Annotated in this window: 113 protein-coding genes, 3 tRNA genes and 1 other RNA gene (1 of these 117 running past the window's edge); 27 read left to right on the top strand and 90 right to left on the bottom strand. The window is 69.6% G+C overall.

The annotated features are described in order from the left end of the window. The 6 genes from LTL01_RS11905 to gatC all read right to left on the bottom strand — a co-directional run. A protein-coding gene (locus LTL01_RS11905) for a nucleoside/nucleotide kinase family protein (protein WP_236968717.1) crosses the window boundary here: on the bottom strand, positions 1–465 show its 5' portion. 129 nt of this gene lie to the left of the window's left edge; the window shows 465 of its 594 coding nt (coding positions 1–465); the start codon lies at positions 463–465; its stop codon lies off the left edge, out of view. Next, the gene (locus LTL01_RS11900; RefSeq protein WP_053548449.1) at positions 440–760 is read right to left on the bottom strand and encodes a hypothetical protein; all 321 of its coding nucleotides are present in this window, start codon (positions 758–760) and stop codon (positions 440–442) included. Before LTL01_RS11900 ends, LTL01_RS11905 begins: the two co-directional genes overlap by 26 nt. 39 nt (positions 761–799) lie before the next feature. Further along, complete coding sequence (gene dinB, locus LTL01_RS11895) at positions 800–2065, bottom strand: DNA polymerase IV (protein ID WP_236968716.1); 1266 nt, start codon at positions 2063–2065, stop codon at positions 800–802. A 64-nt stretch (positions 2066–2129) separates the two neighbouring features. Then, positions 2130–3659, bottom strand: a complete 1530-nt coding sequence (gatB, locus tag LTL01_RS11890) for an Asp-tRNA(Asn)/Glu-tRNA(Gln) amidotransferase subunit GatB (protein WP_236968715.1) — start codon at positions 3657–3659, stop codon at positions 2130–2132. After that, the gene (gatA, locus tag LTL01_RS11885) at positions 3659–5182 is read right to left on the bottom strand and encodes an Asp-tRNA(Asn)/Glu-tRNA(Gln) amidotransferase subunit GatA (protein WP_236968752.1); all 1524 of its coding nucleotides are present in this window, start codon (positions 5180–5182) and stop codon (positions 3659–3661) included. Before gatA ends, gatB begins: the two co-directional genes overlap by 1 nt. 8 nt (positions 5183–5190) lie before the next feature. Next, positions 5191–5490 (bottom strand): Asp-tRNA(Asn)/Glu-tRNA(Gln) amidotransferase subunit GatC, encoded by a 300-nt coding sequence (gatC, locus tag LTL01_RS11880; protein WP_236968714.1) that lies wholly within the window; start codon positions 5488–5490, stop codon positions 5191–5193. Between the two features lie 56 nt (positions 5491–5546). Between gatC and LTL01_RS11875 the strand changes: the two genes are divergently transcribed. After that, entirely contained in the window at positions 5547–7259 is a 1713-nt protein-coding gene (locus tag LTL01_RS11875) for a long-chain-fatty-acid--CoA ligase (RefSeq protein ID WP_236968713.1), read from the top strand. Between the two features lie 21 nt (positions 7260–7280). On the opposite strand, the gene ligA is transcribed toward LTL01_RS11875, so the two are convergent. From ligA to LTL01_RS11860, 3 genes are read right to left on the bottom strand one after another with little or no spacing between them, the layout of a single operon-like run. Next, a complete protein-coding gene (gene ligA, locus LTL01_RS11870; protein WP_372461345.1) occupies positions 7281–9590 on the bottom strand; it encodes an NAD-dependent DNA ligase LigA in 2310 nt (769 codons plus the stop codon). A 34-nt stretch (positions 9591–9624) separates the two neighbouring features. Continuing rightward, positions 9625–10716 carry a tRNA 2-thiouridine(34) synthase MnmA gene (gene mnmA / locus LTL01_RS11865; protein WP_236968712.1) on the bottom strand — a complete coding sequence of 364 codons (1092 nt, stop codon included), beginning with the start codon at positions 10714–10716 and terminating at the stop codon, positions 9625–9627. A gap of 9 nt (positions 10717–10725) precedes the next feature. Continuing rightward, a complete protein-coding gene (locus tag LTL01_RS11860) occupies positions 10726–11913 on the bottom strand; it encodes a cysteine desulfurase family protein (protein WP_053548306.1) in 1188 nt (395 codons plus the stop codon). A gap of 59 nt (positions 11914–11972) precedes the next feature. Here LTL01_RS11860 and glgX point away from each other — a divergent pair, with 59 nt between their 5' ends. From glgX to glgB, 3 genes are all read left to right on the top strand, one after another. Beyond that, positions 11973–14060, top strand: coding sequence for a glycogen debranching protein GlgX (gene glgX / locus LTL01_RS11855; RefSeq protein WP_236968711.1), 2088 nt, complete (start codon positions 11973–11975; stop codon positions 14058–14060). Between the two features lie 167 nt (positions 14061–14227). Continuing rightward, positions 14228–16195, top strand: a complete 1968-nt coding sequence (locus tag LTL01_RS11850; protein WP_236968750.1) for an alpha-1,4-glucan--maltose-1-phosphate maltosyltransferase — start codon at positions 14228–14230, stop codon at positions 16193–16195. Then, positions 16192–18351 (top strand): 1,4-alpha-glucan branching protein GlgB, encoded by a 2160-nt coding sequence (gene glgB, locus LTL01_RS11845; RefSeq protein WP_236968710.1) that lies wholly within the window; start codon positions 16192–16194, stop codon positions 18349–18351. Before LTL01_RS11850 ends, glgB begins: the two co-directional genes overlap by 4 nt. 72 nt (positions 18352–18423) lie before the next feature. On the opposite strand, the gene LTL01_RS11840 is transcribed toward glgB, so the two are convergent. After that, positions 18424–19359, bottom strand: a complete 936-nt coding sequence (locus LTL01_RS11840; RefSeq protein ID WP_236968709.1) for a tetratricopeptide repeat protein — start codon at positions 19357–19359, stop codon at positions 18424–18426. Continuing rightward, positions 19356–21224, bottom strand: a complete 1869-nt coding sequence (locus tag LTL01_RS11835; RefSeq protein WP_236968708.1) for a DUF8094 domain-containing protein — start codon at positions 21222–21224, stop codon at positions 19356–19358. The genes LTL01_RS11840 and LTL01_RS11835 overlap by 4 nt, the downstream gene beginning before the upstream one ends. A 174-nt stretch (positions 21225–21398) precedes the next feature. On the opposite strand from LTL01_RS11835, the gene LTL01_RS11830 reads away from it, so the two are divergent. Further along, positions 21399–22463: an AI-2E family transporter gene (locus LTL01_RS11830; RefSeq protein WP_236968707.1), complete on the top strand. Its 1065-nt coding sequence runs from the start codon at positions 21399–21401 to the stop codon at positions 22461–22463. 1 nt (position 22464) lies between these two features. Here the strand turns inward: LTL01_RS11830 and LTL01_RS11825 are convergent, their stop codons facing one another. From LTL01_RS11825 to rpsB, 9 genes are all read right to left on the bottom strand, one after another. Next, the gene (locus LTL01_RS11825) at positions 22465–23184 is read right to left on the bottom strand and encodes an alpha/beta hydrolase (protein ID WP_236968706.1); all 720 of its coding nucleotides are present in this window, start codon (positions 23182–23184) and stop codon (positions 22465–22467) included. A 1-nt stretch (position 23185) separates the two neighbouring features. After that, positions 23186–23473: an Rv1322 family protein gene (locus tag LTL01_RS11820; RefSeq protein WP_236968705.1), complete on the bottom strand. Its 288-nt coding sequence runs from the start codon at positions 23471–23473 to the stop codon at positions 23186–23188. A gap of 4 nt (positions 23474–23477) precedes the next feature. After that, positions 23478–24233, bottom strand: coding sequence for an aggregation-promoting factor C-terminal-like domain-containing protein (locus LTL01_RS11815; protein WP_236968704.1), 756 nt, complete (start codon positions 24231–24233; stop codon positions 23478–23480). A gap of 53 nt (positions 24234–24286) precedes the next feature. After that, complete coding sequence (locus LTL01_RS11810; RefSeq protein WP_053548314.1) at positions 24287–24841, bottom strand: DivIVA domain-containing protein; 555 nt, start codon at positions 24839–24841, stop codon at positions 24287–24289. Further along, positions 24838–25878 (bottom strand): phosphatidate cytidylyltransferase, encoded by a 1041-nt coding sequence (locus tag LTL01_RS11805; RefSeq protein ID WP_236968703.1) that lies wholly within the window; start codon positions 25876–25878, stop codon positions 24838–24840. The genes LTL01_RS11810 and LTL01_RS11805 overlap by 4 nt, the downstream gene beginning before the upstream one ends. Before the next feature lie 8 nt (positions 25879–25886). After that, positions 25887–26441, bottom strand: a complete 555-nt coding sequence (frr, locus tag LTL01_RS11800; protein WP_053548316.1) for a ribosome recycling factor — start codon at positions 26439–26441, stop codon at positions 25887–25889. A gap of 48 nt (positions 26442–26489) precedes the next feature. Beyond that, positions 26490–27209, bottom strand: a complete 720-nt coding sequence (gene pyrH / locus LTL01_RS11795) for a UMP kinase (protein ID WP_053548317.1) — start codon at positions 27207–27209, stop codon at positions 26490–26492. A 78-nt stretch (positions 27210–27287) separates the two neighbouring features. Further along, a complete protein-coding gene (gene tsf, locus LTL01_RS11790) occupies positions 27288–28115 on the bottom strand; it encodes a translation elongation factor Ts (RefSeq protein WP_236968702.1) in 828 nt (275 codons plus the stop codon). Positions 28116–28204: 89 nt separating this feature from the next. Continuing rightward, on the bottom strand, positions 28205–29140 hold the full coding sequence (gene rpsB, locus LTL01_RS11785) for a 30S ribosomal protein S2 (protein ID WP_053548319.1): 936 nt from the start codon (positions 29138–29140) through the stop codon (positions 28205–28207). 286 nt (positions 29141–29426) lie between these two features. Here rpsB and LTL01_RS11780 point away from each other — a divergent pair, with 286 nt between their 5' ends. Next, positions 29427–29951 carry a murein hydrolase activator EnvC family protein gene (locus tag LTL01_RS11780; protein ID WP_236968701.1) on the top strand — a complete coding sequence of 175 codons (525 nt, stop codon included), beginning with the start codon at positions 29427–29429 and terminating at the stop codon, positions 29949–29951. A gap of 10 nt (positions 29952–29961) precedes the next feature. Here the strand turns inward: LTL01_RS11780 and LTL01_RS11775 are convergent, their stop codons facing one another. The 9 genes from LTL01_RS11775 to LTL01_RS11735 all read right to left on the bottom strand — a co-directional run bounded on the left by LTL01_RS11775 (position 29962) and on the right by LTL01_RS11735 (position 37084). Then, positions 29962–30864 carry a tyrosine recombinase XerC gene (locus tag LTL01_RS11775; RefSeq protein ID WP_053548454.1) on the bottom strand — a complete coding sequence of 301 codons (903 nt, stop codon included), beginning with the start codon at positions 30862–30864 and terminating at the stop codon, positions 29962–29964. Positions 30865–30926: 62 nt separating this feature from the next. Beyond that, positions 30927–32111, bottom strand: coding sequence for a DNA-processing protein DprA (gene dprA / locus LTL01_RS11770; RefSeq protein WP_236968700.1), 1185 nt, complete (start codon positions 32109–32111; stop codon positions 30927–30929). Next, positions 32108–33634, bottom strand: a complete 1527-nt coding sequence (locus tag LTL01_RS11765; protein ID WP_053548322.1) for a YifB family Mg chelatase-like AAA ATPase — start codon at positions 33632–33634, stop codon at positions 32108–32110. Before LTL01_RS11765 ends, dprA begins: the two co-directional genes overlap by 4 nt. Beyond that, entirely contained in the window at positions 33634–33999 is a 366-nt protein-coding gene (locus LTL01_RS11760) for a YraN family protein (protein WP_053548455.1), read from the bottom strand. Before LTL01_RS11760 ends, LTL01_RS11765 begins: the two co-directional genes overlap by 1 nt. A gap of 101 nt (positions 34000–34100) precedes the next feature. Then, positions 34101–34424 (bottom strand): DUF2469 family protein, encoded by a 324-nt coding sequence (locus LTL01_RS11755; protein WP_053548323.1) that lies wholly within the window; start codon positions 34422–34424, stop codon positions 34101–34103. A gap of 53 nt (positions 34425–34477) precedes the next feature. Next, positions 34478–35137 carry a ribonuclease HII gene (gene rnhB, locus LTL01_RS11750; protein ID WP_053548324.1) on the bottom strand — a complete coding sequence of 220 codons (660 nt, stop codon included), beginning with the start codon at positions 35135–35137 and terminating at the stop codon, positions 34478–34480. Further along, positions 35134–35913, bottom strand: coding sequence for a signal peptidase I (gene lepB, locus LTL01_RS11745; protein WP_053548325.1), 780 nt, complete (start codon positions 35911–35913; stop codon positions 35134–35136). Before lepB ends, rnhB begins: the two co-directional genes overlap by 4 nt. 162 nt (positions 35914–36075) lie before the next feature. Then, entirely contained in the window at positions 36076–36423 is a 348-nt protein-coding gene (rplS, locus tag LTL01_RS11740) for a 50S ribosomal protein L19 (protein ID WP_053548326.1), read from the bottom strand. A gap of 154 nt (positions 36424–36577) precedes the next feature. Continuing rightward, positions 36578–37084: a hypothetical protein gene (locus tag LTL01_RS11735; RefSeq protein ID WP_053548327.1), complete on the bottom strand. Its 507-nt coding sequence runs from the start codon at positions 37082–37084 to the stop codon at positions 36578–36580. A 118-nt stretch (positions 37085–37202) separates the two neighbouring features. Here LTL01_RS11735 and map point away from each other — a divergent pair, with 118 nt between their 5' ends. Further along, positions 37203–37985 carry a type I methionyl aminopeptidase gene (gene map / locus LTL01_RS11730; protein WP_053548328.1) on the top strand — a complete coding sequence of 261 codons (783 nt, stop codon included), beginning with the start codon at positions 37203–37205 and terminating at the stop codon, positions 37983–37985. A 19-nt stretch (positions 37986–38004) separates the two neighbouring features. Here map and trmD read toward each other — a convergent pair whose 3' ends face one another. Genes trmD through rpsP form a run of 4 tightly spaced genes read right to left on the bottom strand, consistent with a single transcriptional unit; the run spans position 38005 to position 39938 of the window. Further along, positions 38005–38682, bottom strand: a complete 678-nt coding sequence (trmD, locus tag LTL01_RS11725; RefSeq protein ID WP_236968699.1) for a tRNA (guanosine(37)-N1)-methyltransferase TrmD — start codon at positions 38680–38682, stop codon at positions 38005–38007. A gap of 13 nt (positions 38683–38695) precedes the next feature. Then, positions 38696–39292 carry a ribosome maturation factor RimM gene (rimM, locus tag LTL01_RS11720; RefSeq protein WP_372461344.1) on the bottom strand — a complete coding sequence of 199 codons (597 nt, stop codon included), beginning with the start codon at positions 39290–39292 and terminating at the stop codon, positions 38696–38698. Further along, the gene (locus LTL01_RS11715) at positions 39289–39519 is read right to left on the bottom strand and encodes an RNA-binding protein (RefSeq protein WP_236968697.1); all 231 of its coding nucleotides are present in this window, start codon (positions 39517–39519) and stop codon (positions 39289–39291) included. The genes rimM and LTL01_RS11715 overlap by 4 nt, the downstream gene beginning before the upstream one ends. 5 nt (positions 39520–39524) lie before the next feature. Continuing rightward, positions 39525–39938, bottom strand: a complete 414-nt coding sequence (gene rpsP / locus LTL01_RS11710; RefSeq protein ID WP_236968696.1) for a 30S ribosomal protein S16 — start codon at positions 39936–39938, stop codon at positions 39525–39527. A gap of 203 nt (positions 39939–40141) precedes the next feature. Between rpsP and LTL01_RS11705 the strand changes: the two genes are divergently transcribed. Beyond that, complete coding sequence (locus LTL01_RS11705; RefSeq protein ID WP_236968695.1) at positions 40142–41308, top strand: glutamate--cysteine ligase; 1167 nt, start codon at positions 40142–40144, stop codon at positions 41306–41308. 11 nt (positions 41309–41319) lie between these two features. Here LTL01_RS11705 and ffh read toward each other — a convergent pair whose 3' ends face one another. Both ffh and LTL01_RS11695 read right to left on the bottom strand, forming a co-directional pair. Continuing rightward, positions 41320–42870, bottom strand: coding sequence for a signal recognition particle protein (gene ffh / locus LTL01_RS11700; protein ID WP_236968694.1), 1551 nt, complete (start codon positions 42868–42870; stop codon positions 41320–41322). Between the two features lie 12 nt (positions 42871–42882). Beyond that, positions 42883–43473 carry a TetR/AcrR family transcriptional regulator gene (locus LTL01_RS11695; RefSeq protein ID WP_236968693.1) on the bottom strand — a complete coding sequence of 197 codons (591 nt, stop codon included), beginning with the start codon at positions 43471–43473 and terminating at the stop codon, positions 42883–42885. Here LTL01_RS11695 and lipB point away from each other — a divergent pair. After that, entirely contained in the window at positions 43446–44192 is a 747-nt protein-coding gene (gene lipB, locus LTL01_RS11690; RefSeq protein WP_308195187.1) for a lipoyl(octanoyl) transferase LipB, read from the top strand. The genes LTL01_RS11695 and lipB overlap by 28 nt on opposite strands. Next, positions 44189–45211 carry a lipoyl synthase gene (gene lipA, locus LTL01_RS11685; protein ID WP_236968691.1) on the top strand — a complete coding sequence of 341 codons (1023 nt, stop codon included), beginning with the start codon at positions 44189–44191 and terminating at the stop codon, positions 45209–45211. The genes lipB and lipA overlap by 4 nt, the downstream gene beginning before the upstream one ends. 45 nt (positions 45212–45256) lie before the next feature. Here lipA and LTL01_RS11680 read toward each other — a convergent pair whose 3' ends face one another. The 3 genes from LTL01_RS11680 to smc are packed head-to-tail and all read right to left on the bottom strand — an operon-like array spanning position 45257 to position 50205. Beyond that, a complete protein-coding gene (locus tag LTL01_RS11680) occupies positions 45257–45757 on the bottom strand; it encodes a DUF2004 domain-containing protein (RefSeq protein ID WP_053548338.1) in 501 nt (166 codons plus the stop codon). A gap of 58 nt (positions 45758–45815) precedes the next feature. Next, a complete protein-coding gene (gene ftsY / locus LTL01_RS11675; protein WP_053548339.1) occupies positions 45816–46688 on the bottom strand; it encodes a signal recognition particle-docking protein FtsY in 873 nt (290 codons plus the stop codon). 34 nt (positions 46689–46722) lie between these two features. Further along, positions 46723–50205, bottom strand: coding sequence for a chromosome segregation protein SMC (gene smc, locus LTL01_RS11670; protein ID WP_236968690.1), 3483 nt, complete (start codon positions 50203–50205; stop codon positions 46723–46725). 535 nt (positions 50206–50740) lie between these two features. Here smc and LTL01_RS11665 point away from each other — a divergent pair. Next, positions 50741–51835: a GNAT family N-acetyltransferase gene (locus LTL01_RS11665; RefSeq protein WP_236968689.1), complete on the top strand. Its 1095-nt coding sequence runs from the start codon at positions 50741–50743 to the stop codon at positions 51833–51835. Positions 51836–51847: 12 nt separating this feature from the next. On the opposite strand, the gene mutM is transcribed toward LTL01_RS11665, so the two are convergent. Genes mutM through LTL01_RS11630 form a run of 7 tightly spaced genes read right to left on the bottom strand, consistent with a single transcriptional unit; the run spans position 51848 to position 57653 of the window. After that, on the bottom strand, positions 51848–52765 hold the full coding sequence (gene mutM, locus LTL01_RS11660) for a bifunctional DNA-formamidopyrimidine glycosylase/DNA-(apurinic or apyrimidinic site) lyase (protein ID WP_236968688.1): 918 nt from the start codon (positions 52763–52765) through the stop codon (positions 51848–51850). Beyond that, positions 52758–53429, bottom strand: a complete 672-nt coding sequence (rnc, locus tag LTL01_RS11655; RefSeq protein ID WP_236968687.1) for a ribonuclease III — start codon at positions 53427–53429, stop codon at positions 52758–52760. The genes mutM and rnc overlap by 8 nt, the downstream gene beginning before the upstream one ends. A 34-nt stretch (positions 53430–53463) precedes the next feature. Continuing rightward, positions 53464–53673, bottom strand: a complete 210-nt coding sequence (rpmF, locus tag LTL01_RS11650) for a 50S ribosomal protein L32 (protein WP_019179169.1) — start codon at positions 53671–53673, stop codon at positions 53464–53466. Positions 53674–53706: 33 nt separating this feature from the next. After that, the gene (locus LTL01_RS11645) at positions 53707–54234 is read right to left on the bottom strand and encodes a YceD family protein (RefSeq protein ID WP_236968749.1); all 528 of its coding nucleotides are present in this window, start codon (positions 54232–54234) and stop codon (positions 53707–53709) included. Positions 54235–54241: 7 nt separating this feature from the next. Beyond that, a complete protein-coding gene (gene coaD / locus LTL01_RS11640) occupies positions 54242–54784 on the bottom strand; it encodes a pantetheine-phosphate adenylyltransferase (RefSeq protein ID WP_053548344.1) in 543 nt (180 codons plus the stop codon). Positions 54785–54810: 26 nt separating this feature from the next. Continuing rightward, entirely contained in the window at positions 54811–57024 is a 2214-nt protein-coding gene (locus LTL01_RS11635) for an ATP-dependent DNA helicase RecG (protein WP_236968686.1), read from the bottom strand. A 41-nt stretch (positions 57025–57065) separates the two neighbouring features. After that, entirely contained in the window at positions 57066–57653 is a 588-nt protein-coding gene (locus LTL01_RS11630) for a hypothetical protein (RefSeq protein WP_236968685.1), read from the bottom strand. 64 nt (positions 57654–57717) lie between these two features. On the opposite strand from LTL01_RS11630, the gene rsmD reads away from it, so the two are divergent. Next, positions 57718–58314 carry a 16S rRNA (guanine(966)-N(2))-methyltransferase RsmD gene (rsmD, locus tag LTL01_RS11625; RefSeq protein WP_236968684.1) on the top strand — a complete coding sequence of 199 codons (597 nt, stop codon included), beginning with the start codon at positions 57718–57720 and terminating at the stop codon, positions 58312–58314. Here the strand turns inward: rsmD and thiL are convergent. Beyond that, positions 58287–59276: a thiamine-phosphate kinase gene (gene thiL / locus LTL01_RS11620; RefSeq protein WP_236968683.1), complete on the bottom strand. Its 990-nt coding sequence runs from the start codon at positions 59274–59276 to the stop codon at positions 58287–58289. The genes rsmD and thiL overlap by 28 nt on opposite strands. Before the next feature lie 23 nt (positions 59277–59299). On the opposite strand from thiL, the gene LTL01_RS11615 reads away from it, so the two are divergent. Then, positions 59300–59788 (top strand): DUF3515 family protein, encoded by a 489-nt coding sequence (locus tag LTL01_RS11615; RefSeq protein ID WP_236968682.1) that lies wholly within the window; start codon positions 59300–59302, stop codon positions 59786–59788. Here the strand turns inward: LTL01_RS11615 and LTL01_RS11610 are convergent, their stop codons facing one another. The 6 genes from LTL01_RS11610 to leuC all read right to left on the bottom strand — a co-directional run bounded on the left by LTL01_RS11610 (position 59789) and on the right by leuC (position 66204). Next, positions 59789–60883: a D-alanine--D-alanine ligase family protein gene (locus tag LTL01_RS11610; protein ID WP_236968681.1), complete on the bottom strand. Its 1095-nt coding sequence runs from the start codon at positions 60881–60883 to the stop codon at positions 59789–59791. It lies immediately after the preceding gene. Next, on the bottom strand, positions 60783–61943 hold the full coding sequence (locus LTL01_RS11605) for an NAD(P)H-dependent glycerol-3-phosphate dehydrogenase (protein ID WP_236968680.1): 1161 nt from the start codon (positions 61941–61943) through the stop codon (positions 60783–60785). Before LTL01_RS11605 ends, LTL01_RS11610 begins: the two co-directional genes overlap by 101 nt. Then, positions 61909–62676: a lysophospholipid acyltransferase family protein gene (locus LTL01_RS11600; RefSeq protein ID WP_236968679.1), complete on the bottom strand. Its 768-nt coding sequence runs from the start codon at positions 62674–62676 to the stop codon at positions 61909–61911. Before LTL01_RS11600 ends, LTL01_RS11605 begins: the two co-directional genes overlap by 35 nt. After that, positions 62676–64043 (bottom strand): UDP-N-acetylglucosamine 1-carboxyvinyltransferase, encoded by a 1368-nt coding sequence (gene murA, locus LTL01_RS11595; protein ID WP_053548352.1) that lies wholly within the window; start codon positions 64041–64043, stop codon positions 62676–62678. Before murA ends, LTL01_RS11600 begins: the two co-directional genes overlap by 1 nt. Positions 64044–64109: 66 nt before the next feature. Further along, a complete protein-coding gene (gene leuD, locus LTL01_RS11590; protein WP_236968678.1) occupies positions 64110–64745 on the bottom strand; it encodes a 3-isopropylmalate dehydratase small subunit in 636 nt (211 codons plus the stop codon). Position 64746: 1 nt separating this feature from the next. Beyond that, the gene (gene leuC, locus LTL01_RS11585; protein WP_236968677.1) at positions 64747–66204 is read right to left on the bottom strand and encodes a 3-isopropylmalate dehydratase large subunit; all 1458 of its coding nucleotides are present in this window, start codon (positions 66202–66204) and stop codon (positions 64747–64749) included. A gap of 252 nt (positions 66205–66456) precedes the next feature. Here leuC and LTL01_RS11580 point away from each other — a divergent pair, with 252 nt between their 5' ends. Then, the gene (locus tag LTL01_RS11580) at positions 66457–67014 is read left to right on the top strand and encodes an RNA polymerase sigma factor (protein WP_236968676.1); all 558 of its coding nucleotides are present in this window, start codon (positions 66457–66459) and stop codon (positions 67012–67014) included. Next, complete coding sequence (locus tag LTL01_RS11575; RefSeq protein WP_236968675.1) at positions 67011–68108, top strand: DUF4349 domain-containing protein; 1098 nt, start codon at positions 67011–67013, stop codon at positions 68106–68108. The genes LTL01_RS11580 and LTL01_RS11575 overlap by 4 nt, the downstream gene beginning before the upstream one ends. Before the next feature lie 52 nt (positions 68109–68160). Here the strand turns inward: LTL01_RS11575 and LTL01_RS11570 are convergent. Further along, positions 68161–68236 (bottom strand) — tRNA-Glu (locus LTL01_RS11570). A gap of 107 nt (positions 68237–68343) precedes the next feature. Between LTL01_RS11570 and LTL01_RS11565 the strand changes: the two genes are divergently transcribed. Next, complete coding sequence (locus LTL01_RS11565) at positions 68344–68982, top strand: MBL fold metallo-hydrolase (protein WP_236968674.1); 639 nt, start codon at positions 68344–68346, stop codon at positions 68980–68982. Positions 68983–69051: 69 nt separating this feature from the next. Here the strand turns inward: LTL01_RS11565 and LTL01_RS11560 are convergent, their stop codons facing one another. The 11 genes from LTL01_RS11560 to LTL01_RS11510 all read right to left on the bottom strand — a co-directional run bounded on the left by LTL01_RS11560 (position 69052) and on the right by LTL01_RS11510 (position 80814). Beyond that, positions 69052–69321, bottom strand: a complete 270-nt coding sequence (locus LTL01_RS11560; protein ID WP_236968673.1) for an HPr family phosphocarrier protein — start codon at positions 69319–69321, stop codon at positions 69052–69054. A 33-nt stretch (positions 69322–69354) separates the two neighbouring features. Continuing rightward, complete coding sequence (locus LTL01_RS11555) at positions 69355–71427, bottom strand: PTS fructose transporter subunit IIABC (protein ID WP_236968672.1); 2073 nt, start codon at positions 71425–71427, stop codon at positions 69355–69357. Between the two features lie 36 nt (positions 71428–71463). Further along, the gene (locus tag LTL01_RS11550) at positions 71464–72411 is read right to left on the bottom strand and encodes a 1-phosphofructokinase family hexose kinase (RefSeq protein ID WP_236968671.1); all 948 of its coding nucleotides are present in this window, start codon (positions 72409–72411) and stop codon (positions 71464–71466) included. Continuing rightward, entirely contained in the window at positions 72408–73193 is a 786-nt protein-coding gene (locus LTL01_RS11545; RefSeq protein WP_053548361.1) for a DeoR/GlpR family DNA-binding transcription regulator, read from the bottom strand. The genes LTL01_RS11550 and LTL01_RS11545 overlap by 4 nt, the downstream gene beginning before the upstream one ends. Before the next feature lie 148 nt (positions 73194–73341). Further along, positions 73342–73413: transfer RNA gene (locus LTL01_RS11540), tRNA-Gln, on the bottom strand. 83 nt (positions 73414–73496) lie between these two features. Next, complete coding sequence (gltX, locus tag LTL01_RS11535) at positions 73497–75005, bottom strand: glutamate--tRNA ligase (RefSeq protein WP_236968670.1); 1509 nt, start codon at positions 75003–75005, stop codon at positions 73497–73499. 11 nt (positions 75006–75016) lie between these two features. Beyond that, the gene (locus tag LTL01_RS11530) at positions 75017–76285 is read right to left on the bottom strand and encodes an MFS transporter (protein WP_053548362.1); all 1269 of its coding nucleotides are present in this window, start codon (positions 76283–76285) and stop codon (positions 75017–75019) included. Continuing rightward, entirely contained in the window at positions 76282–77058 is a 777-nt protein-coding gene (locus LTL01_RS11525; protein WP_236968748.1) for a fumarylacetoacetate hydrolase family protein, read from the bottom strand. The genes LTL01_RS11530 and LTL01_RS11525 overlap by 4 nt, the downstream gene beginning before the upstream one ends. 7 nt (positions 77059–77065) lie before the next feature. After that, positions 77066–78172, bottom strand: coding sequence for a branched-chain amino acid aminotransferase (locus LTL01_RS11520; protein ID WP_053548363.1), 1107 nt, complete (start codon positions 78170–78172; stop codon positions 77066–77068). A gap of 47 nt (positions 78173–78219) precedes the next feature. Then, on the bottom strand, positions 78220–79272 hold the full coding sequence (locus LTL01_RS11515) for a 3-isopropylmalate dehydrogenase (RefSeq protein ID WP_053548364.1): 1053 nt from the start codon (positions 79270–79272) through the stop codon (positions 78220–78222). A gap of 9 nt (positions 79273–79281) precedes the next feature. Then, a complete protein-coding gene (locus tag LTL01_RS11510; protein ID WP_236968669.1) occupies positions 79282–80814 on the bottom strand; it encodes an MFS transporter in 1533 nt (510 codons plus the stop codon). A 75-nt stretch (positions 80815–80889) separates the two neighbouring features. Here LTL01_RS11510 and LTL01_RS11505 point away from each other — a divergent pair, with 75 nt between their 5' ends. Then, a complete protein-coding gene (locus tag LTL01_RS11505) occupies positions 80890–81471 on the top strand; it encodes a TetR/AcrR family transcriptional regulator (protein WP_053548366.1) in 582 nt (193 codons plus the stop codon). Here the strand turns inward: LTL01_RS11505 and serA are convergent. From serA to LTL01_RS11460, 9 genes are all read right to left on the bottom strand, one after another. Beyond that, complete coding sequence (serA, locus tag LTL01_RS11500) at positions 81458–83062, bottom strand: phosphoglycerate dehydrogenase (RefSeq protein ID WP_236968668.1); 1605 nt, start codon at positions 83060–83062, stop codon at positions 81458–81460. The two genes, LTL01_RS11505 and serA, sit on opposite strands and share 14 nt — an antisense overlap. Before the next feature lie 126 nt (positions 83063–83188). After that, a complete protein-coding gene (locus tag LTL01_RS11495) occupies positions 83189–83551 on the bottom strand; it encodes a bacitracin resistance protein (RefSeq protein WP_236968667.1) in 363 nt (120 codons plus the stop codon). Further along, on the bottom strand, positions 83551–84027 hold the full coding sequence (locus tag LTL01_RS11490) for a DNA polymerase III subunit gamma/tau (protein ID WP_236968666.1): 477 nt from the start codon (positions 84025–84027) through the stop codon (positions 83551–83553). Before LTL01_RS11490 ends, LTL01_RS11495 begins: the two co-directional genes overlap by 1 nt. A gap of 96 nt (positions 84028–84123) precedes the next feature. Further along, positions 84124–85149: a ketol-acid reductoisomerase gene (gene ilvC, locus LTL01_RS11485; RefSeq protein WP_236968665.1), complete on the bottom strand. Its 1026-nt coding sequence runs from the start codon at positions 85147–85149 to the stop codon at positions 84124–84126. 82 nt (positions 85150–85231) lie between these two features. After that, positions 85232–85741: an acetolactate synthase small subunit gene (gene ilvN / locus LTL01_RS11480; protein ID WP_053548371.1), complete on the bottom strand. Its 510-nt coding sequence runs from the start codon at positions 85739–85741 to the stop codon at positions 85232–85234. A 1-nt stretch (position 85742) separates the two neighbouring features. Next, the gene (locus tag LTL01_RS11475) at positions 85743–87548 is read right to left on the bottom strand and encodes an acetolactate synthase large subunit (RefSeq protein ID WP_053548372.1); all 1806 of its coding nucleotides are present in this window, start codon (positions 87546–87548) and stop codon (positions 85743–85745) included. A 42-nt stretch (positions 87549–87590) separates the two neighbouring features. Further along, on the bottom strand, positions 87591–89294 hold the full coding sequence (ilvD, locus tag LTL01_RS11470) for a dihydroxy-acid dehydratase (protein WP_053548373.1): 1704 nt from the start codon (positions 89292–89294) through the stop codon (positions 87591–87593). A gap of 9 nt (positions 89295–89303) precedes the next feature. After that, positions 89304–90077, bottom strand: a complete 774-nt coding sequence (gene otsB / locus LTL01_RS11465; RefSeq protein WP_053548374.1) for a trehalose-phosphatase — start codon at positions 90075–90077, stop codon at positions 89304–89306. Then, positions 90074–91540 carry an alpha,alpha-trehalose-phosphate synthase (UDP-forming) gene (locus LTL01_RS11460; RefSeq protein WP_197273003.1) on the bottom strand — a complete coding sequence of 489 codons (1467 nt, stop codon included), beginning with the start codon at positions 91538–91540 and terminating at the stop codon, positions 90074–90076. Before LTL01_RS11460 ends, otsB begins: the two co-directional genes overlap by 4 nt. Positions 91541–91672: 132 nt before the next feature. On the opposite strand from LTL01_RS11460, the gene LTL01_RS11455 reads away from it, so the two are divergent. Then, positions 91673–91924 carry a hypothetical protein gene (locus LTL01_RS11455; protein ID WP_053548376.1) on the top strand — a complete coding sequence of 84 codons (252 nt, stop codon included), beginning with the start codon at positions 91673–91675 and terminating at the stop codon, positions 91922–91924. Positions 91925–91937: 13 nt separating this feature from the next. On the opposite strand, the gene LTL01_RS11450 is transcribed toward LTL01_RS11455, so the two are convergent. Genes LTL01_RS11450 through LTL01_RS11440 form a run of 3 tightly spaced genes read right to left on the bottom strand, consistent with a single transcriptional unit; the run spans position 91938 to position 94557 of the window. Then, entirely contained in the window at positions 91938–93122 is a 1185-nt protein-coding gene (locus LTL01_RS11450) for an acetyl-CoA C-acetyltransferase (protein WP_236968664.1), read from the bottom strand. Continuing rightward, positions 93119–93775: a CoA transferase subunit B gene (locus tag LTL01_RS11445; protein WP_197273004.1), complete on the bottom strand. Its 657-nt coding sequence runs from the start codon at positions 93773–93775 to the stop codon at positions 93119–93121. The genes LTL01_RS11450 and LTL01_RS11445 overlap by 4 nt, the downstream gene beginning before the upstream one ends. A 2-nt stretch (positions 93776–93777) precedes the next feature. Then, positions 93778–94557 carry a CoA transferase subunit A gene (locus LTL01_RS11440; RefSeq protein WP_053548378.1) on the bottom strand — a complete coding sequence of 260 codons (780 nt, stop codon included), beginning with the start codon at positions 94555–94557 and terminating at the stop codon, positions 93778–93780. Positions 94558–94683: 126 nt separating this feature from the next. Between LTL01_RS11440 and LTL01_RS11435 the strand changes: the two genes are divergently transcribed. Then, positions 94684–95469 carry an IclR family transcriptional regulator gene (locus tag LTL01_RS11435; protein ID WP_053548379.1) on the top strand — a complete coding sequence of 262 codons (786 nt, stop codon included), beginning with the start codon at positions 94684–94686 and terminating at the stop codon, positions 95467–95469. Positions 95470–95483: 14 nt separating this feature from the next. Here LTL01_RS11435 and LTL01_RS11430 read toward each other — a convergent pair whose 3' ends face one another. Continuing rightward, on the bottom strand, positions 95484–96407 hold the full coding sequence (locus LTL01_RS11430; protein ID WP_236968663.1) for an alpha/beta hydrolase: 924 nt from the start codon (positions 96405–96407) through the stop codon (positions 95484–95486). A gap of 73 nt (positions 96408–96480) precedes the next feature. Continuing rightward, positions 96481–96556: transfer RNA gene (locus LTL01_RS11425), tRNA-Lys, on the bottom strand. Positions 96557–96660: 104 nt separating this feature from the next. Between LTL01_RS11425 and LTL01_RS11420 the strand changes: the two genes are divergently transcribed. The 3 genes from LTL01_RS11420 to LTL01_RS11410 are packed head-to-tail and all read left to right on the top strand — an operon-like array spanning position 96661 to position 98694. Next, complete coding sequence (locus LTL01_RS11420) at positions 96661–97488, top strand: inositol monophosphatase family protein (RefSeq protein ID WP_236968662.1); 828 nt, start codon at positions 96661–96663, stop codon at positions 97486–97488. Positions 97489–97521: 33 nt separating this feature from the next. Then, positions 97522–98112: a hypothetical protein gene (locus tag LTL01_RS11415; protein ID WP_236968661.1), complete on the top strand. Its 591-nt coding sequence runs from the start codon at positions 97522–97524 to the stop codon at positions 98110–98112. A 42-nt stretch (positions 98113–98154) separates the two neighbouring features. Beyond that, complete coding sequence (locus LTL01_RS11410) at positions 98155–98694, top strand: YaeQ family protein (RefSeq protein ID WP_236968660.1); 540 nt, start codon at positions 98155–98157, stop codon at positions 98692–98694. Positions 98695–98702: 8 nt separating this feature from the next. Here the strand turns inward: LTL01_RS11410 and LTL01_RS11405 are convergent, their stop codons facing one another. Beyond that, positions 98703–99680, bottom strand: coding sequence for a zinc-binding dehydrogenase (locus tag LTL01_RS11405; RefSeq protein WP_236968659.1), 978 nt, complete (start codon positions 99678–99680; stop codon positions 98703–98705). 94 nt (positions 99681–99774) lie between these two features. Between LTL01_RS11405 and LTL01_RS11400 the strand changes: the two genes are divergently transcribed. Both LTL01_RS11400 and LTL01_RS11395 read left to right on the top strand, forming a co-directional pair. After that, complete coding sequence (locus tag LTL01_RS11400; protein ID WP_236968658.1) at positions 99775–101097, top strand: flavin monoamine oxidase family protein; 1323 nt, start codon at positions 99775–99777, stop codon at positions 101095–101097. Positions 101098–101138: 41 nt separating this feature from the next. Beyond that, entirely contained in the window at positions 101139–101648 is a 510-nt protein-coding gene (locus LTL01_RS11395) for a 2'-5' RNA ligase family protein (protein ID WP_236968657.1), read from the top strand. Between the two features lie 109 nt (positions 101649–101757). On the opposite strand, the gene ssrA is transcribed toward LTL01_RS11395, so the two are convergent. From ssrA to LTL01_RS11370, 5 genes are all read right to left on the bottom strand, one after another. After that, positions 101758–102129: a transfer-messenger RNA gene (ssrA, locus tag LTL01_RS11390) on the bottom strand. A 123-nt stretch (positions 102130–102252) separates the two neighbouring features. Then, complete coding sequence (locus LTL01_RS11385) at positions 102253–102996, bottom strand: anti-sigma factor (protein ID WP_236968656.1); 744 nt, start codon at positions 102994–102996, stop codon at positions 102253–102255. After that, positions 102983–103567, bottom strand: a complete 585-nt coding sequence (locus LTL01_RS11380; protein WP_272878028.1) for an RNA polymerase sigma factor — start codon at positions 103565–103567, stop codon at positions 102983–102985. The genes LTL01_RS11385 and LTL01_RS11380 overlap by 14 nt, the downstream gene beginning before the upstream one ends. A 10-nt stretch (positions 103568–103577) precedes the next feature. Beyond that, a complete protein-coding gene (locus LTL01_RS11375; RefSeq protein ID WP_231718016.1) occupies positions 103578–104207 on the bottom strand; it encodes a class F sortase in 630 nt (209 codons plus the stop codon). Positions 104208–104221: 14 nt separating this feature from the next. Next, complete coding sequence (locus tag LTL01_RS11370) at positions 104222–105046, bottom strand: DUF4397 domain-containing protein (RefSeq protein WP_053548388.1); 825 nt, start codon at positions 105044–105046, stop codon at positions 104222–104224. A 142-nt stretch (positions 105047–105188) separates the two neighbouring features. Here LTL01_RS11370 and LTL01_RS11365 point away from each other — a divergent pair, with 142 nt between their 5' ends. After that, a complete protein-coding gene (locus tag LTL01_RS11365) occupies positions 105189–105854 on the top strand; it encodes an SIMPL domain-containing protein (protein ID WP_236968654.1) in 666 nt (221 codons plus the stop codon). Between the two features lie 17 nt (positions 105855–105871). On the opposite strand, the gene smpB is transcribed toward LTL01_RS11365, so the two are convergent. The 4 genes from smpB to prfB all read right to left on the bottom strand — a co-directional run bounded on the left by smpB (position 105872) and on the right by prfB (position 109637). Then, complete coding sequence (smpB, locus tag LTL01_RS11360; protein WP_053548390.1) at positions 105872–106348, bottom strand: SsrA-binding protein SmpB; 477 nt, start codon at positions 106346–106348, stop codon at positions 105872–105874. 114 nt (positions 106349–106462) lie between these two features. Next, positions 106463–107374, bottom strand: coding sequence for a permease-like cell division protein FtsX (gene ftsX, locus LTL01_RS11355; RefSeq protein ID WP_236968653.1), 912 nt, complete (start codon positions 107372–107374; stop codon positions 106463–106465). After that, entirely contained in the window at positions 107371–108453 is a 1083-nt protein-coding gene (ftsE, locus tag LTL01_RS11350; protein ID WP_236968652.1) for a cell division ATP-binding protein FtsE, read from the bottom strand. Before ftsE ends, ftsX begins: the two co-directional genes overlap by 4 nt. Positions 108454–108527: 74 nt before the next feature. Beyond that, the gene (gene prfB, locus LTL01_RS11345) at positions 108528–109637 is read right to left on the bottom strand and encodes a peptide chain release factor 2 (protein WP_053548393.1); all 1110 of its coding nucleotides are present in this window, start codon (positions 109635–109637) and stop codon (positions 108528–108530) included. A 20-nt stretch (positions 109638–109657) separates the two neighbouring features. Here prfB and LTL01_RS11340 point away from each other — a divergent pair, with 20 nt between their 5' ends. Continuing rightward, entirely contained in the window at positions 109658–110947 is a 1290-nt protein-coding gene (locus LTL01_RS11340; protein WP_236968651.1) for an MFS transporter, read from the top strand. Beyond that, positions 110944–111264, top strand: coding sequence for a hypothetical protein (locus tag LTL01_RS11335; RefSeq protein ID WP_236968650.1), 321 nt, complete (start codon positions 110944–110946; stop codon positions 111262–111264). The genes LTL01_RS11340 and LTL01_RS11335 overlap by 4 nt, the downstream gene beginning before the upstream one ends. A gap of 27 nt (positions 111265–111291) precedes the next feature. Here the strand turns inward: LTL01_RS11335 and LTL01_RS11330 are convergent, their stop codons facing one another. Next, positions 111292–111723: a hypothetical protein gene (locus LTL01_RS11330; RefSeq protein ID WP_236968649.1), complete on the bottom strand. Its 432-nt coding sequence runs from the start codon at positions 111721–111723 to the stop codon at positions 111292–111294. Then, positions 111720–112127, bottom strand: a complete 408-nt coding sequence (locus LTL01_RS11325; RefSeq protein WP_236968648.1) for a TadE family protein — start codon at positions 112125–112127, stop codon at positions 111720–111722. Before LTL01_RS11325 ends, LTL01_RS11330 begins: the two co-directional genes overlap by 4 nt. Positions 112128–112165 lie beyond the last annotated feature (38 nt).

The raw sequence follows: 112165 nt of genomic DNA, 5'->3' as shown, positions 1-112165 counted from the left end.
CTTCCGGGCCGCGGCCGGAGCCTCGACCCACACCCGGATGTCTCCCAAGCGCGCCGTCGCCGGCGTCAGGATCCCGCAGCCTTCGATCACGAGGGGAAGCGCCGGGTCCACGGCGTGCGCTTCCGCGTGCTCGCCGAGCTCCCAATCCCAGCGACGCCAGACCCCGACGAGACCACGCGCGTGGGGAACGAGGACCTGCTCACGCGCCGCATCGACGCCGGCATCCAATCCGTCCCATCCCGGATACATCGCGTCGAGGGCGATTTCCTGCACACGCTCGCGACGGGGCCAGCGCATGCGGATCAGACGTGCGAGCGTCGTCTTCCCGGCTCCGCTGCGCCCGTCGATCATGATCACCGGGTTGGACGCGTCCAGCCGCGCCACGGCATCGAGGACGGCGTCGGCCGCCCGGTGCAACGCCGCGCGGAGGGGATCGGCGTCACTTCTTGAGGGCGCGGATGACACGGCTGAGCGCGCGGCCCGCGACCCAGACGAAGGGGATCGCCACCGCCAGGAGCGACACGAGGTTCGGCTCGAAGCGCAGGTCATCGCCCCGCCGGATGTACGCACCGACCGGAATCGCGTATCCGCCACCTCCGCCGCCCCCGTTGCCGGACTCGTCTGCACCGCCGCCGAAACCGGTCCAGGTCAGGGCCACGGGGATCAGGCGGACGCCGTCGACGTCCTGCTGTTCACCGTAGACGCTCTTGACGCCGAGGGCGGCGGACTGCTTGGCGAGCTCGATCGCGATGTTGGGCATGTCCCCCACGCTACCCCGCCACACGAGTGGTGCCCACCCTCAGTCCGGCGGTCGGTGCTCCGGGCGGGGATTCGTCGGCGGCGTGCGTCCCCCCGGAGCGGGACCGAGGAGGGTCGCCCGGGTGATCGCGCCGCGCCCGAAGCGTTCGGTGGCGGTGTCGAGGGCGGCGTCCACCCGCCGCCAGTCCTCATCGGCGTCCCAGAGCGCGGCGCCGGTCGAACCGGCGGGGACCAGACGTTCCGCGCGCAGCCCGATGAGGCGGACGCTCTGGCGCAGGTCGATTCCGTCGAGGAGCGAGTGCCCGGCCTCGCCGAGCCGCTGACCGACATGAGACGGATCGGGCAGGGTCATCGACCGCGTGAGGGTGGTGAAATCCGCGAAGCGGAGCTTCAGGGACACCGTCGCGGCCTCCCAGCCACCGGCTCGCAGACGCGCGGCGACGCGATCCGCGAGCCGTAGGACCTCGGTCCTGAGGATCGCCCGGTCGGCGATGTCGCTGTCGAAGGTCTCCTCGTGCCCGATGCTCTTCTCGATCCGATCGGTGTGGACCTCCCGCGGGTCGATTCCGCGCGCCAGGTTCCACACGCGCTCCCCCATCGCGGGGCCGAGCGCACGATCGAGCACCGGGCGGGGCGTCGCGCGCGCGTCGCCGATGGTCCGGATGCCCCGCGCGAGGAGGGTTTCGGTCGCCTTCGGACCGATGCCCCAGAGGGCTCGGACGGGACGGGGCGCGAGGAAGGCGTCGGTGTCGACGTCGCGCACGATGAGCAGGCCGTCGGGTTTGCTGATGGTCGAGGCCATCTTCGCGACGTGCTTGGTCGCGGCGACGCCGATCGAGCATGTCAGCCCGGTGTCGGCGAGGACCCGCGCACGTAGCGTGCGGGCGATATGCCCGGGCGTTCCCCATAGGCGCCTCACCCCGCGGACGTCCAGGAACGCCTCGTCGATCGACAACGGCTCCACGAGCGGTGTGACGTCGCGGAAGATCGCCATGACCTCCGCGGATGCGGAGAGGTATTGCGGGAAGTCGGGGGGAACCACGATCGCGGTCGGACACAGGCGGAGGGCCTGGCCGACGGGCATCGCCGAGCGCACGCCGTAACGGCGCGCCTCATAGGACGCGCTGGAGACGACCGACCGACTCTCCGGCGCGCCGATGATGACCGGCTTCCCGCGCAACGAGGGGTCGTGCTTCTGCGCGACGGCGACGTAGAAGGCGTCCATGTCGACGTGGAGGATGCCGGTGCCGGTGTCATCGGCATCCGCCGTCGAGACGAGCCTTCCGGTGCCGTCGCCCCGTCCCATGAATCCCTTCTCTCCGCGATGCGTGATCCGCGCGGTCGGCCCCCTCGGGCAGCGGATGCCGGTGTCAGCTCTGCGCGCGCTCCAGGACCAGTTCTCGGACCCGCGCGGCGTCCGCTTGACCGCGCATCGCCTTCATCACCGCGCCGATGACCGCACCGGCCGCCTGCACCTTGCCGTCGCGGATCTTCGCGAGGACATCGGGCTGGGCGGCGAGGGCGTCGTCGATCGCCGCGAGCAGGGCCCCGTCGTCGGAGACGACGGCGAGCCCGCGGGCGGCGACGACCTCCTCGGCGGTCCCCTCACCGGCGATCATGCCCTCCAAGACCTGACGGGCGAGCTTGTCGGTGAGCGTCCCCGCGTCGACGAGGCGCTGGAGATCGGCCACCGCTGCCGGTGCGATGAGATCCGCGGGCTCGCGACCTGCCGCATTCGCGACCCGGGTGATCTCGCCGGTCCACCACTTCCGCGCTGCCGCAGGTGAGGCGCCTGCCGCCACCGTGGCTTCCACCTCGACGAGGAGTCCGCCGTTGGCGACGTCCTGGAACTCCAGATCGGTGAAGCCCCAGGCGTCCTTCAGACGTCGCCGATGAACGGCGGGCGATTCCGGGAGAGCGGCCCGCAGATCCTCCACGAGCTCCCGGGCCGGGACGACGGGGAGCAGGTCGGGCTCGGGGAAGTAGCGGTAGTCGTCGGCATCCGACTTCGGACGGCCCGGCGAGGTGGTCCCGGTGTCCTCGTGCCAGTGACGGGTCTCCTGAGTGATCGTTCCGCCCTCGGCGAGGATCGCCGCCTGTCGCTGGATCTCGTAGCGGACGGCACGCTCGACCGATCGCATCGAGTTGACGTTCTTCGTCTCCGTCCGGGTCCCGAGCGGAGCGGGGTCCTCCCCCGGTCCGCGACGGGGGCGGAGCGAGACGTTCGCATCGCAACGCAGATTCCCGCGTTCCATGCGCGCTTCCGAGATTCCGAGGGAGAGCACGATGTCGCGGATCGTCTGCATGTAGGCCCGCGCGATCTCCGGCGCCCGGCCCTCTGCTCCGAAGATGGGCTTCGTCACGATCTCCACGAGCGGCACACCGGCACGGTTGTAGTCGACGAGCGAATACTCTGCACCCTGGATGCGGCCGGTCGACCCGCCCATGTGCGTGAGTTTGCCGGCATCCTCCTCCATGTGCGCCCGCTCGATCGGCACGGAGACGATCGTGCCGTCGGTGAGCTCGACGTCCACCGAGCCCTCGAAGGCGATGGGCTCGTCGTACTGGGAGATCTGGTAGTTCTTGCCCAGGTCGGGATAGAAATAGTTCTTCCGCGCGAAGCGGCAGGACGTCGCGATCTCGCAGCCCAGCGCGAGGCCGAGGCTGATCGAGTACCTCACCGCGGTCTCGTTGACCACGGGGAGCGCGCCCGGGAGGCCCATGTCGACCGGCGCGACGAGGGTGTTCGGAGCGGCGTCGTGATTCTCGGAGTGCGCCGGGTTCGGCGCCGACGAGAACATCTTCGTCCGGGTGTTGAGTTCGACGTGCACCTCGAAGCCCAGCACGGGCTCGAAGCGCTCGATCGCCTCGTCGTAATCCATGAGTGCGGCCTTGGCCATCAGCGGTTCCCTTCCTTCGCGGAACCCAGGTGCGGGGCGCGGTCGAGAAGCGCACCACCCCACTTCTCCGTCAACAGCGTCTCCAGGGCGGCGCCCACGCGGTACAGGCGCGCGTCCTCACGCGCCGGCGCGAGGAACTGCACCCCCACGGGCAGGGAGTCTTCGGCAGCGAGTCCCGCCGGCACCGAGATCCCCGGGACCCCGGCGAGGTTCGCCGGGATGGTCGTGATGTCGTTGAGATACATCTGCAGCGGATCATCGATCTTCTCGCCGAGACGGAAGGCCGTGGTCGGGGCGGACGGCGTCGCGATGACGTCGACCTGCGCGAAGGCCTCGGCGAAGTCCTGCTGGATGAGGGTGCGCACCTTCTGGGCCGAGCCGTAGTACGCGTCGTAGTACCCCGCCGAGAGCGCATAGGTGCCGAGGATGATGCGCCGCTTGACCTCGTCGCCGAAGCCGGCTTCGCGCGTGGCGGCCATGACGTCCTCGACCGTTCCGCGGGGAACGTCCACCCGGAGGCCGAATCGCACGGAGTCGAACTTCGCGAGGTTGCTCGACGCCTCCGCGGGGAGGATCAGATAGTAGGCGGCGACTCCGTACTCGAAGTGCGGGGCGCTGATGTCGACGATTTCCGCGCCCTGTGCCTCCAGCGTCGTCAGCGCGTCCTGGAACGCCGCCCATACGCCGGCCTGGAACCCGCTCTGCGGCAGTTCGCGGATGACCCCGATGCGCAGACCCGCGAGGGAGGCACCCGAGGCTCCGGCGCGCGCGGCCTCCGCGAACGAGGGCCAGGTGTCCGTGAGCGACGTGGAGTCGTTCGGATCATGGCCGCCGATCACGTCGTGCAGGAGACCCGCGTCCAGCACCGTCCGGGTGACGGGGCCCACCTGGTCGAGGGACGACGCCAGCGCGATCGCTCCGTAGCGGCTGACGCCGCCGTAGGTCGGCTTCACACCCACCGTGCCCGTCACGTGTGCGGGCTGACGGATCGAACCGCCCGTGTCGGAGCCGAGTGCCAGCGGGGCCTCGAACGCGGCGACGGCGGCGGCGGAGCCACCGCCGGATCCGCCGGGGATCCGGTCGAGATCCCAGGGGTTGCGCGTGGGGCCGTAGGCACTGTGCTCGGTGGAGGAGCCCATGGCGAACTCGTCCATGTTCGTCTTGCCGATCGGTACGAGGCCGGCCGCACGGGCCTTGGCGACGACCGTCGCGTCGTAGGGCGACATGTAGCCCTCGAGGATGCGGGAGCCGCTGGTCGAGGGCATGTCGGTGGTGACGAGGACGTCCTTCACCGCGAGCGGGACCCCCGCGAGCGCGCCGAGCTCCTCGCCGGCGCGACGGCGACGGTCGATGTCCGCGGCGACGTCGACGGCGTGTTCGCTGACGTGGAGGAAGGCGTGCACATCGCCGTCGACCTCCTCGATGCGCTGCAGGTGCGCGCGCGTGGCCTCCACGGCGGAGACGCCACCGGACGCGAGGGCGGAAGCGAGGTCGGCGGCGCTCATCCGGGTGAGATCGTCCATCTGCGCGCTCACTGCTCCTCTCCGAGGATCGCGGTGACGCGGAAGCGGCCATCGGCTGCGTCGGGGGCGTTCTGCAAGACCTGTTCCGGAGTGAGTTCGCCGCCGGGGACGTCCTCGCGGAAGACGTTCGTGAGCGGGATCGGGTGGCTCGTCGCGACGACATCGGGAGTCGCTACCGCGGACACCTTCGCGATGTTGTCGACGATCGCGTCGAGCTGCCCCGTGAGGCGCCCGACCTCCTCGTCGCTCAGCTGAATCCGGGCGAGCACGCCGAGATGACGTACGAGATCAGGAGTGATTTCAGACACTCGGACATCCTAGTCGGCGTGTCCTGTGCGCCCCGCCGTGGCCATAGGCTGACCCTGTGACAGCGTTCGTGCCGCCCCGCCCATGGACCGCCAGCTACGCCGCGGGCGTTCCGGAGGACATCGGCCCGATAGCGGGCTCGCTCGTGGACATCGTCACGGCCTCGGCCGCTTCCCATCCCGACGCCGTGGCGTTGGAGTTCTTCGGCAGCACCACGACCTATCGGAGCCTGGACGAGCAGATCCGACGGGTCGCCGCAGCGCTCCACGCCCACGGCGTCCGCCCGGGCGATCCGGTCGCGCTCGTGCTGCCCAACTGCCCCCAGCACATCGTCGCCTTCTACGCCGTGCTCCGCATCGGCGGTGTCGTCGTCGAGCACAATCCGCTCTACACGCCACGAGAGCTCCGCAAGCAGTTCGAGGATCACGGCGCACGGCACGCGATCGTGTGGAGCAAGACGGTGCAGACGCTGCAGGATTTCCCGCACGATCTGCGTGTGGACACGCTCGTCTCCGTCGACGTCACGGAAGCGATGCCGTGGACGACGCGAGGGGCCCTGCGGCTTCCGATCCCGAAGGCGCGCGCGTCCCGTGCGGCGCTGACAACGCGGGTGACGGATGCCGTGCCCTGGCGTTCCCTGATCGGACACGCCCCGCTGTCAGCCGACCACCCGGCGCCGGCCACCGGAGACGTCGCGCTGCTCCAGTACACGAGCGGGACCACCGGCACTCCGAAGGGGGCGTCGCTCACGCACCGGAATCTCCTCGCGAATGCGGCTCAGGCGCGCGCCTGGGTGCCCACCATCGCCCGCGGCGAGGGCTGTGTCGTCTATGCCGTGCTGCCGATGTTCCACGCCTACGGACTCACCCTCTGCCTGACGTTCGCGATGTCGATGGGCGCTCGCCTGGTGCTGTTCCCGCGGTTCGACCCGGCTTTGGTCCTCAAGGTCGCTCGCCGGCGGCCGGCGACCTTCCTTCCGCTCGTGCCGCCGATCGCCGATCGGCTGCTGTCCGAGGCGCGACGCGCGGGCGTGTCGCTCGCCGGAATCCAGGTCGCGATCTCGGGGGCCATGGCCCTCCCCCACGACCTCGTCGTCCCGTTCGAGAGCGAAACCGGCGGGTATCTCGTCGAAGGGTACGGATTGAGCGAATGTTCACCGGTGCTGATGGCGAACCCGGTAGCCGAGAACCGCAAGCCGGGAACCGTCGGGCTCCCGCTTCCGGGAACGGAATGCCGGGTCGTCGATCCGGACGACCCCTCGCGGGACGTGCCGCAGGGCGCCGAGGGCGAGCTCCTCGTGCGCGGGCCCCAGGTGTTTTCCGGCTATCACGGGAAGCCGGAGGAGACCGAAGCCGTGTTCGTCGACGGATGGTTCCGGACCGGCGACATCGTCACGATCGACGACGACGGCTTCGTCCGCATCGTCGACCGCATCAAGGAGCTGATCATCACGGGCGGGTTCAACGTCGCGCCGACGGAGGTCGAGCAGGTGCTGCGGCGATTCCCCGGCGTCTCGGACGTGGCCGTCGTGGGGATGCCCTCGGAGCATTCCGGAGAAGAGGTCGTCGCGGCCGTCGTGCTCGACCCGGGTGTGGACGACATCGACCGCGCGGCGCTCCACGCGTTCGCTCGCGGCATCCTGACCCCATACAAGGTGCCGCGTCGCATCGTCGTCGTGGAGGAGCTCCCGACGTCCCTCATCGGGAAGGTGCTGCGCCGCCGGGTCCGGGAGGATCTGCTCTCGGCCCCGGCTACGCCCACCACGCCCTGAGGAGGAGGCGACCCGGGCAGCTCAGTCGTCGAGTGCCGCCGGGCCTTCTTCGACCAGCAGCCGGAACTGCGCGGCATCGATCACCCGGATGCCGAGCGCCTCGGCCTTCGCGAGCTTCGACCCCGCGCCGGGGCCGGCGGCGACGAAATCGGTCTTCTTAGACACGCTGGAGGCCGCCTTCCCGCCGGCGGCGATGATCGCCTCCTGCGCACCCTCCCGGCTGTATCCGTCGAGGGAACCGGTGGCGACGACGGTGAGACCCTCCAGGACACCCCCGTGCACGACGCGCGCGCCGGGACCGGGATGCCCGGGGATCTCGAGCCGCGCGCCCGCGGCCACCCACCGGTCGACGATCTCGCGATGCCAGTCGACCTCGAACCAGTCGATGATCGCGTCCGCGATCGTGGGGCCCACGCCCTCGACGGCGGCGAGCTCCTCGCGGGACGATGCGCGGATCGCCGTGATCGACCCGAACCAGTCGGCCAGAGCGCGGGCGGCGACCGGACCGACGTGTCGGATGTTGAGGGCGACGAGGAAGCGCCAGAAGTCCTTCGTCTTCGCCCGTTCCACCTCGGCGAGGAGCTTCACCGCCTGTTCGGACGGGAGCACGGCGCGGTGCGTCTTGCGCACACCCGCGCGACGTCGGGTCGCGGCGTCCCAGTCCTCCGTCCCGGGCGGATAAGTCGCGGGACCGAGCTTCTGGAAGGGCGCACGCCGCACCGGCTCCCCCGTCTGCTCGTCCACTCTCACCGCGCCCGTCTCGGCGTCGCGGACCAGGACCTCGATCGGCACGAGCTGTTCGAGCGTGAGGTCGAACAGCGCGGCCTCCGTCTGCAGAACCGGGTGCGCGGGGACCACGGGCTGGGTGAGCGCGGCCGCCGTCACCTCGCCGAGCGCCTCGATGTCGAGGGCGCCGCGCGATCCGATGTGCTCCACCCGGCCGCGCACCTGAGCCGGGCAGGTCCGGGTGTTGGGGCATCGCAGGTCGATGTCGCCTTCCTTGGCCGGAGCCAGGGTCGCGCCGCACTCCGGGCAGGCCTCGGGCATGACGAACTCGCGTTCCGAACCGTCACGCAGCTCCACCACCGGTCCGAGGACCTCGGGGATCACGTCGCCGGCCTTTCGGATGACGATCGTGTCGCCGATGAGCACCCCCTTCGCCTTGACGACGTCCTGGTTGTGGAGGGTGGCCTGGCGTACGACACTCCCCGCGACCTGCACGGGATCCATCACGGCGAACGGCGTGGCCCTGCCGGTACGTCCCACGGAGACGACGACGTCGCGCAGTCGGGTGTTGACCTGTTCCGGTGGGTACTTGTACGCGATCGCCCAGCGGGGTGCCCGGCTGGTCTGACCCAGTTCCGCATGGAGCGCGAGGTCGTCGACCTTCACCACGATGCCGTCGATCTCGTGCTCGACGTCGTGGCGGTGCGCTCCGTAGTGACGGATGAACTCCGCCGCTCCCTCCGCGTCGGCGCGGACGGCGAAATGCGCCGACACCGGCAGCCCCCACGATGCGAGGAGCGTGTACACCTCGCTCTGTGTGGCGACCGGCGGATCGGGCCACGCGCCGATGCCGTGCACGGTCAGACGCAGTCGCGACAGGCGCTGCACCATCGCCTCGAGCTGGCGCTCGTTCTTTCCCTCGCGCTTCTGCCGAAGCGACCCCGACGCCGCGTTGCGCGGGTTGGCGAAGAGGCGATCGCCCACCGACGCCTGGTAGTCGTTGAGCTCGGCGAAGTCCTCCACCGTGAAGAACACCTCGCCGCGCACCTCGACGAGTGCGGGGTGCCCCGAGCCGCGCAGTTCGGCGGGGATGCCGCCGATGTCGCGGACGTTCTCGGTGACGTCCTCGCCCACGCGACCGTCCCCGCGGGTGGCGGCCGAGACGAGACGACCGCGCTCGTATCGGAGCGAGAGTGCGAGTCCGTCGATCTTGAGTTCGCACAGATACCGGACCGCGCGCCCGGCGTCCCGCTCCACGCGGGCCGCCCAGCCCAGGAACTCCTCTTCGCTGAAGACGTTGTCGAGACTGAGCATCCGCTCGGCGTGGACGACCGGGGCGAACAGCGTGCTCGACGCGGCCCCGACGGAGAGGGTGGGCGAATCCTGGCCCTGGACTTCGGGATGGAGCCGCTCCAGCGCTTCGAGCCGGCGCATCCAGGCGTCGTAGGTCGCGTCGTCGACGCGGACCTCGTCGCGTCCGTAGTAGTCGTCGCGCGCACCCTGGATCAGGTCGGCGAGCCGCTGTGACTCCGCCCGCGCGGCCGGGAGATCGAGGCGCTCCAAGGGAGCATCCTCGGCAGGGGTCACGGGTTCCGCGTCGGTCACCCCAGCAGTCTAGAGAGGAGCTCCGACACGGGACTCATGCGGGGACGGCCGATGCGGTCCGATCGATCGTGAACTGCCCGATCACCCGGGTCCCGTCGTACAGCACCGCTGTCTGACCCGGCGCCACGCCGGAGAAGGGCTCCGCCGGCGTCACCCGGAGTCCGTCGGGTCCCCACTCGGCGTGGGCGGGGACGGGGTCCGCGTGCGCGCGGATCTGCACGTCGCAGGCGAAGGCCGCGTCCTCCGGAGCGGGGCCCGCCCACGACAGTCGCGCGCCGGCGATCTCCGAGATCGCGAGCGCCTCCTTCGGGCCCACGACCACGGTGTTCGTGACCGGCCGCACCTCGAGGACGAATCGAGGCTTGCCGTCGGGGGCGGGAGTGCCCAGAGCGAGACCTCTCCGCTGGCCGACGGTGTACGCGTGCGCGCCGTCGTGTCGCCCCACCTCGACGCCGTCGGAATCGAGGATCGGTCCCGGTGCCGTCCCGACCTTCTCGGCGAGCCAGCCGCGGGTGTCTCCGTCGGGGATGAAGCAGATGTCGTGGCTGTCGGGCTTGCGCGCGACACGGAGCCCGCGCGCCTCCGCCTCGGCGCGGACGATCTCCTTCGACGGCGTCGTCCCCAACGGGAACATCGTGTGGGCCAGCTGTTCCTGCGTGAGGACGCCGAGGACGTAGGACTGGTCCTTCGCGGCGTCCGACGCCCGATGCAGCTCCCAGCCCCGGGGCCCGTCGTGGACGACGGCGTAGTGGCCGGTGCACACCGCGTCGAAGCCGAGCTCGAGTGCACGCTCGAGCAGCGCGGCGAACTTGATCTTCTCGTTGCACCGCATGCAGGGGTTCGGAGTGCGGCCGGCACGGTACTCGGAGATGAAGTCGTCGATGACGTCGTCACGGAAGCGTTCCGAGAAGTCCCAGACGTAGAAGGGGATGCCGAGGAGATCGGCGACGCGCCGAGCGTCCATCGCATCCTCGATCGTGCAGCACCCGCGGCTGCCCGTGCGCAGCGTGCCACCGGCGCGGGACAGGGCGAGATGCACCCCGACGACGTCGTGCCCGGCATCCACTGCGCGGGCGGCGGCCACAGCCGAGTCCACGCCTCCGCTCATGGCCGCAAGGATTCGCATCGGTTCAGTCTACGAGCGTGTTCCTCGACGTCTCCCGGATGCGGCGCGGGCGCGGGCGACGGCATCGGGCAGTGCGGCCAGGACGGCGGCGACGTCGGCCGCGGTGCTGGTGTGCCCGAGGGTCATGCGGAGGACCTCCCCGGCGACCCGCTCGTCCTCACCGAGGGCGAGGACGACGTGCGACGGTTCGGTCACGCCCGCCTGGCAGGCGGACCCGGTGGACACCGAGACGCCCCGCTGATCGAGGAGGAACAGGAGGGTCTCACCGGCGGCGTCGGGGATATGGATGTGGACGTTCCCGGGCAGTCGTCGTTCCCGAGAGCCGAGGAGCCGGGCATCCGGAACGGCGGCGAGCACCCCGCGGATCAGCTCATCGCGCAGAAGGGTGAGGCGATCGGCCTCGGCGGCGAGGTCGGAGACGGCGGCGGTCGCAGCGGCGGCGAAGGCGGCGGCACCGGCGACGTCCTGCGAACCGGCACGGAGGCGGCGCTGGTGACCGCCCCCGTGGAGGAGCGGGGTGAGCGTCGCGGTCCGCGACACCACCAGCGCGCCCGTCCCGGCGGGGCCGCCGACCTTGTGTGCGGAGACGCTGAGAGCGCAGAGGCCCACGCCCGCGGCCGCGTCACCGCGCAGCCGCCGGAAGTCGACGTCGATATGCCCGAAGGCGGCGATCGCATCGATGTGGAGGGGCACGCCGCGATCCCCGGCGGCGGCGGCGATCGTCGCGACGTCGTTGATCGTCCCGGTCTCGTTGCCGGCCATCAAGGCGGTGGCCAGCGCTGCGCCGTCCAGCGCGTCGGAGAAGGCGGAGATGCGGATGCCTCCCTCGACGTCGAGGGGCACGGGTCGCACCTCGGCGCCGTCCCGCTCAGCGAGATGGGAGACGGCGTCGAGCGTCGCATGATGCTCGCCGTCCGGGAGCACGATCGCCGCGGCGCGGGGGCGACGGGCTCCCCACAGACCCTTCAGCGCGAGATTGACGGACTCGGTGCCGCCCGAGGTGAAGACGACCTCCACCGGTTCGCAGCCGACCGCCCCTGCCAGCGCCTCACGCGCTTCTTCGAGGATCCTCCGGGCGGCCTGGCCGTGGGAATGCACGGACGAGGCGTTTCCTGCCGAGGTCAGCGCGTCGAGCCACGCGTCGCGCGCCTCGGGCCTCAACGGAGTGGCCGCCGCGTGATCCAAATAGACGGTCATTCCTCCCTCGTCTGCGCCGCAGCCACCGGGTGCTCCCGCGCGTTACTACTGTAGATCGCATGCTCGGCACCTCGCTCTCCGAAGCGGCCTCCCCCGCATCCGGTCTCCTGGCCGCGGATCTCGACGATCTCGGTCTGCAACTCGGCGAGAGCGGCGGCACCCTCCGCGTCTGGTCCTCGGCGGCCGAGGCGGTGGAGCTCGTCGTGTTCGACGACGTCGACGCGGACTGGATCGTGGACGCGCGGCCGATGTCCGCCGTCGGCGGCGGCGTCTGGTCGGTCGATTCGGAGCTGCTCCGTCCGGGTACCCGCTACGCCGTCCGCGTGGACGGCCCCCAGGGCCCGCGGAACACGTTCAACCGGAACACCCTGCTCGTGGAGCCTTACTCGCGCGGGGTGATCGACAACGGCATCGGCGAGTGGCGTTCGGTGGCCGTGCAGGGGCATTTCGACTGGGGCGGGGTCACCAAGCCCGCCACACCGCTGGATAGGACCGTGATCTACGAGGCGCACGTGAAGGGCCTGACCAAGCGGCATCCGGCCATTCCTCCGGCCCTGCACGGGACATACGCAGGACTCGCCCATCCGGCGATGATCGAGCATCTCCATTCCCTCGGGGTCACGGCCGTGCAGCTCCTGCCCGTCCACGCCTTCGGCAATGAGCTGCGCCTGTTGCAGCACGGCCTGACGAACTACTGGGGCTACAACACGCTGAACTTCTTCACTCCGCACGCGCCGTACGCGACCGCCGAGAGTCGCGCGGCCGGTCCGGAGGCGGTGCTGCGGGAGTTCAAGGGGATGGTGCGCCTCCTGCACGAAGCGGGCCTGGAGGTGATCCTGGACGTGGTCTACAACCACACCGCCGAGGAGGGCATCGGGGGTCCGCGGTCGAGTCTGCGGGGGATCGACAACAGCGCGTACTACCGGCAGGGCGCCGACGGCGCGTACATCGACGTGACCGGTTGCGGGAACGCCGTCGACACGTCCACGGATGCCGCAGCCCGCCTCGTCCTCGATTCGCTGCGCTACTGGGCGCGCGATGTGCAGGTCGACGGCTTCCGTTTCGATCTCGCCGTCACGCTCGGGCGGGACCGCGACCACACCTTCACCCCCGAGCATCCGCTCCTGCAGGCGATCCTCGAGGACGATGCGCTCCGGGACGTCAAGAAGATCGCCGAACCGTGGGACGTCGGTCTCGGAGGGTGGCAGACGGGGAACTTCGGCCCCGGGTGGAGCGAGTGGAACGACCGGTATCGCGACCGCGTGCGCAATTTCTGGCTGAGCGATGTGGATTACGCCCGCCGGGCGTCGACGGCGCCCGTCGGCATCGGCGGATTCGCCACCCGCCTGGCGGGGTCCTCGAACACGTTCACGGCCGAGCGCGGACCGTTGGCGAGCGTGAACTTCGTGACGGCACACGACGGCTTCACGCTCCGGGACCTCGTCTCCTACGACGTCAAACACAACCTGGGCAACGGAGAGCAGAACCGCGACGGGGCGGACACGAACCGATCCTTCAACCACGGCGCGGAGGGGCCGACGGACGACGTGCGGATCCTCACCACGCGGCGCCGGGCGATGCGCAATCTCCTCGGCACCCTGCTCTTCTCCGCGGGGGTTCCCATGCTCACGGCGGGCGACGAGTTCGGCCGCACGCAGCGCGGGAACAACAACGCCTACTGCCACGACTCCTCTCTCACCTGGCTGTCGTGGGACCACGCCCCGTGGCAGGAGGACCTCGCGGCCCATGTGCGGGAGCTCACGCGCCTGCGTCGCGAGAACCCGGCACTGCGCCCGCGGCGGTTCGCACGCTCGGGCGAGCACACCCCGTCGGCATCCGTGATGGAGTGGTACGACGAACACGGCCGGACCATGTCGCACGAGAAGTGGACGAATCCCGCGCACCGGACCCTGCAGTACGTCGCAACCTCCACGCCCGAAGAGGAAGCCCTCAACCGCATCCTGCTGATGATCCACGGCAACGAAGAGCCCATCGACGTGACCCTGCCCGAGATCGAGGGCGTGTCCCGATACATCCCGTTGTGGTCGAGCGCCGATGAACACCCCTCGGCGGATGTCGAGATCTGCGCCCCCGGGGACACGGTGTCGCTGTCCCCGACGGCGATGAGATTGTTCCGGGCCGAGTGACACTCCGCAAGAGCCTGTCGACCCCGACGGGGCCGATGTAGGTTCGGAGCGTGGTTACGACAACGCGCGTCGCGCATCCCCGTCCCTGGCGAAGCGCAAGCTCGCTCCCCGTCTTCGACGTCCCGCCCCAGGCCGGAGGCGAGGCCACCCGGAGCCTCCGCATCCCGCTGGCGAAGCCCCACCCCTCCGTCCCCTGGGGGCCGTTCCGACCCAAGGCGTTCGCCGGAGAGGTCGTCCCCTTCACCGTCACGGCGTTCCGGGAAGGACACGACAGCATCGGGGTGCTGGTGCGCCTGACCGCGCCCGACGGCGACGTGTCTCTGCACCGCCTCCGCGCTCTCGGCGACGGTTTCGACCGTTGGAGCACCGAGGTGGCGCTCGTCCAGGAAGGGACGTGGACGTTCCGTTTCGAGTCGTTCGCCGATGACTTCGCCACTTGGCAGCACGCGGCCGACCTCAAGATCGCGGCGGGCGTCGACGAGCAGCTCATGCGCGAGATGGGCGCTCTGCTCTTCGAACGCGCCGGTTCGCAGAAGGGCCGGGCGAAGGCCGAGCGCGCACGGCTCGTCCGGGCCGCGGCCTCCTTGCGGGACGCCGCCGTCGACCGCAACGGTGCACTCGCCGTCGTCCGCGACCCCGAGCTGGCCGCGGTGATGCACGCTCGGCCCCTCGCCTCCCTCTACACCGTCGGCGAGCAGCACGAGCTCCTCGTCGAGCGCGAGCGCGCCGGCTCCGGCGCGTGGTACGAGTTCTTCCCGCGCTCGGAGGGAGCAGAAGTCCTCGCGAGCGGTCAGATCCGCAGCGGAACGTTCCAGACCGCGATCCGGCGGCTTCCCGCCGTCGCGGACATGGGGTTCGACGTGCTCTACCTGCCGCCAATCCATCCGATCGGGCGCGTGAACCGGAAGGGCCGGAACAACACCCTCGACCCGCAGCCCGGTGACCCCGGCTCGCCCTGGGCGATCGGCTCGGACGAGGGTGGGCACGACACCGTGCATCCGGACCTCGGAACCCTGGAGGACTTCCGCGCGTTCGTCACGGCCGCACGCGACGCGGGGATCGAGGTGGCTCTGGACTTCGCTCTCCAGGCGGCGCCGGATCACCCGTGGGTGCGCGAGCACCCCGAGTGGTTCACAACGCTCCCGGACGGATCCATCGCGTACGCCGAGAACCCGCCGAAGAAGTACCAGGACATCTACCCGATCAACTTCGACAACGATCCCGAGGGCATTCGTGCGGAGGCGCTCCGCGTCGTCCGACACTGGATCGATCAGGGCGTGAAGATCTTCCGCGTGGACAACCCCCACACCAAGCCGTTGCAGTTCTGGGAATGGCTGATCGCGACGGTGAACGCCGAGCATCCCGACGTCGTGTTCCTCGCCGAGGCGTTCACCCGTCCCGCGCCGCTGCAGTCCCTCGCGTCGGTCGGGTTCCAGCAGAGCTACACGTACTTCACCTGGCGGAACACCAAGGCCGAGCTCGAAGAGTTCCTCCTGTCGTTGGCGCGGGAGACGGCGGATTTCCTCCGACCCAACCTGTTCGTGAACACACCGGACATCCTCACCGAATACCTGCAGTTCGGCGGTCGTCCCGCCTACCGCATCCGCGCGGCCATCGCCGCGACCGCGGCTCCCACGTACGGCGTCTACGCCGGCTACGAGCTGTATGAAAACGTGGCCCGACCGGGTTCCGAGGAGAACATCGACAACGAGAAGTACGAGTACAAGGTGCGCGACTGGGACGGCGCCGTGGAACGCGGCGACTCCCTCGCGCCGTTCCTCGGGCGCCTGAACGACATCCGCCGGGCCCACCCGGCGCTCGGCCAGCTCCGCAATCTCCGCGTGCACTGGAGCGATGACGACGCCGTGCTGGTCTACTCCAAGCATCTCGACGGCGATCTGTCCCCGAACGGGAACTCCGACACGATCATCGTGGTGGTGAACACCGACCCGCACTCCGTCCGGGAGACGATGGTGCATCTGGATACCACCGTGTGGGGTGTCCCCGCGGGCGACGCCTATGAGGTGGAGGATCTCCTCTCCGGTGCGCGCTGGACGTGGGCCGACCACAACTTCGTCCGTCTGGACGCCTTCACCGAGCCCGTGCACATCCTTCACGTCAAGGAGACCCGATGAGCGATCACGACCACGTCTGGGATGCCGTCGCCACCGGCTCGCATCACGACCCGCATGCCGTCCTCGGGCTGCACCCGGTAGCAGAGGGTTGGGCGGTGCGCGCCCGACGCCCGCTCGCGAAGACCGTCACGGCGGTCTTCGCGGACGGGGAGCGCGTAGAGCTCGCCCACGTTCGCGGGGGTATCTGGGAGGGGCGCCGAGCCGCCGCGCCCGGCGGCTACGAGATCGAGGCGACATACGACGGCGGCACCGTCCATGTCGCCGCGGACCCCTATGCGTACACCCCCACCGTCGGCGAGCTCGACCTCCATCTCATCGGGGAAGGTCGGCACGAGGAGCTGTGGAAGGTGCTCGGTGCTCACGTCCGCACCCAGGACGGCGTCCCCGGCACGGCTTTCGCCGTCTGGGCACCGAACGCGCAGGCCGTGCGCGTCGTCGGCGACTTCAACGGCTGGGACGGCCAGGGCCACGCGATGCGCTCGATGGGGTCCACCGGTGTGTGGGAGTTGTTCATCCCGGTGCTCGACGTCGGCGCCATCTACAAGTTCGAGATCCTCTCCCGCTACGGCGAATGGGTGACCAAGGCCGACCCGATGGCGCGTTGGGCGGAGGTCCCGCCGGCGACCGCGTCCGTCGTCACGCATTCGGACTACGAGTGGCAGGACGCCGCCTGGCTCGAGGCACGGGCGCGGAGCACCCCGCTCAGCGCCCCCATGTCCGTGTACGAGCTCCACTTCGGCTCGTGGCGCCCCGGCCTCACCTACCGCGAGGCGGCCGACAGCCTCATCGACTACGTCACCGCTCAGGGTTTCACCCACGTCGAGTTCATGCCGCTCGCGGAACACCCCTTCGGAGGGTCCTGGGGCTACCAGGTCACCGGCTACTACTCCCCGACCAGCCGGTTCGGCACCCCGGATGACCTCAAGTACCTCATCGACCGACTCCACCAGGCCGGGATCGGCGTGATCATGGACTGGGTTCCCGGCCACTTCCCGAAGGATTCGTTCGCTCTGGCGAGGTTCGACGGCGAGGCGTTGTACGAGCACCCGGATCCGCGGCGTGGCGAGCACAAGGACTGGGGGACGTACATCTTCGACTACGGACGTCGGGAGGTGCGGAACTTCCTCGTCGCCAACGCCCTGTACTGGATGGAGGAGTTCCACGTCGACGGACTCCGAGTCGACGCGGTGGCATCGATGCTCTACCTCGACTATTCGCGGGAGCCGGACGAATGGGTCCCGAACGTCCACGGTGGTCGGGAGAACCTGGAGGCGATCTCCTTCCTCCAGGAGGTGAACGCCACCGCCTACAAGCGCTACCCGGGAATCGTCATGATCGCGGAGGAGTCCACCAGCTTCCCCGGTGTGACCGCGCCCACCGACCACGGCGGTCTCGGTTTCGGGTTCAAGTGGAACATGGGGTGGATGAACGACACGCTGCAGTACATCAAGCGTGACCCGATGTACCGCTCGCATCACGAGGGCGAGCTGTCCTTCTCCTTCGTGTACGCCTTCAGCGAGAACTTCGTCCTGCCCATCAGCCACGACGAGGTCGTCCACGGAAAGGGCAGCCTCTTCACACGGATGCCGGGCGACCACTGGCAGAAGCTCGCCAACCTCCGCGTGTTCCTCGCGTACATGTGGTCTCACCCCGGTAAGCAGCTGCTGTTCATGGGGCAGGAGTTCGGGCAGATGTCCGAATGGTCCGAGGGTCGTTCTCTGGACTGGTGGCTGTTGGACCAGCCGTCGCACGCCGCACTCCAGCGGTTCGTCGGCAGCCTCAACCGTGTGTACCGGGATCAGTCGGCGCTGTGGTCGCGCGACAGCGACGGCGCCGCCTTCCACCGGCTCGGTGCACCGAGCTGGAACCCCAACGTGATCTCCTTCGCGCGCCGCGACTGGCACGGCAACACGGTGGTGTCGATCTCGAACTTCTCCGGCGTCCCCGTCCACGGCTTCGAGCTCGATCTGCCGGAGCCGGGTGTGTGGGAGGAGATCCTCAACAGCGACGCGGACGACTTCGGTGGATCGGGCGTGGGGAACTTCGGCGTCGTGCACGCCGGTGAGGGAGGGCGTGCGCACCTGACGCTTCCGCCGTTGGGAGCGGTCTGGCTGCGCCACCGTCGCGAGGCGCACATCCCGACCCTCGCGGAATGAGGGAACGCGGGGTGCTGCCGGACATGGTCCGGCAGCACCCCGCCTCCCCTCGGGCGGGGCGGGTGACCGCGATCAGAAGAGCAGCGACGCCAGCCGTCCGCGGGCGCGGAGCACGCGCGGGTCGGTGTCGCCCACCAGACCGAAGTACTCCAGCAGACGCTCGCGGAGCGGCCCGCGTTCCGCATCGGGAAGGGCCGCCATCAGATCGAGGAGACGCTCGAAGGCGTCATCGACGTGGCCACCCGTGACATCCAGATCCGCCACGAGCAACGCCGACGGAACGTCGGAGGGGTTCGCCGCGGCCGCCGATCGCGCCTCCGCGAGGTCGACACCCTGGACTCGGTCGAGCAGACGCACCTGCCCGAGTCCGGCCTGAGCGTCCGCGTCGCGAGGGTTCTCCGCCAGCGCCTTCTCGTACGCGGCGATGGCCCGCGCGTAGTCGCCCTCCTCGATCGCCGCGAAGGCCTCGGCGTGCAGCGGCGGAAGGGGGGCCTCCGCAGGCTCGGTCTCCGCCCCGTCGCCGTCCTCGCGGGGAACGGTGCCGGTCACCCCGTGCTGGGCAGCCAGCTGGAGAAGCTGGCCCAGCACCTCGCGGACCTGCTGCTCGGGAACCGCTCCGGTGAACAGAGGGACGGGCTGACCGCCCACGAGCCCGACGACCATCGGGATCGACTGGGCGCGGAACGCCTGCGCGAGCTGCGGATTGGCGTCCACGTCGACCTTCACCAGGACGACGCGCCCGTCGAGCTCCGTGACGACCTTCTCGATGACCGGGCTCAGCTGCTTGCAGGGCCCGCACCACTCCGCCCAGAGGTCGACGACGACGGGGACGGTTCGCGAGAGCTCGAGCACCTGCGAGAAGGTGTCATCGGTCGCGTCGAAGACGAGCGACGGCGCCGACGCGGATGCCGAGGTTGCGCCCGTTCCGGGGGTGGGGCGCGCTGCGGCCTGGCGGAGGGACGAGAGGTCCACGGCGCCGCGCAGGGCGGCTGGGGAGAGATCGGTCACGGGATCACCTTCGCTTCGAGGATGTCGGACGCGTAGCCGAGCAGACGGATCCGTTCGCTGGATCCCTGACCGGGCACGTAGAAGAAGATCTGATCGCTGAACGTCGTCTCGAACCCCGTTGCGGACTGGTCAGCCCCCGCGAGGGTTTGCACCGTGGCGTTGTTGTCCAGCTTGATGACCGCGTCTTCATTGGTGGGTCGGACCTCGTCGCTCTCCCGCACACTGACGGCGACGATCGCGCCGCTCTCCAGGGTCGCGAGGGCATAGGGCGCGAATGCGCCCTCGGTGGACGAGAACGTGAGGCTTCCGGTCGACGCAGCGGTCTGGTTGAACTCCTCCAGGCGGCGTGCACGGTCGGATGCGATGCTGGCTCGCAGCTGGTCGCCCTCCTCTTCGAAGACCTCGAAGAACTCGCTGTCCTCGCCGTTGTTGATGACGTCCGAGTAGGCGGCCGCCACCTCCTCGGGGGGCATGATCAGGAAGGGCGAGTCCGGCTGCACCTGCGGCGCTCCGACGTACGTGGGCGCGAGATCCGGCATCAGCGTGGAGGCTTCGAGGCTTCCCGCATAGGACAGCAGGAAGTCCGACCACGGATCCTTCTGCGTCAGCACCATGATGCTGGAGGTGTTGGACGATTCGTCATCGGCGACGGCGAGGAAGGACCGTGGCCACCCGTCGAACGCTTGGGGCAGGATGATCTCGAGCGAGCCCGAGACGATGGGAGCGGGCGCGGCGTAGTCGGGGATCGCCCCGCGCAATGTGTAATTGGTCGCGCGAGCAGCGAGCATCGCCCCGTCCAGGCGCGTGGCGGCGAGATCCAGGTCGAGCGCTGCATCGGCCTCGCCGACGGTGTCGGCCACGCGCTCCACGATGGTCTCAGCCTGGTCACGGGTGACCGCCGGCTGCTGCTGGCCCTCCGGTGCGATGACCGTCTGCGTCGGCGTCGGAGTGGGCGACGCGCCGAGCTGCGGCCACGCGTCTGCGGAGCATCCGGCGAGAAGCAGGACGGAGACGCCGAGCGCGGGGACGGCGAGGATCGGCCGGCGACCTCGTGAGAGCGCACGCCTCACGCCACCGGCGCTGATGACCCCCTTGCGCGAAGCGCTGTTCGAAAGATCGATGGGCTCCGTCACCGGGACGGGGAGCCCCTTGCGACGCGGACCCTTCGAGCGGCGGATGTGTCGGATCGCGAGGAAGTACAGCCAGACGCCGACCGCCATGACGATCGCGCCGCCGACGATGAGGGGACCGGCCCACGGCGTGCGATTGGTGATCGGCCACGTGACCGACAGCTTCGTCGGCGCAGCGGACTCGCCGTCGGCCGCGAGGAGCACGGAGAGGTCTTCCGGGATCTGGAGGGGGGTGACCAGGTTGTCTGTCTGCTCGTACTCGGCCAACCACAGGTCCGACCCGCGGGGATCGCGGCTCGCGGCCGTCGGATCAGGACCTTCGGCGCCCGCCGCGTCCTCCTCGGTCGTCGCCTCGGGAGTCGCGCTCGCGTCGTCGCCGGCCGGCGCGTCCTCCCCCGGCTCCGCCGTGATCGCGGGTTCGATGTCGGTGGTGATGAGTGCGCCTTCGTCTCCGACGGTGACGGCCGTGTATGCGGTGTCGGAGAGCCAGGCCTGCATGTCCGTCGTCCGCCCATAGGCGGCGAAGATCTCCCCCTCGCCGTCGGCGCGGAGCGTCTGCGCACCGGGATACATGTTCATGACGGCACCGTCGACGAGCACATAACGGGCGTCGCTGTCGATCACGGCGCCGGCACTCTGCGTCGTCGGCCCCTGGAAGACGGTGCGCTGAGCGATCCCGGCGCCGATCATCAGCGCCGCGAGGACGAAGGCCGCGACGGCCCACACGAAACGCACGGAGAAATCCTTCCCGAGCCGGCCCATGGGTCATCGGGCGACGGACTCGACGTTTCAGAGTAGCGAAATCGACCTGAAAGCGCCCCGGGAGCGCCCAATGCCCGTGTGTGCGGCATCCCCTGCGTATCCTGACCACACGCGTCTGCGCGACGCCGTTCGAACCCTGGAGTCTCCATGAAGGTGCACAACCCGTTCCGCGTGGCGTTCGTCGCGACTCTCGGGGTCGGATTGGGGCTTCTGTTCATCGGCAGCATCCAGACGCTGTCCACGATCCTCCTCTACGTCGGCACCGCCCTCTTCCTGTCGCTCGGCCTCGACCCGCTGGTCGGCTGGCTCGAGCGGCGCGGGCTGCCCCGCTGGGCGGCCGTCCTGGTGACGATCCTCGGAGTCCTGGCCGCATTCGCCGGGGTCATCCTCATCGTCGTCCCCGTGATCGTCGGACAGATCGCGCAGCTGATCGCCCAGGTGCAATCCGTGGTGGAGCGCGCGGATTGGGACCCGATCACCGATGTGCGCGAGTGGATGGCGGCCTCCTTCCCCGCGCTCGACGTCGATCGCGTTCTGGCATACGTGCAGGAGTGGGTCGACTCCCTCGATCTCGGCGCCATCGGTAGCGAGATCGGTGGCGGGATCTTCGTCGTCGGCGGCGCCGTCATCGCCGGCCTCGCGGGAGCCTTCATCGTTCTGATCCTGACCATCTACTTCACCGCCTCCACGCCGAGTCTCAAGCGTGCCGTGTATCAGCTGGTCCCCGCCTCCAAGCGAGCCCGCGTGATCGATCTCGGTGAGCAGATCACGGACTCCGTCGGCTACTTCGTCATCGGGCAGGGAAGCCTCGGGGTGATCAACGGCGTCCTGAGCATGATCTTCCTCAGCATCATCCAGGCACCGTTCCCCGCCGTGCTCGCTGTGATCGCCCTCTTCTTCTCGCTGATCCCGCTGGTCGGCACCCTTACCGGCTCGACGATCATCGTGCTGATCTGCCTCGGTCTCGGGTCTCCGACGACCGCGATCGTGGCGGCGATCTACTACCTGATCTACATGCAGCTCGAGGCGTACGTCATCGCCCCGCGGATCATGGGCCGCGCCGTTTCCGTCCCCGGCGCGGTCGTGGTGATCGCCGCATTGGCCGGCGGTTCGCTTCTCGGACTTCTCGGCGCCCTCGTCGCGATCCCGATCGCGGCCAGCATCCTGATCATCTACCGCCAGGTGGTCATCCCCCGCCAGAACGAGCGGTGACTCAGGCGGTGCCGTCCGACCACTCGGTGGCGAGCGGCAGCGCACCCGGGTTCACTGCCGCCACGATCTCCGTGAGGACCCGGCGGGTCTGGTTCTCCCCGACCCACAGGTGCTTGCCCCCCTCGACGGCGATGAGCGCAGCGGCGGGAACCGACGCGAACCGCTCCCGTGCTTCGTCCGGTCGCAGGTAGTCGTCGAACTCGGGGACGAGGATGACGAGCGGTCGCGGATCTCCGGCCCAGGCGGCGACGTCCTCGTCGGTCGCGCGGTGCAGCGGCGGCGACAGCAGGATGGCGCCGTCGATCGCATGATCGCGCCCGTACTTCAGCACCAGTTCCGTTCCGAACGACCACCCCACCAACCAGGGGTTCGGGAGGGATCGCGTCGCGACGAAATCCATCGCGGCGGCGACGTCGAACGCTTCGTTGCGGCCGCCGTCGAAAGCACCCTCGCTGGTCCCTCGTGGGGAGGTCGTGCCGCGGGTGTTGAACCGCAGCACGGCGAGGTCGGCGAGGGCGGGCAGACGACCGGCAGCTTTCCGGAAGATGTGGGAGTCCATGAACCCGCCCGCGGTGGGGAGCGGATGACAGGTCACCAGGGTGGCGACCGGGTCCCGGTCGTGCGGAACGGCGAGTTCGCCGACCAGGGTCAGACCGTCGATCGTCTGCAGTTCGATGTCCTCCCGGCGCGCGGGCAGGAGCATCGGTCCACGGATCTCCATCTCAGTTGATCCTCCAGCAGTGCGTGTGCCAGTGTCGGCGACCCGCCAGGTCGGCGGAGTCCCCCAGAATGCCCGATGCCCGCCACACGACGACGTGCGCCGTCCCGGGGGCGATGTCGTTCGGGCATGCGGGACAGACGTACGTCTTCTGCGCCTGCGCCGCCGCGATCGGCTGCACCGTCCACTCGACGCCCCGTTTGATCTCGGTGCGCTTGAAGCCCGCCAGCAGGCGGGCGAAGGAATCGTCGTCGCCGGCGGGCTCGGGGCGGCGACGGTGGGAACGTGGCATGGGGTCAGTACCACCCGACGCTCTGCGAGTGCCCCCAGGCCCCGCACGGCGCGCCGTAGCGGGCGCCGATGTAGCCGAGGCCCCAGGTGATCTGCGTCGCCGGATTGGTCTCCCAATCGGCGCCGGCGGAGGCCATCTTGTCGCCGGGGAGCGACTGAGGGATGCCGTACGCCCCGCTCGAAGCGTTGTAGGCGTTCACGCGCCACCCGGACTCGCGGTTCCAGAGGGCCACCAGGCACGCGAACTCGTCGTCGTTCCAGCCGCGCGCGATGACCATGTCGTACGCGATCGCTTGGGCCGAACCCGGATCGGGCGTGACGAACGGCGGCTGCCAGGCGGCCGACTCCACCGCCGGCGGGTCTGCGCTCTCGACGGGCGATTCCGGCTCGGGCTCGGGCGTCGGGGTGGGCGTGACGTAGACGGTGTAGTTCCCGCGATCCAGCACGGCGGGCTCGGCCGCGGCGTCGCCGCCGCTCTCCGCGGAGATCTGCGCGTCGGCCAGGGAGCTCGCGTAGAGGCTCACCGTCGAGATCGCGGTGACCGAGGGGGCCTCGGCGACCGCGAGACCGGCAGGCCCTATGGAGGCGGCTGCGAATCCCGTGACCGCGACGACGCCGAACACCGCGAGCACGTCACGGCGGCGCGAGCGCCGAGGCGCAGAACGTGCCGTCGCTCGGGGCCGCACACTGGACGTCGGCGAGTCCGTGCGAGCCGCATCACGGTACGCGCGGCGCGTGGTCAGCTCGTCGGACGGGGTCACAATGGGCCGAGTCTACCGAGCGGTCACGGGCGCTGTCACCCCGGCGCGAAGCGTCACGAGACGGCCAACATGACCTCGACGACCGCGTCGAGAACAGCGTCGACCTGGCCTTCGTGGTAGCCGCCGCGCTGCATGCGGAACGCCACCGAGCGCACCTGCTCGACGCTCACGGGAGAGCCGTCCTCGAGGTAGCGCGCGATCTTGTCCGCGACCAGGTCGACCTCGTCCACCCGGTAGCCGTAGCGCAGGAGTCCGACGCGGCGGAAGCGATGCCCGCGCGGACGCGCGAGCCGGTCGAGCACGACCTGTGCAGTCTCCCGCGTGCGGCCCACCCATCCCTCCACGCCGTCCGAGGAGAGCGCGGCTTCCCTCTCCCGCAGGGCGAAGGCGTCCTCGATCCGACCCAGGGCCGCGTCCACCGCCGCGATCGCGTATCCCTCGCGCACGAGGGGGAAGGCCACCGCCCGTACATCGGCGGAGCTCAATCCGGCGTCCGCCTGCTCGAAGGCGGCGCGCGCGCGGGCGAGGAACTCCTCTACGGCGACCTTGTCGTAGCCCCGGTCGCGGCCGCGCGTCTCGGGGAACATCGGGGAGGACGCGTCACTCATGCGATCACCACAGGGGAGAAGAGATAGTACAGAGCCAGTGCTGCCATCGCGGACGGGAGGATCGAGTCCAGCCGGTCGAGGACGCCGCCATGCCCCGGAAGCCACGAGCTCATGTCCTTGATGCCGAGATCCCGCTTGATCATGGATTCGCCGAGGTCGCCGGCGGTCGCCGTGCCCAGGATCACCAGGCCGACGACGATGCCGGCCCACCACGGCAGCGAGAGCAGGAAGATCGCCACGAGAACACCGGCGATCACGGCCGCCGCGGCCGCTCCCGCGAAACCCTCCCACGTCTTCTTGGGGCTGATCTTCGGCGCCATCGGGTGCCGTCCCCATGCCAGGCCGCTCGCGTACGCTCCGGTGTCCGCTGCCACCGCAATGATGACGAACGAGAGGATCCACCACTGCCCACCCTCCTGCCGGAGCAGAACCACGCCGAGGCTGGCGAAGAACGGGACGTAGAGCTGCACGAACGCGGAGACGAGAGCATCCGAGAGGATCGCCCCTCCGGGGCGCCCGTCGTCGGCGACCATCTGACGCAGGAGCCGCCATACGACGACGAACGCCACCGCGGCGAACACCGTCACCCAGTGCAGCCAGGGATCGAGGATCGCGGGCAGCAGCACCAGGACCGTGCCCGCGACCAGTTGTGGGACGAGGTCGACGCGGCGACCTGACGCGGACAGTGCGCGGGAGAACTCGAACACCCCGAGCAATGCGGCGCCGAGCGCGAAGACGAGGAAGAACCACTTCACGAAGAGCAGGGTCGTCAGGACCACCGCGCCGATCGCGAGGGCGATCACGATCGCCAGGATCAGATTGCGTCCGGTGCGCTGCTTGATCCGCTCGTTGGCCTCTTCGAATTCGGCCCGCGCGTGCGCGACGTGGCTGTCGAACTCGCTGCGTGCGGCGCGTACGTGGGCCTGGAACGCCGCCGAGGGCTCACCGGCCTCGCGGGCACGCGCAGCCTGCCGGCGGGACAGCGGCGGAGCGGGCTCCCCCGGCACCTCCGCGGCGCCACCCGAGCGATCGGACATGACGTGCGTCAGACTTCCAGGAGCTCTGCTTCTTTGCGCTTGAGCGCCTCGTCGATCGCGTCGACGTGGGCGCGCGTGAGCGCGTCCAGCTCCTTCTCGGCCCGGACGAGCTCGTCTTCTCCGACCTCGGACTTGAGTGCGTCGAGGTCGTCCTTCGCCTTACGGCGGATTCCGCGGACGTGCACCTTCGCGTCCTCGCCCTTGGTCCGCACGAGCTTGACGTACTCCTTGCGGCGCTCCTGGGTGAGCTCGGGCATCGTGACCCGGATGATGTTGCCGTCGTTGCCCGGATTGGCGCCGAGGTTCGGCGCGTCGCGGATCGCCTGCTCAATGGCCTTCAGCGCCGACTTGTCGTAAGGGGTGACGACGATCGTGCGGGCCTCGGGCGTGTTCAGTGAGGCCAACTGGGCCAGGGGCGTCGGCGACCCGTAGTAGTCGACCATCAGCTTCTGGAAGAGCTGCGGGTTCGCTCGACCCGTGCGAACAGTGGAGAAGTCCTCCTTCGCCGCTTCGACGGCGCGATCCATGCGCTCTCCGGTTTCAGCCAGGACGTCCGCGATCACAGTGTCTCCTTCGCGTTGGGGTCGGTTCAGTCTACTCAGCGGGGTGCGTCACGCCGTGACCAGCGTGCCGATGGAATCGCCGAGAAGCGCGCGCGTGACGTTCCCCGCGGGCTCCATGCCGAACACCCGCATGTCCATCTTGTTGTCCATGCAGAGGCTGAAGGCGGTGGAATCGACGACCTTCAGTCCACGCTGGAGCGCGTCAAGGTAGGTGATCCGGTCGATGCGGGTTGCGGACGCGTCCTTCTTCGGGTCGGCCGTGTAGACACCGTCGACGCCGTTCTTCGCCACCAGCACCTCGGACGCGCCGATCTCCAGAGCCCTCTGGGCGGCGACGGTGTCGGTCGAGAAGTAGGGCAGACCGGCTCCGGCGCCGAAGATCACGACGCGCCCCTTCTCCATGTGCCGTTCGGCGCGTCTCGGGATGTACGGCTCGGCGACCTGCGTCATCGAGATCGCGGACTGCACGCGTGTGGCCGCTCCCGCCTGCTCGAGGAAGTCCTGGAGGGCCAGCGCGTTCATCACGGTCCCCAGCATGCCCATGTAGTCGGCGCGACCACGGTCCATTCCGCGCTGGCTGAGCTCTGCGCCGCGGAAGAAGTTGCCTCCCCCCACGACGATGGCGACCTCGACCCGATCGACGGCTTCGGCGATCTCCCGCGCGATCTGACCGACCACATCGGGGTTCACGCCCAGCTGGCCTCCGCCGAACGCCTCGCCGGAAAGTTTCAACAGGACGCGGCGGCGCCCGGTGGACTCACTGATCAACGATCTTCCTCTCGTCTGACGACAACCTACGGCATGACAAGGGCCCGCATCGGCGAACGATGCGGGCCCTCAGGCGTCTCAGGCGCCGACCTTGAACCGGGCGAAGCCGGTGAGCGTCAGACCTGCGTCCTTGGCGACCTGGGCCACCGACAGCTTGTTGTCCTTGGCGTAGTCCTGGTCGAGGAGCGACACCTGCTTGAAGAACGCGTTGACACGGCCCTCGACGATCTTCGGGAGGGCGGCCTCCGGCTTGCCCTCGTTGCGGGAGATCTCGGTGACGATCTCGCGCTCCTTCTCGACATCGGCCTCGGGGACCTCGTCGCGGGAGAGGTAGCTCGGGTTCGCGAACGAGATGTGCTGCGCGAGGCTCCGCGCGGTCTCCGCGTCATCGCCCGAATAGGCGAGCACCACGCCGACCTGCGGCGGCAGGTCCTTGCTGGTCTTGTGCAGGTAGATCTCGAACTTGTCGCCGGCGAGGGTCGCGACGCGCCGGAGCTCGACCTTCTCTCCGATGATCGCGGCCTCGTCGGAGATGAGCTGCGCGACGGTCGAAGAACCGGCGGGAGCGGCGAGAGCAGCCTCGGCGGAGTCGGCCTGCGCGGCGGCGGCGGCATTCAGGACCTGGTCGGCCAGCGCGATGAAGCGGTCGTTCTTGGCGACGAAGTCCGTCTCCGTGTTCAGCTCGATGATCGTGACCTTGCCCTCGAGCTCCTTGGCCGCGACGAGACCTTCCGAGGTGGACCGGTCGGCGCGCTTGGCGTTGCCCTTCGCACCCTTGAGGCGCAGGATCTCGACGGCCTTCTCGAGGTCGCCGTCGGCCTCCTCGAGCGCCTTCTTGGTGTCGACCATGCCGGTGCCGAGCTGCTCACGCAGCGTCTTGATGTCGGCGATCGTGAAGTTTGCCATGGGTGGCGGCTCCTTGTTTGGTGACGGTGTCAGATGCCGCGGCGGGGCGTCGTGAAGACGCTCCCGCCGCGGCGAAGGGATGAAAGTGCTTACTTGGCCGCTTCGGCGTCGGTCGCGGCCTCTGCGCCCGCGGCGTCGGCCGACGACTCGGTCGCGGCCTCGCCCTCGACGGCCTGTTCGTCGGCGACGGCCTCGTCAGCGGCCTTCTCGGCCTCGGCGACATCGGCGACAGCCTCGGTGGAAGCCGAGGACTGCTCCGGCGCGCCCTGCTCGAGCAGCTCGCGCTCCCACTCGGCGAGCGGCTCTGCGGCCTGCTCCGCCTCGCCGGCGGGCTGGTGACGCTGGATGAGCCCCTCGGCGGCGGCGTCGGCGATGATGCGGGTGAGGAGGCTCACCGAGCGGATCGCGTCGTCGTTGCCGGGGATCGGGTACTGGAACTCGTCGGGGTCGGCGTTGGTGTCCAGAATGCCGATGACGGGGATGCCGAGCTTCGTCGCCTCGTTCACGGCGAGGTGCTCGCGCTTGGCGTCCACGACCCAGATCGCCGACGGCGTCTTGGTCATGTTGCGGATACCACCGAGGGACTTGTGGAGCTTGTCCAGCTCGCGCTTCTTCAGCAGGAGCTCCTTCTTGGTGAAGCCGCTCTCCGCCGGGTTGTCGTAGTCGAGCTCCTCGAGCTCCTTCATCCGGGCGAGACGCTTGGACACGGTCTGGAAGTTGGTCAGCAGACCACCGAGCCAGCGCTGGTTGACGTAGGGCTGTCCCACGCGCGTCGCCTGCTCGGCGAGGATCTCCTGAGCCTGCTTCTTGGTACCGACGAAGAGGATGGTGCCGCCGTGCGCGACGGTCTCCTTCACGAACTCGTAGGCCTTGTCGATGTAGCTCAGCGACTGCTGGAGATCGATGATGTGGATGCCGCTGCGCTCGGTCAGGATGAAGCGCTTGACTTTCGGGTTCCACCGGCGGGTCTGGTGTCCGAAGTGAACGCCGCTGTCGAGCAGCTGGCGGATGGTGACGACGGCCATGGCCGTACTCCTTGTCTGGGCGTTGTCGCCCCTTGCGGTTGTTTCGCACCGAGCCGGTGGCCGGTGTCCCTGGTGCCCGGCGCACTCCCACCCCGTGAAGGGACCGAGGGGAGGAACGCCACGTGCGGCAGGCCGCACGTTCGGGCACGCGTAGTCATCCCGACGAGCGGGATGCGTCTGCCAGTGTATCAGTCGGCCCTCCTCCCCCACGGCGCACCGGGTCGACCTTTCCACCGAATCCGGCGGACGCCGTCGACGAGCGGATCCCGGGACGCAGACTGCTCACATGACCACCCGTGCGCTCCGCGCCGTCCTCGTGGCCGCCTCCGTCCTGCTGGGGCCGATGCCTGGAATGGGCGTGACGGATCCCGCTGACACCGACACCGCTGTTCCGGCACCTCCCGCCGGGTCATGGACGTGGCCGGTCTCCCCTGCCGCCCTCGTCCGCCCGTACGAACCGCCGGCCCACGCTTACGCACCAGGGCATCGAGGTGTCGACATCGGGTCGACGCCGGGGGCCCCCGTCCGTGCGCCGGCGGCGGGCATGGTCGTCTTCGCCGGCCGGGTCGTGGATCGCCCGGTCATCTCGATCGACCACGGCGGCGGTGTGGTGAGCTCGATGGAGCCGATCGACCCGACGGTCGAGGTGGGCGATGTCGTCGACGCCGGTTCGCGGATCGGATCCGTCACTCCCGACGGTCACGGAGCACCCGGACGGCTCCACCTCGGCATCCGCATGCACGGCGCGTACGTGGACCCGCTTTCTCTGCTGTCCTCCCCCGCGCGGGCCGTACTCCTCCCGTGCTGTTGACGCAGGGGCCTCACGCCCGCGGGTGGGCGCGGCGATAGCTCGCGTGCAACCGCTCGGTCGATACGTGCGTGTAGATCTGCGTCGTGCCGAGGCTGGCGTGCCCCAGCATCTCCTGCACCGCGCGCAGGTCGGCCCCGCCGTCGAGCAGATGGGTGGCCGCCGAGTGGCGGAGCGCGTGCGGGCCGGCGGTCCGCCCGATCTCGTGGCCGAGGAGCCGCGACACCACGTCGTACGCCGAGCGGGTGTTCAACCGTGCCCCCCGCGCCCCCAGGAACAGCGCGGAGCCCGCGGCTCCCGCGCCGCGTTCCGCCAGCGCGGGGCGACCCCGCACCAGGTAGGCGGCGAGGGCTTCCGCAGCGGCGTCGCCGTAGGGGACGACGCGGTCCTTCCCGCCCTTTCCCGTTACCCGGACCGTCTGTCGTCCGGCGTCCACGGCGTCCAGGTCGAGACCGCACGCCTCCGCGACCCGTAGCGCGGAGGCGTAGACCAGCTCGACGAGGGCGTGGTCGCGCAAGGCGATCGGATCTCCGCCCTCGGCTCGACGGGCGAGTTCGCCCAACACGCGACCCAGAGTGTCCGCCGCGGCGACCCGGGGCAGGGTGCGCCCTCTCCGCGGCGCGGTCAGCCGGAGGCTCGGGTCGGCGCCCGCACGCCCGGTCTCGACCGCCCACGCGAAGAATCCTCGGACCGACGCGATCCGACGGGCGAGCGTCGCGCGGGACGCTCCCCGTTGCGTGGCCGCCCAGAGCCAATCCCGCAGGTGGTCACGGGTGACGTCCGTGAGCGGCACCTGCGGGAGCGAGCGTTCGAGATCGACGAGATCGGAGCGGTACGCACGCAGCGTGGCATCGGCGACGCGGCGCACCGAGGAGAGATGGGCGAGATACTCCTCGACGGCGGCGTGCACCTGCATGAGGTCCACTATCGCCCACCGCGCGTACGCGGGTCCGACCGCCGCTCCGGAGGCACGCGGGTTCATCCACCCCGGAGCCAGCCGTTCAGGGTCCGACGTGCCCGGCCTTCCAGTTCCAGCATGCCCAGGCATCCCGTCACGTCGGCTTCGGCGAGACCCGTGTGCCGCGCTATCTCGGTGACGCTGCGCGGCGTGCGCGAGCTCAGGGCGTCCCGCACCCGTCGGGAATCGGTGTCGACGGACGTCGCGTCGGCAGTCGCGCGCTCCGACGACGGATCGGCGGGGAGGGCGCCGATCAGGTCCGCGACGTCGTCGACCCCGGTCACGCAGACCGCGTCGTACTCGCGGAGCAACCGATGACAGCCGGCCGACGCCGCGCTGGTGACCGGGCCGGGGACGGCACCGAGGGGACGGCCGAGTGCCGACGCGTGACCGGCGGTGTTCAGCGAGCCGCTCCGCCATCCGGCCTCGACCACGACGGTCGCCGCCGACAGAGCGGCGATGAGCCGATTCCGCTGGAGGAAGCGCCACCGTGTGGGTGCGGTGCCGCAGGGCACCTCGCTGATCACGACGCCCGTCGCCGCGATGTCGGCCAGCATCCCCGCATGCCCCGCCGGGTACGGGCGATCAGCACCGCCCGCGAGAAGGGCCATCGTGACGCCGCCCGCGCGGAGGACGGCACGGTGCGCCGCTCCGTCGATGCCGTACGCGCCGCCGGACACCACGGCGATGCCGCGCGCGACCAGGCCCGCTCCCAGCTCGATCGCGACATGTTCTCCGTAGGCCGTCGCGGCCCGGGCACCCACGATCGCGACCGCGGGACGGTCCGTGCCCAGCCGTGCGGGATCGCCGCGGACCCACAGCGCGAGCGGGCTGTGCACCCCGAGGTCGTCGACCGCTGACGGCCACAGCGGATCGCCCGGGACCAGCAGGTGGATGCCGTTTGTGCGCGCCGTCTGCAGCGCGGCGGCGATCGCGCCGCCGTCGATCCGGGGTCGCCACCGCTCCTGGGCGCGCGCCAACGTCCGCGCGTCGCCGATTCCGGACAGCAGACCGTCCTGCGTGATCATCTGCAGCGCCTCGACACGGCCCAGCGCTCGCACGATCGCCCCCGCCACACCGTCCCCCGGCTCGGCGATCACACTCCACGCGGCTGCCGCGTACCGATCGAGGGCGTCCGGGTCGTCGAGATCGTCAGCCCATTCACCCAGGGCGCTCCGCACGACGCGCAGATCGAGGCCGTTCATGCCGCGGCACCCCGCTTCAAGAACAGTGCGCGCCCGATATGGTCCGCGGCCAACCGGTCGTGCCCCTCGAGATCTGCGAGCGACCACGCGACCCTCAGCACGCGGTCGTACCCGCGGAGGGTCAGCGATCCTCGATGGAGTGCGGCATCCAGCGGGCGGCGCACGGCCGGATCCGGCGCATACGGCCCGTCCCTGAGCCAGGTGCCCGGTACTCGCGCGTTCAGGGTCCACGGGGTCCCGATCAGGCGCCGTCCCATCCGCGTCCGCGCCTCGGCCACGCGATCTCTGGCCTCCTGGGTCGTCATCGACGGCGGGAGCGCATCCCGCCGGGCCACCGCGACGCGCTGCACCGTCAGCTCGATGTCGATCCGGTCCAAGAGCGGCCCCGACAGGCGACCCAGATACCGGCGAACGGCCGACGGCGGACACGCGCACGATCCGCCGCGGATGCCGTAGTCGCCGCACGGACACGGGTTCGTGGCGAGGATCAGCTGGAATCGTGTGGGGAAGTCCGCGCGCCACCCGGCCCGATCGATGGAGATCATCCCACTCTCGAGGGGCTGGCGGAGGGCGTCGAGGGTCCCGCCGGGGAACTCGGCGGCCTCGTCGAGGAAGAGCACGCCCTCGGACGCCAGCGCGATCGCACCCGGCCGCATCGTCCGTGAGCCACCGCCCACCAAGGACGCGACGCTGGCGGAGTGATGCGGCGAGACAAACGGCGGCGTCCGATCGAGCGTCGCCACCCGCGCTCCGCTCAACGACGCGAGACTCGCCACGGCGAGAGCCGCGTCGTCATCGAGAGGCGGGAGAATGCCCGGAAGTCTCCTCGCCAGCATCGTCTTGCCCGCCCCGGGGGGTCCGCACATGAGGAGGTGGTGGCCGCCCGCCGCGGCCGTGACGAGCGCTTCCACCGCCTGGGGCTGCCCGAGGACGTCGGCGAGTTCTCCGGTGTCGGCGGGAACACGAGGGGTGGTCGTGCCCGGGACGGGCTCTTGATCGGGCACGACGACCTCCGCGCCGTGCCAGGAGGCGACCTGCGCCAGGTTGACGGCCCCGAGGACCTCCGCGCCCGGGACGAGCTCCGCTTCTTCCCGGTTCGCGGCGGGAACCACGATCCGACTCCGTCCGGCCCGCACCGCCGCGATCACGGCGGGAAGCACACCGGGGACGGGGCGCAAGCGGCCGTCGAGACCCAGCTCTCCGAGATGGACCGTGCGCGCCAGAGAGGCGGCATCCATGCCACCTTCCGTGGCCAGCGCGGCCACGGCGATCGCCACATCGAACCCCGCCCCTTGTTTGGGCAGCCCTGCGGGCGACAGATTCACCGTGATCCGGCGACGAGGCAGCGGAAGCTCGCTGTTGACGCACGCGTTGTGCACCCGTCGGGCCGCTTCGCTCAGCGAGCGATCGGGGAGTCCGATGATCTTGAACTCGGGCGTCTGCTCGCTCAAGTCGGCTTCCACCTCCACGCACTCCCCGTGAGCACCCACGATCGCCACCGCCCACGTCCGCGCGACGCCCATCAGATCTCCACGTCCCGGAGGTGCTCGAGCTCGGCGACGGAGGGGTCGCGTCCGGTCAGCCCGATCGCGTCGATGCGCAGCCGGCGCCCCCGGCACACGTCGGGGTGCGCTCCGATCCAGGCGATCCCGAGACGCCACAGTCGTGCCCGCTTCCGCGCGTCGATCGCCTCGAACGGATGCCCGAAGCCCCGTCCGCTCCGGGTCTTGACCTCGACGACGATGACGGCGTCGTCTCCCAGCGCCACGAGGTCGATCTCGCCCGCCGGAACACGCCAGTTCCGGTCCGCGATCGCGTATCCGAGGCTCTCGAGGTAGTGCCCGGCGCGGACCTCGCCCGCCCGTCCGATGTCGTCTTTTCTCGCCATACCGGCATCGTCCGGCACCGGGATCATCCGCCGCGGCACCTCACGGTCATCGGTGGAGTCCCCGGCGATGCCGTGGTACGCGGTCCCTCTGGGGAGGAGGGTCAGGTGTCGAGCGAGAGTTCCTCGGGAAGCTGGAAGTCCCGACGGGAGAGCTCCTCGACGTTGACGTCCTTGAACGTCAGGACGCGGACGGCCTTGACGAAGCGGTCGGCGCGATAGATGTCCCACACCCACACATCGGTCATGGAGATCTCGAAGTAGAAATCGTGCTCGGTGTCGCGCCTGACCACGTTGACGTCGTTGGCGAGGTAGAACCGTCGCTCGGTCTCCACGACGTACTGGAACTGCACGACGACATCGCGGTACTCGCGATAGAGGGCGAGTTCGAGTTCGCGGTCGTAGTCTTCGAAGACGTCGTCATCCATGGTGTCTCCATCCTAGGCGGGCGGCGGGCGCGCGCGTACGAGCCGTCTCCACCTCAGAACAGCGTCGGGCCGTCCCCCAGGCTCCACGAGCGGCGGTGGTGGACGCTCGCGCCGTGGGCGCGGAGTGCCGCGCGATGCGTGGCACTCGCGTAGCCCTTGTTCTCGTCCCATCCGTACAGAGGTGCGTCCTCGTGCATGGCGACCATCAGCGCGTCCCTCGCGACCTTCGCGATGACCGAGGCGGCGGCCGCGGACGCGCAATCCCGGTCCGCCTTCACCTGGGTGCGCACGCGAGCGGCGCTCCCGGGCGTGAGCGAGACGTAATCGTAATTGCCGTCGAGGAGGACGACCGCGTCATCGACGGCCGTCCCGTGCGCGCGGAGATCCGCGAGGGCGCGAGACGTCGCGAGCGACATCGCGCGCATGATCCCGATCTCGTCGATCTCCGCCGCGCTCGCCCAGCCCACCGCGCTGGCGCGCACCCAGTCGCCGGCCCGGCGTGCCACAGCCACCCGGTGCGCGGGCCGAACGAGCTTGGAATCACGAAGGCCCGTCGGTACGCGTCGACGCGCGTCGGCTGCGTCGATCGCGACCGCGCCCACCGCGACCGGCCCTGCGAGAGCACCACGGCCCACTTCGTCGCACGCGACGAGGATCGGGAACTCCTTGAGCAGGCGTCGCTCGAGGGAGAGGCGCGGCTCGACGACGGTCACCGCGGCGACGCCCCCGATGCCGGGGTGGGGTCGGGGACGCCCGCGAAGACGTCGTGATGGAAGTCGGAGAGCCCGAACCGGTCCAGCGGCCAGGTCACGAGGAACGCACGTCCGACGAGGTTGTCGATCGGAACGAACCCCTGCCCCGGCTGTTCGGTGTTGTAGCGGGAGTCCTTCGAGCGATTGCGATTGTCACCGAGCACCCACAGACTGTCGGCCGGCACGGTGACGTCGAAGTCGATCGCCGACGCCGGCTCTCCGGATCCGAGCTTGGTGTAGGTCGTCTCGTCGACGGGCACGCCGTTCACCTCGATCTGTCCGAGCGCGTTGCAGCAGACGACCTGGTCTCCCGGGAGTCCGATGATGCGCTTGACGAGGTGGTCGTCGCTGTCCGACGCGCTCAAGCCGACGAGGGACAGAACCCAGTCGACCGCTTCGACGAAAGGCGCGCGCGGCGGGGTGTTCGACGGGGGGAGCCAGCCGCCGGGATCTCGGAAGACCACGATGTCCCCCCGCTCGTAGTCACCGAAACGGGGGGTGATCTGATCGACCAGGATGCGGTCGCTCACCTGGAGCGTGTCCTCCATCGACCCCGACGGGATGTAGAACGAGCGCACGACGAATGTCTTGACGAGGAACGAGACGAGGATCGCGATCAAAATGATGACCACGACGTCGCGGAGGAAGCTCCACAGGCCGCGTCGGCGGGAACGCCGGGTTTGCGTCGCTGCGGATCCGGCGGCTGCCTCGTCGGCGACGGTGTTCTCGGTGGTCATTCGCGTCCTTCACCCGGCACGCCGGCGATCGGATGCCGCATCCAGGTTCGCACATCGCGCGTGCAACGATGACGGCGATGTCGGGGTTTCGGGGTGTGTTCACGGGCGGAGAAAGGCGAATGCCCCGGTGCACGCACCGGGGCATTCGTGGAATCGCGTCGCTCAGCGGTCGCGCTTCTCCTTGATCTTGGCCTTCTTGCCGCGCAGGGCGCGGAGGTAGTACAGCTTCGCGCGACGCACATCGCCTCGCGTGACGACCTCGATGTGGTCGATGACCGGGGAGTGCACGGGGAAGGTGCGCTCCACGCCCACCTGGAAGCTGATCTTGCGCACCGTGAAGGTCTCGCGCACGCCGTCGCCGGAGCGACCGATCACGATGCCCTGGAAGACCTGGATACGAGAGCGGTTGCCCTCGGTGATGTTCACGTGCACCTTGACGGTGTCGCCGGGCGCGAAGACGGGGATGTCCGACCGCAGCGAAGCTGCGTCGACGGAGTCGAGGATCTGCATGATCGTCTCTCTCTGCGGCCGCCACAGGTCGACCGCGGATGAAGGGGAAAGGGATGTCGTGTGCCCGGGGTCGATGACCGGATCACCGACGGGCTCCCCTGAGGCAGAACCGTTCGGGGCACAAATGAGTATTCTGCCACGGATCGGGCGCGGGTCAAAAGCGCCCGGGCCCGGGAGGCTCCTGCTGTTCGGAGACGACGATCACGTCAGGGGTCGTCTTCTCCGCCGCGGGCTGCTCGGTCGGCGGCAGGAACGCGATTCCTCCCCGGGCTCTCAGGACCGCTCCGGACGGCCGCGCCTCACGCCACAGTTGCCACAGGGACAGCCAGAAGACCGCCACTCCGGCGACGACGGCGAGGAAGAAGGCGAGTCCCCACCACTCCGGGCGGAAGAAGCCGAGCGAGACCACCAGCGCCTGCCAGGTGCCGACCCCGAGGACGTCCCACCATGAGACCGCGCGATCACCACGCACCGTCCCTCGCGCGCGGATCAGTGCCACGAGCACCAGCTGCCAGACGAAGACTCCCGGAACCGCGAGCACCAGCACCCACAGCAGCGCCCATCCACCGGCGTTGAAGACGCCCCAGCCGATGAGCAGCCAGAGCGGCAGAAGGAACGCGGCCGGCAGAAGCCACAGGAAGAATGCGCGCCGGAGCATCATCTTCTGATGCTACGCCCGTCACCGGAGGCTGCGACAGGCCGATGAGCACGCGTGGCATCCTCACAGCGAGCACCCACCCCCTCGGGCAGAATGGACCGAACGAAAGGGAGCTCCACACATGATCGAACTGCGCACTCCGGCCGAGATCGAGGCCATGCGCCCCGCAGGACGTTTCGTCGCGGAGACCCTGGCGACCCTTCGGGACGAGACGCGCGTCGGCACGAACCTCCTCAGCATCGACCGACGTGCGCACGACATGATCCGGCGCGCGGGCGCCACCTCCTGCTACATCGACTACCACCCGTCGTTCGGCGCGAGTCCGTTCGGGAAGGTGATCTGCACGTCCGTGAACGATGCGGTTCTGCACGGACTCCCTCATGACTACGTCCTCGCCGACGGCGATCTGGTGACTCTCGACTTCGCGGTATCCATCGACGGCTGGGTCGCGGACTCCGCCGTGTCGTTCATCGTCGGAACGCCGCGCGACGAGGATCTCGCCCTCATCGACACGACGGAGCGCGCCCTCGATGCGGCGATCGGGGCCGCCGTGGTCGGCAACCGGGTCGGGGACATCTCCCACGCCGTGGCCGAGGTCGCGCACGGCGACGGATACCGCATCAACACGGATTTCGGAGGTCACGGCGTCGGTCGCGAGATGCACGGAGATCCGCACGTGCCCAACGACGGCAAACCCGGACGGGGCTATCCTCTCCGCCCCGGCCTCGTCGTGGCACTCGAGCCGTGGTTCCTCCAGAGCACTGACAAGCTCATCACGGACCCCGACGGCTGGACCCTGCGCAGCGTGGACGGCTCGCGCGGCGCGCACGCCGAGCACACCGTGGCGATCACGGACGCGGGGCCGATCATCCTGACCGACCGCAGCTGGCTCGGAGTCCACTGAGCACGGCCCCGGTTCCGCCTCAGGGCAGCAGGTCCGGCCTGATGCTGCGCGTGCGCTCCACCGACTGGTCCGCGCGCCACTGCCTGATCGCGCCGTGGTTGCCGCTCATCAGCACGGGGGGCACGGCGAGGCCGCGCCACTGCGCGGGCTTGGTGTAGGCGGGTGCCTCGAGCAATCCGCCCTCGTGGGATTCCTCGACGATGCTCTCCGGGTTCCCGACCATCCCGGGGATCAGACGCGAGATCGCCTCGATCATGGCCATCGACGCGACTTCCCCGCCGTTCAGGACGTAGTCGCCGATGCTCACCGAGCGCACGCGGTGGTCGCGGGCGAAGTGCTCGCCCACCCGGTGGTCGATCCCCTCGTAGCGACCGCACGCGAAGACGAGATGCGATTCTGTCGCGAGCTCGCGCGCCATGGCCTGCGTGAACCGTTGGCCGGCGGGTGACGGGATCACGAGGATCGACGCGGGCTGGAGGAGAGCGTCGAGAGCCTCACCCCACGGCTCCGGCTTCATCACCATGCCCGCTCCACCGCCGTAGGGGGTGTCGTCGACCGTGCGATGCCGATCGTGCGTGAAATCCCGGAGATCGTGCACCCCGATGTCCAGGAGACCGCGTTCGCGCGCCTTGCCGACGAGGGAGACATCCAGCACGTCGAAAAAGGCCGGGAAGATGGTGACGACGTCCAGGCGCATGGAAGCAGGCCGCTCAGTCGGTGACGGCGGAGGCGCCCGCCTCGCCTGCGGCGCCGTCGTCTGCGAGCTCTTCGAACAGCCCGGGCGGCGGCGTGACGACGATGCGGCCGGACGCGATGTCGACCTCGGGGACGATCTGCGACACGAAGGGGACGAGGACCTCGTCGTCCGTACCGTGCGGTGTCACGACGAGGAGGTCATGGGCGGGCAGGTGATCGACACGAGCCACGCGCCCGATGACATCGCCGTCGCGCACGACGCTGAGCCCGACCAGCTGGTGGTCATACCATGCGTCGTCATCGCCGGAGGGCGCATCGATCGGCTGGTCGATCCACAGGATCGCCCGGACGAGGCCCTCGGCGGCGTCTCGGTCGTCGACCCCCTGGAAGAAGGCGACGGGGTGCGAGTTCATCCAGCGGAACTCCCGCACCGTGAGGGGCTTCCCGTGCCACGGCGAGGATTCGGGGACCTGCAGGGTGAACGTGGATCCCGGCGCGAAGCGGCCCTCGGGATCGTCCGTGTACAGCTCGAGCTTGAGGGCACCCTTGAGGCCGTGGGCCTTCACCAGGCGTCCGACCCGCAGCTGCGTCTTTTCGTCGGCCACGGTCAATCGTCCGCGACGTCGACGCGTACGCGGCGACCGTCCGCGAGTGCGCCCACGACCGTTCGCAGGGCTTTGGCGGTGCGGCCGCCGCGTCCGATCACGCGACCCCGGTCATCGGGGTGCACGTGGACCTCCAGCACATCGCCTCGCGGCGAGGAGTTGGAATCGATGCGCACGTCTTCCGGGTGATCGACGATCCCCTTGACGACGTGCTCGAGCGCGGCGGCCAGCAACGTCCTTACTCCGCTTCGGTCGAGGCGTCAGCCTCGGCGGCGTCGGCGGCGGGTGCGTCCGCCTTCTTCTCCGCCTTGGGCTTGACGACGGACTTCTTGGCGGCGTCCACGGAGAACTCCGGCTTGGGCTCGCGCGTCTTCACGGTGGACACGGCGTCCTTGTCGCCTTTGAAGCGACCCCAGTCGCCGGTGAGCTTGAGGATGGCCGCGACCTGCTCGGTCGGCTGCGCGCCGACGCCCAGCCAGTACTGCGCGCGCTCGGAGTCCACCTCGATGAACGAGGGCTCCTCGGTGGGGTGGTACTTGCCGATCTCTTCGATGACACGACCATCGCGCTTGGTGCGCGAGTCGGCGACGACGATGCGGTAGTAGGGCGCGCGGATCTTTCCGAGACGCTTGAGACGGATCTTGACAGCCACGATTCTCCTGAGTGTGGTGGAAGGAAGACGAACCGGTCGCCCGAACGCGTGGGGTGCACGCTGGGCGGAAGCTCTGGGGCGGTCCGCTCACCGGATAGAGGGTCGAGTGAGCGGTCCGACCCTTTATTCTGCCAGATGCCGGCGGATGCCGCGAACCGACCGGCGCTCCCGGCGTGACGCCGTCCGCGTGACAGACTGAGCGCGTGTCGGTCTCCTTCGCCCCTTCGGCGCGTTCCTCGGTGGGTCTCGAGTGGGAGCTCATGCTCGCCGACGGGGAATCGGGCGACCTGGTCCCCCGCGCCCCCACCATCCTCGAGGGGCTGGAGGAGGGGACGCGCGACGAGCGCTTCACCGTCACGGGCGAGCTGCTCACGAACACGATCGAGGTCACCAGCGGGGTCGGCTCCACGGTGGCGGAGGCCGTCGACGACATCGCCGAGGCCATCGCCGCCGTCCGGACGGTGACGGACCGGTCGGGCACCGAGCTCCTCTGCGCGGGAAGCCACCCGTTCGCCCAGTGGTACGAGCAGGAGGTCACCGACAAGACCCGCTACCAGAAGCTCATCCGCCGCACGCAATGGTGGGGACGCAACATGATGATCTGGGGTGTCCACGTGCATGTGGGCGTGGAGGATCCGGCCAAGGTCCTTCCGATCATCGCTTCCCTCACCCGCTTCCTCCCGCATCTTCAGGCACTGTCGGCGTCGAGCCCGTTCTGGGCGGGCGAGCGCACCGGGTACGCCTCCAACCGCGCGCTGGTGTTCCAGCAGCTGCCGACGGCGGGCCTGCCCTGGCCGATGACCGAGTGGTCCGAGTTCGAGAAGTACCTGGCGGACATGATCCGCACCGGCGTCATGGAGGACGTCAGCGAGGTCCGGTGGGACATCCGCCCCGCGCCGCGCTGGGGGACCATCGAGGTGCGCGCCTGCGACGGGATGTCGACCCTTCCGGAGCTCGCGGCCGTCGGCGCACTCGTGCAATGCCTCGTGGAACGGCTCTCGCGCAGCCTCGATCGCGGCGAGGAGCTTCCGGTCCTCCCCCCGTGGTTCGCGCGCGAGAACAAGTGGCGTGCCGCCCGCTACGGTCTCGACGCCCCCGTCATCATCGACGCGGCGGGCGCGCAGCGACCTGTCCGCGACCACGTCGCGGAGACCGTGGCGGGGCTGGAGGACATCGCCGTGCAGCTCGGCTGCTCCCGCGAGCTGCACGGCATCACGACCATCCTCGACGCGGGTGCGAGCTACGAGCGCCAGTTGCGTGTCGCGGACGCCGCTGACGGAGACCTCCGCCGCGTGGTCGAGCACCTCATCGCCGAATTCGGGGCCGGACCCACGCTGCGCGATCACCTGGCCCGCGACACGACGGGCTGACGCCCGGGCGGTCAGCCCTTTCCGAGCATCCTCTGCAGCTCCGCGAGGTCCTCCGCGCTCGGCTGGCCGGCGCCGCCGAGCCCGAAACCGGATCCGGTGGGTGTCGTCGTCGCCGCGATCCCGGCGTTCTCCGCCGCCCGCTTGGCGGGGTTCCCCGACCGCGAGCCCTTCGCCTTGGGCTGCTTGCCCCGCTTGCTGGAGGCGCCCGGGCGACCGGATCCCGGAACCGGTCCCATGCCCGGGATCGAGGGGACGCCTCCGCGTGCGACGGTCTTCATCATCTTCGCGGCCTGGTCGAAGCGCTGCACGAGCTGGTTCACGTCCGTCACGGTCATACCGGATCCGCGCGCAATGCGCAGACGACGGGATCCGTTCAGCACCTTGGGGTTGCGGCGCTCCCCCGGCGTCATGGACCGGATGATCGCCTCGGTCCGGTCGATCTCCCGCTCGTCGAAGTCCTCCAGCTGCTGCTTCATGGAGCCCATGCCGGGGAGCATCCCGAGCATCTTCTTCATCGAGCCCATCTTCTTCAGCTGCTGCATCTGCTCGAGGAAGTCCTCGAGCGTGAACTGCTCGGTCGCGAGCTTCTCGGCGACCTTCATCGCCTCGGCTTCGTCGAAAGCCTGCTGGGCCTGCTCGATGAGGGTCAGGATGTCGCCGAGGTCGAGGATGCGGCTCGCCATGCGATCCGGGTGGAAGGCCTCGACGTCCTCCAGGCCTTCGCCGGTGGACGCGAAGATGATCGGACGCCCGGTCACGCTCGCGACCGAGAGCGCGGCGCCGCCGCGTGCGTCGCCGTCGAGCTTGGACAGGACGACGCCGGTGAAGTCGACGCCGTCCTGGAAGGCCTTCGCCGTGTTCACGGCATCCTGACCGATCATGGCGTCGATGACGAAGAGGACCTCGTCCGGATCCGTCGCCCGCCGGATGTCGGATGCCTGCTTCATCAGCTCCGCGTCGACGCCGAGGCGACCGGCGGTGTCGATGATCACCACGTCGTGCTGCTGACGTCGGGCGACCTCGACGCCGTCGCGGGCCACGCGGACCGGATCGCCGATGCCGTTGCCCGGCTCGGGGGCGTAGACGGCGGCCCCGGCGCGCTCGGCGACGACCTGGAGCTGATTGACGGCGTTCGGGCGCTGGAGGTCGCAGGCGACGAGAAGGGGGGTGTGGCCGTCCTTCTCGAGCATCTTGGCGAGCTTGCCGGCGAAGGTCGTCTTCCCGGACCCCTGGAGGCCCGCGAGCATGATCACCGTCGGCGCGGTCTTGGCCATCTGCAGGCGACGCTGCTGACCGCCGAGGATCCCCACGAGTTCGTCGTTGACGATCTGGACGACCTGCTGCGCGGGGTTGAGTGCACGGTTGACCTCGTCCCCGAGCGCACGCTCGCGCACCTTGGCGGTGAACTCCTTGACGACGGGAAGAGCGACGTCGGCGTCGAGCAGAGCCCGACGGATCTCGCGTACGGTGCCGTCGACATCGGCCGCGGTGAGCTTGCCCTTCGTGCGCAGATTGCGCAGGGTCTCGGTGAGCCGGTCGGAGAGTGTGCCGAAAGTCGCCATGATCCCCCGATTCTACGCCGCCGCTCCCGGCGCTCCGGTGCGCGCGTGCGCAGCCTGGTCGAGCGCCCGGGTCAACAGGGGTCCGAGCCCGACCCGACCGGCACCGGCGCGGGTCCAGGCGGTGATGGACGCCATGACCGCGCCCGCGTCGGCGGCGCCGGCGACGTCGGCGACGAGGGGATCGCAGCCGGCCGCGCGGAGCGATGCCGCCACCGCCCGTGCGATGCGGGCGGCGCGCACCGCACCGCCGTGGAAGAGCTCCTCCTCCGCGCGCATCGCCTCGGCGTTCCCCAGGGCGAGAGCGAGGGTTCCCGGCGCGAACCCGCGCCCCACCGCTCGGAGCGCATCGTCGATGCCGGAGGGGTCGGTCACGGTGCTCAGTCGCGTTTCGAGCTCGTCGATCCGCGCGTCGAGGTCCGCCCAGAGGATCGCGGACTTGGAGGAGAAGTAGTTGAAGAAGCTCGACCTGCTCACGCCCGCGCGCGCGGCGATGTCCGCGACCGAGGTCGCCGCGTACCCCTGCTCGAGGAAGAGCTCGGTGGCGGCCTCCGCGATCATCTCCGGCGACGAGGCGCGTGGCCTTCCCCCGAGCGGTCGTGTCATGCCCGAAGCCTAGCGATGCGCGCAGGCCGGTCCCGCGGGCGTATTGTTGGACGGCATCCAATAACCGTCGAGGGAGCAGCATGCTGGTGATCGAGAGGGTCGGGCTCTCCCCCGATCTCGTGCCCTATCAGGAAGGCTGGGACCTCCAGAAGGCGGTCCACGCCGGCGTCGTGGACGGGACCCGGCCGGACACGCTGCTGCTTCTGGAGCACGAAGCGGTGTACACGGCCGGGCGACGCACCCTGGCCGAGGAGCGCCCTGCCGACGGCACACCGGTGGTCGAGGTGGATCGGGGAGGGAAGATCACCTGGCACGGTCCCGGCCAACTCGTCGGCTACCCGATCCTGCGTCTGCCCGAGCCGGTGGATGTCGTGGCCCATGTCCGCCGCCTCGAGCGCCTCCTCATCGCCGCGCTGAGCGACTTCGGCGTCGACGGACGGCAGATCGAGGGCCGCAGCGGTGTGTGGGTGCGGCGCCCGCTGTCCGAGGACAAGGTGGCCGCCATCGGCGTCCGCGTCGAGCGGGGCGTGACCCTGCACGGCTTCGCCGTCAACTGCGACAACTCCCTCGCCCCGTTCCGCACGATCATCCCCTGCGGAATCGCGGACGCCGGGGTCACGACGATCAGCGAGGTCGCGGGCCGCATCGTCACCACCGCCGATGTGGCGCGCGTCGTCGAACGCGTGTTCGCGGCATCCTCGGCGGAGGTGTACGCATGAGCGCGTGCGGCACCGGCCCGGCCGGCAGTTCGTCCACGGCGCCCGGGGGTCGCAAACTCCTGCGGTTGGAGGTGCGCAACGCCGAGACACCCATCGAGCGCAAGCCCGAGTGGATCAAGACCCGCGCAAAGATGGGGCCCGAGTATCAGGAGCTCCACTCGCTCGTGAAGACCGAGGGCCTGCACACGGTCTGCCAGGAGGCGGGCTGCCCGAACATCTACGAGTGCTGGGAAGACCGGGAGGCCACGTTCCTCATCGGCGGAGCCCAGTGCACCCGTCGGTGCGACTTCTGCCAGATCGACACCGGCAAACCCGCGGAATACGACACGGATGAGCCGCGTCGTGTCGCCGAGAGCGTGACGCGGATGCAGCTGCGGTACGCCACCGTGACCGGTGTCGCGCGGGACGACCTCCCGGACGGGGGCGCGTGGCTGCACGCCGAGACGGTGCGGATGATCCACGAACTCAACCCCGGCACCGGTGTGGAGATCCTCGCGACGGACTTCAACGGCGACCCCGCCCTCCTCGGCGAGGTCTTCGACTCCCGGCCCGAGGTCTTCGCCCACAACGTCGAGACGGTGCCGCGCATCTTCAAGCGGATCCGACCGGCCTTCCGCTACGAGCGCTCGCTCGATGTCCTCACTCGAGCGAGGGATGCCGGTCTGATCACGAAGTCCAACCTGATCCTGGGCATGGGCGAGGAGCCGGAAGAGGTCGTTGCGGCCCTGCAGGACCTCCACGACGCCGGTACCGACATCATCACGATCACCCAGTACCTGCGCCCTTCGCCGCGCCACCTTCCGGTCGCGCGCTGGGTGAAGCCCGACGAATTCCTCGCATTCAAAGAGGAAGCCGAGCGCATCGGCTTCCTCGGGGTCCTCGCCGGACCGCTCGTGCGCTCGTCCTACCGGGCGGGCCGGCTGTGGGCGCAGTCGATGACGTCGAAGGGTCGCCCGATCCCGGCGCATCTCGCGCACATCGCCGCGGACACGAGCACCGACTTCGCCCAGGCCGTCTGACGACCCCGGTCCGCCCCCGATCGTCGGACCGGGGTCGCGTGGCCGCTACTCGGCGCTGGTGACCGAGAGCACGGCGCCGTCGGTGCCGATGTTCACCAGGAGCACGTCATCGGTCGCGTCCGGGTCGAGGGCGTACTCCAGCACCGCGAACGGGTCGGTGCCCCCGTGCTCGTCGGCCAAGATGGTCATGCTCATCAGCTGCAGGGACCGGACCACGTCGATCTGGACGTCACCGGAAATATCCACGAGGAGATCGTCGAGTCCATCGGCGAGAACCTCCTGCTGCTGCAGGATGTACTCCGTGACCTCGCTCGTTCGGTCGCTGAGTTCGTTGACCATCGCGTTGCGGGCGGCCATGTCGAGGTCTTCGAGGGCGGAGATGAGCGCCGCGGCCACATCCAGGGCGTCCACCGAGACGTCGTCCTGATCGGGCGCGGTCAGATCCACCGTCACCGACTGATCGCCGAGCTCGACGTGCTCCGACCAGAAGATCGAACCGTCGGGCCCGGACTCGAGCAGGCCGAAGTAGTCGTGTTCGATCGCCATTCCTCCATGAAACCAGCGCGGACCGTACGGCGGTAGATCGCGCAGGCGTGTCGCGGGGTCAATCCACGAGTGCGGCGGCGAACACGTGAGGGGTGAAACCCGTGAGATCCGCGATCCCCTCGCCCTGGCCCAGGAGCTTGACCGGGATGCCGGTCTTCTCCTGGACGGCGAGGACGAATCCCCCCTTGGCGGATCCGTCGAGCTTGGTGAGGACCAGCCCGGTGACCCCTGCGTGCTCGAGGAACGCCTGCGCCTGGAGCACGCCGTTCTGGCCGGTCGTGGCATCCAGAACCAGCAGCACCTCGCTGATCGGGGCGCGCTTCTCGATGACGCGGCGGATCTTGGTCAGCTCATCCATCAGTCCGCCCTTGGTGTGCAGACGCCCGGCGGTGTCCACCAGCACGATCTCCGTCCCGGTGTTCTGGGCGTATTCGATCGTCTGGAAGGCTACGGACGCCGGATCCTGGCCTTCGCGCTCGGGCCGGACGATCGCCGCGCCCCCGCGCTCGGCCCAGGTGGCGAGCTGGTCGACCGCCGCGGCCCGGAACGTGTCCGCCGCCCCCACGACGACCGACCGCCCGTATCGCTGGAGGAACTTGGCGAACTTCCCGATCGTCGTGGTCTTCCCGACGCCGTTCACGCCGACCACGAGGACCACCGCAGGTCGCTCGGTGAGTTTCAGGGTCGTGTCGAAGCGCGCGAAGTGCTCCTCGAGGGTCTCCTTCAGCATCCGCTGCAGATCCCGGGGATCCGTCGTCCGGTAGCGCTCGACTTTCTGCCGCAGCTCGTCGATGATGCGCTCGGTGATGTCCGGTCCGAAATCCGCCGTCAGCAACGCCGTCTCGAGGTCCTCCCACGTCGTCTCGTCGATCGTGGGCTTGACGAACATGCCACGGAGGGCCCGCCCGAGGGACCAGGAGCTTTCAGCCATGTCTCCAGCCTACGGTTTCGCGGACGCGCGCCGATCAGGCCGGCGCGGACTCGCGAACACGCTGGCCGACGACGGCCGAGACGCCGTCCTGTCGCATCGAGACCCCGTAGAGCGCGTCGGCGATCTCCATCGTCCGCTTCTGGTGGGTGATCACGATCAGCTGGCTCGAGGACCGGAGCTGCTCGAAGACACCGAGCAGGCGTCCCAGGTTCGCGTCGTCGAGCGCCGCCTCAACCTCGTCGAGGATGTAGAAGGGGCTCGGACGCGCCTTGAAGATCGCGGTGAGCAGCGCCACGGCGGCCAGGGAGCGTTCGCCGCCCGACAGCAGGGAGAGGCGCTCGATCTTCTTCCCGACCGGCCGGACGGACACCTCGATGCCCGTGGTCAACGGAGAGTCCGGATCGGTGAGCGCGATGGAGCCCGTCCCTCCGGGGAACAGGATCGGGAAGACTTCGCCGAACGCCACGCGCGTGTCTTCGAACGCCGCGAGGAAGATGACCTGCATCCGCTCGTCGAGCTCCTCGATGATGGTGAGCAGGTCCTTGCGCGTCTGGGTCAGATCGGCCAGCTGCTCGGTGAGGAAGGCGTGTCGCTGCTCGAGGGCGGCGAACTCCTCGAGAGCGAGCGGGTTCACCCGACCCAACTGCGCGAGCTTGCGCTCGGCGGCCTGAAGGCGTTTCTGCTCCGCGCCCCGGTCGAAAGAGGACGCCCCGGTCCCATCCGCACCCCCGAATCCCGGTCCGTATTCCTTCAGGAGAATATCCTCCTCCAGGCCGAGCTCGGAGGCGGCCCGCTCCCGGAGCGCCGTCGCGTGCAGGCGATTCTCATGGATCCGCAGCTCCAGCGCGTGGACGTTCTCCGTCAACCGCGACAGCCGCTCGCGGACCTCGGTCTCGTTCCTGCGCAGAGTGGCGAGCTCCTCCGTCACCGCGGCACGCTCGGTCTGAGCGGCGAGAAGCGCGGCACGGGCATCGGCGAGTGAGCGGTCGATCGCATCGATCAGGGGAGGCAACCGCTCGGCGACCGCAGAGGCCTTCTCCCGCTGCGCGCGCCGGATGACCGCGCGACGGGCGCTCTCCTCGGCGGCGGCGCGCTCGCGTTCGCGCTGGCGCTCGAGCCCCGCCACCCGGGCCTCGGCGGCACGGATGCGTTCGCGAAGCGTCTCCACCTCCAGGCGGGCACGCATCTCGACGTCCCGCGCCGTCTCGAGCGAGCCGAGCACGTCGTCTCGGGACGACGCATCGAGGATCGGACGCGGCGCCTCCTGCGCGGTCGCGAACTGCTCATGAGCCACGCGCGCCGCGTCCTCGGCCTCGGCGACCGCGGCGGAGGCCTGGGCGAGACCGGCCGCCAGACGATCGCACTCCGCGACGGCGGCCTCGTGACGCACGGTCGCCCGGTTGGACTTCTCGGCGCGCGCCGCCGCAGCCGCGTCGTGATCGCGAAGGGCCGTCAGGGCGGTGTTCGCGCGGGACTTCGCGCCGCGGAGCGCATCCTGGGCCTCACGGAGGGCCTCGCGCAGCGCGTCGGCGAAGACCACGATCTCGTCTCGGCGGATCGCCGCGGCGTCGCGCTCGGCAGTCAGCTCCAAGCGCGAACGGGATCCCCCGGCACCGGATCGGAGGGAGAAGGGGGTGAGCACCTCGCCGGACCGCGTCACGATCCGGCCGGTCGACAGCGCCGTCGCCGCCGCGCGGGCCTGATCGAGGTCCTCGGCGAGGAAGACCGACGCGAGCAGCGCTCGCACACCGGCGGGACCGTCCACGACCTCGATCGCCGAGCGCAGCCCGTCCGGCGGTGCGGGGCGGTCGTGGGCGACGGCGTCCGCGAACACGATGTCGACCCGTCCGAGATCCTCTGCTCGCGCGGCGTCGGCCAGGGCGAACGCCCGATCCGCATCGGCGACCACGCCCTCCGCATAGGAGCCGAGCGCGGCGGCGATCGCCGCCTCCCATCCGAACTCGACCTGCACCGCGTCGCTCACGAGACCGCGGACGCCGGCACGATCTCCGTCGAGCAGGCCTGCCGCGGCACTCCGGCCCTCGAGCGCCCGCCCGAGCGCGGTGACCTGCGCCATCAGGGCGTCCCGCTCGCGCTCGGCGGCGTGGAGCCGCTCGCGCAGATCGGCGACCTGCGCCTCCGCCGACGACGCGTCGCGTTGGGCACGCTCGTAGGCGGCCTGCGCATCGGCCGCGTCCGCCTGCGGATCAGGAGCGGGGCCCAGGTCCGCCAACGCCTCCTCGGCCTCCGTCCGGCGGGCATGAGCGGCATCGAGGGCTCGCTGCTGGCGCTCGACCGCGGCACGCACCGCGGCCAAGGCGGAATCCGCCGCCTCCGCGGTTCCGCGCAGCGCCGTGAGGCGCATGTCATGCGACGAGACCAGCGCGCTCTGCGCGGCGATGTCGGCGTCGAGCGCGTCCAGTTCGGCACGTGCTCGGGTGACATCGCGCGCCGCGGCCTCGGCGGCATCCTGCGCTCCTTGCAGCCCGTCGGTGACCTCGGCGATCTCCGCGCGCGCGGCGTCGATCATCTGAGGAGAGACTGTGGCGACCTCGACGCGTTCGTCGTCCTCCGCCGATCCGAGGAGCGTGAGCCTCTGCCCCACCAGCGCGTACAGGCCTCGTGTCCGTTCCTGCACACGCTCCAGACCCGACGCGACCCGTCGGGCCTCGTCCACGGCCTCGGAACGCTGATCCGACTCCAGCTGCTCGATCCGCCCGCGGATGTCGTCCAGCCGAGCCTGCAGTCCCGCGCGCTCGGCATGCGTCTCCTGCTCGCCGCGCACCGCGTCGGCGAGGACGGTCCGGACCCGTAGGAGATCGTCCGCCATGAGCCGCGCCTTGGCATCGCGTACCTCGGCCGCGATCCCGGCCGCTTCGCGGGCGACATCGGCCTGGCGACCGAGCGGCTTCAGCTGTCGGCGGAGCTCACCGGCGAGGTCGTTCACCCGCGTGAGGTTCGCCTCCATCGCGTCGAGCTTCCGCAGCGTCTTCTCTTTGCGGCGACGGTGCTTGAGGATGCCGGCCGCCTCCTCGATGAAGCCACGGCGATCCTCGGGGGTGGCCTGCAGCACGCTGTCCAGGCGCCCCTGACCGACGATGACGTGCATCTCCCTGCCCAAGCCGGAATCGCTCAGGAGCTCCTGCACGTCGAGAAGTCGGCAGCTCTGTCCGTTGATCGCGTACTCGCTGCTCCCGTTGCGGAACAGCGTCCGGCTGATGGTGACCTCGGAATATTCGATCGGAAGGGCCCCGTCGCCGTTGTCGATGGTGAGCTGGACCTCTGCGCGGCCGAGCGGGCCCCGCGTGGAGGTCCCGGCGAAGATGACGTCCTCCATCTTCCCGCCGCGGAGGGTCTTCGCGCCCTGCTCCCCCATCACCCAGGCCAGAGCGTCCACGACATTGGATTTCCCTGAGCCGTTCGGGCCGACGATGCAGGTGACACCGGGCTCGAGCGCGAACGTCGTCGGCTGCGCGAAGGACTTGAAGCCCTTGAGCGTCAGGCTCTTCAAGTGCATGGGAGGGCCCTCGGGTCGACGCGCCGGATCACACGCCCACGGTAGTCGATGGAGTCGCGAGTACCGCGGCGACGGGCCGCGCCGTCGCGGGCCGCCGATGGCGACACGCCCGGGAGTCTTGCGAACCTGTGCATTTGTGCGCTAGCGTTCCTCATCGCACCGGCACACGAAAGGAGGTCGTCATGATGATCATCATCCGCACGGGCATCGCCGCCACGACGACCCTTCGTCGTCGCCCGACGGCATCCGCCTGATCTCGGCGCTGCCCTCTCCCCGGTAGCACCCCGGGGGAAATCGCGTGCACGCGCCATCCCCTGCGTCCTCTCCCGGCACCTTCTCCGCGTGCCCGGCACACCGCACCCTCATCTCCGACGGAAAGTTCCGCCATGTATCCCACGCTCGACGAGCGCCGCGATCACGCGCGCCCGCACCTGTCCGATGACCTCCGCTCGCATCGCGAGCAGCGGGCGCTGCGTCTGCTCCTGCTCGTACCGCGCCTGTGACCCGTCCGCCACTCCTCACCGGAAGAAGAACCATGAACACCGCCCCACCCGCCGGCCTCGTGCTGCGGGAGCTCCTCATCCCCGACGACACCACTGCCCCCGAGGCCCGCGACTTCCGTGCGATGGTCGACGTCCGCAATCGCGTCTACCGTGAGATCAACGGTCACGACGACGAGTCGATGACCTCGGAAGAGCTCCTGCCGCACTACGCACCGAGCGCGTTCGAGCTCCGACGCGTCTGGACAGCCGCATGGAACGGCAGCATCGTCGGTCGCGTCGGGCTCGACCTCCCGCTCGAGGAGGGCTCGAACTCCGCCATGTGGCTCATCGAGCTGCTCCGAGAAGCGTGGGGCCAGGGTATCGGCTCCGCGTCGCTGACGATGATCGAGCGCGAAGCCGCCACCCAGGGGCGACACATCCTGCAGTCGTGGGCCGCGCATCCCGCGGCGACCGGGGAGCAGCTGGACGCACCGACCGGGTTCGGCCGCGTTCCGCTCGATCATGCCGCTCGCTTCTACCTCGCCCACGGATACCGGCTCGAACAGGTCGAACGCAACAGCGCCCTCGCGCTCGACGGAGATCTGACGCGCATCCGGCAACTGCTCGCGGAAGCCGAGCGCGCCGCCGAGGGGTATCGCGTCGTCCACTGGACGCTCCCCACTCCCCCCGCGTTCGCCGAGCAGTACGCCTGGATGAAATCCCGGATGTCAACCGACGCCCCCTCCGCCGATCTCGAGATGGACGAGGAACGCTGGGACGCCGCACGCATCGCCGAGCACGACGGGCGCTATCTGCGCGGAGGCCAGCACATGCTTGTGACGGCCGCACAGCACCGCGCGACGGGAAAGCTGTGCGCGTTCAACGAGCTCGTGATCGGCCGGAACCGCGCGGAGGCGACGCACCAGGAGGACACCCTCGTCCTGCGCGAGCACCGGGGACACCGGCTGGGCCTCCTCGTCAAATGCGCGGGTCTGCTCGCCTGGAGTGAGCACGCTCCGATGTCGCCGCGCGTCCTGACCTACAACGCCGAGGAGAACCGCCCCATGCTCGACATCAACGAGGCGATGGGCTTCGTTCCGATCGCGTACGGCGGCGCCTGGAAGAAGGTGCTGCCGCGAAGCGCGTGATCGCCCGCGGTGTCAGCGGGTGCGAGGCATCCGCTGACAGCGCGGACAGAAGTGGCTCGAGCGGTTCATGAACGACACCCTCGTGATGGGCCGGCCGCAGCGGTGACAGGGCGCGCCGCCGCGGCCGTAGGCGTGCAGCGAATGGGCGAAGTAGCCGGCCTGCCCGTTGACGTTGACGTACTGCGCATCGAAACTCGTCCCCCCCTCCGCCAGAGCCTTGTCGAGTACAGATCGGACCTCGGCGAGGAGCCGGGTCGCGTGGCGCGCCGACAGTGCGTCGGCGGGGGTCTCCGGATGGATGCGAGCACCCCAGAGCGCCTCATCGGCGTAGATGTTCCCGACACCGCTGATGACGGTCTGATCGAGCAGCACCCGTTTGATCGCCGAGCGCTTGCGGGCCCACAGGGTTCGGAGGCGTGTCTCGTCGAGCGCCGGATCGAGAGGATCGCGGGCGATGTGCGCGACCTGCGCGGGAACGGTGGCGTCATCAGCGCCGAAACCTCCGGGCGCGGCATCCGTCGTCGGCAGGAGTGGATCGAGCGCGAGTGATCCGAACGTGCGCTGGTCCGCGAAGACCACGGCGAGAGCGCCGTGGTCGGGGTGGTCGATGTCGAGACGAATCCGCTCATGGCGCTCGACGGGCGCACCGGACGCACGAAGCAGCATCTGGCCGCTCATCCCGAGGTGCGCCACGACCGCACGGGCGGTGTCGGAGCCGTCCGTGGGAGTGAACGGCATCCACAGGAACTTTCCGCGTCGGCACACGGCGACGACATGCGCGCCCCGAAGGCTCTGCTCGAAGTCGTCGACGGATCCCGGGTGTCGGGTGAGTGCGCGTGCATCGTGCACCGTGACCGCGGAGACCGTCGCATCCACCAGAGCGGGTGCGAGCCCCGAGCGTACGACTTCCACTTCGGGAAGCTCAGGCACGACCGGACAGCTCCCTCCACGCCGTCAGCGCGGCCGCCATCTCGGCATGCTTCTTGCTGCGACCGATCCCCTCCGAGCGGATGCCGGCCACGTCGACGACCGCGGTGAAGGTGCGATCGTGATCGGGGCCTTCGGCGGTCACGCTGTACACCGGCGCGATGGAACCGAGGCGTGCCGCGGCCTCTTGAAGGGCCGTCTTCGGGTCCACGGCGGCGCCGTAGCGCTCGGGGTCGGCCAGGAGGGGCTCCAGCAGGCGGAGGACGAGCGCGGTGGCGGCGTCCGGTCCGACGGACAGGTAGGTCGCGCCGATGATCGCCTCGGTCGTGTCCGCCAGGATCGAGTCTTTATCCCGACCGCCGGTCTGGTTCTCGCCCCGCCCGAGCTTCACATGGGCACCCAGGCCGATACTCCGGGCCACCTCCGCCAGCGCGAGCGTGGACACGACCGCGGCGCGCCTCTTGGCGAGAGCACCCTCGTCGAGCTCGGGGTGCCGGGTGTACAGCAGCACCGTGACGGCTTGTCCGAGAACGGCATCGCCCAGGAACTCGAGACGTTCGTTGTGCGGGCCCTGCCCGTTCTCGTACGCCCAGGAACGATGCGTGAGAGCCAGCGACAGAAGCTCGGGGTCGATATCGACCCCGAGCTTGTCGGTGAGACTGTTCATCGCCGCGACGGAGGGGGCCTCCGCGCGGACGTGATCAGACGTCGGCGACCTTCCGGCCCTTGTACTCCAGGAACAGCTCCGTGCCCTGCGAGTCCGTGACGACCTTCGCCTGGTGGGGACGGCTGTAGACGACCTTGCCGTTCTCGATGGTCTTCACCAGCGTGGGGGCCTCGGCCTTCCACTGCGCGCGGCGCGAGCGGGTGTTCGAACGGGAGACTTTCCGCTTCGGGGGGTTACCTGCCATGGCTGACTCTCTTCTGTCGGGGGCGCCGTGACCTCACGGTCGGGCGTCGGTGTCGTGGTCTGGGGTGTAGTCCTGCAGCGCGGCCCAGCGCGAATCGATGGGCTCACCCTGCGGTGAGCCGGTGCTCACGGCCAGCCTCTCGCCCGTGGCCGGATCAAGACCGGGGCAATCCGGCTGACACACCGGCTGAAACGGAAGCGACAGGACGATCGCATCCCTGACCGGAGTTTCAAGATCCACGTGGTCGTCTTGAACCTCGAAGTCAGTTTCTTCCGACCCAGAATACGCGAAAAGCTCCTGGATCTCGACTTCGACGGGCTCGGCGATATCGGTGAGGCATCGACCGCACACTCCGGAGTACCGCGTGTCGAGCTCCGCGGTGGCCAGAATCCCCTCGTGGACCGACTCCAGACGGAGACGTACGACGAGTTCCTCCCCCTGGGCGACCGAGACCAGGCCCTCGCCCCACTTCTCCGGAACCGGAAGGGCGAGGTCGTGCTCCCGCATCTCGCCGGGGCGATACATGATGTCGCGCACCGGGATCACGAGCGGACCGTTCACATGCTTTCTAGCCACGATCGTCCATGCTATCGGCGCCGGTCTGTGGATCGGCCGCACGCCCGTCGCCGCCTCGATCCAGGAAACGCGCCACGGCATCCGGGACGAACGGCGAAACGTCACCGCCGAGAGCGGCAACCTGACGCACGAGCGAGCTCGACACCAGTGCATGGGCGGGGTCCGGAAGCAGGAAGACGGTTTCGACGTGGGCCAGGTGGCGATTGACGATGGCCATCGGCGTCTCGTAGGCGACGTCCACCTGCGAGCGGATCCCCTTCACCAGAACGCCGGCGCCGACGTCCGTGGCGTAGTCCACCAGAAGCCCGACACTCCAGGATGCGACCACCACGTCCCCCGCGATCTGCTCGTCGGAGATGGCCTGCTCGAGGAGGGCCAACCGCTGGGCGATGGGAAGCATCGCCTCCTTCTCCGGATTGTGCACCACCAGCACGTGGAGCTGGTCGTAGAGGGCCGCCGCGCGACGGATCACGTCAAGATGACCGAGTGTGGGTGGGTCGAAGGACCCGGGAACGACGGCGATCCGGCTGTTCATGCGGCTCAGCCTAACGGTGGGCGACCTCAGGATCGTCCGAGTGCCGCGCGCTCCTCCGCGCTCATGCGGCGCTCGACCGCCTCCGCGAGTCCAGGATGCCGGACGAGGGCGGGGTCGTCGGTCAGGACCTTCTCCGCAGCGTGCCGGGCCACGAGGATGAGCTCGGCATCCGTGACGACGCGGAGGAGGCGCAGGGAGGAACGCGCGCCCGACTGCAGATCGCCGAGTACATCGCCCTCACCACGAAGTTCGAGATCGACCTCCGCGAGGTGGAAGCCGTCGAGCGTGGACGCGACGGCCTCGACGCGCGAGCGGGATGACGAGCCGATCTTCGCCTCGGTAACGAGCAGGCAGAGACCCGGCACACCCCCGCGCCCCACACGGCCGCGAAGCTGGTGAAGCTGAGACACCCCGAAGCGGTCGGCTTCGAGGATCACCATCGTCGACGCATTGGGGACGTCGACACCGACTTCGATCACGGTCGTCGCCACGAGCACATCGATGTCTCCGCGCGCGAACGCCTGCATCACGGCGTCCTTCTCGTCGGCCGGCATCTTGCCGTGGAGCGGTTCGACCCGGAGCGTCGCGTACGACGGATGCCTCGACAGCAGGTCGATCACCTGCGCGACACCCCACCGCGTCCTCGCGGGCAAGGTGACCTCCGCGCCGTTCACGGTGTCGCCGACGGTGTCCGGCGCATCGTCCGTCGCCTCGGGGGCGTCTTCGTCGGTCACGGCGTCGGCGCCGGTCAGTGCGTCCGCATCGATCGCGGCGCAGACGACGAAGGCCTGACGACCGGCCGCGACCTCCTCGACGATGCGGTCCCAGACGCGCGCAAACCAACTCGGATGCTCGGCGAGGGGCGCCACGTGGGTGCTGATCCCCGCCCGTCCTTCCGGCATGGTCCGGATGGTGGAGACGTCGAGGTCGCCGAAGACCGTCATCGCGACGGTGCGCGGGATCGGCGTGGCCGTGAGGACCAGCGTGTGCGGAGCCTGACCCTTCGCGCGGAGCGCCTCGCGCTGGGCGACCCCGAACCGGTGCTGCTCGTCCACGACGACCAGTCCGAGGTCGGCGAAGGTGGTCGAGGCGCTGAGGAGCGCGTGGGTCCCGACGACGATCCGCGCCTGACCGGACGCGACACGGAGCGCCGCTTTCCGCCGCTCCTGCGCCGACATCTGACCGGTCAGGAGTGTCGGCATCAGCTCGGGCGCCAGCTTCGGACCGAGCATCCGCGTGATCGATCGCAGGTGCTGCCCGGCCAGGACCTCCGTGGGGGCGATGAGCGCCGCCTGGCCGCCGGAGTCCGCCACCTGGAGCATGGCGCGGAGGGCGACGAGGGTCTTGCCCGATCCGACTTCGCCCTGGACGAGTCGGTTCATCGGGTGCGCCCGGCGGAGGTCACCCTCGATCTCGGCACCGACGTCCACCTGGTCGGGGGTGAGTTCGAACGGCAGTGCGGAGTCGAACGCCTCCCGCAGCGCACCCGGTTCGCGGGGGGTCGCCCCCCAGGAACGCACGAAGGCGCGCTGTTGCAGGAGCGCCGACTGCAGGATGAATGCCTCGTGCATGCGCAGCGTCTGGCGCGCCGCATCAATCTCGTCGAAGCTGCGCGGACGGTGGATGATCTCGATCGCGGTGCGGGCATCGAGGAGGTGCATGCGTTCCCGGAAGTCCGGAGGCAGGGGCTCGGACACCTCGCCCAGGCCGTCGAGGACCAGCTCGACGACGGTCGCGACCTTCCAGCTGGAGACCGAGGCCGTCGCGGGATAGATCGGGATCGGCAGGTTCGCGTTGGCCTGAGCGGTCTGCATGGCCGTCGCCGCATCGTCGAAGAGCTGGTAATCGGGGTGTGCCAGCTGGAGGGTGTCGCGGTACTGCCCGACCTTCCCGGCGAAGATGCCCCTCCGTCCGGGAACGAGGTCCTTCGCCCGCCAGGCCTGGTTGAAGAAGGTGAGCGTGATCTCGCCGATCCCGTCGCTGATGACGACCTCGAGGATCAGACCGCTGCGCTGGCGCATGCGGCGCTCCCGGACGCGCCGGACCTCGGCGACGATCGTCACAGGCTCCCCCACCGGCAGCGCCATGATGGGCGTCAGCTCGCCTCGGCGGGCGTAGCGGCGCGGATAGTGCTGGAGGAGATCGGCGACCGTCTTCATGCCGAAAGCACGGTCGAAGGCCTTCGCGGTCTTCTCGCCCACCGCTGCGCTCAGTCGCGAGTCGAGCGTGAGCGGCGTCATGCCTCGAGTCTAGATTCCGGGTCGGACACCGCCTGCCCGGGTCACGCGGGGAAGATGTCGGCGACGATCTCCGAGAGGAAGGCCCGGGCGTTCCGGTTCACGGACGACAGATAGATCCACACGTCCTCCCGGGCGACGATGACCTCTTCCGTCTCCGGCGTGCCACCGGCCACCTGGCAGAACTGCGCACCGAAATCCTCCGCCGGCTGGCATTCCCACCCGTCCGCGGTCAAGGCGTCCAGCCCCGCCGTCACCGCCGCGTCATCCGCGGTGCTGATCAGCAGGAGGACACCGCTCGCCTCGCCGACGATCCAGTCGCAGCCGAGGGCGAGTGCGGCGCCGTCCGGGGCGGGGCGGACGAAGTCGGCGCCGTCGCTCTGCAGCGTCATGTCGCCGACGGTCTCCGCGCGGGTCGCGTCGCTCGCGAGCGTCCCGCAGTCGGTGGGGAGGACCGCCGAGGATGCCGGAGGATCGGGCTCCGCGGTCGGCTCGGGGTCGGGGGTCGGGGTGGCGGATGCGGGAGCCGCCGCCGTCGGGGTGGTCCCACCGCCTTCGGCGGCGCACCCTCCGAGGAGGAAGGCGCCGGCGCACATCGTCGCGAGCAGGGTCAGACGTAGACGACCGTTCATATCGAACCTCCGCGTTCGTTCACTCCGCCCCCGGGGCGATCATAGCGATCGCTATCGTGGACGTGTGACCCGCATCATCTCCGGACGCGCCGGCTCCGTCCGCCTGGATGTGCCGGCGTCCGGCACGCGACCGACGAGTGATCGTGTGCGCGAGTCGATCTTCTCCGCACTCGAGGCCGCGGATCTCGTATCGGGGGCGCGGGTGCTGGATCTGTACGCCGGCTCCGGGGCGCTGGGGCTCGAAGCGATCAGCCGCGGAGCGACGAGCGTCGATCTCGTCGAGAAGGCACCGCAGGCGGCCGCGATCATCTCCGCGAACGCGGCCCGGGTGCGCAAGGCGGTGGGATCGGCCGCGGAGATCAGGGTGCACCGACGCGCGGTGGATGCCTATCTGGCCGCCGCACGCGGCGCGTGGGACCTGGTGTTCATCGATCCGCCCTACGATCTGTCGGCGACCGACCTCGCGACGTGCCTCGATCGAGTCGGCGGTCTGCTCGCCGACGGCGGTCGCGTCGTCGTCGAGCGGGCGTCGCGGTCGGATCCGCCGCGCTGGCCGCACTCGCTCGCGCCCCTTCGGGAGAAGCGGTACGGAGACACCACGGTCTGGCATGCCGCCGTCGGCGACTCCGAGGATCAGCCCCGCCCGCGATCCCAGTCCTGATAGGGATCCCAGCCCCCGCGGCCGCGGGGCTCCTCGCCGTCGACGAGCACCCCGGGAGCCGCGCCGTCACGGACACGGCCGATGGCGGCGAACGACCCCGGGAGCCGGACGCCCGCCGGAAAGGTCGCCAGGAGCGCGTGGTCCTCGCCGCCGGTGAGGGCGGTCGATGCGTCTCCTCCGAGCGCGGCGGAATCGATGTCGAGCGTCACCGAAGATGCGCGGGCCATCCGGGCGGCATCCAGCAGCAGACCGTCCGAGACGTCCATCATGGCCGTCGCGCCCGCCTCCGCCGCGCGCCGTCCGTCGGCGATCGGCGGTCGGGGACGGAGCTGGGCGTCGAGATCGCCGCGTTCGTCAGCAGTGAGATCTGCGGTACGCGGAGGGATCGGTCGCCCTTCGCCGTCGCGGAAGCGTTCGAACAGCAGGGACAGGCCCCGTGCGGCGGGGCCGAGACGGCCGCTCACGGCGAGCACATCTCCGTCGCGGGCGCCCGAGCGCGTGACGGGTCCGCTTCCCTCGAGCACGCCCAGGGCGGTCACCGCGACGGTCAGCGTGTCGGAGACGGCCAGGTCTCCGCCGTCCACCGCGCAGCCCGGCGCGAGCTCCGCGCACGCGGCCCGGAGCCCGTCGGCGATGGCGCCGACCTCCCCCAGCGTCGTCTCGGGCGGCATCGCCAAGGCGACCAGCAGGGACGTGGGACGGGCACCCATGGCCGCGATGTCCGCGAGGTTCACGGCGGCCGCCTTCCACCCGAGCGAGAATCCGTCGGTCCAGGCGGTTCGGAAGTCGGGTCCGTGGACGAGGGTGTCGACGCTCGCCACGATCCGACCGCCGGGTGCGGCGAGCACGGCGGCGTCGTCGCCGGGACCGAGCAGCGCGTCCGACGGGCCGACCCTGTCCAGGATGTGGGCGAGGACCGTGCGCTCGTCGAGGTCGCCCACGCGGGCATCGGATCCGGTCATCCGCTCCAGGTTAGCCTGGGAACGTGCGTGCATTCTCCCGGCTGCTGACGGCATCCGCCCTCGCCGCGACCCTGGCCGCGTCGGCGGGGTGCGCCCCCACGATCGCGATGGAAGCGGCCCCGCAGTCGAACGATCCTGCGTGCGCGGACGTGATGGTGCGTCTGCCCGACCAGGTGGACGGCGAACCACGACGGTGGACGGACGCCCAGGCCACGGCCGCGTGGGGCGAGCCGAGTGCGTCGATCCTCTTCACCTGCGGGCTCGAGCCGATCGGACCGACAACGCTCCCCTGCCAGACGGTGGCGGGGGTGGACTGGGTCATCGACGAGTCCGACGCCCCGCGCTACCGGGTGACGACGTTCGGTCGGATGCCGGCGGTCGAGCTCTACCTCGACAACGAACGCGTCTCGAGCGCGGAGGTGCTGGACCGACTGTCCGCCCTGGTCTCCGTCCTACCCACCGATGGATCACGCTGCCTCGAGCGCGGAGACGCCCCCGACGTCGAGGGGTGATCAGGACACGCGTTCGAGAGCCGTGTCGACCAGCTCGGAGATGAGTTCCGCGTAGCTCATCCCCGAGGCGATCCAGCACTTCGGGAACATCGAGATGGGTGTGAACCCGGGCATCGTGTTCAGCTCGTTCACCACGAGCTTCCCGTCGGGTGTGGCGAAGAAGTCCACCCGCGCCAGACCCCGGCCGTCGACAGCCTCGAACGCGCGGACTCCGAGGCTCTGGACCGCATCGACCGCGGCTGCGCTCAGGTCCGCGGGGCACACGACCTCGGCGCCGTCGCCGCCGAGGTACTTGCCCTCGAAGTCGTAGAACTCCCGCGTGGTCAGGACGATCTCGCCCGGCAGCGAAGCCCGCGGCGCTGCGCCGTCGCGTCCTTCGAGGATGGCGACCTCGACCTCGCGGCCGACGATCGCGGTCTCGATCAGCACCTTGTCGTCCTCGGCGAAGGCGACTTCGAGCGCCGCACCCAGTTCGCCGGGTTCGTGGACCTTCGACACGCCGACGCTCGAGCCCGCGCGGGCCGGTTTGACGAAGACCGTGGCGCCGAGGTCCGCGGCCTCGGCCCGGACGACGTCCGGCTCGCGAGTCCACCGGCGACGCGTGACGGTGACCCACGGCGTCACGGGGACTCCCGCGGCCGCGAGCACGATCTTCATAAAGTGCTTGTCCATGCACAGCGCCGAGTCGAGGACGCCGCCACCGGCGTACGGCAGGCGAAGCGTGTCGAGGAACCCCTGGACCGTGCCGTCTTCGCCGTGGACGCCGTGGAGGATCGGGAGCACCACATCGACGCGTCCGAGCTCCGCCGTGGTGCCGTCGGCGTGACGCACCCGGAGGGTCTGGTCTCCCCCGCCTTCGGGCCAGAGGACGCGTGTGCCGTTGTCGACCACCTCGGGCAGCCGACCCGCACTCATGGCGAAGCGGTCCGGGTCGTCCACCTCCAGGACGAAGATCCCGTCACGGGTGATGCCCACCGGGATCACCTGATAGCGGTCACGATCGATCGCGCGCAGGACCCCGCCCGCCGTGGCGGAACTGATCGAATGCTCGCTGGAGCGACCTCCGAAGAGCACCACCACCGCCGGCCTGTCCATGCTGTGTCCTCTCCCCCTGCGGGGTGTCGTCATCGGTCGTCAGGTGCGGTGCGATGTCCCGCGGGTCCATCGTCCCGTCCAGCACCATCTTCACCTGCTCCACGATCGGCATCTGCACGCCCACTTCGCGGGCGAGCTGGAGAATCGGGGCGACCGACGCGAGACCCTCGGCGGTCTGCTGCATCTGCTTCACCACGTCCTGGAAGGAGTAGCCCTGTCCGAGCAGCCTCCCGGCTGTGTTGTTGCGGCTGAGGGGCGACTGGCAGGTGGCGATGAGGTCACCGAGGCCCGCGAGGCCCTGGAGGGTGCCGGGCTGGGCGCCGTAGGCGACCGCGAAATCGGTCATCTCCACCAGTCCGCGCGTGATGATCGATGCTTTCGTGTTCTCGCCGTATCCGACGCCGTCGACGATTCCGATGGCGACCGCGATGAGGTTCTTCAACACCCCGCCGAACTCGGTGCCGGTCACGTCGGTGTTCACGAACGTCCGGAAGTACCGGTTGCGGCACCGTCGGGCGACGGCGTCGGCCGTGTCCTGGTCGGTCGAGGAGATGACGGCGGCGGTCGGCTGCTCGCGGGCGATCTCGAGGGCGAGGTTCGGACCCGAGGCGACGGCGATCCGCGCGGGATCGCAGTGCAGCTCCTGCTCGATCACCTGGCTCATCCGGAGCCCGGTCCTCTTCTCGACGCCCTTCATGAGCGAGACGACGGGCGCTTCGGTGCGCAGGAGGAGCGGGCGCAGGGCCTTCAGGTTCTGGCGAACGGCCTGGCTCGGGATCGAGAGGTACACCTGCTCGGCGCCCTCGAGCGCCTCGGGAAGATGGTGCGTCGCGGACATCTCCCGCGGCAGGTTCACCCCGGGCAGGTACTCCGTGTTGCGCTTGGCCTCTTGGATCTCCGCCGCGAGCTCCGGCCGCCGCGCCCACATCGTCACGTGTGCGCCGCCGTCGGCGAGGATCTTTCCGAACGTCGTGCCCCAGCTGCCCGCGCCGATGACGGTGACGCGGGGGCGGGAGGAATCCTGTCTACGGGTCAAGGCGACCGGTCTCCTTCTGCCCATGTTGGCTGGGATCCCATCGGCCGGGCGGAGCAGGCTCGCCGCGGAGCTGCGAGAGAAGTGCGGAGATCTCCCCCATCACGTCGTCCGTGGCCGCGATCAACGTGCCCGGTCGGGCCAGGGTGGCTCCCCGGGCGGCGAGGTCGATCGGATCGCCGACGATCACCTGCACACGACGACGCAGAGGCCACACCCGGAACTTCCCGTAGCGGGGCATGACCTGCTGCACGCCCCAGTGCGCCATCGGGACCACCGGTATGCCGCCGGCGAGAGCCAGCCGCGCGGCACCGGTCTTGCCGCGCATCGGCCACAGACCCGGCTCGCGCGTGAGCGTGCCTTCGGGGTACACGATCACCCCGCGTCCGTGACGGACGAGGGTCTCGGCGGCCTCCAGCGTCTGCCGCGCCGCCGACGCGGAGGAGGACCGCGCCACGGGCACCATGCCGGTGCTCCGGAGGATCCAGCCGAGGACGGGGACGCGGAAGAGGCTCTCCTTCGCCATGAACCGGGGGGCGCGGCCCATGCGCCACACCGCGAGGGCGACGGCGAGCGGGTCGACCTCCGAGTAGTGGTTCGGGGCGAGGACGTACGCTCCGTCGCGAGGAAGCTTCTCGGCTCCCTCGATCTCGATCTTCATCAGCACGCTGATCAGCGGCACGGCGACCGCGGCGAGCGGCCAGAAGGCGCTCGGACGCGACTTCTCCGGCGATGCGCGACGCAGAGACCGAGCCATCATCAGCCGATGACGTCGTAGTCGGCGCCGAGCGCGTCCAGCTTGTCGAGGAGCTTCTCGTACCCCCGGCGGAGGATGCCGACGTTGCGCACCGTGGACTCCCCCTCGGCCGCGAGCGCGGCGATGAGGTAGCTGTACCCGCCGCGGAGATCGGGGACGACCACGTCCGCGCCGTGCAACGGCGTGGGACCCGTGATGACCGCGGCCTGCTCGAGGGCGCGGCGGGGGACGCGACGATCGGGGCTCGCGAGACCCTGGGGGTGCACGACGATGTCGGCGCCCATCTGCACGAGCGCCTCGGTGAATCCGAGCCTGTTCTCGTAGACGGTCTCGTGGACGACCGAAGTGCCCTCGGCCTGGGTGAGCGCGACGATCAGCGGCTGCTGCCAGTCGGTCATGAAACCGGGGTGGACGTCGGTTTCGACCATCACGGGCTTCAAGGCCTCGTCGCGTCGGAACCGGATGCCGTCCTCGTGCACGTCGAACCACCCGCCCGCCTTGCGGAAGACGTTCAGGAACGTCAGCATCTCCTGCTGCCGCGCGCCTCCGACGAAGATGTCCCCGTCGGTGGCCAGGGCCGCGCACGCCCAGGACGCGGCCTCGTTGCGGTCGAAGATGCAGCGGTGATCGTATCCGCGGAGCTTCTCCACGCCCTCGATGAGGATCACGCGATTCGGCTCGTAGGAGATGATCGCGCCCATCTTCTGCAGGACGGCGATGAGATCCATGATCTCCGGCTCGATCGCGGCGTTGCGCAGCTCCGTCACGCCGCGGGCGCGGACGGCGGTCAGCAGGACCTGCTCCGTCGCCCCGACGCTCGGGTAGGGCAGTTCGATGTCCGCGCCGTGGAGGCCGTTGGGCGCCGTGATGCGGATGCCCTCGTAGCTCTTGTCCACGACGGCGCCGAAGGCGCGGAGCGCGTCCATGTGGAAGTTGATCGGACGATCGCCGATGCGGCAGCCCCCGAGATCCGGGATGAGCGCCTCGCCGAGCAGGTGCAGCAGAGGTCCGCAGAAGAGGATCGGGATGCGGGATGCCCCGGCATGCGCATCGATCTCCTCGAAGTGGGCCGAGACCGCGCCGCTCGGGTCGAGGCGGAGCGAGCCGACCTCGTCACCGTCGCGCACGGTGACACCGTGCACTTCGAGGAGCGAGCGCACGACCTGCACGTCGCTGATGTCCGGCACGTCGCGCAGGACACTGGCGGTCTCCCCGAGGAGCGCCGCCACCATCGCCTTGGTCGCGAGGTTCTTCGCGCCCTTCACCTCGACCCGACCGGTCAGCGGACGTCCGCCGCGGATCGCCAGGACTTCTCCGGCGGTCTCGCGGGGAGCCGCGGTGGTCTCGGCATCGCCGACGAGTGACTTCATGCAGGGGACCTCACTATGTGTCTCGAGGATGGCTGGCGGCAGGACGCGCTTGTGGCGCGCTCTGCCTTATGGCGTGCTCTCGGCCGGAACCGGGAGCGTGCGGGGCCGCCATGCCTCGCGCCGAGCTTCGAAATCCGCGATCCGATCTGCGTTCCGCAGGGTGAGCCCGATGTCGTCGAGCCCTTCGAGAAGCCGCCACCTAGTGTAATCGTCGATGTCGAACGACACCTGGAGGGGGGCGATGCCGCGCTCCGCGTCGCCGTCGACGGTCGCGGTCCGGGCGCGGAGGTCGACCGTCACGGTCGTGCCCGGCCGGGCGTCGATCGCCGCCCAGATGGACTCGAGGTCGGCCTCGGACACCACCCCGGTGACGAGGCCCTGCTTACCCGCGTTGCCGCGGAAGATGTCGGCGAACTTCGTGCTCAGCACGACGCGGAACCCGAAGTCCCGCAGCGCCCACACGGCATGCTCGCGGCTCGATCCCGTGCCGAAGTCGGGTCCCGCGACGAGGACGGAGGCACGGGCGAATTCGGGTCGGTTCAGGACGAAGTCCGGGTCCTGGCGCCAGTTGGCGAACAGTGCGTCATCGAAACCGGACTTCGTGACCCGCTTGAGGTACACGGCGGGGATGATCTGATCGGTGTCCACCGCCGAGCGGTGCAACGGGGCGGCGACGCCGGTGTGGGTCTCGAAGGCATCCATGTCAGGCCTCGACCTTCTCACGTGCGGGCAGATCGGACGGGCTGGCGAGACGTCCGAGGACGGCGGTCGCGGCCGCGACCAGCGGAGAGACCAGGTGGGTGCGACCCCCCTTGCCCTGCCGGCCCTCGAAGTTCCGGTTGCTGGTCGACGCGCACCTCTCCCCCGGTGCCAGCTGATCGGGGTTCATCCCGAGGCACATCGAGCATCCGGCGAAGCGCCACTCCGCACCGAAGTCGAGGAACACCTTGTCGAGGCCCTCGGCCTCGGCTTCCAGTCGCACGCGGGCCGAACCGGGGACCACCATGACGCGCACGCCTTCCGCCTTGGTCCGCCCCTCGATCAGCGACGCGAACGCGCGGAGGTCCTCGATGCGGCTGTTCGTGCACGACCCCATGAACACCGCGTCGACGGGGACGTCCTTGAGCCGGGTGCCGGGGACGAGATCCATGTACTCGAGCGCCCGCTCCGCTGCAGCGCGCTCGTTGGGGTCGGCGAAGTCCTCGGGCGCGGGGACCACGTCGCTCAGCGACACGCCCTGGCCCGGGTTCGTCCCCCAGGTCACGAAAGGTTCGAGGGCGTTCGCATCGAGGAAGACCTCGGCGTCGTAGACGGCCCCCTCGTCGCTCGGGAGCGTCCGCCAGTAGGCGACGGCATCGTCCCAGTCCTGCCCCCGCGGGGCGTGGGGCTTGCCCTTGACATAGGCGAAGGTGGTCTCATCGGGCGCGACCATTCCCGCGCGCGCACCGGCTTCGATGGACATGTTGCAGATCGTCATCCGGCCTTCCATCGACAGCGCACGGATGGCGGAGCCGCGGAATTCCAGGACGTACCCCTGACCGCCGTTGGTACCGATCTTGGCGATCACGGCGAGGATGATGTCCTTCGCCGTCACACCCGGCTTGAGTTCGCCCTCGACCGAGATCGCCATGGTCTTGAACGGCTTGAGGGGCAGAGTCTGGGTCGCCAGGACATGCTCGACCTCGCTGGTGCCGATGCCGAACGCCATCGCGCCGAAGGCACCGTGGGTGGAGGTGTGGCTGTCACCGCAGACGACCGTGATGCCCGGCATCGTCAGCCCCAACTGGGGCCCCACGACGTGGACGATCCCCTGCTCCTTGTCTCCCAGCGAATGCAGCCGGACGCCGAACTCCGCCGCGTTGCGTCGCAGCGTCTCGATCTGGGTGCGACTGGTGAGGTCGGCGATCGGCTTGTCGATGTCCCATGTCGGCGTGTTGTGGTCCTCGGTCGCGATCGTGAGATCCAGCCGCCGCACCGGGCGCCCTTCCGCACGGAGTCCGTCGAACGCCTGCGGGCTGGTCACCTCGTGGACGAGGTGCAGGTCGATGTAGATGAGGTCGGGCTGGCCGTCCTCGCCCTTGACGACCAGGTGGTCGTCCCACACCTTCTCGGCGAGGGTGCGCGGGCGGGCGGGGATGCCGTCGGGATCGATCGTGCTCATGTCTGTGTGGTTCTCCTCGAGAGGGGGCGACGCCCCGAAGGGTCGGCCCGTGACGGACTCCGCGACGAGAAGGGCCTAGGACAAGGTCTCGTCGCGGCTACGAAGGAGAAGACCCACGGCGCGCACCGGCCCAGGCTACCACCGCCGCCCCGCCGACACCGTGCGCGGCGCCGTGAGACGATTCGTCCGGGGCGGACACTCTGGTGTCGAGAGACGACGACCGCCGAGGGGCGACGAGAGTGAAGGACGGCGATGGGACCGACGGACACGCGGGATGATGCGGCCCTCGTCGCCGCGGCATCCGGGGGCAGCGAACGGGCGTTCGGCGAGTTGTTCCGCGCATACGCGAAACCCGTGTTCTGGATCGCGCACGGGTTGCTGGGCGATGCGGCCGACGCCGAGGACGTGACGCAGGAGACCTTCGTCGTGGCCTGGCGGAAGCTTCCGGGGCTCGAACTGGCGGGGGGATCGCTCCTCCCCTGGCTCGCGACGATCTGCCGGTTCCAGAGCGCGAACCGCATCCGCATCCAGCAGCGCGACCGCCGACACCGTTCCGCGTTGATCGACGAGACCCTGCCGTCCACGGTCGATGTTGAGCAGCAGGTGATCACCGCGGGCCTCGCCGCGCGGATCGCGGACGAGGTCGCCGGCCTGAGCGATCTCGATCGCGAGGTGTTCCGACTCTGCACGGCCGAGGGATACGCCTATCAGGCGGCGGCGGACGAGCTGGGGGTCGCGCACGGCGTGGTCAGGAACCGTCTCTCTCGTATCCGCACGAGACTGCGGACCGTGGTGAAGGAGAGCACGTGAACAGTTCAGAGACGGACGACGACGTCGTCCTCGCCCCGATCGACGACGAGCGCCTCGCGCGCATCGAAGACGGGGTGTTCACCCGCATCGGCGAGGAGCGACGACGGGAGGAACGGCGACGAGCGCGACGCGGACGGATGTGGATGGCCGGCGGTGCGGCGGCTGCCGTCATCGCGGTGGCGGCGGTCATCGCTCCGAGCGTGGGCGATGTGGTCTCCGGCGGGAACGACGCCGCGGTCGGTCCCGCCTCCGCCGAAGTGTCCGACTCCGGGGCGGTCGCCCTCGATGCGGCGCCGGAGATGAGCACGGAGGCCGATCTGCGCGGCGGCGCGACGATGGCCGACGGTGCACAGGTCATTTCGTCGGCTTCGGCGACGCTGAGAGTGACCGATCCGGCCGCGGCTCTCGATGCGATCGGTTCCGCGGCGGTCACCCGCGGCGGATACGTCGAGTCATCGCGGATCGGCGCGTGGGAACCCGTACAGCCGATCGACGTCATGCCCGGGGAACCCGGCGCCGTCGTCTCTCCGGACACCTCGGGCGGATGGATGAGCGTGCGCGTCCCCGCCGACGAGCTGCCTGCTCTGATCGAGGACCTCGCCGGCTTCGGCGAGGTGGTCGCGGCGTCGATCGATCGCACCGACGTCACGGCGCAGGTGGTCGATCTGGAGGCGCGCGTGGAAGCCGCCGAAGTCTCCGTGGAGCGCTTGACGCAGCTCCTTGCGCAGGCTGCCGACGTCACCGACCTCATCGCCGCCGAATCCGCGCTCGCCGAACGTCAGGCGACGCTGGAGTCGTACCAGCAGCAGCTCGAGATGCTCGATGACCAGATCGCGATGGCGTCCCTGTGGGTGACCGTCGAGCCGCGGACGTCGCCTGTGGCGGCCGACCCGGCGGGCTTCACCGACGGTGTCGCCGCCGGATGGAACGGGCTGGTGGCGACCCTGAACGCGATCGTCATCGCCTTGGGCTTCCTGGTGCCGTGGATCCTCGTGATCGGCGTGGCCGGAGCGGTCATCTGGCTCGCCGTGCGCGTGATCCGCCGACGTCGCGCAAAGAGGGCGGCGGCGCCGTCGGAGTCGAAGACCGAGTGACAGCGCGCACGAACGAAGAAGCCCGGACCATTCGGTCCGGGCTTCTTCGTGTTGGTGACCCCAGCGGGATTCGAACCCGCGTTACCGCCGTGAGAGGGCGGCGTACTAGGCCGCTATACGATGGGGCCGTTTTCGCAACCGTTCGAGTATGCCATGGCATTCACACGAGAGACAAATCGAGGCGGGAATCGACGCCGGGCTTGTCGTCGACGGGTGCGCCGAGTTGACTCGAGACATGCGAGTGACAAAGTTCGAACACGCCACGCTGGTGCTCCGCGAGGCCGGCAAGACCCTCGTGATCGATCCCGGATCGTTCACCTCTCCCCTGGACGATCTGGGTGATCTGGTCGGTGTCGTCATCACCCACGAGCACGCCGACCACTGGTCGGCGGAGCATCTGACGCGACTGCGCGACCAGGATCGCGACGTCCCGATCTACGGGCCGCCCGGGGTGGTCGCCGCGGCTGCGGGCTTCGACGTCGTGCCGGTGCATCCCGACGACCGGCTCGACCTCGCTCCGTTCGACCTCCGCTTCTTCGGAGGTCGCCACGCCGTCATCCACTCCTCGATCCCGGTGGTCGACAACGTCGGCGTCCTGGTGAACGAGCGCTTCTACTACCCGGGCGATTCCTACGCCGTTCCCCACGGCGTCTCCGTCGACGTGCTCGCCGCACCGGTCGGGGCACCCTGGCTGAAGATCGGTGAGGCGATCGATTTCGTCCTCGACGTCGCTCCCCGTCGCGCGTTCGCGACGCACGACATGACGCTGTCGGCGGCGGGCCTGGAGATGGGACGGGCGCGGTTGCGCTGGGCGGTCGAGCAGGATGGCGGCTCGTTCGCCGCCCTCGAGCCCGGAGACTCCCTCGACCTCTGACGCGCGGACCGCGAAAGGACGGGGACGGATGCCGCACGGCATCCGTCCCCGTCCTTCTCCGCGGTGGTCCTACTCGGCGTCGAGATCGGTCTCCAACAGCGCGACGAGCTCATCGAGCGCCTGCTCGGCACCCTCGCCCTCCGCCTTGAGGGTCACGACCGTGCCCTGAGCCGCCCCGAGTCCCATCAGCGACAGGATGCTCCCGGCGTTGAGATCGGCGCCGCCCTCGACCGCGATGGTGACGGGAACCGGCTTCTCCTGCACGGCCTGGACGAAGAGCTTCGCCGGTCGAGCGTGCAGCCCTGAGCTGCTGGCGATGGTGGCCTGGCGTTCTGCCATGATTTCTCCTTCGAGATGGGTGATGGTCGGGGGTCAGACGGCGACCGCGGCCTGCATGGGAGCCTCGGCCTGCATGAGTTCTTTGCGGCCGACCCACTTCTTGAGGGCGACGACGACGAGGGCGGACACGACGGTACCGGCCACGAGCGCGATCAGGAAGCCCCAGATCGGGTTGATCGCGAAGAACACGAAGATGCCACCGTGCGGGGCGAGGGACTGGACTCCGAAGACCATAGTCAGCGCGCCGGTGACCGCACCCCCGACCATGGACGCAGGGATGACCCGGAGCGGATCGGCAGCGGCGAACGGGATGGCCCCTTCGCTGATGAACGACGCGCCGAGCAGCCACGCGGCCTTGCCGTTCTCCCGTTCGACGGGGGTGAACAGGTCGCGTGCCAGCAGCGTCGACGCCAACGCCATCGCCAGCGGCGGCACCATTCCCGCGGCCATCACCGCGGCCATGATGAGGTACGGCGTGGGGTTCTCGGCGGAGCCCGCGGCGAGACCCGCCACGGCGAAGGCGTACGCCACCTTGTTGATCGGGCCCCCGAGGTCGAAGCACATCATGAGGCCGAGGATCACACCCACCAGAACGATGCCGGAGGTGCCGGCAAGGTCGGTCAGCCACACGTTCAGCGCATCCATGAGGGTGGCGATGGGGCGCCCGAGGAAGAGGATCATGAGCCCCGACGCCACGATCGAGGCGACCAGCGGGATGATCACCACCGGCATGAGACCGCGCAACCAGCGCGGCACGTCGAGGCGCCCGATGGCGGCGGCGACGAAACCGGCGAGCAGACCGCCGATGATGCCGCCGATGAAGCCGGCATCCATCAGGACGGCCACCGCACCCGCGACGAAGCCCGGGGCGATGCCGGGGCGGTCCGCGATCGCGAAGGCGATGTAGCCCGCCAGCGCCGATACGAGGAAGCCCATCGATGTCGCGCCGATCATGAACATGACCGAGCCGAGGTACTGTCCGAGTGGCCCGAACTGCGACGTGATGTCCTCTGTCGGGAGGTCCCAGAGCGAGTTCTGCGTGATGACGTCGGCGGCGTTCGCGGTGACCTCGTACCCGCCGAGGGCGAAGCCGAGCGCGATCAGCAGGCCGCCGCCGGCGACGAACGGGATCATGTAACTCACGCCGGTGAGGAGGATCCGCTGGATGCGCGCGCCCCAGCCGATGTTCGCATCGGATGCCGACGCGGAGGTCGCGGCGGCCGCTGCGGCGTTCACCCGCGGGGCCGACGGATTCTTCGCGGCAGCGACCGCCTCGGCGATGAGCGCCGACGGCTGTTCGATACCGCGCTTCACCCCGGAACGGACGACGGGCTTCCCCGCGAAACGCTGGAGCTCACGCACGTCCACATCGGTGGCGAAGATGACCGCGTCGGCGTCATCGATCACGCTCTGCGGAAGAGCCTGGTACCCGCTGGAGCCCTGCGGCTCCACGGTGAGGTCCACCCCGGAGGACTTCCCCGACGCGGTGAGCGCGTCCGCGGCCATGAAGGTGTGGGCGATCCCGGTCGCGCAGGAGGTCACGGCGACGATGCGCGCGGGACGACCATCGATCAGGACGGTGTCGTCGGCAGCGGGAGCGGCCGACGACGTCGGCGCGTCGACGGGCGCGGAGGCGGCGGCGTCGGGCGCGCCCTCCTCGCCGATCGCCCGGCGGACGATCGCGACGACGTCCTCGTCGGTGACCGCGGCCCTGAGGCCAGCGGTGAAGTCGTCCTGCATGAGGCTGCGGGCGAGCTTCGACAGGACCGCGAGGTGAGCCTCGGCGGCACCCGCTGGCGCGGCGATGAGGAAGACGAGGTCTGCGGGCCCGTCGGCGGCGCCGAAATCGACCCCCGGGGCGAGCCGCGCGAAGGCCAGAGAGGCCTCCGACACGGCGGCGCTCTTCGCGTGCGGGATCGCGATTCCGCCCGGGAGGCCGGTCTCGTCCTTCTGCTCGCGCGCCCACGCGTCGGCGAAGAGGCCTTCGGCGTCGGTGGCGCGGCCCTGCGCGACGACGCGTTCGGCGAGAGCCCGGATGACCGCGGCTTTGTCGGCGCCGAGGTCGACGTCCAGGCTCACAAGGCCTGGAGTGATGGTCTGGGACACGGTGACCTCCAATGGTCGGATGTGGTGAAAGGGGTGTCAGGGAAGTGCGGTGACGACGACATCGCCGCGCGGGAGATCCGTCGGGCGCGGCGCCTGCGTGCCGGGGAGCGCTGCCGCGGCGGCGCCGTAGAGGATCGACGAGCGAAGCTTCTCGGCGGGGACGGCGCCGGCGTGATCCGCCAGGAGGTAGCCCGCCAGGGAGCTGTCGCCCGCGCCGACCGTGCTCACCACATCGATGCGGGGCGGGCGGCCGAACCACTCCCCTTCGGCGGTGACGAGGACCGCGCCCTCCCCGCCGAGGGTGATCAGCGCCGCGCCGATCTTGGCGGACCCGACGAGTCTGCGGGCCGCATCGGCGACGCCGGCGACGAGGGTGTCCGGCGAGGCCGCGTGCCCGGTGAGATCGGCCAATTCCTCGTCGTTGGGCTTGATCAGATCGGGTCGGGCGCGGTCCACCACCGCGCTGAGAGCGGCCCCGGACGTGTCGACGGCGATCCGCGGCGCGTCGTCGCCGAGGGCTCGACGGACCGCCTCGATGACCCGCACGTAGAAGTCGTCCCCGGCTCCCGGAGGCAGGGACCCGGCCAGAACCAGCCACCGGGCTCCGCGCGATGCCTCCACGACCGCGGCGATGACCGCGTCCGCCTCCGACACCGACAGCGTCGCGCCGGGGAGGTTCAGCTTCGTCGTGATCCCCTCGGGATCGGTGATCGTGAGGTTCGCGCGGGCGCGGCCGGCGATCGGGACGCGCACGGCGTCGATCCCCGTGGCACCGAGGGCACTGTCGAACGGGTCGTCATCGGCGAGCGGGAGCACGGCGCGCACGGCCACACCCGCCCCGAAGATCACGCGAGCGACGTTGATCCCCTTGCCACCGGCATCCTCCCGCCCAGGGTGAGCCGGCTGGACCTCGCCCGGCCGAAGGGGCGCGTCCACCACGATCGTTCGATCCAGGGACGGGTTCGCGGTCAGGGTGACGATCATGCGAGCCAGACCTCCACGTCCGCGGCGGCGAGGGCATCGGACAGCTCCGCGTCGAGCGGGGCATCAGTGACGAGGACATCGATGTCGGCGATGTCGGCGAAGGAGACCAAGGACTCGACGCCCATCTTGTCGGCGTCGGCGAGGACGATGACGCGGCGAGCGGCACGGACGATCGCGGTCTTGACCGCGGCCTCCGCAGGATCGGGGGTGCTCAAGCCGAATCCTGCCGTGATGCCGTTCGTGCCGATGAAGGCGAGATCGGGACGCAGCGACCGGAGGGCGTCGACCGTGGAGGGGCCGACCGCCGCGGCGGTGATCCCGCGGACCTGGCCGCCGAGGACCGTGAGATCGATCCCCGGAACCGTCGACAGCGCGTGCGCGACGGGGACGGCGTGTGTCACGGCGTCGATCTGCGCCCCGGTGCCGGCGACACGGTCGCCCATGAGGCGGGCGACGGCAGCGGCGGTGGACCCGGCGTCGAACAGGACCGAGCCGCGCCACCCGCGCGTGATGACCTCGAGCGCACGCCGTGCTATGGCGTCCTTCGCGCCGGAATTGACGCTCGTCCGCTCGGCGATCGAGACCTCCGTGGTGCTGCCACCCCGGGAGGGCACCGCGCCCCCGTGCACCCGTCGCAGGACGCCCTGTTCCTCCATCGCGTCGAGGTCGCGACGGATCGTCTCCGTCGTGACTCCCAGGTCTCGTGCCAAGTCGACGACGGACACGCGACCGCGATCCGTCAGGCTCCGGGTGATGTGAGCGTGTCGCTCCGTCGCGTACATGGTCCGTCCTCAGCGTCAAGGTGCCCTCACGCTACAACAGAAACCAAAGCAAAACAAGAAGAACCAACAAATACCCACACGAGCAGGCGTGCGCGGAAAAGCAAGAAGCCCGGCTCTCCGCTGAGCGGATGCCGGGCTATCTGTCTTGCTGGGGTACCTGGACTCGAACCAAGAACAACTGAACCAGAATCAGCCGTGTTGCCAATTACACCATACCCCAAGGGGGTTCCGACCGAAGTCGTACCGAGGGTCGAGTCTATCCCACGGCGGACCACCGGACAAACCGGTCGGAACCCGGGCGGGTCACCGGTTCACGAACCCGGTGAGACGCCGCAGGGTCGCGTCCTTGCCGAGAAGCTCCAGCGATTCGAACAGCGGCGGAGAGATCCGTCGACCGCTGACGGCGACCCGCAAAGGCCCGTACGCGATCCGCGGCTTCAGACCGAGTCCGTCGATCAGCGCCGACACGAGCGCCTCCTGGATCGCGACGGCCGTGAACTCGGACGCCGGAAGCTCCTCGAGGGCTGCCACGGAGGCGACGATCACCTCATCCGCGTTCGCGGGCAGCGAGGCGATCGCGTCGTCCTCGTACGACACGGAATCCGTGAAGAGGAAGCCGAGAAGGCCCGGGGCGTCACCCAGAAGGGGCAGCCGTTCCTGGATGAGGGGCGCGGCCGCGCGCAGGAGTCGCGCCTGCTCACCCGTCGGAGGCGCATCGACGACCCCCGCGCCCTGAAGGTACGGGACGATGCGATCCGCGAAGACCTCGGGCGGCAGCATCCGGATGTGGTCCCCGTTGATGGCCTCGGCCTTCTTCTGGTCGAAACGGGCGGGGTTCGGATTCACGTCCCGGATGTCGAATGCCGCCGTGAGCTCCTCGAGGGAGAACACGTCCCGGTCCGGCGCGATGGACCACCCGAGGAGGGCGAGGTAGTTCAGCAGGCCTTCGGGGATGAAACCCCGCTCCCGCTGAAGGAAGAGATCGGCCTTCGGGTCGCGCTTGGAGAGCTTCTTGTTCCCGGTGTCGCCCAGGACGAGGGGCATATGGGCGAAGCGAGGGATGAAGGAGGTCACGCCGGCCTCGACGAGGGCTCGATAGAGCGCGAGCTGACGCGCAGTGGACGGCATGAGATCCTCGCCGCGGATGACGTGGGTGATCCCCATCAGCGCATCGTCGACGGGGTTGACGAAGGGATAGAGCGGGACACCGCCCGCGCGGACCAGGACGAAGTCCGGGAAGGACCCCGCCGGAAACGTCACCTCACCGCGGATGAGATCGACGTAGGTGAGGTCTTCGTCCGGCACACGCAGGCGCCAGGCGGGCTGACGGCCCTCCGCGCGGTACGCGGCGCGCTGCTCCTCGGTCAGATCCCGGTCGAAGTTGTCGTAGCCGAGCTGCTTCGCGCGGCCGTTCGCCTCGTTGCGCGCGTCGATCTCCTCCGCGGTCGAGTAGCTCTCGTACACCGCACCCGCATCCACGAGCTTCTGCAGCACCTCACGGTAGATCTCGTGACGCTGCGACTGACGATAGGGCGCGTGCGGCCCTCCGACCTCGACCCCCTCATCCCAGTCGATGTTCAGCCACCGCAGGGCTTCGAGGAGCTGCTGGTAGCTCTCCTCGCTGTCACGGGCCGCGTCGGTGTCCTCGATCCGGAACACGAGCTTCCCACCGTGGTGGCGGGCGTAGGCCCAGTTGAACAGCACGGTGCGGATGAGGCCGACATGCGGGAGACCCGTCGGCGAGGGGCAGAACCGCACACGGATATCGGCTCCGGTGGCGGTGGTGGTTCGGGGATCGGCTGAGGCAGACATCGCGTGCAATTCTAGGTGCCCGCTCCGGACCGACCCCTCACCCGTCCGACACGATCGGCACGGACGAGGACCGCGAGGACGGCCGTCGCGACGACGGCCAGTCCGACGACGAGCGCGAGCCCGCCGTAGCCGATCGCGGACAGGACGATCCCGGACCCGATCGCGCCGAGCGCGCCGACGAAGCTCATCGAGAAGTCGCTGATGCCCTGGCGGCGCGTGCGCTGATCCTCCGCCGAGGCCTCGGTGAGCAGCGCCGCCCCGGCCACCGTCGCTGCGCTCCAGCCCAGGCCGAGCAGCACGAGGGCCACCGTCACCGCCGCGGTGGACTCCGCCCCGAGGGAGGCGACCACGAGCGAAGTGGCGAGGATGCCCTGTCCGAGGAGGATCGTCCGCAGCCGCCCCCAACGGTCGGCGAGGATGCCGAAGAGCGGCGCCGCCGCGTACATCCCGGCGATGTGCAGGCTCAGGGTCAGGCCGACGATCACCAGATCCGCGCCGTGGTGCAGCAGATGCACGGGCGTCATCGCCATCACCGAGACCATGACCACGTGCGAGGCGGCGACCGCGAAGATCGCGTATCGCGCGAGGGCCCGACGATCGGGACCCGCGATGGTGCGCCCGGGGCCCCTCGTCGCGGCCGCGTCCAGCCGCATCGCGAGCGCAAGCGGGTCGGGACGGAGGGCGGAGAGGTAGAGGACGATCGCGAGCACCTGCGCCACGACGGTGAACACGTACGCACCGGTGAGAGGCGGCATGCCGAGCGCCGCGCCCACCGTCTCCCCCGGGCCGGCGAGGTTCGGTCCGAGCACCGCCCCCACCGTGGTCGCCCACACGACCAGGGACAGATCGCGTCCTCGGGTGGCGTCGGTGGCGAGATCCGCGGCGGCGAATCGCGACTGCAGGTTCGCGGCCTGGCCCGCTCCGATGAGGAGGAACGCCGCGAGGAGGAACGGAAACGACCCGACCGACGCGGCGACGATGACACCGACCACCCCGGCGAGGGCACCCGCGGTGCCCGTCGTCAAGGACACGCGTCGGCCCGCCCGCCGTGCTAGGGCGGCGAGCGGGATGGCGACGGCGGCTGTCCCCAGCGTCACCGCCGCGGTGGCCAGACCGGACAGAGCGTCGTCGCCAGAGACGTCCGCGGCGAGGACGGCTCCGAGGGAGAGCGTGGCCCCGAACGCCACACCGCCGAGCACCTGACCGGCGCCGAGCACCGCCACGGTGCGCCGTTGGATGCGGGCGCGCTCGGTGTCGGAGATCGGCGACGACGCGGTCACACCGGTGACGACGCGCGCACGGTGTTGCGGAGGATGCCCAGCCCTTCGACATCCACTTCCACGATGTCACCCGCGGCGAGCGGACCGACGCCCGCCGGGGTGCCGGTCAGGATGACGTCGCCGGGCAGAAGGGTGAACGCCGCGGAAGCGTAGGCGATGACGTCGGCGAGCGGGAAGATCACTTCGCTGACCGGTCCGTTCTGACGTTCTTCGCCGTTGACGCGGGTGCGGACGCGTGCCGACCCGGTGGGGTCGAAATCCGTCTCGATCGCGGGCCCGAGCGGACAGAACGTGTCGAACCCCTTCGCCCGCGCCCACTGCCCGTCGCTGCGCTGCAGATCGCGCGCGGTGACGTCGTTGGCGGCGGTGTATCCGAAGACGTAGTCGAGGGCGTCATCGGCCGACACGTTCTTGGCGATCCGCCCGATGACGGCCGCGACCTCGCCCTCGAAGTCCACTCGCTCGGACTGCGGCGGCAGGACGATGGCATCCCCCGGGCCGATGACCGAGGTGTTCGGCTTGAAGAACAGCAGCGGTTCGGCCGGAACGTCGTTCCCGAGTTCGCTGGCGTGGTCGCGGTAGTTGCGGCCGACGCACACGACCTTCGAGCGGGGGATCACCGGGGCGAGGAGCGCCACATCCGCGAGCGGCACCCGCTCCCCCGTGGTGTCGAACCCCGCGAAGAGAGGATCAGCGGCGAGGACCACGAGGTCCCCGTCGTCGAGGATGCCGTAGCGGATGGCGTCGTTGTGACTGAAGCGGACGATCTTCACGGCGACCTCACGCGTCCAGGCGGGTGAGCCAGCCGTGGACATCCTCGCGGCGTCCGTACTGGATGTCCGTCAGCTCCTCGCGGAGCGACAGCGCGAGGGATCCGCTCGGCTGCTCGTCGAGGAAATCGCGACCCTTCAGCATGCCGATGGGCGTGACGACGGCCGCCGTCCCGCAGGCGAACACCTCGACGATGTCTCCGGAGGCCACGCCGTCGCGCCACTCGGCGAGGGAGACCGCCCGGCCCTCGACACGGTGTCCGCGGTCGCGCGCGAGCTGCAGGATCGAGTCACGGGTGATGCCTTCGAGGATCGACGGCGACTGCGGGGTCACCAGCGTGCCGTCCTTGCGCACGAACACGACGTTCATACCCCCGAGCTCCTCGACGTTGCCGTCCGCGTCGAGGAAGACGACCTGGTCGCACTCGTTCTCATACGCCTCGGACTGCGGGAGGAGGCTCGCGGCGTAGTTGCCGCCGGTCTTCGCCGCCCCCGTCCCGCCCTTTCCGGCGCGGGCGTAGTCCTCGCTCAGCCAGATCGAGACGGGTTGGACACCGCCCTTGAAGTACGCGCCCGCGGGCGAGGCGATGACGTAATAGCCCACCTTGTGCGCCGGACGGACGCCGAGGAACGCCTCCTTGGCGAACATGAACGGACGGAGGTACAGGCTCTGGTCGGGGCCGGACGGCACCCAGTCCCCGTCGACGGCGATCAGCTCGCGCAGCGACTGGATGAAGTACGGGACGGGGAGTTCGGGGAGCGCCAGCCGGCGGGCGGAACGCTGCAGTCGCCGCCCGTTCTGGTCGGGGCGGAAGGTGTGGATCGAGCCGTCCGCGTGACGGTAGGCCTTGATGCCCTCGAAGATCTCCTGCCCGTAGTGCAGGACGGCCGCCGCCGGGTCGAGCGCCAGCGGGCCGTAGGGCTGCACGCGCGGACGGTGCCACCCACCGGTGACCGACCAGCAGATGTCGATCATGTGGTCTGTGAAGCGCGTGCCGAAGCCAGGATTGGCCAGCACCTCCTCTCGCGCCTCAGCAGAGGCGGCGTTGAGGTTGCGCGAGACGCTGAAGTCCAGCGGCGGCAGTCCGGTGTCGGTGTCGGTGTCGATGAGGGTCATTTCACGTCCTGGGTGTCGGGTCTTCGGCGGCGTCGACTGTGCTCAGATTACGCCCGGAGGCGGGCGGCGATCGCGTCGCCGATCTCGGAGGTGGACCGGGCCCCTCCGCTCCGCGCGGCGATGTCCTCCTCGACCGCCCGGGTGACGCGGGATGCGTCCTCGACGAAGCCGAGGTGCTCCAGCAGGAGGGCGGTGGAGAGGATCGCCGCCGTGGGGTCGGCGATGCCCTGACCGGCGATGTCCGGCGCCGAGCCGTGAACGGGCTCGAACATCGACGGGAACGTGCCGTCGGGGTTGATGTTGCCCGAAGCGGCGAGGCCGATGCCACCGGTGACGGCGCCGGCCAGGTCCGTGAGGATGTCGCCGAAGAGGTTGTCGGTGACGATCACGTCGAAACGAGCAGGGTGGGTGACCAGGAAGATCGTGGCCGCGTCGACGTGCAGGTAGTCTACGGCGACCTCGGGGAACTCCGCGCCCACCGTGTCGACGATCCGCTTCCAGATCCCGCCGGCATGGACGAGGACATTGGTCTTGTGCACGAGCGTCAGGCGCTTACGGCGACGCTGCGCCTGCGCGAAGGCGAAGCGCACCACGCGCTCGACCCCGAACGCGGTGTTCACGGACGTCTCGTTCGCGACCTCCTGCGGCGTCCCCCTGCGGATCGTTCCGCCGTTCCCGACGTAGGGCCCCTCGGTGCCCTCGCGGACGACGACGAAGTCGATCTCTCCGGGGTCCGCGAGGGGGCCGGGCACGCCCGGATACAGTCGCGACGGACGCAGGTTCACGTAGTGGTCGAGCTCGAATCGCAGCTTCAGGAGCAGGCCGCGCTCGATGTTCGCGTCCTTCAGTCGAGGGTCGCCCGGCACACCCCCCACAGCCCCGAGGAGGATGGCGTCGTGCGCCGCGATCGCCGACAGGTCGGCATCCGTCAGCGTGTCTCCCGTCGCGAGGTAGCGATCGGCGCCGAGGCGGAACGTCGTGCGCTCGAAGCGGACGTCGCTCCCCTCGACCACCGCCTCGAGCACCTTCTCGGCTTCGCTGATGACTTCGGGTCCGATGCCGTCTCCGGGGATGACGGCGAGCTTCACGATGCGGGGCATCCCCCCAGATTACTGGCGCCGCCCCAGCGTCGCCGCGGCGATGACGCCGGCGATCACGACGAGACCCGCGCCGAGGAGTGCCGTGACCGTGACACCGGCGCTGAAGGCGGTGCCGGCGGCGTCGGTCAGCGCTGCAGCCAGCGACGGATCGGCGTTCGCCGCGACCTGCGAGGCGCCCGCAAGGGTCTCTCGCGCCGCCGTCGCGGACTCCCCCGCGATACCGGCGGGAACGACGAGGTTCGCCCGGTAGAGGGCGGTGAGGATGCCGCCCAGCACAGCCGTCCCCAGCACGGCTCCGAGTTCGTACGCCGTCTCCGAGACCGCGCTCGCGGCCCCCGCCTTCGCGGGAGGCGCACTGGCCAGCACGAGCTCGTTGGAGACGGTCTCGGCCGCGCCGATCCCGATGCCCAGCGAGACGAATGCGATCACCAGGAGCAGCAGGCTCCCGCCCTCCCCCATCCGGGAGACGGCGACATAGCCGCCGACCGAGAAGAGGAGGGCGATCGGCACCACGATCCGCGGCGCGACCCGACGGGCGATCGGGACGACCAGGAGTCCGGCGGCGATCATCGCGGCGAGCCCCGGCACCAGCGCGAAACCGGCGTTCATCGGGCTCAGCCCGAGGATCAGCTGAAGGTACTGCGCCGCGAAGAAGAGGAATCCGACCAGGCCGACCACGCTCAGCAGATTGACCAGGAGCGCGCCGCTGAACGTCGGGTTGCGGAAGAGCCGGACGTCGAGCATCGGCTGCGGGCGGCGCAGCTGCCGGCGGACGAACAGGACGCCGAACCCCACTCCCACGGCGAAGAGGATCGGCGCGGCGCTGGCGAGGCCGTAGACCGCCACCTCCTTGATCCCGTAGACGATCGGCACCATCGTGGCCATCGACAGCCCGATGCTGACGGCGTCGATGCGCCCCGGCTTCGGGTCGCGGCTCTCCGGCACCAGGAGGGGTGCGAGGACGAGGAGCGGGATCAGCACCGGCACCGCCATGAGGAAGACCGAACCCCAGCCGAAGTGCTCCAGGAGGATGCCGCCGACGATCGGACCGAGCGCGGCGCCCGCCGAGAACATCGAGGCCCAGATCGCGATGGCGAAACGCCGCTGATCGCGATCCGTGAAGATGCTGCGCAGGAGGGAAAGGGTCGAGGGCATGAGCATCGCGCCGAAGACGCCCATCGCCGCGCGCGCGACGATGAGGAGGCCTGCCGTGGGGGCGAATGCGGCCAGGGCCGAGACGGCGGCGAACCCGGTCGCGCCGATCATCAGCATCCGCCGTCGTCCGAACCGGTCTCCGAGCGTCCCCATCGTCACGAGCAGCCCCGCGAGGACCAACGGGTAGGCGTCGATGATCCACAGCTGCTGGGCGCTCGTGGGTGCGAGGTCGACGGCGATCGCCGGGAGGGCGAAACTCAGCACGGTGTTGTCGACGGACACGAGGAGCACCGGCAGCATGAGGACGACCAGCGCCGCCCAGCCTCGCCACCCGACGCGCTGGGTCTTCTCGGCCCGGATCGCAGCGGTGATCGTCTCGGTACTCATGGTCGCTCCAGTTTCTATACCGTCCAGCCGGTATAGTATCAGGATGCCGGAGATCCCGTCGATACGATCGACAGCATGAGTCGTCCCCCGCTTGCGAAGGAACGCGTCCTCGACGCGTTCGAGGCGATCCTGGTCGACGACGGTGATCGGGCCGCGACGATGGACGCCACCGCACGCGCCGCCGGCGTCTCCAAGGGAGGCCTGCTGTACCACTTCGCATCGAAGGAAGCGTTGGAGGGCGCGCTCCTCGAGCGCCTCCGCATCCTCGTCGCGGAGGATGTCGCCGCGATCGAGGCCGCGGAGGACGGGGCGATCGCCTACTTCCTGCGGTCGTCGATCATGCAGAACGACCCGCTCGACCGGGCGATCCTCGCCGCGTCGCGTCTGGCGCAGGGCGGGAAGGACGCCGCGGGCGACGCCCTCCGCGCCATCCGCGACGAGTGGGCGCGCGTGCTGCGGCCGCACGCGCGCGACGAGACCGCGCTGAATCTCGTGATGCTCGTCAGCGACGGCCTCTACTTCAACAACGCGCTCGCCGGCGGGTCGATCCCCGGGCCGGTCCCCGAAGGGCCGGAGCTCGATGCGCTGATCGCCCTCGTGGAGAAGGCGTCACGCGACGGGGTCGATGCCCCGTCGCCCGCGATCAGTCCTCGGTGATCTCGATCTGACGGAAGAGATCCGCGCCCGTGGCCTCGCGCATCTCGTCGAGGATCTCCTCCGGCACCGACGCGCCGACGGTGAGCACGGACAGCGCGCGACCGGAACCGTCCGGCTGCGCCACCTGGAGCGCCTCGATGTTGATGCCCGCCGCTCCCAGCTTCTGCCCGTAGATGGCGACGATTCCCGGACGATCCGCGTACCGCATCACCACGTGGTGGTGCGCGAGCGCAACCTCGATCTCGTAGTCGTTGATCCCGACCACCTTCGGAATCATGCGCGTACCCGCGAGGGTTCCCGACACCGTGAGGACCGAGCCGTCCGACAGCGTGCCGCGGAGCGTCGTGATGTTCCGGTACAGCGGGCTCTCGGATTCGACGATGAGACGGGTCTCGATGCCACGCTGCTCGGCGAAGAGGGGCGCGTTGACGTAGGACACGGTGTCGCTGACCACGTTGGTGAAGATGCCCTTGAGCGCCGCGAGACGGTAGACGCTCACGTCGTAGGCCGCGAGCTCGCCGCGCACCTCGATGTCCAGGCTCGTCAAGGCCGCCGGCGAGAGCGCCGTGAAGAACTGGCCGAGCTTCTCCACGAGAGCGATGCCGGGGCGGACGAAGGGATCGATGACGCCGCCGGCGACGTTCACCGCATCGGGGACGAGATCGCCCTCGAGGGCGAGCTTCACCGACCGCGCGACCGACACACCGGCCTTCTCCTGCGCCTCGTCGGTGCTCGCACCCAGGTGCGGTGTCGCGACGACGTTGGGGAGGGCGACCAGGCGGGCGGCGACGGAGTCCGCCGCCGGCGGCTCTGCGGTGAAGACGTCCAGACCCGCCGCGGCGATGGTGCCGTCGGTGAGCGCGTCGAACAGCGCCTGCTCGTCGATCAGGCCGCCGCGGGCGACGTTGACGACCGCGGCGGTCGGCTTCATCATGGCCAGCTGCTCGGCGCCGATCATGCCGGTCGTCTCGGGGGTCTTGGGCATGTGCACGGTGATCACGTCGCTCTGACGGAGGACCTCGTCGAACGAGAGGAGCTCGATCTGCAGCTGCTGCGCACGGACCGGAGTGACATAGGGGTCGTAGCCGACGACGCGCACGCCGAAGGCGCGCAGACGCTCGGCGACCAGAGCGCCGATGCGGCCGAGCCCGAAGATGCCGACAGTCTTCTCGAACAGCTCCGTTCCCGTGAACGAGCTGCGCTTCCACTGCCCCGCGGCGAGCGACGCGTGGGCTGCGGGGATGTGACGGGCGATGCTCAGGATGTGGCCGACGGTGAGCTCCGCGGCGGAGATGACGTTGGACGTCGGCGCGTTGACGACCATGACGCCCGCCGTCGTGGCGGCCTTGATGTCGACGTTGTCGAGCCCGACACCGGCGCGGGCGACGACCTTCAGCCCGGGCGCCGCGGCCAGTGCCTCGCCGTCGATCTTCGTCGCCGAGCGCACCAGGACCGCCTGCGCATCCGCGAGGGCGGAGAGGAGCGCGGGCCGATCGGTCCCGTCCACGTGGCGCACGTCGAAATCGGGCCCGAGGGCGTCGATCGTGGCGGGAGAGAGCTCTTCGGCGATGAGGACGACAGGCTTCGTCACAGGTGATTCCTTCGGGGCAGAGCGCGACGGCGCAGGGCGGTGCAGGATGCCGCGCCTGCAGCGGGCGCGCGGCGGGCCGCCAGCAAGCCTAGCGCGGGCTCGCGCCTCGCCCGCACGTGTGACGGATCAGCTGAGGAGTGACGAGGTGTTCAGCGACACGTAGGACAGGATGTTGAGCCAGAACACCGCGACCAGGGCGAGCCCGCCCAGCATGATCAGCGCGAGTTCGTGGGCGCGACGGCGGAAGCCGAGGGTGAACGCGGCGGACCACACCAGGACGGGGAAGAGCGCGGCGAAGAGCCAGACGAACCATCCGAGGGCGTTGAGGCTGAAGCCCGCCTCACTGTAGAACGCCACGGTCTGGATCAGGTTGCCCACCGCGCTCCAGACGGCGTAGGCGAAGAAGAGCCCCGCCATTGCGGCGATGGCGACGATGAGCCACAGGGGGGCGCGGGGCCGCGCCTGCGTCGGCGGTGCGGTTTCGGTCATCACACGGGTCCGATCGTGAGGAACGGCCAGGGAACGAGGATGAGCGCCCCCGCGAGCAGCCAGGCGAACCGCGCCCATCGGGGGGCGGTGCGCGTGAGGAGCATGACCGCGCCGAACCAGATCGCCGGCGCCGCGACGGCGACAGCCGTGCTGACGATGAGCATCGCATCGGGCACGATGCGCTCCTGCAGCCGGAGTCCGCCGAGCAGCCAGCCGATGGCGTAGAGCAGATACACCCCACCCAGAACACCGACGGCTATCAGCGCCGCATTCCCCGCACCGCCGGTCGAAACCTCGTGGTCCGCGCCGGGCGCGGACGGGGACGGCACCTCCGACGGGCCCGTCGTCGCGGCGCTGCCGCGACCGACCGCCGTGTATCCGGGCGGAAGAGCCGGAGCATCCTCCGAGCCGACGTCCAGTGTGGGATCGTCGTCCCCCGACCAGCTCAGGGCGTCGTCATCGGCTCTCGCGTTCACCCGCTCAGCCTAACGCGGCGACGAAGAAGGCTCCCGCCCCTGGATGCGGGGGCGGGAGCCGGAGTCGCCGGACGTGTGCGCCGGACGTGAGAGAGGTCAGCGCGCGGCGCTGCCCTCGGTGTAGTCGGAGTCCTGCTGCTTCCAGGCGAAGAGCGCCCGGAGGTCCTTACCGACCTCCTCGATCGGGTGCTGCGCCGCCTTCGTGCGCAGCTCCTGGAACTCCACCGCACCGTTGTCCTGGTCGCCGATGAAGCGCTCCGCGAATGCTCCCGACTGGATGTCGGCCAGGACCGCCTGCATGTTCTCCTTGACGCGGGGGTCGATTACGCGCGGGCCCGAGACGTAGTCGCCGTACTCGGCGGTGTCCGAGACGCTCCAGCGCTGCTTCGCGATGCCGCCCTCCCACATGAGGTCCACGATCAGCTTCAGCTCGTGCAGCACCTCGAAGTACGCGATCTGCGGCTGGTAGCCCGCCTCGGTCAGGGTCTCGAAGCCGTACTGGACGAGCTGGGAGACGCCACCGCAGAGCACGGCCTGCTCGCCGAACAGGTCGGTCTCGGTCTCCTCGGTGAAGGTGGTCTTGATGACGCCGGCGCGGGTGCCGCCGATCGCCTTGGCGTACGACTTCGCCAGGTCCCACGCGGTGCCGGAAGCGTCCTGCTCGACCGCGATGATGTCGGGGATGCCGCGACCGGCGACGTACTCGCGACGGACGGTGTGCCCGGGGGCCTTGGGGGCGACGAGGATCACGTCCACGCCCTCCGGCGCCTGGATGTACCCGAAGCGGATGTTGAAGCCGTGCGCGAAGGCGAGCGCCTTGCCCGCGGAGAGGTGGGGCTTGATCTCGTCGTTGTAGATCCCGCGCTGGTGCTGGTCCGGCGCGAGGATCATGATGAGGTCCGCCCATGCCGCGGCATCCGAGACCGAGAGGACGCGGAAGCCGTCCTCCTCCGCCTTCGGCGCGGACTTCGAGCCGTCCTTGAGCGCGATGACGACCTCGACACCCGAGTCCCGGAGGTTCTGAGCGTGGGCGTGGCCCTGCGAGCCGTAGCCGACGATCGCGACCTTCTTGCTCTGGATCAGCGCCAGGTCGGCGTCGTCGTCGTAGAAGATTTCAGCCATCTTCGTGATTCTCCTTGTATCGAGAGTTGGTCGTTCGATCGCGCCGCACCCGCCCAACGACCCTGGGGCGAGGCGGCGTGGGTCACCCGCGCAGGACGCGTTCGGTGATGCTTTTGCCGCCGCGGCCGATGGCCAGCAGCCCCGACTGGGCGAGCTCCCTGATGCCGAAGGGTTCGACCGCCCGCAGGAACGCGTCGATCTTCCCCTTGTCGCCCGTCACCTCGACCACGACCGCGTCGGGCGCGTAGTCGACGATGTGAGCGCGGAAGAGGTTCACGACCTCGAGCACGTTGGACCGGTTCGCGTTGTCGGCGCGCACCTTCACGAGCATGTGCTCACGCTGGACGGATGCGGTGGCGTCGAGCTCGACGATCTTGATGACGTTCACGAGCTTGTTCAGCTGCTTCGTCACCTGCTCGAGGGGCAGCTGGTCGACGTCGACCACGACGGTGATCCGAGACAGACCCGGCACCTCGGTCACGCCGACGGCCAGCGACTCGATGTTGAAGCCGCGCCGGGCGAAGAGGCCCGCGACGCGGGTCAGCAGACCGGGCTTGTCCTCCACGAGGAGGCTCAGAACGTGGCTGGGCATCTCAGTCCTCCTGCTCGCCGAAGGCGGGCGAGTGGTCGCGGGCGTACTGCACGTAGCTGTTGCTGACGCCCTGCGGCACCATCGGCCACACCATCGCATCCGCACTCACGACGAAGTCGATGACGACGGGACGGTCGTCGGTCTCCAGAGCCGTCTTGATCGCGGCATCCACGTCCTCCTCCTTCTCCACGCGGATCGCGAGGCACCCGTAGGCCTCGGCGAGCTTGACGAAGTCGGGGATGCGGATCGAGCCGTGTCCGGTGTTGAGGTTCGTGTGCGAGTAGCGACCGTCGTAGAAGAGGGTCTGCCACTGGCGCACCATGCCGAGGGAGGAGTTGTTGATGATCGCGACCTTGATCGGGATGTTGTTGATCGCGCAGGTCGCAAGCTCCTGATTGGTCATCTGGAAGCATCCGTCGCCGTCGATCGCCCACACGGTGCGCTCCGGTTCGGCGACCTTCGCTCCCATCGCGGCGGGAACGGCGTAGCCCATCGTTCCGGCTCCCCCGGAGTTCAACCAGGCGTTCGGACGCTCGTACTTGATGAACTGGGCCGCCCACATCTGGTGCTGCCCCACGCCGGCGGCGTACACGCCCTCCGGGCCCGTGAGCTCGCCGATCCGCTGGATCACATACTGGGGCGCGAGAAGACCGTCGGAGGTGGGTGCGTATCCGAGGGGGAACTCCGATCGCAGTCCGTCCAGGAACGACCACCACTCCGAGATGTCCGGGCGTGCTCCGTCGATCGCACCGCGGAAGGCGGCGTCGAGATCGACGAGGACGTCCTTGAGGTCGCCGACGATCGGCACATCCGCGGTGCGGATCTTGGAGATCTCCGCGGGGTCGATGTCGACGTGGATGACCTTCGCGTGCGGAGCGAAGAGGGCGGCCTTCCCGGTGACGCGGTCATCGAACCGCGCCCCCAGGGTGATGAGCAGGTCCGCCTCCTGGAGGGCGAGGACCGCGGGTACGGTCCCGTGCATCCCCGGCATCCCGAGGTGCTGTTCATGCGAGTCGGGGAACGCGCCCCGCGCCATCAGCGTGGTGACCACCGGTGCGCCGGTGGACTCGGCGAGGGACAGCAGCTCCTCGGACGCCCGGGCGCGGATGATGCCGCCGCCGACGTAGAGGACCGGCTTCTTCGCCTCCGCGATGAGCTGCGCGGCGGCCTGGATCTGCTTGCCGTGCGCCTTGGTGACGGGGCGGTAGCCGGGCAGGTCGATCTTGGGGGGCCATACGAACGGCGCCTCCGCCTGCTGGGCGTCCTTCGTGATGTCCACGAGCACCGGCCCGGGACGACCCGTCGAGGCCACCTCGAACGCCGCGGCGATGGCGCCGGGGATGTCCTCCGCGTCCTTGACGAGGAAGGAGTGCTTGGTGATCGGCATCGTGATGCCGACGATGTCCGCCTCCTGGAAGGCGTCCGTTCCCATCAACGTCGAGAACACCTGTCCGGTGATGCAGACGAGCGGGACGGAGTCCATGTACGCATCGGCGATCGCCGTCACGAGGTTCGTGGCACCGGGGCCGGAGGTCGCGATGGCGACCCCGATCTTGTTGGACGCCGCGGCGTAGCCTTCCGCGGCGTGGCCGGCCCCCTGCTCATGGCGCACGAGGATGTGGCGGATCTCCGAAGTGTCCATCAGGGGGTCGTACACCGGCAGGATCGCGCCGCCCGGGAGACCGAACACGTCGGTCACACCGAGCAGTTCGAGCGAGCGGACGACCGCCTGTGCGCCGGTGAGCACGGGCGCGGACGCGGTGCGGGCGGGGGGCCGGGGAAGGGCCGTTGCTGTTTCGGCGGGCATGGTGATGATTCCTCGATACGAGATGGGTGGAGTGTGGGGCCGTCAGCCCGTGACCGCGCCCTCCGCAGCGGAGCGCACGAGACGGGAGTACTTGGCCAGGACGCCACGGGTATAGCGCGGGGGCAACGGCTCCCAGCCGTCGCGGCGGGAGTCGAGCTCTGCATCGTCGACGAGTAGGTCGAGAGTGCGAGCAGCGATATCGACCCGTATCAGATCACCATCGCGCACGAAGGCGATGGGACCAGCGTCCACCGCTTCGGGTGCTATGTGGCCGATGCACAGGCCGGTTGTGCCGCCCGAGAATCTGCCGTCCGTCAAGAGTAGTACATCTTTTCCGAGGCCGGCTCCCTTGATGGCGGCGGTGATGGCGAGCATCTCGCGCATTCCCGGCCCACCCTTGGGGCCTTCGTAGCGGATCACGATCACGTCGCCCTTTGTGATCTCGCCCGCCTCGAGTGCGTCCATCGCCGAGCGCTCGCGCTCGAACACCCGGGCCGGCCCCTCGAATACGGAGGCGTCGAACCCGGCGGTCTTCACGACGGCGCCTTCGGGAGCGAGCGATCCGTGCAGGATCGTGATGCCGCCCGTGGCGTGGATCGGGTCGTCCAAGCGGTGGATGACCTTGCCGTCGATCGGCTCGGGGGCGAGATCCTTAAGATTCTCGGCGAGGGTCTTGCCCGTCACGGTCAGCGCGTCACCGTGCAGGAGACCCTCGTCGAGCATCGCCTTCATCACGACGGGGATGCCACCGTGGCGGTCGACGTCGTTCATCACGAACTGACCGAACGGCTTCATGTCGGCGATGTGGGGCGTCTTGTCGCCGATCCGGTTGAAGTCGTGAAGGTCGAGGTCGACCTCGGCCTCCCGTGCGATGGCGAGCAGGTGGAGGACCGCGTTGGTCGAACCGCCCAACGCCATGACGAGCGCGATGGCGTTCTCGAACGCCTCCTTGGTCAGGATGTCCTTCGTGGTGATGCCCTGACGGAGGAGGTTCACCACCGCCTCGCCCGAGCGGTGCGCGTAGTAGTCACGTCTCCGATCGGCCGCCGGTGGCGCCGCCGAGCCCGGCAGGCTCAGCCCGAGCGCCTCACCCACGGAGGCCATCGTGTTCGCCGTGTACATGCCGCCGCAGGCGCCTTCACCGGGAACGATCGCGCATTCGATGCGCTTGAGGTCGGCTTCGCTCATCTTGCCTGCGAGGCACGCCCCCACACCTTCGAACGAGTCGATGATAGTGACGTCCTTCTCGGTCCCGTCCGAGAGCTTGACCCACCCCGGCATCGTGGATCCGGCGTACAGGAACACGCTGGCGAGCCCGAGACGGGCGCTGGCCATCATCATCCCGGGGATCGACTTGTCGCATCCCGCGAGGAGAACGGTGCCGTCCAGCCGCTCCGCCATGATGACCGCTTCGACGGAATCGGCGATGACCTCACGCGACACCAGCGAGAAGTGCATCCCCTCGTGACCCATCGAGATGCCGTCCGACACCGAGATCGTCCCGAACTGCAGCGGGTAGCCACCCCCCGAGTGGACGCCTTCCTTGGCGCCCTGCGCGAGGCGATCGAGGCTGAGGTTGCACGGAGTGATCTCGTTCCAGCTGGACGCGATCCCGATCTGCGGCTTCTCCCAGTCGTCGTCGCCCATGCCGACGGCGCGAAGCATCCCGCGGGAGGTGGTGGCTTCGATGCCGTCGGTGACGACGCGGCTACGGGGCTTGATGTCGATGGGGTCCTGAGAGGGCATTCCCGAAGTCTATTGCGCGCGCGCAACCCGCTCCGTCGCGAGACGGACCAGGACGTCCGCGAGGGCATCGATGTCAGGCACCCGCAGCGTCGCCGCCGACTGCCGGTCACCGACGTGGATGCCGAGGTCATCGGCGGAGAGGCTGCGCAGGGCGTCTTCGTCGGTGACGTCGTCGCCGGCGAAGACGACCGCGTCCGCCTGCGTCCATGCGCGCAGTTCCGCGACCGCGCTGTCCTTGCCCTCGGAGCGGAAGGCGTACTCGACGATGTTGTGCCCCGTGCGGCGGCGCCAGTGGGGGGCCGCCTCGGCGACGAGGGCGTCCACCCGTCGCCGGGCGTCCTCTTCCGTCGCCCGGTCGGCGGAGCGGGTGTGGACCCCGAGACCGAAGGTCTTCGGCTCGATCCATACCCCTCGCATGCCCGTCGTCGCCGCTTCGGCGCGACGCTGGAGCTCCTCGCGCAGCGCACCGGCCGCCGCGTCCTCGGGATGGGTGACGACTCCCCGCTCAGGGCTCCAGAACTCTGCTCCGTGGGACCCGGCGAGGAGGATCCGCGAGGAGTCTTCATGCTCCGCGATGACGCGCAGATCCCGCAGACTCCGTCCGGAGACCAGCGCGACGGTGGTGCCAGGCGCCTCCACCAGCCGTTCCACCGCGGCGCGCGCGGAGGCGCTCATCCGCGCCGTCATCGGCTCATCCACCAGCGGCGAAAGCGTGCCGTCGAAATCGAGGGCGACGAGGAGGCGATCGACCGCGGTCACGGCCGTGAGGTCGACGGCGCTCATGACGCCTCCGGCGCGGTCGCGCCCTCGGTCTGCCGTTCGCCGCCCACGGCCGTGTGCCGGTGCTTCGCCGCTTCCAGGGCCGCGAGGAACGAGCGGGACCACTGCGCCACGTCGCTCTCGATGACCTTCTTGCGCAGCGATCGCATCCGCCTCCCCTGCTCCGCCGGGGGCATCTCGATCGCCCGGATGATCTGGTCCTTCATACCGTCGATGTCGTGCGGGTTGATCAGGAGTGCACTCGGCAGCTCATCCGCGGCTCCGGCGAACTCGCTCAGGACGAGCACGCCGCGATTGTCTGTGCGGGTGGCGACGTATTCCTTGGCGACGAGGTTCATCCCGTCGCGGAGCGCGGTGACGAGCATGACGTCGGCGGCCAGGAAGAGCGCCACCATCTCCTCCCTCGGATAGGCCTGATGGAGATAGCGGATGGCGGTGTGGTCGGTCGTGTCGAAATCCCCGTTGATGCGGCCCACGGTGAGTTCGATCTCATCGCGCAGCTGCATGTAGGACTCGACCCGCTCTCTGCTGGGGCTCGCGACCTGGACGAGGGTGACGTCCTCGACCGTCAGTCGGCCGTCCTGCAGGAGCTCTCCGAAGGCCTTCAAGCGGTGCCGGATGCCCTTGGTGTAGTCGAGCCTGTCCACGCCGAGGAGGATCCGCTTCGGATTGCCCAGCCCCTCCCGGATCTCGCGGGCCCGCTGCTGCACCTCGGGCCTGCGGGCCAGTTCGACATACGACTCCGCGTCGATGGAGATCGGGAAGGCCTTGGCCAGGGCGTTGCGGTACGAACCGTCCCCCAGCGGCACGGAGATCCCCGATGCCTTGGTCTGGTACCGCAGCTGACGACGGACGGCGCGGGCGAAGTTGCCGGCGTCGGCGACCCGCTGGAACCCGATGACGTCCGCCCCGAGGAGGCCCTCGAGCACCTGCCGACGCCAAGGCAGCTGGGAGTAGAGGCCGTGGGCGGGGAACGGGATGTGATGGAAGTAGCCGATGACCAGATCAGGTCGGAGCTCGCGCAGCATCTTCGGCACGAGCTGGAGCTGATAGTCCTGCACCCACACCGTCGCCCCCTCGGCGGCCACCTCCGCGGCCGCCTCCGCGAATCGCCGGTTCACGCGGACGTAGGCTTCCCACCACACGCGGCGGTAGCGGGGCGCGGCGATGACGTCGTGATACAGCGGCCAGAACGTGTCATTCGACATGCCCTCGTAGTACTGCTCGACGTCCTGCGCCGAGAGTCGAACGGGAACGAGGAATGTGCCGTCGAATTCGAACGGCTCCAGCTCGAGGTCGGGCTTCCCCGCCCAACCGACCCACGCACCCTCCGACGAGCGCATGACAGGCTCGAGCGCGGTGACGAGGCCCCCGGGCGAGCGGCGCCATCCGTCATCCCCCTCTGCGCCGACGACGCGGTCGACGGGAAGACGATTGGCGACGACGACGAACTCGGCCTCGGTCACACGGGCTCCTGACACTCGAGCGGACGGAGATGTCAGGCTATCGCGCGGTCCACGGACGATCGGGCCCTTGACGCCTCGCGACCGCCCTGTCAAGGGCGACGGGTCGATGGTCGCGCACGCTAGCGTGTCGACATGCGCAAGTACCTCTTCGGCACCGGCATCATCACCGCGATCACCGGCGGGATGACCCTGCTCCGCTCGTTGCGCAGCGACGAGCCGTTCACCTGGCGCACTGCTCTGGCGTGGCTCAGCTGGGGCATCAGCCTTGCCCTGGCCATCGGTACCATCGTCGACACCCGGCGCGCGTCCCGGGGAATGATCGTGCCGGATGACTCCCCGGTCAGCGGCAAGGCGCAGAAGATGTTCGAGAAGCGCCACCGCTGAGTTCCCACCCGGCTCACCGGGTCAAGATCAGCGCGTCCCCCTGACCCCCGCCTCCGCACAGCGCGACGGCGGCGGCGCCGCCACCGCGGCGCACGAGCTCGTGTACAGCGTGAACGACGAGACGGTTCCCCGAGGCGCCGATGGGATGACCCAGGGCGATCCCTCCCCCTTGGGGGTTCACGCGATCGTCGTCGATCCCGAGGTCGTCTTGGGACTTCGCCACAACCGCGGCGAACGCCTCGTTGATCTCCACGATGTCCAGGTCCGTCGCCGTCATCCTCTGGCGACCGAGAGCCTGGGTGATTGCACGCGCGGGCTGGGCGTGCAGGGAATTGTCCGGGCCCGCGACCTGCCCCACCGCGCCGACCGCCGCGAGGATCGGCCAGCCCTCTGCATCCGCATGCGCCCGGGTGGTGAGGACCACGGCCGACGCGCCGTCGGAGATCTGCGATGCGTTCCCCGCGGTGATGGTGCCGTCCGCCGCGAAAGCCGGGCGCAGCCGGGCAAGCGTGTCCACATTCGTGTCGGCGCGGATGCCCTCGTCTGCACGGATGACGAGCGGGTCGCCCTTTCGCTGGGGGATCTCGACGGCGATCATCTCGGCGTCGAAGAGCCCGGCTGCCGTCGCCGCGGCCGCGCGCTCATGCGAGCGTGCCGCGATCTCGTCCTGACGGGCGCGCGTGATCCCGAGCGGCAGGTTGTGCCGCTCGGTCGACGCGCCCATGCTCTCCCGGTCGAACGCGTCGGTGAGCCCGTCGTAGGCCATGTGGTCCAAGACCTCCACGGACCCGTACGACCAGCCTTGGCGCGAGCCCGTGAGCAGGTGCGGCGCCTGGGACATCGACTCCATGCCGGCGGCGACGACGACCCGCGCGTCACCGAGCCGGATCATGCGCGCGGCGTCGATGACGGCCGTGAGACCGGAGAGGCAGACCTTGTTGACGGATGCCGCGGGCACGTCCCACCCGATCCCCGCGCCGATCGCCGCCTGGCGCGCGGGGTTCTGCCCCGCACCGGCGGGCAGCACCTGCCCGACGAGGACCGCATCGACGATCTCGGGGTCCAGCCCTGCTTTCCCCAGCGCTCCGCGGATCGCGGCGCTGCCGAGCGCCGTCGAGCTCAGCGAGGAGAGCGCTCCCTTCAGGCGCCCCTGCGGGGTCCGGGCGGCGGCGACGATGACGACGTCTCGACTGTTCATGACTGCTGTTCTCCTTCGACGACCGCGACGGTCAATTCGGGTTCGGTGGCGGCGCGCACATCTTCGACGCTCACGCCGGGCGCGAGTTCGACGAGCACGAGACCCGTCTCGGTCACATCGATCACGGCGAGGTCCGTGATGATCCGATCGACGACGCCGCGACCGGTGAGGGGCAGGGAGCATTCGCGGACGATCTTCGGGGTCCCGTCCTTCGCGACGTGTTCCATGAGGACGATCACCTTGGCGGCCCCGTGCACGAGATCCATCGCTCCGCCCGGCCCCTTGACCATCTTCCCGGGGATCATCCAGTTGGCGAGGTCGCCGGCCGCCGATACCTGCATGGCGCCGAGGATCGCCGCGTCGATCTTGCCGCCGCGGATCATTCCAAAACTCATCGCCGAGTCGAAGAATGCCGAGCCGGGCAGGACCGTGACCGTCTCCTTGCCCGCGTTGATCAAGTCGGGGTCCACCGCGTCCTCCCCAGGGTAGGGACCGACGCCGAGGATGCCGTTCTCAGACTGCAGCACCACCGTCACCCCATCGGGGACGTAGTTCGGCACGAGCGTGGGCAGCCCGATGCCGAGGTTGACGTACGAGCCGTCGCCCAGTTCCCGGGCGGCACGGGCAGCCATCTCCTGACGCGTGAGTGCCATGCTCAGTTCCCCTCTCCGTCGACGGCGACGGTGCGCCTCTCGATGCGCTTCTCGATCGCCGACCCCACCTCGACGATCCGGTGGACGTACACGCCGGGGAGGTGCACGGTGTCGGGGTCGATCTCCCCCGGCTCCACCAGTTCCTCGACCTGCACGATGCACACGCGGCCGGCCATCGCGGCGAGCGGATTGAAGTTCCGGGCCGCCTTGCGGAACACGAGGTTGCCGTGACGATCTCCGCGGAGAGCGTGGACCAGCGCGTAGTCCGTCACGATCGCCTCCTCCAGCACGTACTCACGAGGGATTCCGTCGGGGGCGAAGGAGCGGACGTCCTTCGCCGGGGAGGCGACGGCAACGCCGCCCGCGCCGTCGTAGCGGCGGGGCAGTCCGCCCTCGGCGACCTGGGTGCCGACCCCGGTCTGGGTGTAGAAGGCGGCGATCCCCGATCCCCCGGCCCGGAGCTTCTCCGCGAGAGTGCCCTGGGGCGTCAACTCGAGCTCGAGTTCCCCGGACAGGAACTGACGCTCGAACTCCTTGTTCTCCCCCACGTAGGACGACGTCATCTTCCGAATGCGGCGGTCCTTCAGCAGGATGCCGAGACCCCAATCGTCGACACCGCAGTTGTTCGACACGATCGCGAGCTCGCGCACTCCGCGCTCGTGCACCGCTTCGATGAGGGACATCGGGTTGCCGGACAAGCCGAATCCGCCGACCGCGAGGGACGCGCCGTCGGGGATGTCGGCGACAGCGGACGCTGCCGATTCCCAAGTCTTGTCGATCACGCGAGAAGCTCCTTCGATCCGAAAAGGACGCCGCGCCGGCGCCTCCTCGACCATCGTCGTCCGCGACGGGCTGCACGGCGACCGGACGCTTGCGATGTGGACATCTGGTCGTCTAGCGTCCACGATGTGGACACTCCTCGCGCGATCCCCGGTGCGCAGGCGATCGCGCGCGCGGCCCTCCTCCTTCGTCTGGTGTCCGCGGCGGGGGTGGAAGGGCTCACGGTCTCCGCACTCGCGCGGCAGTCGGCCCTCACCCGTCCGACGACGCACCGTCTCCTCTCGGCGCTTCGGAAGGAGGGGCTCGTCGATCAAGACGAAGCCCGTGGCACATGGACCCCCGGCCCCGAGCTCTACCTCATGGGCGCCGCGGCCGCCGCACGGTATGACGTGACCGCGGTGGCCCGCGACATCGTGCGGTCCCTCGCTGTCCGCACCGAGGAGAGTGCCTTCCTCTCAGTCAGACGGGGCGACGAGACGGTGTGCCTGCTCCGGGAGGAGGGCAGCTTCCCGATCCGCTCCTTCGTGCTGTCGGAAGGGATTCGATTCCCTCTCGGCGTCGCCTCCGCGGGGCTCGCGATCCTCTCCTTCCTGCCGGCTCACGATATGGACGACTATCTCGACCGGCATCCGGAGCTGCCTGACCGCTGGGGCGCTGCCCATGCGCCGCACGATGTCCGCCGGCGCGTTCGCGAGACCCAGCTGCGCGGATACGCCGTGAACCCGGGGCTCATCGTGGAAGGAAGCTTCGGCCTCGGAGCGGCGGTGTTCAACCGAGACGGCCAGCCGCAGTGGGCGCTGAGTCTGACCGGCGTGCAGTTCCGCTTCGGTCCGGATCGCCTTCCCGAACTCGGCCGGACCCTCCTCGCGCATGCTCATCAGCTGACCACCCGGATCGCCGCAGCGCGGTCCTGACCGGGCGGCGGGGTCTACCGTTCGGACATCCGCGTGATCGCCTGGGCGACCGATCCCACCACGCGTGCGCCGGCGGGCGCCATGATGATCGTGTAGTGGTTGACCCCGAGGACCGCGGTGTGCGCGATCCCCGGGTAGTGCGCCAGAAGACGACTGAGGTACCCGGGGGCGTAGAGGCCCGGGGGCTCGTCCCGATACCCGCGCGGGGCCGTCAACAGAGTGGTCGGGTGGCGGAGGGCGGCGAGGGCGGCGGGCACAGCCTCCCCCATGTTGCTGTCCAACGTGTCCTCGATCATCACGCGATAGCTCGTCACCGGGCGGAGAGCCCCGTGACCGTCATCGACGAGGTCGTATCGGAGGTAGCGCTCGAGTTCCTCCGACCAGTGACCGCAGAACGCGGGATGACCGCGCCAGAACGCCAGGTACTCCTCATCGTCCGCGAAGCGCATCGACAAGCGCGCCGCCGTGGGCCCGAGGAGACCGGAGACGAGGGCGTCCGGATCGGCGTCCCGGGGCAGATCCAGCGGGAGCCCCCCGTCGATGAGGACGAGACGCGACACCCGGTCCGCGTGCCGGTGCGCGAGCACGACGGCGACGAAGGCGCCCATCGAGTGCGCAATCACCGGCACCCGGTCGATGTCCAAGGCATCCAGGACGAGGGCGAGGTCGTCCGCGTGCACGGCCATCCCCGCGCGTCCGTCGACGTGCTCGCTCCGACCGCGGCCGCGCAGGTCCGGTGCGACGAGCCGGACACCCGGGAGCTGGGAGACGACGAACGACCACGCGAGGTGAGACGCGGTGATCCCGTGGACGAGCAACGCCGTGGGCGCATCGACCAGGTCGTCTACCGGATCCCACACCGCGACGGTGAGCGTACCGCCGGGAACGGCGACCTCGACCGTGCGATGACGGTGGGTCCGAGTGTCGTGGATGCTCACCGAAGCAACCGTACCCGCCCGGAGACGACACGAGGGCCTCGCCGAAGCGAAGCCCTCGTGCCCTTCCCGTGTGTGGTGCACCCCCAGGGACTTGAACCCTGAACCCACTGATTAAGAGTCAGTTGCTCTGCCGATTGAGCTAGAGGTGCGTGGATCCGATCGGAAAACCGACGTCTCGAACCGAGGGTCAACACTAGCATCACGATCCCGTCACGCGGAAATCGAGCACCGAGTCCGCGGGTATCCTGAAGCGGTGACGTCTGCTCCCCCGCCCTCCTCCTTCGACGCGGAGTTCTCCGGGGACCTGACCGCCGATCTCGCGTTCGCGCTTGCGCTGGCGGATGCCGCGGACGCGGTGTCGATGACGCGGTTCGACGCTCCCGACCTCGAGGTGAGCACGAAAGCCGACAGCAGCCACGTCACGGAGGCCGACCTCGCCACCGAGCGCGCGCTGCGGGAGCGGATCGAAGCCGGGCGGCCCGGTGACGGGATCTTCGGCGAGGAGTACGGCACGACGGGCTCGAGCGAGCGTCGATGGATCATCGACCCCATCGACGGGACGGCGAACTATCTGAAGGGCATCCCGATGTGGGCGACGCTCATCGCCCTCGCCGTGGACGGCGTCCCCCGGGTCGGCGTGGTGAGCCAGCCCGCGCTCGGGCGACGCTGGTGGGGCGCCACGGGCCTCGGCGCGTGGACGCGTTCCGCGGACGGACGAGAGCGCGCCCTGCGCGTGTCGAGCGTGGACGACATCGCGACGTCGAGCGTCAGCTTCCAGAGCATCGGCCAGTGGCGCGACGCCGGCAGGGAGGCGGAGCTCCACCGCCTCACGCGAGCGGTGTGGCGTGACCGAGGGTACGGCGACGCATGGCCCTTCATGCTCCTGGCCGAGGGCCGCCTCGAACTCGTCGCCGAGTTCGGCGTCAAGGAGTACGACATCGCCGCGCACGTCCCGATCATCCGGGAAGCCGGTGGACGGGTGACCTCCTTCGACGGAGAGGACGATCTCGCCGCCCGCTCCGTCCTCGCCACCAACGGCATCCTCCACGCGTCGTTCCTCGACCTGCTCCACAGACCCTGACCACTTCCGACAATCCCCGCCGGAGACTCCCCCATGATCCCGCCTCGCGTCCGCTGGACCGCCGCGCTCCTCGCTCTTCCCCTCGCCCTGGCCGCGACATCGTGCGCGCCCCAGGAGCCGGAGCCCTCAGCACAGCCGACCCCGTCCGCGTCGGCTCCGGCGATCGCCGAGCCCGAACCGGAGCAGTCCGTGGAACCGGGAGCCGACGCAGAGGTCGACCCCACCTGCGAGACCATCATCGCCACTTCGATCGTCACCGAGTTCGAGCGGATCGGCTGGACCTCGCGTGAGGAACCCTTCTACGTCGGATCGACAGAGCTCGAGGACGGACTCCGTTGCATGTGGGCGGACTTCGACGCACCCGCCAGCGACAACCTGCAGATCTTCGGCTGGTCGCCCATCGACGAGCAGGCCACCAGATCCGCGCAGACCGAGCTGGTGGGGCAGGGCTGGATCCGGGAGGAAGCGGCAGAAGGCGTCTACGTCACCGAGAACCCCGAGACGATCATCGCCCCGGACGAGAACGGTTACGGCATCACCTATTTGTTCGGGGACGGCTGGGTCACCGTTGCGGACACGAAGCAGGGACTCGTCCTCATCGAATGGCCCCCTCCGGCATCCTGAGCCGCCGCGACAGGCGTCGCGCATCGCCTATGCTCGATCTCCATGGCCGCCGGCGCGACGATGTACTCCTTCCAGGTCACCCTGGCCGACGTCGATCGCGGGATCTATGAGGACCTGGCGCTGCGCGTCGCGCGACATCCCTCCGAGACGGGCGCCTTCATGCTCACGCGCTTGCTGGCCTACTGCCTCGAATACACCGACGGCATCGTCTTCAGCGACGGGATCTCCGCTGCGGGTGAGCCGGCGGTGTACGCGAAGGACGCGACCGGGGCTCTCGTGATCTGGGTCGAAGTGGGAGCCCCCGATGCGGCCCGTCTGCACGACGGATCCCTGCGTTCGCCGCGGGTCGCGGTCTACACCCACCGGGATCCCGCCAAGGTCGCCGCCCCCTGGTCGGGCAAGCGCATCCATCGGAGCGAGGAGATCTCGCTGCACAGTTTCGACCCCGGATTCATCGACCGAGCGACAGAGGCGCTCGAGCGACGCACCGTCGTCTCGGTCTCCCGCGTCGAAAACACCCTCTACCTCGAACTGAACGGGTGGCAGGGCCAGAGCGCGCTGCACGCCCAGCGCGTGTCCTGACCTTCGGGTCAGAACCGCAGCAGGACCTTCCCCGCGCGGCCCGCCCGCGCGTTGGCGCGGACAGCGTCGGCGATCTCCGCGGCGGGGAAGATCTCCTCCACGGGCAGCGACACCTCACCCGAGGAGATCCGGGTGACGAGTTCGCCCATCAGACGCGTCCTCGTGGCGGCGTCCATGTCCTTGCTGACCCGGCTGCCCCAGAAACCGCGCACCGTGAGCTGCCGGAAGATGATGTCGCCGGTGGGGAGGGACAGATTCGGCTCACCCATGGACCCGAAGACGACGAGGGTCCCCGCGTCGCTCAGGAGCGAGACCAGGTCTTCCGCCGCCTGACCGCCGACCGAATCCACTGCGGACCGCGCCGTCGCGCCGCCGATGATCTCGGCCGCCCGTTGCTGCCAGTCGGCGGAATCTGTGGCGACGACATCTGCGATTCCGGCCGCAGTCAGCTCATCGACGGCGGCGGATCGGCGGACGAGGCCGAGGACACGGATACCGCGGGCCGCCGCGAAGGGGACGACCAGCCGTCCGACCGCGCCGTTGGCGGCGTTCTGGACGATCCAATCGCCCTCCTCCGCGCCGAGGGAATTGACGAGACTGAGCGCGCTGAACGGCATCGAGATCCACTGCGCCGCGGTCTCGTCGGACACCTCGTCCGGAACGGGGACGAGCGCTGCGGCACGGGCGATGAACGACTCCGCCCACACGCCGAACGCTCCGGCGGAGGACACCCGCTGGCCGACGCGAAGCCCCTGGACGTCGGGACCGACGGCGTCGATCACCCCGACCGCCTCCGTCCCCGATCGGGCCGGAAGTTCCGGCCGATACCCGTAGGTGCCGCGGACAGTCCACAGATCATGGTTGTGGATCGCCGCCAACGCGGTACGGACCCGGACTTCTCCGGGGCCCGGCTCGTCGGTCTCCTGCTCCACCAGGGTCAGGACGTCGGCAGGTTCTCCGAAGGTGTGGTGCATGAGTGCTCGCATGCGGGGCACAGCGCGTGCGGGGTCCCTCGTATTCCCGCCCCTGCGCGGAGGACGACGGTAGGGTCGGATCCACGGCGGCGCGGCAGGAGGCGACATGGATCGGTTCGACACGATCATCGTCGGCGCGGGAATCTCGGGTCTGGCGGCCGCACGACTTCTCCGCGGCGAAGGCCGGCGCACCGTCGTTCTCGAAGCGCGGGATCGGATCGGTGGGCGGGTCCACACCGATCGCACCGACGGATGGGTGACGGATCTCGGCGCGTCGTGGATCCACGGGATCACGGACTCGCCCGTCGCAGCGGCGGCGACCGCCTTCGGCATGCCGATGCGGGAGTTCACGGTCGGGGGCTACCAGCCCGACAGCCGTCCGATCGCCTACTTCGGCCCCGATGGTGCGCGTCTGAGTGCCGAGGAGACCCGGCGGCATATCGCCGACATCCGCCGCATCGATGCGGACCTCGTCGGCATCATCGCCCGATCCGAGCCGCGCGCGTCCTATCGCGACGTCACCGACCAGGCCCTCGCCGCTCAGGGGTGGGACGCGGAGAGGACCCAGCGGGTCCGGGAGTACTTCGAACACCGGAGCGAGGAGCAGTACGGCGCCCGGATCGACGACCTCGCCGCGCACGGGCTCGATGACGACGCCATCGAGGGCGACGAGGTGGTCTTTCCCGGGGGCTACGACGTGCTCGCGCAACGGCTGGCCGACGGAGTCGACGTGCGGCTCGAGGAGGTCGTCCGCGAGGTGCATTGGAACGGCGACGGCGTCACCGCCGTGACGGATGCCAGCGCCTGGCACGCGCGCTCGGCGGTGGTGACCGTCCCGGTCGGCGTCCTCGCCTCTGGCGACCTGACGATCTCACCCGCGCTCCCCGACCCCGTCGCCGGAGCACTTTCACGTTTGAGGATGAACGCGTTCGAGAAGGTCTTCCTCCGGTTCCCTGTCCGGTTCTGGGATGCGGACGTCTATGCTCTCCGCGCTCAGGGTCCCGCCGCGCAGTGGTGGCACTCGTGGTACGACCTCACCGACCTCCACGGTGAGCCGACGCTCCTCACCTTCGCGGCGGGACCGGCCGGGGTCGGCATCCGCGATCTCTCCGACAGGGAGGTCGGCGAAGCGGCAGCGGGACCGCTCCGACGCCTGTACCCGGGCGGCTATGTCGACCCGATCCATGTGCGGGTCACCCGGTGGTGGGCGGATCCTTTCGCACGCGGCTCGTACGCCTATATGCGGGTGGGGTCGACCACCGCGGACCACGACGACCTCGCCACGCCCGTGGGCGACGTGCTGCACCTCGCCGGCGAGGCGACCTGGACGGATGACCCTGCGACGGTCACCGCCGCGCTGTGCTCCGGGCACCGGGCGGCGGAGCGTGTGCTCGGGGGCGCTGTCCCGATCGAGTCGCTGTGGGCGTGACGCCGGAGCCCTCCCCCGGCCGACCTGCTCCTCCGCCCGTCGTGAGCCTGGAGCTCCTCCTCGACGCGGCGTCCGAGGCGTCCATCCGCGACGACTGGGAACGGCTGCGAGCGGGCGGCCACTCGTCCCTCGCGGCATCCACCGCCGCGGCGAACCGTCCCCACATCACCGCCGTCGTGCGGGCGGATCTCCCTGTCCCGGATCTGACGCCGATCGTCAGCATCCTGCCGCTGGAGATTCGGCTGCTCGCGCCCATCGTGTTCTCGCACTCGGATGAGGCCCGTCGCGGAGTCCTCGTTCGACCGATCCGCCTGACGCCCGAGCTCGATGCGCTGCACCGGAGGCTTCACGCGATCTGCGGACCGGGCGGGGATCTGCCGCACACCGCCCCGGGCGCATGGACGCCGCATGTCACCCTCGCGCGCCGCCTCATCCTCTCGCAGATCCCGGGGGCGACCGCCCGTCTCGCGCCTGCTTACGACGGGTCGATCGTCGGCGTGCGACGGTGGGATGCGGCCCGGCGCGAGTCGAGGATCCTGTGGAACTCATGACGGATCCAACCGCCTCGACAGCGGCGCCAGACCGTGTCTTACGGAGACGATGAAGGCCCGGTTTCCGCGTGGTATCGCGGAAACCGGGCCTTCACCGTTGTGACAGCGGTCGTGGAGATGGGGGGAATCGAACCCCCGTCCATCGCTTTTGAACTGCGTCTTCTCCGGGCGCAGTCTGTGAAGACGTTCTGCTCGGCCCCGACCTTCAGCACAGACACACAAGTCGACGGGCCCAGTCTGGAAAGAGTCCCGCGTGACATCCAGACGCCATCACGCAGCAAGATCCCTAAATGACGCCAGTACCCGTGACGGGATCACTCACGGACTGACGGACTCGAGCTCGCTGCTTAGGCAGCGAGGGCGAAGTCGGACTGCTTCTTTTCGGCAGTTATTGTTTTCGCAGGGAGCGTTGACGAGATAACCCTGCATCCTCGGCCCGCTTCCCGCAGCGTCACGAGCGATGTCGAAACCGATCATCCCCGAGCGCCGTTCGGCAAGGAACCGCTGTCACCCTGTGGAATTATCCCCGGGCGAAACACCCGAGCACATCAGGATACACCTTCGCGTGGGAGGTGCGCACCCGGACCCACGCTGCGGCTCACGTTCACGCGAACTCGAGCTCGCCCCGCACGATGGAATCGCCCGAGTGGCCCGGGTCCTCGTCGTCCTCTTCTTGGGAGATGTCGACGAGGACGTACTCATCGATGTCGATACCAGCGGGAACGGCGAACTCCCCTTCGCGCCCGTCGAGGACGCCGAGGCTCACCAGAGCAGATGCGTCCGCGGTGATGAGCCAGACCTCGCGGTATCCGTCATCCGGAACCGACGCGTCCAACTCGACGCGGACGCGAGTGTCACCGTCTGCGGACTCCACGACCACCGCCGATCCGGCCGCCCCCGGATGCTCCGGGAACGCGTTCAGAGTCGCGGACGCCAACTCGACCACCTGCGCGGGACGCACGAGCGACCACACGCCGACGACGGCGAGGACGACGGCCGTGCTGGCAGCCAGAGCGAAGAGCAGGCGGTAGCCCCGCCGCCGCGGACGCGCAGCGGGAGCGGGGTTCCGGGGAGACCCCGCCTCATCCCCCGCCTCGCGCGCAGTCATGGTGGCCACCGGGGCGGACTCTGATCTGCGCACCTCGTCGAGGATGTTCCCCCAAACACGGTCCGGCGGGGACTCGAGCTCGCCGAGATTCATCGTGGAACGGCCGATGGTGATCGTGTGCTCTAGCTCAGCCAGTTCGAGCGCACACTCGTCGCACGCGGCGAGATGGACCTGCTCGTCGGCTGACGGAGCCTCACCGAACGCGACGGCGGCGAACCGGTCAGGATCAAGATGCGACATGACCCACCTCCAGTCGTCGTCGCAGTCGCGTCAGGCTCCTGCGGATATGGCTTTTCACGGTTCCCAATGGCATGTCGAGGCGGGAGGCGATCTGGTCGTGCGTCAGATCATCGTAGAAGGCAAGACGCACCACACGTTGCGCGTCGGGCTCGAGCCGCTGCAATTCATCGGCGAGGAGGAGCGAATCTCCGAGATCGACCTCGTGACCTACCATGTCGTCCGGATGCGCCGTCCTCTGCAACTGCTCCTGGAGGGCGCGGACCCTGGCCCTCGCTTCGTGCATGTCCGCGATGCGGCGCTTGGCGATCGCGACCAGCCAGGTGGAGATCTTGGCCTTCGACGGGTCGTACGACGCACGCGACGTCCATGCGGACACGAACGTCTTCTGCGTCACGTCCTCTGCGTCGCCTCGGTCCCCGAGGGACCGGAGGGCGAGGGTGAACACTATCGCCGACCACCTGCGATAGATGGCTTCGAGCGCACGCTCGTCGCCCTGGCGGAACCGCTCGTGCAGTTCCTGCTCCTCGATCTCATCCACGGGGGTGCCTTCCCTCAACACTGCGCTGCTCATGGCACCGGCGTCATTCCACGGGCGTGGCCACGGCGACCACATTATCCGCGTAGCGGCCCGTCGCCTGATCGAACGGACCACCGCAGGTGATGAGGACAAGCGAATCGGTTCCCGACCGCGCGAACAAGTTGTTGACGGGGAGCTCCGCCTTGGGGTAGTACGTCACACTCTCGATGACATAGCGATGGACGGTGCCCGCATCATCCGTCACCTCGACCTGCTCCCCCGCAGGAAGATCACGGAGGCGGCTGAAAGGCCCGATGGGGTATCCGGGGAAGTCGACGTGAGCGCTGATGACGGTGTTGCCGTCGGGGCTGGAGGGATCGGCGCCGAACCGATACCACCCGCCGACGGCGGGGTCGTCGGGGATCTCCATGAAACCGCCCTCTTCCACTCCGACGGGGACGACCGGGATGTCGACGCCGATGGCCGCGACGGCCACCCGCACGGGCGGCACGGGCTGACGTACCGGCTCGGGGGTGGCCGCCGCGATCGGCACGTCGGCGACGGGGGTGGGGGCCGCCGTCGCCGACGGTGCCGGTGCAGGCGGAGTGGATGCGGCATCCGTGGGGGCGGAACCGCACCCCGCCAAAACGAGGGAGACCGCCGCGGCGGCCAGCGTCGCGACGATCCCCCTCATGCTCATCACTCGATTCAGCGGCCGGCGCGCGCGCGGGCGACGACGACGACGGAACCGGCGGCGACGGCGGCGATCAGCAGTCCACCGATGAGGAACATGGTCTGACGCTGCTGGTCCTGCTGCGCGAGCAGGCCCGCGGTACCAGAGTTCACGCCCTCGGGGCCCGAGTGCAGACCCTCGATCGTCTGGACGGCGAGAGCGAGGTTCTCGTCCTCGAGGCTGCCCCAGGCGTAGACGATGGTCAGGACGCCTTCCTGGATCTCGACGTCGGCCGGGCCGATCACGGGGTCGGTGGTGCCGGTCGCGGCAACCGATGCCGAGACGGTGCCCGCGGCGAGGTTCAGAGTCGCCTCGTCGGGGTTGGAGAGGTTCTCGATCACCGGCGAACCACCCGCGAGGATGTCGACGGCGGGGGCCGCGGCGTCGTGACGAACCGTGAGTCGGCCTTCACCCGCGGCGGTCTGAGAGGTGTCGTTGACGTAGGGCGTCACCGTCGGAGTCCCGTCGGCGGTCAGGTGCGCGACGGCGGTGTAGTTGACACCGGCATCGAGCGTCAGGTCGACCGGCCCGAGGATCGGCTCGCTGTCGTCCGCCGCGTCCGGAGCGGTGATCGCGACCGAGTAAGTCGCGGCCGGGAGCTCCAGCGGGCCGGCGAGGTCGCCGGGCTGGAAGTCGTCGAGGGTGAGTTCACCGTCGACGTACACGTCGACGGGGGTGTCCGGGATGCCGTGCAGCACAGAGAGCTGAGCCGATTCGGCCGAGTCCGCGTAGGCGGGGGCGACGAGCCCGAGGGCCGCGACGGCTCCCGCTGCGACACCGAGAGCGATGGTCTTTCGCACGATGGTCCTCCTTGATCGGGGGCGGCGCCTGGCCGCCCGTTGATGAGTGTTTCTCCGCGAACCCCCAATTCGGATGCACGTGAATGAGATTTTTTCCGGGAGGCTCCCGCACCCGCCGAATCCTTCGGCGTACCCTCGGGTCATGAGCGAGGTCATCATCAGCGTCCGCGGCGAACACGAAGTGCGCGTCGCGCCCGAAGAAGCGGTCGTGCACCTCTCCGTGCGAACGGAGGGTGCCGTGCGTTCCGAGGTCGTCGCCCGCAACGCCGCGCTGACGGATCCTCTCCGTGCCGATCTCGACCGGCGGCTGGCGTCGGGGACGGTGCTGCGTTGGGCATCCGACCGCGCATCCGTGTGGTCCGAGCGGCCGTGGCACCCGGAGGGGGCACGTCTGGATCCGGTCCATCACGCGACCGTCGACGTCACCGCGGCCTTCGCGGACTCCGACGCGCTGTCCGGATGGGTCACGGAGGTGGCGGACGTCGACGGCGTACACCTCGTCGGTATCCAGTGGCTTCTGGGAGCGGAGACCCGCGTGCGGCTCGAAGAGGAAGCGGCGACGACCGCCGTCGGGGTGGCCGTCGCCCGCGCCCGCGCCTACGCGGGAGCCCTGGGACTCTTCGCCGTCGAGGCCGAACACATCGCCGACGTCGGGTTGCTCGGCGAATCGGGCGATCGGACGGAACGCCGTTCCGCGCCGCTGATGGCCGCGGCTGCCTTCCGCGACGCAAACGCACCCTCGGTGCAGCTACGTCCGGAGGAACTCGTCATCACGGCCGCGATCGAGGCGCGCTTCCGCGCACACTGACCGTGGCGGCGGGCGGGTCAGTCGCCCAGCCGGTTCTTCGTGCGCATCGCGCGTTCGGCCTCACGCTTGTCCTGACGCTCGCGAAGGGTCTGGCGCTTGTCCCAGTCCTTCTTTCCCTTCGCCACGGCGATCTCGACCTTGGCCCGACCGTCCAGGAAGTACAGCTTCAGGGGGACGAGCGTGTAGCCCCCGGCGCTGATCGCGTGCGAGAGCTTCACGATCTCCTCCTTGTGCAGGAGAAGCTTGCGGGTGCGTTTCGACGAATGGTTCGTCCAATGCCCTTGCGAGTACTCGGGGATGTGCACGGCATCGAGATACGCCTGCCCGCCGTCGATGTACGCGTAGCCGTCCGAGAGGTTGGCACGCCCCTGGCGCAACGACTTCACCTCGGTCCCGGTGAGTACGAGCCCTGCCTCGTACGTCTTCTCGATCGCGTACTCGTGGCGCGCGCGACGATTGGTCGCGATGACCTTCTCCCCGCGTTCCCTGGGCATGGTGACTCTCCTCGATCGATCCGCTCCGTCGACGTTCGGGCGGCTTTCGTGCCGGACGACAGCCTTTCACCCTACCCGAAAGTCCGGCAGGGATCGGCACGTCGCCGAAGCCCGTCAGGCACGCAGCCAGCGTCGGATCGCGAAGCCGGCGGAGACGGCCGCGAGGACGACCCCGATCGCCACCAGCACGGGCACGACGAGCCACGCCTCTCCCATACCGACCCACGTCGTGACGAACTCGACGCGACCCCGGAGGTACTCTTCGACGCCGAAGTGCACGCCGGCGAGGACGGCGGCGCTGGCCAGGACGGATCCGATGAGCGCGGCGAACACCCCTTCGAGGATGAAGGGTGTCTGTATGAAACGGTTCGAGGCGCCCACGAGCCGCATGATGCCCAGCTCCCGCCGACGCGCGTACGCGGAGAGCCGGATCGTGGTGGAGATCAGCAGCACCGCGGCGATCAGCATCAGGACGGCGATTCCGACGGCGATATAGGTCGCGACTGTCAGGGCCGAGAACAGCGGGTCGAGGTACTGGAGCTGATCCTGCACCTCTTCGACGCCCGCCATCCCGGTGAAAGCCTCACTGATGACGTCCGATTCGTCCTGGTCGACGAGGTTGATCCAGAAAGTCTCGTTCAGCTGGTCCGCGGTGATGACGCTCGCGTAGTCCTCCCCGACGAGGGCGATGACGTTGTCGTACGCCTCCTCCCGCGTCTCGAATCGCACTTCGCGGATGAGAGGCGCCAGCGCCGGACCCTCCAGCTGCGCCTCGACCGCGTCCAGCTGCTCCTGGGTGGCGACGCCGTCCGTGCACGTCGGCGTCTGCACCGCGGTGCACATGTACACCGCGACCTGCGCCCGATCCACCCAGAACGCACGCATCTGACCGATCTGCATCTGCATCAGGATGGCCGCTCCGACGAAAGTGAGCGAGACGAACGTCACCAACACGATGGAGATCACCATCGATGCATTCCGACGGAGTCCGTTGACAGCCTCGGCGAGGACCAGTCCCCCCCTCACGAGGTCGGCCCCACTTCTTCGTGACCGCGGTCTCCGCCGAGTCCGAGGCGATCGGCGACGCCGAGTTCAGCGACATCCACCTCCGCGATGTCGGCGACCGGGATCGGATTGGTGCGCGGCGCGGGCGATGCGTCCGCGGAGTCGGCGACGGGCGCGACTCCGGCCTCGGCAAGCGATGCCGCCGCGGCCTCCCGCGCCACCTCGAGCGCATCGTGGGCTTCCGCCTCGCGCGCCGGATCGGCCGCGACACTCGCCGCCGTCACGGCGGCATCCACCGCTTCGGGTTCCACCGTTCCGGTCTCGACGATCTCGCGATGCAGTTCCAGGACCGCCGTCAGCGCCGCGACCGCTGCGGCCCCGCGTTCGGGCTGCGGGGCGAGGCTCGGCAACCCCGATGTGTCGCCGTATCCACCGTGTCGTTCGTCGCGCACCATCACGCCGTCGCGGAGCTCGATGACCCGTCGCTGCATCTGATCGACGAAACCCGCTTCGTGCGTGGCCATGACCACGGTCGTCCCGCCGTCGTTGATGCGGGCGAGGAGCTGCATGATGTCTACGGAGGTTCCGGGGTCCAGGTTGCCTGTCGGCTCGTCGGCGAGGAGCACCTGAGGTCGGTTCACCAACGCCCGCGCGATGGCCACGCGCTGCTGCTCACCCCCGGAGAGCTCGTGGGGGAATCGCTTCTCTTTGCCCGCGAGACCGACGAGGGCGAGCACTTCCGGGACGGCTTGCTGGATGAACGCGCGCGATGAACCGATCACCTGGAGGGTGAAGGCGACGTTCTGAAAGACGGTCTTGGTCGGCAGAAGCCGGAAATCCTGGAACACCGCCCCCACATGGCGACGGAAATACGGGACCTTCCGATGCGGCAGGGTGCGAAGATCACGCCCCAGGACGACGACGCGCCCTTCGCTCGGGATGTCTTCACGGAGGATCAGCCGCAGACACGAGGACTTCCCCGAACCGGAAGCTCCGACGAGGAAGACGAACTCCCCGCGGAGGACTTCGAAGTCGACTTTCTCCAGGGCGGGCCTCGCGGTTCCGCGATAGCGCTTGGTGACGTTCTCGAACCGGATCATGACCTGATGAGCCTAAGCGCGCCGACCTGATCGCCCTCGCACGACACGGGCGTGCCCGGGTTTCGTCGTCCGGGTCAGTCGTCGGTCTTGCGCTTGCGCCAGCGGATGCCGGCCGAGATGAAACCGTCCAGATCGCCGTCGAGGACCACGGCGGGGTTTCCCACCTCGTGCCCCGTGCGGAGGTCTTTCACCAGCTGCTGACCGTAGAGGAAGTAGGAGCGCATCTGGTCGCCCCAGCTCGCCGTCATCGTTCCGGCGAGCTCCTTCTTCTTGGCCGCTTCCTCTTCGCGCTGGAGCAGCATGAGGCGCGTCTGAAGCACCCGCATGGCGGCCGCCCGGTTCTGGATCTGCGACTTCTCGTTCTGCATGGACACTACGATGCCGGTCGGAAGGTGGGTGATGCGCACGGCGGAGTCCGTCGTGTTGACGGACTGCCCACCCGGGCCGGAGGAACGGAAGACGTCGACACGGATGTCACCCTCGGGAACCTCCACCTCCTGCGCCTCCTCCATGACCGGGATGACCTCGACGGCCGCGAAGCTCGTCTGCCGCTTGTCGGCACCACCGAACGGGCTGATGCGGGCGAGGCGATGGGTCCCGGCTTCGACGGAAAGAGTCCCGTAGGCGTAGGGAGCGTCGATCTCGAACGTGGCCGACTTGATCCCGGCCCCCTCGGCGTAGGACGTGTCCATGACCTTCACCGGGTACTTGTGACGCTCGGCCCACCGCAGGTACATGCGCATGAGCATCTCGGCGAAGTCCGTGGCGTCGTCGCCGCCGGCGCCGGAGCGGATCGTCACGACCGCCGATCGTGCGTCGTATTCGCCGTCGAGGAGGGTCTGGACCTCCAGCTGGCCGATGAGGTCCTCGAGCTCGGCGAGCTCGCGCCGCGCCTCCTCGGCGGAGTCCTCGTCCTCCATCTCGTTGGCGAGCTCGATCAGCACGTCGAGATCGTCGAGACGCCTCTCGATCTCGGTGATGCGCTTGAGTTCCGCCTGACGGTGGCTGAGCGCGCTGGTGACCTTCTGCGCGGCGTCCACGTCGTCCCAGAGGTCGGGTGCTCCGGCCGCGTCGCTGAGGCGCGCGATCTCGGCGGTGAGTGCGTCGACGTCGACCACGGCGCGGATGTCGCCGAAGGTGGAGCGCAGCGCCTGGATGTCGTCGGAGAGGTCGAGTTCGAGCATGACAGTCCAGCGTAACGTGGATGCCCGTGACCGATGGCCCCGATTCCCTCCGCGCTCGCGAGGTCCTCTGGGGCTTCGGGCCGATGGTCTATGCCCCGACGGTCCTGTTCGCGCTCGGGGAGGGCGCGGTCCTGCCCCTGATTCCGGTGATCGCGTCGCGTCTGGGCGCGGATATCCCGACCGCCGCGCTCGTGGCCTCGGCCCTGGTCGTCGGGCAGCTGTGCGGCAACCTGCCCGCGGGATGGGCTGTCGCGCGCTTCGGCGAGCGCGCCACCATGGCCGTCGCGGGCGTGATCGCTCTGGGCGGCGTGGCTGTTCTCGCACTCGCCCCCTCTCTGGGGCTCGTCGCCCTCGCCGTGCTCGTGGTCGGGATCTGCGCGGCGGCATTCGGTCTCGCCCGGCATTCGTTCATGACCACGCGGGTTCCTTCGGCGTTCCGCGCCCGCGCGTTGTCACTGCTCGGTGGGAGCTTCCGCTTCGGGATGTTCGTGGGGCCCTTCGTCGCCGCCGCGCTCCTGGCACTGTCGGGCACGGACGCGTCGGCGATCTGGTTCTTCGCCGTCTGTCTCGTCGCCACGGTGATCCTCGTCGTCTTCGGTCCCGACCCGGAGGCGCGGTTCACCCTGCGACCCGACCCGGCACGCGCCTGCGCCTGGCAGCCCGACGTCGCCGACGACAGCGGAGAGCCCGTCTCGGGGTCGATCCCCGTCGTGGAGAGGGCCGGGGTCTTCCGGACCATGTGGCGCCACCGCAGCGTCCTCGGGCGCCTGGGCCTGGCCGCTGCATCCCTGTCGGCCGTGCGATCCGCCCGCCAGGTCGTGCTCCCGCTGTGGGGCGTCTGGATCGGACTCGACGCTCAGACGATCGCCCTGGTCGTCGGAATCTCCGGCGCCATCGACTTCGCCCTCTTCTATGCGAGCGGCCAGGTGATGGATCGATTCGGTCGCCTGTGGGCGGCGCTCCCCGCGATGGTGCTCATGAGCGCCGGGTTCCTGGCCCTGGCATTCACGAGCGGCAGCGATCAGCAGTCGATGTGGTTCGCGATGTTCGCCGCCGTGCTCGGGGTCGGCAACGGGTTGTCGAGCGGCATCCTTCTCACCCTCGGCGCGGATGCCGCCCCGAAGGACGATCCGGCCCCGTTCCTCGGATCGTGGCGGACGCTCACCGACGCGGGCGGTGCCGCCGCACCGCTGGCCGTGTCCGCGATCGCGTCCATGAGCAGCCTGGCGATCGCCACCGGGGCGATGGGCCTCGTCGGTCTCCTCGGCGCCGCTGCCTTCCTCCGCTGGGTACCGCGGACGCGGCGATGACGCCCACCGTGTTCTGCCGCAGTCGACTGTACGGACGCCGGTGCACCCGCCCCGAGGGCCACCCCGGTCTGCACCGGCACCGCACGACCCTCTGGAGCGGGGTCCAAGCCGATCCGGCGCGATGTCCGGGTTCCGGCGCACCGGCGGAAGCGGCGGTACCGCTCCTCGACGGCTGGCCTCACGGACGGGCGCTCTGCCCTCGATGCCTCCGTTTCCTCCCGCTCGTCGACGGCGCGGTGATCGACCACGAGACGGGCGGCGACGGCGTGCGCGAGCGTGCGCGTGTGGCGGAGTGGTTCAACGCCCACGGGTGGTGATCGGATACCGCCTCGGCCGCCATCGGTTCATCGCAGAGCGGTGCGGCTGGTCGCGGTGGACTCCAGCACGAGCCCGTCCGGCACGAAAAGCGCGCCGACGAGGGGTCGCCACGACGCCCGGACCGTGACTCTCGCCGACACGCCGTCCGGGGTGCCCGCGTCCACCACGGCGGTGTCGGTGCCGAGCGTCTCCACGAACATCACCGCCTCCCGCCGCACCGCCGCCGTCGTCAGGAGGGCGACCGGCCTCCCGTCCCGGACCTCCAGGACGAACGCGTCGGCCGCGGCGAGCGCGGCGCCGTCGGCGGCGGCATCCACCCGCTTCTGGGCGAGGGAGAGCCCCGTCGCCTCGACGCACACCAGCACCAGCGCGATCGCCAGCAGGCCGTAGCCGAGCGTGAGCAGGAGCACACTGCCGCGTTCGTCGTCGCCCGTGGCGGCTCCGGCGGGCCGTCTCACGGCTCCCCCCAGAACCGCGAGACCTTCTGCGCGGACATCGCCTCGACGGGTATCGCGGTCACCCGGTCCAGACCCCAGATCGCCGGCATGAAGGGGAGCGCGACCCGCGTGTCGATCCGGACCACCACGGTCGAGCCCGCTGCAGGGCACGTCACGGTGGCGGGCCGGCAACTGATCGCCACCGCTGTCCCCGCCGGGTCCAGCCGATACTCGCGGTTCACCGTCGCGAGGATGTCGTCCGCGCGTTCCTGCGCCTCACCCGGACCGGCGGCCGTCGCGATCGCGCGCGCGACGTGGCGCGCCCCCGCCTCGGCCCCGAGTGCTGCGGACTGCAGTGCCCCGAGGGCGACGATGAGGTAGACGATGGGGACGAGCAGCACGAGCCCGACGACGATGAACTCCAACGAAGCGGACCCGCGCTCCGCATCCGCCCGCGTCTCGG

It is taken from the genome of Microbacterium aurantiacum (assembly GCF_021654035.1).
Taxonomy (GTDB): domain Bacteria; phylum Actinomycetota; class Actinomycetes; order Actinomycetales; family Microbacteriaceae; genus Microbacterium; species Microbacterium aurantiacum.
This window is presented reverse-complemented; position numbering and strand designations above follow the sequence as displayed.

What these genes read in the sequence shown, in the direction of transcription:
- LTL01_RS11900 (WP_053548449.1), bottom strand. Translation starts at nt 760, where the DNA reads ATGCCCAACATCGCGATCGAGCTCGCCAAGCAGTCCGCCGCCCTCGGC.
- dinB (WP_236968716.1), bottom strand. Translation starts at nt 2,065, where the DNA reads ATGGGACGGGGCGACGGCACCGGAAGGCTCGTCTCGACGGCGGATGCC.
- gatB (WP_236968715.1), bottom strand. Translation starts at nt 3,659, where the DNA reads ATGGCCAAGGCCGCACTCATGGATTACGACGAGGCGATCGAGCGCTTC.
- gatA (WP_236968752.1), bottom strand. Translation starts at nt 5,182, where the DNA reads ATGGACGATCTCACCCGGATGAGCGCCGCCGACCTCGCTTCCGCCCTC.
- mnmA (WP_236968712.1), bottom strand. Translation starts at nt 10,716, where the DNA reads ATGCGAATCCTTGCGGCCATGAGCGGAGGCGTGGACTCGGCTGTGGCC.
- LTL01_RS11860 (WP_053548306.1), bottom strand. Translation starts at nt 11,913, where the DNA reads ATGACCGTCTATTTGGATCACGCGGCGGCCACTCCGTTGAGGCCCGAG.
- glgX (WP_236968711.1), top strand. Translation starts at nt 11,973, where the DNA reads ATGCTCGGCACCTCGCTCTCCGAAGCGGCCTCCCCCGCATCCGGTCTC.
- glgB (WP_236968710.1), top strand. Translation starts at nt 16,192, where the DNA reads ATGAGCGATCACGACCACGTCTGGGATGCCGTCGCCACCGGCTCGCAT.
- LTL01_RS11830 (WP_236968707.1), top strand. Translation starts at nt 21,399, where the DNA reads ATGAAGGTGCACAACCCGTTCCGCGTGGCGTTCGTCGCGACTCTCGGG.
- LTL01_RS11825 (WP_236968706.1), bottom strand. Translation starts at nt 23,184, where the DNA reads ATGGAGATCCGTGGACCGATGCTCCTGCCCGCGCGCCGGGAGGACATC.
- LTL01_RS11820 (WP_236968705.1), bottom strand. Translation starts at nt 23,473, where the DNA reads ATGCCACGTTCCCACCGTCGCCGCCCCGAGCCCGCCGGCGACGACGAT.
- LTL01_RS11810 (WP_053548314.1), bottom strand. Translation starts at nt 24,841, where the DNA reads ATGAGTGACGCGTCCTCCCCGATGTTCCCCGAGACGCGCGGCCGCGAC.
- LTL01_RS11805 (WP_236968703.1), bottom strand. Translation starts at nt 25,878, where the DNA reads ATGTCCGATCGCTCGGGTGGCGCCGCGGAGGTGCCGGGGGAGCCCGCT.
- tsf (WP_236968702.1), bottom strand. Translation starts at nt 28,115, where the DNA reads ATGGCAAACTTCACGATCGCCGACATCAAGACGCTGCGTGAGCAGCTC.
- rpsB (WP_053548319.1), bottom strand. Translation starts at nt 29,140, where the DNA reads ATGGCCGTCGTCACCATCCGCCAGCTGCTCGACAGCGGCGTTCACTTC.
- LTL01_RS11780 (WP_236968701.1), top strand. Translation starts at nt 29,427, where the DNA reads ATGACCACCCGTGCGCTCCGCGCCGTCCTCGTGGCCGCCTCCGTCCTG.
- LTL01_RS11775 (WP_053548454.1), bottom strand. Translation starts at nt 30,864, where the DNA reads ATGCAGGTGCACGCCGCCGTCGAGGAGTATCTCGCCCATCTCTCCTCG.
- dprA (WP_236968700.1), bottom strand. Translation starts at nt 32,111, where the DNA reads ATGAACGGCCTCGATCTGCGCGTCGTGCGGAGCGCCCTGGGTGAATGG.
- LTL01_RS11765 (WP_053548322.1), bottom strand. Translation starts at nt 33,634, where the DNA reads ATGGGCGTCGCGCGGACGTGGGCGGTGGCGATCGTGGGTGCTCACGGG.
- LTL01_RS11760 (WP_053548455.1), bottom strand. Translation starts at nt 33,999, where the DNA reads ATGGCGAGAAAAGACGACATCGGACGGGCGGGCGAGGTCCGCGCCGGG.
- LTL01_RS11755 (WP_053548323.1), bottom strand. Translation starts at nt 34,424, where the DNA reads ATGGATGACGACGTCTTCGAAGACTACGACCGCGAACTCGAACTCGCC.
- lepB (WP_053548325.1), bottom strand. Translation starts at nt 35,913, where the DNA reads ATGACCACCGAGAACACCGTCGCCGACGAGGCAGCCGCCGGATCCGCA.
- rplS (WP_053548326.1), bottom strand. Translation starts at nt 36,423, where the DNA reads ATGCAGATCCTCGACTCCGTCGACGCAGCTTCGCTGCGGTCGGACATC.
- LTL01_RS11735 (WP_053548327.1), bottom strand. Translation starts at nt 37,084, where the DNA reads ATGATGCTCCGGCGCGCATTCTTCCTGTGGCTTCTGCCGGCCGCGTTC.
- map (WP_053548328.1), top strand. Translation starts at nt 37,203, where the DNA reads ATGATCGAACTGCGCACTCCGGCCGAGATCGAGGCCATGCGCCCCGCA.
- trmD (WP_236968699.1), bottom strand. Translation starts at nt 38,682, where the DNA reads ATGCGCCTGGACGTCGTCACCATCTTCCCGGCCTTTTTCGACGTGCTG.
- ffh (WP_236968694.1), bottom strand. Translation starts at nt 42,870, where the DNA reads ATGGCGACTTTCGGCACACTCTCCGACCGGCTCACCGAGACCCTGCGC.
- LTL01_RS11695 (WP_236968693.1), bottom strand. Translation starts at nt 43,473, where the DNA reads ATGACACGACCGCTCGGGGGAAGGCCACGCGCCTCGTCGCCGGAGATG.
- lipA (WP_236968691.1), top strand. Translation starts at nt 44,189, where the DNA reads ATGAGCGCGTGCGGCACCGGCCCGGCCGGCAGTTCGTCCACGGCGCCC.
- LTL01_RS11680 (WP_053548338.1), bottom strand. Translation starts at nt 45,757, where the DNA reads ATGGCGATCGAACACGACTACTTCGGCCTGCTCGAGTCCGGGCCCGAC.
- ftsY (WP_053548339.1), bottom strand. Translation starts at nt 46,688, where the DNA reads ATGGCTGAAAGCTCCTGGTCCCTCGGGCGGGCCCTCCGTGGCATGTTC.
- smc (WP_236968690.1), bottom strand. Translation starts at nt 50,205, where the DNA reads ATGCACTTGAAGAGCCTGACGCTCAAGGGCTTCAAGTCCTTCGCGCAG.
- LTL01_RS11665 (WP_236968689.1), top strand. Translation starts at nt 50,741, where the DNA reads ATGAACACCGCCCCACCCGCCGGCCTCGTGCTGCGGGAGCTCCTCATC.
- rnc (WP_236968687.1), bottom strand. Translation starts at nt 53,429, where the DNA reads ATGAACAGTCTCACCGACAAGCTCGGGGTCGATATCGACCCCGAGCTT.
- rpmF (WP_019179169.1), bottom strand. Translation starts at nt 53,673, where the DNA reads ATGGCAGGTAACCCCCCGAAGCGGAAAGTCTCCCGTTCGAACACCCGC.
- coaD (WP_053548344.1), bottom strand. Translation starts at nt 54,784, where the DNA reads ATGAACAGCCGGATCGCCGTCGTTCCCGGGTCCTTCGACCCACCCACA.
- LTL01_RS11635 (WP_236968686.1), bottom strand. Translation starts at nt 57,024, where the DNA reads ATGACGCCGCTCACGCTCGACTCGCGACTGAGCGCAGCGGTGGGCGAG.
- LTL01_RS11630 (WP_236968685.1), bottom strand. Translation starts at nt 57,653, where the DNA reads ATGAACGGTCGTCTACGTCTGACCCTGCTCGCGACGATGTGCGCCGGC.
- thiL (WP_236968683.1), bottom strand. Translation starts at nt 59,276, where the DNA reads ATGACCGGATCCGATGCCCGCGTGGGCGACCTCGACGAGCGCACGGTC.
- LTL01_RS11610 (WP_236968681.1), bottom strand. Translation starts at nt 60,883, where the DNA reads ATGGACAGGCCGGCGGTGGTGGTGCTCTTCGGAGGTCGCTCCAGCGAG.
- LTL01_RS11605 (WP_236968680.1), bottom strand. Translation starts at nt 61,943, where the DNA reads ATGGGCAGAAGGAGACCGGTCGCCTTGACCCGTAGACAGGATTCCTCC.
- LTL01_RS11600 (WP_236968679.1), bottom strand. Translation starts at nt 62,676, where the DNA reads ATGATGGCTCGGTCTCTGCGTCGCGCATCGCCGGAGAAGTCGCGTCCG.
- murA (WP_053548352.1), bottom strand. Translation starts at nt 64,043, where the DNA reads ATGAAGTCACTCGTCGGCGATGCCGAGACCACCGCGGCTCCCCGCGAG.
- leuD (WP_236968678.1), bottom strand. Translation starts at nt 64,745, where the DNA reads ATGGATGCCTTCGAGACCCACACCGGCGTCGCCGCCCCGTTGCACCGC.
- leuC (WP_236968677.1), bottom strand. Translation starts at nt 66,204, where the DNA reads ATGAGCACGATCGATCCCGACGGCATCCCCGCCCGCCCGCGCACCCTC.
- LTL01_RS11580 (WP_236968676.1), top strand. Translation starts at nt 66,457, where the DNA reads ATGGGACCGACGGACACGCGGGATGATGCGGCCCTCGTCGCCGCGGCA.
- LTL01_RS11565 (WP_236968674.1), top strand. Translation starts at nt 68,344, where the DNA reads ATGCGAGTGACAAAGTTCGAACACGCCACGCTGGTGCTCCGCGAGGCC.
- LTL01_RS11560 (WP_236968673.1), bottom strand. Translation starts at nt 69,321, where the DNA reads ATGGCAGAACGCCAGGCCACCATCGCCAGCAGCTCAGGGCTGCACGCT.
- LTL01_RS11550 (WP_236968671.1), bottom strand. Translation starts at nt 72,411, where the DNA reads ATGATCGTCACCCTGACCGCGAACCCGTCCCTGGATCGAACGATCGTG.
- LTL01_RS11545 (WP_053548361.1), bottom strand. Translation starts at nt 73,193, where the DNA reads ATGTACGCGACGGAGCGACACGCTCACATCACCCGGAGCCTGACGGAT.
- gltX (WP_236968670.1), bottom strand. Translation starts at nt 75,005, where the DNA reads ATGTCTGCCTCAGCCGATCCCCGAACCACCACCGCCACCGGAGCCGAT.
- LTL01_RS11520 (WP_053548363.1), bottom strand. Translation starts at nt 78,172, where the DNA reads ATGACCCTCATCGACACCGACACCGACACCGGACTGCCGCCGCTGGAC.
- LTL01_RS11515 (WP_053548364.1), bottom strand. Translation starts at nt 79,272, where the DNA reads ATGCCCCGCATCGTGAAGCTCGCCGTCATCCCCGGAGACGGCATCGGA.
- LTL01_RS11510 (WP_236968669.1), bottom strand. Translation starts at nt 80,814, where the DNA reads ATGAGTACCGAGACGATCACCGCTGCGATCCGGGCCGAGAAGACCCAG.
- LTL01_RS11505 (WP_053548366.1), top strand. Translation starts at nt 80,890, where the DNA reads ATGAGTCGTCCCCCGCTTGCGAAGGAACGCGTCCTCGACGCGTTCGAG.
- LTL01_RS11495 (WP_236968667.1), bottom strand. Translation starts at nt 83,551, where the DNA reads ATGACCGAAACCGCACCGCCGACGCAGGCGCGGCCCCGCGCCCCCCTG.
- ilvC (WP_236968665.1), bottom strand. Translation starts at nt 85,149, where the DNA reads ATGGCTGAAATCTTCTACGACGACGACGCCGACCTGGCGCTGATCCAG.
- ilvN (WP_053548371.1), bottom strand. Translation starts at nt 85,741, where the DNA reads ATGCCCAGCCACGTTCTGAGCCTCCTCGTGGAGGACAAGCCCGGTCTG.
- LTL01_RS11475 (WP_053548372.1), bottom strand. Translation starts at nt 87,548, where the DNA reads ATGCCCGCCGAAACAGCAACGGCCCTTCCCCGGCCCCCCGCCCGCACC.
- ilvD (WP_053548373.1), bottom strand. Translation starts at nt 89,294, where the DNA reads ATGCCCTCTCAGGACCCCATCGACATCAAGCCCCGTAGCCGCGTCGTC.
- otsB (WP_053548374.1), bottom strand. Translation starts at nt 90,077, where the DNA reads ATGAGCGCCGTCGACCTCACGGCCGTGACCGCGGTCGATCGCCTCCTC.
- LTL01_RS11455 (WP_053548376.1), top strand. Translation starts at nt 91,673, where the DNA reads ATGCGCAAGTACCTCTTCGGCACCGGCATCATCACCGCGATCACCGGC.
- LTL01_RS11450 (WP_236968664.1), bottom strand. Translation starts at nt 93,122, where the DNA reads ATGAACAGTCGAGACGTCGTCATCGTCGCCGCCGCCCGGACCCCGCAG.
- LTL01_RS11445 (WP_197273004.1), bottom strand. Translation starts at nt 93,775, where the DNA reads ATGGCACTCACGCGTCAGGAGATGGCTGCCCGTGCCGCCCGGGAACTG.
- LTL01_RS11415 (WP_236968661.1), top strand. Translation starts at nt 97,522, where the DNA reads ATGATCCCGCCTCGCGTCCGCTGGACCGCCGCGCTCCTCGCTCTTCCC.
- LTL01_RS11410 (WP_236968660.1), top strand. Translation starts at nt 98,155, where the DNA reads ATGGCCGCCGGCGCGACGATGTACTCCTTCCAGGTCACCCTGGCCGAC.
- LTL01_RS11405 (WP_236968659.1), bottom strand. Translation starts at nt 99,680, where the DNA reads ATGCGAGCACTCATGCACCACACCTTCGGAGAACCTGCCGACGTCCTG.
- LTL01_RS11400 (WP_236968658.1), top strand. Translation starts at nt 99,775, where the DNA reads ATGGATCGGTTCGACACGATCATCGTCGGCGCGGGAATCTCGGGTCTG.
- LTL01_RS11385 (WP_236968656.1), bottom strand. Translation starts at nt 102,996, where the DNA reads ATGTCGCATCTTGATCCTGACCGGTTCGCCGCCGTCGCGTTCGGTGAG.
- LTL01_RS11380 (WP_272878028.1), bottom strand. Translation starts at nt 103,567, where the DNA reads ATGAGCAGCGCAGTGTTGAGGGAAGGCACCCCCGTGGATGAGATCGAG.
- LTL01_RS11375 (WP_231718016.1), bottom strand. Translation starts at nt 104,207, where the DNA reads ATGAGGGGGATCGTCGCGACGCTGGCCGCCGCGGCGGTCTCCCTCGTT.
- LTL01_RS11365 (WP_236968654.1), top strand. Translation starts at nt 105,189, where the DNA reads ATGAGCGAGGTCATCATCAGCGTCCGCGGCGAACACGAAGTGCGCGTC.
- smpB (WP_053548390.1), bottom strand. Translation starts at nt 106,348, where the DNA reads ATGCCCAGGGAACGCGGGGAGAAGGTCATCGCGACCAATCGTCGCGCG.
- ftsE (WP_236968652.1), bottom strand. Translation starts at nt 108,453, where the DNA reads ATGATCCGGTTCGAGAACGTCACCAAGCGCTATCGCGGAACCGCGAGG.
- prfB (WP_053548393.1), bottom strand. Translation starts at nt 109,637, where the DNA reads ATGCTCGAACTCGACCTCTCCGACGACATCCAGGCGCTGCGCTCCACC.
- LTL01_RS11340 (WP_236968651.1), top strand. Translation starts at nt 109,658, where the DNA reads ATGCCCGTGACCGATGGCCCCGATTCCCTCCGCGCTCGCGAGGTCCTC.
- LTL01_RS11335 (WP_236968650.1), top strand. Translation starts at nt 110,944, where the DNA reads ATGACGCCCACCGTGTTCTGCCGCAGTCGACTGTACGGACGCCGGTGC.